This window comes from Kitasatospora sp. NPDC015120 (assembly GCF_043080305.1).
GTDB lineage: Bacteria > Actinomycetota > Actinomycetes > Streptomycetales > Streptomycetaceae > Kitasatospora.
On the sequence record NZ_JBIBVJ010000008.1, the window covers coordinates 1 to 112,927 of the forward strand.

At 73.2% G+C, this 112,927-nt stretch carries 102 protein-coding genes and 1 pseudogene (1 of these 103 cut by a window edge); 39 read left to right on the forward strand and 64 right to left on the reverse strand.

The window, feature by feature from the left end; all coding sequences use genetic code 11:
- Positions 1-2,717: 2,717 nt before the first annotated feature.
- The 5 genes from ACF1AK_RS19970 to ACF1AK_RS19990 all read right to left on the reverse strand — a co-directional run bounded on the left by ACF1AK_RS19970 (position 2,718) and on the right by ACF1AK_RS19990 (position 8,277).
- Positions 2,718-2,945 carry a hypothetical protein gene (locus ACF1AK_RS19970; RefSeq protein ID WP_391500121.1) on the reverse strand — a complete coding sequence of 76 codons (228 nt, stop codon included), beginning with the start codon at positions 2,943-2,945 and terminating at the stop codon, positions 2,718-2,720.
- A gap of 355 nt (positions 2,946-3,300) precedes the next feature.
- Complete coding sequence (locus tag ACF1AK_RS19975; protein ID WP_391500122.1) at positions 3,301-3,456, reverse strand: hypothetical protein; 156 nt, start codon at positions 3,454-3,456, stop codon at positions 3,301-3,303.
- 10 nt (positions 3,457-3,466) lie between these two features.
- The gene (locus ACF1AK_RS19980; protein ID WP_391500123.1) at positions 3,467-5,557 is read right to left on the reverse strand and encodes a hypothetical protein; all 2,091 of its coding nucleotides are present in this window, start codon (positions 5,555-5,557) and stop codon (positions 3,467-3,469) included.
- A gap of 36 nt (positions 5,558-5,593) precedes the next feature.
- Complete coding sequence (locus tag ACF1AK_RS19985) at positions 5,594-7,576, reverse strand: hypothetical protein (RefSeq protein WP_391500124.1); 1,983 nt, start codon at positions 7,574-7,576, stop codon at positions 5,594-5,596.
- A gap of 2 nt (positions 7,577-7,578) precedes the next feature.
- Complete coding sequence (locus ACF1AK_RS19990; protein WP_391500125.1) at positions 7,579-8,277, reverse strand: hypothetical protein; 699 nt, start codon at positions 8,275-8,277, stop codon at positions 7,579-7,581.
- A gap of 113 nt (positions 8,278-8,390) precedes the next feature.
- Here ACF1AK_RS19990 and ACF1AK_RS19995 point away from each other — a divergent pair, with 113 nt between their 5' ends.
- The 5 genes from ACF1AK_RS19995 (at position 8,391) to ACF1AK_RS20015 (ending at position 15,299) form a co-directional block, all read left to right on the forward strand.
- Positions 8,391-9,812 (forward strand): DNA-binding protein, encoded by a 1,422-nt coding sequence (locus ACF1AK_RS19995; protein WP_391500126.1) that lies wholly within the window; start codon positions 8,391-8,393, stop codon positions 9,810-9,812.
- 262 nt (positions 9,813-10,074) lie between these two features.
- Complete coding sequence (locus ACF1AK_RS20000; protein WP_391500127.1) at positions 10,075-10,878, forward strand: TnsA-like heteromeric transposase endonuclease subunit; 804 nt, start codon at positions 10,075-10,077, stop codon at positions 10,876-10,878.
- Positions 10,879-10,946: 68 nt separating this feature from the next.
- Complete coding sequence (locus ACF1AK_RS20005; protein ID WP_391500128.1) at positions 10,947-13,160, forward strand: transposase; 2,214 nt, start codon at positions 10,947-10,949, stop codon at positions 13,158-13,160.
- Positions 13,161-13,533: 373 nt separating this feature from the next.
- On the forward strand, positions 13,534-14,586 hold the full coding sequence (locus ACF1AK_RS20010; RefSeq protein ID WP_391500129.1) for a TniB family NTP-binding protein: 1,053 nt from the start codon (positions 13,534-13,536) through the stop codon (positions 14,584-14,586).
- Between the two features lie 476 nt (positions 14,587-15,062).
- A complete protein-coding gene (locus ACF1AK_RS20015) occupies positions 15,063-15,299 on the forward strand; it encodes a hypothetical protein (protein ID WP_391500130.1) in 237 nt (78 codons plus the stop codon).
- Positions 15,300-15,826: 527 nt separating this feature from the next.
- Here the strand turns inward: ACF1AK_RS20015 and ACF1AK_RS20020 are convergent.
- Positions 15,827-16,894: an aromatic ring-hydroxylating dioxygenase subunit alpha gene (locus ACF1AK_RS20020; protein WP_391500131.1), complete on the reverse strand. Its 1,068-nt coding sequence runs from the start codon at positions 16,892-16,894 to the stop codon at positions 15,827-15,829.
- Positions 16,895-17,785: 891 nt separating this feature from the next.
- Between ACF1AK_RS20020 and ACF1AK_RS20025 the strand changes: the two are divergent.
- Positions 17,786-18,453: pseudogene (locus ACF1AK_RS20025) on the forward strand (terpene synthase family protein).
- Between the two features lie 181 nt (positions 18,454-18,634).
- Here ACF1AK_RS20025 and ACF1AK_RS20030 read toward each other — a convergent pair.
- Positions 18,635-19,228: a dihydrofolate reductase family protein gene (locus tag ACF1AK_RS20030; RefSeq protein ID WP_391500132.1), complete on the reverse strand. Its 594-nt coding sequence runs from the start codon at positions 19,226-19,228 to the stop codon at positions 18,635-18,637.
- 68 nt (positions 19,229-19,296) lie between these two features.
- Here ACF1AK_RS20030 and ACF1AK_RS20035 point away from each other — a divergent pair, with 68 nt between their 5' ends.
- Entirely contained in the window at positions 19,297-19,875 is a 579-nt protein-coding gene (locus ACF1AK_RS20035; protein WP_391500133.1) for a TetR/AcrR family transcriptional regulator, read from the forward strand.
- Positions 19,876-20,224: 349 nt separating this feature from the next.
- On the opposite strand, the gene ACF1AK_RS20040 is transcribed toward ACF1AK_RS20035, so the two are convergent.
- Positions 20,225-20,884, reverse strand: a complete 660-nt coding sequence (locus ACF1AK_RS20040; protein WP_391500134.1) for a helix-turn-helix domain-containing protein — start codon at positions 20,882-20,884, stop codon at positions 20,225-20,227.
- 208 nt (positions 20,885-21,092) lie between these two features.
- Here ACF1AK_RS20040 and ACF1AK_RS20045 point away from each other — a divergent pair, with 208 nt between their 5' ends.
- Positions 21,093-22,283, forward strand: a complete 1,191-nt coding sequence (locus ACF1AK_RS20045; protein ID WP_391500135.1) for a cytochrome P450 — start codon at positions 21,093-21,095, stop codon at positions 22,281-22,283.
- Between the two features lie 42 nt (positions 22,284-22,325).
- Here ACF1AK_RS20045 and ACF1AK_RS20050 read toward each other — a convergent pair whose 3' ends face one another.
- The gene (locus ACF1AK_RS20050; RefSeq protein WP_391500136.1) at positions 22,326-22,640 is read right to left on the reverse strand and encodes a hypothetical protein; all 315 of its coding nucleotides are present in this window, start codon (positions 22,638-22,640) and stop codon (positions 22,326-22,328) included.
- 493 nt (positions 22,641-23,133) lie between these two features.
- Between ACF1AK_RS20050 and ACF1AK_RS20055 the strand changes: the two genes are divergently transcribed.
- From ACF1AK_RS20055 to ACF1AK_RS20065, 3 genes are all read left to right on the forward strand, one after another.
- Positions 23,134-23,598, forward strand: coding sequence for a hypothetical protein (locus tag ACF1AK_RS20055; RefSeq protein WP_391500137.1), 465 nt, complete (start codon positions 23,134-23,136; stop codon positions 23,596-23,598).
- Positions 23,599-23,671: 73 nt separating this feature from the next.
- Positions 23,672-24,127: a hypothetical protein gene (locus ACF1AK_RS20060; RefSeq protein ID WP_391500138.1), complete on the forward strand. Its 456-nt coding sequence runs from the start codon at positions 23,672-23,674 to the stop codon at positions 24,125-24,127.
- A 106-nt stretch (positions 24,128-24,233) separates the two neighbouring features.
- Complete coding sequence (locus ACF1AK_RS20065) at positions 24,234-24,815, forward strand: hypothetical protein (protein ID WP_391500139.1); 582 nt, start codon at positions 24,234-24,236, stop codon at positions 24,813-24,815.
- 215 nt (positions 24,816-25,030) lie between these two features.
- Here the strand turns inward: ACF1AK_RS20065 and ACF1AK_RS20070 are convergent, their stop codons facing one another.
- Both ACF1AK_RS20070 and ACF1AK_RS20075 read right to left on the reverse strand, forming a co-directional pair.
- Positions 25,031-25,423, reverse strand: coding sequence for a DUF4267 domain-containing protein (locus tag ACF1AK_RS20070; protein ID WP_391500140.1), 393 nt, complete (start codon positions 25,421-25,423; stop codon positions 25,031-25,033).
- Positions 25,424-25,490: 67 nt separating this feature from the next.
- Entirely contained in the window at positions 25,491-26,156 is a 666-nt protein-coding gene (locus ACF1AK_RS20075) for a hemerythrin domain-containing protein (RefSeq protein WP_391500141.1), read from the reverse strand.
- Between the two features lie 96 nt (positions 26,157-26,252).
- On the opposite strand from ACF1AK_RS20075, the gene ACF1AK_RS20080 reads away from it, so the two are divergent.
- On the forward strand, positions 26,253-29,591 hold the full coding sequence (locus ACF1AK_RS20080) for a BTAD domain-containing putative transcriptional regulator (RefSeq protein WP_391500381.1): 3,339 nt from the start codon (positions 26,253-26,255) through the stop codon (positions 29,589-29,591).
- Positions 29,592-29,805: 214 nt separating this feature from the next.
- Here ACF1AK_RS20080 and ACF1AK_RS20085 read toward each other — a convergent pair whose 3' ends face one another.
- From ACF1AK_RS20085 to ACF1AK_RS20100, 4 genes are all read right to left on the reverse strand, one after another.
- The gene (locus ACF1AK_RS20085) at positions 29,806-31,146 is read right to left on the reverse strand and encodes an FG-GAP repeat domain-containing protein (protein WP_391500142.1); all 1,341 of its coding nucleotides are present in this window, start codon (positions 31,144-31,146) and stop codon (positions 29,806-29,808) included.
- 92 nt (positions 31,147-31,238) lie between these two features.
- Positions 31,239-32,582, reverse strand: a complete 1,344-nt coding sequence (locus tag ACF1AK_RS20090) for an FG-GAP repeat domain-containing protein (protein ID WP_391500143.1) — start codon at positions 32,580-32,582, stop codon at positions 31,239-31,241.
- A gap of 432 nt (positions 32,583-33,014) precedes the next feature.
- Complete coding sequence (locus tag ACF1AK_RS20095; RefSeq protein WP_391500144.1) at positions 33,015-33,185, reverse strand: hypothetical protein; 171 nt, start codon at positions 33,183-33,185, stop codon at positions 33,015-33,017.
- Between the two features lie 157 nt (positions 33,186-33,342).
- Complete coding sequence (locus ACF1AK_RS20100) at positions 33,343-33,696, reverse strand: hypothetical protein (RefSeq protein WP_391500145.1); 354 nt, start codon at positions 33,694-33,696, stop codon at positions 33,343-33,345.
- 159 nt (positions 33,697-33,855) lie between these two features.
- Between ACF1AK_RS20100 and ACF1AK_RS20105 the strand changes: the two genes are divergently transcribed.
- Positions 33,856-34,848: a LuxR C-terminal-related transcriptional regulator gene (locus ACF1AK_RS20105; protein ID WP_391500146.1), complete on the forward strand. Its 993-nt coding sequence runs from the start codon at positions 33,856-33,858 to the stop codon at positions 34,846-34,848.
- Between the two features lie 40 nt (positions 34,849-34,888).
- On the opposite strand, the gene ACF1AK_RS20110 is transcribed toward ACF1AK_RS20105, so the two are convergent.
- Entirely contained in the window at positions 34,889-35,479 is a 591-nt protein-coding gene (locus ACF1AK_RS20110; RefSeq protein WP_391500147.1) for a TetR/AcrR family transcriptional regulator, read from the reverse strand.
- Between the two features lie 177 nt (positions 35,480-35,656).
- Here ACF1AK_RS20110 and ACF1AK_RS20115 point away from each other — a divergent pair, with 177 nt between their 5' ends.
- Positions 35,657-36,790 carry an FAD-dependent oxidoreductase gene (locus tag ACF1AK_RS20115; protein ID WP_391500148.1) on the forward strand — a complete coding sequence of 378 codons (1,134 nt, stop codon included), beginning with the start codon at positions 35,657-35,659 and terminating at the stop codon, positions 36,788-36,790.
- A 489-nt stretch (positions 36,791-37,279) separates the two neighbouring features.
- On the opposite strand, the gene ACF1AK_RS20120 is transcribed toward ACF1AK_RS20115, so the two are convergent.
- From ACF1AK_RS20120 to ACF1AK_RS20140, 5 genes are all read right to left on the reverse strand, one after another.
- Positions 37,280-37,858, reverse strand: a complete 579-nt coding sequence (locus ACF1AK_RS20120) for a hypothetical protein (RefSeq protein ID WP_391500149.1) — start codon at positions 37,856-37,858, stop codon at positions 37,280-37,282.
- Positions 37,859-38,363: 505 nt separating this feature from the next.
- Positions 38,364-38,777, reverse strand: a complete 414-nt coding sequence (locus ACF1AK_RS20125) for an ATP-binding protein (RefSeq protein ID WP_391500150.1) — start codon at positions 38,775-38,777, stop codon at positions 38,364-38,366.
- Positions 38,778-39,852: 1,075 nt separating this feature from the next.
- Entirely contained in the window at positions 39,853-40,350 is a 498-nt protein-coding gene (locus tag ACF1AK_RS20130; protein WP_391500151.1) for a hypothetical protein, read from the reverse strand.
- Positions 40,351-40,958: 608 nt separating this feature from the next.
- Positions 40,959-42,467, reverse strand: coding sequence for a carboxylesterase/lipase family protein (locus ACF1AK_RS20135; RefSeq protein WP_391500152.1), 1,509 nt, complete (start codon positions 42,465-42,467; stop codon positions 40,959-40,961).
- Positions 42,464-43,873, reverse strand: a complete 1,410-nt coding sequence (locus tag ACF1AK_RS20140) for an FAD-binding oxidoreductase (RefSeq protein ID WP_391500153.1) — start codon at positions 43,871-43,873, stop codon at positions 42,464-42,466. Before ACF1AK_RS20140 ends, ACF1AK_RS20135 begins: the two co-directional genes overlap by 4 nt.
- A gap of 87 nt (positions 43,874-43,960) precedes the next feature.
- Here ACF1AK_RS20140 and ACF1AK_RS20145 point away from each other — a divergent pair, with 87 nt between their 5' ends.
- Positions 43,961-45,670 carry a helix-turn-helix domain-containing protein gene (locus tag ACF1AK_RS20145; protein WP_391500154.1) on the forward strand — a complete coding sequence of 570 codons (1,710 nt, stop codon included), beginning with the start codon at positions 43,961-43,963 and terminating at the stop codon, positions 45,668-45,670.
- Positions 45,671-46,069: 399 nt separating this feature from the next.
- The gene (locus ACF1AK_RS20150) at positions 46,070-46,678 is read left to right on the forward strand and encodes a GNAT family N-acetyltransferase (RefSeq protein ID WP_391500155.1); all 609 of its coding nucleotides are present in this window, start codon (positions 46,070-46,072) and stop codon (positions 46,676-46,678) included.
- 213 nt (positions 46,679-46,891) lie between these two features.
- Here ACF1AK_RS20150 and ACF1AK_RS20155 read toward each other — a convergent pair whose 3' ends face one another.
- The 9 genes from ACF1AK_RS20155 to ACF1AK_RS20195 form a co-directional block, all read right to left on the reverse strand.
- Complete coding sequence (locus ACF1AK_RS20155) at positions 46,892-48,352, reverse strand: alpha/beta hydrolase (protein WP_391500156.1); 1,461 nt, start codon at positions 48,350-48,352, stop codon at positions 46,892-46,894.
- Positions 48,353-48,873: 521 nt separating this feature from the next.
- Positions 48,874-51,234, reverse strand: a complete 2,361-nt coding sequence (locus ACF1AK_RS20160) for a Helicase associated domain protein (RefSeq protein WP_391500157.1) — start codon at positions 51,232-51,234, stop codon at positions 48,874-48,876.
- Between the two features lie 115 nt (positions 51,235-51,349).
- Complete coding sequence (locus tag ACF1AK_RS20165; RefSeq protein WP_391500158.1) at positions 51,350-51,607, reverse strand: hypothetical protein; 258 nt, start codon at positions 51,605-51,607, stop codon at positions 51,350-51,352.
- A 121-nt stretch (positions 51,608-51,728) separates the two neighbouring features.
- Complete coding sequence (locus tag ACF1AK_RS20170; protein WP_391500159.1) at positions 51,729-52,289, reverse strand: hypothetical protein; 561 nt, start codon at positions 52,287-52,289, stop codon at positions 51,729-51,731.
- A 244-nt stretch (positions 52,290-52,533) separates the two neighbouring features.
- Positions 52,534-53,262 (reverse strand): helix-turn-helix domain containing protein, encoded by a 729-nt coding sequence (locus tag ACF1AK_RS20175; protein ID WP_391500160.1) that lies wholly within the window; start codon positions 53,260-53,262, stop codon positions 52,534-52,536.
- Positions 53,259-55,427 carry a hypothetical protein gene (locus tag ACF1AK_RS20180; protein WP_391500161.1) on the reverse strand — a complete coding sequence of 723 codons (2,169 nt, stop codon included), beginning with the start codon at positions 55,425-55,427 and terminating at the stop codon, positions 53,259-53,261. The genes ACF1AK_RS20175 and ACF1AK_RS20180 overlap by 4 nt, the downstream gene beginning before the upstream one ends.
- Before the next feature lie 7 nt (positions 55,428-55,434).
- Positions 55,435-55,770, reverse strand: coding sequence for a helix-turn-helix transcriptional regulator (locus ACF1AK_RS20185; RefSeq protein WP_391500162.1), 336 nt, complete (start codon positions 55,768-55,770; stop codon positions 55,435-55,437).
- 476 nt (positions 55,771-56,246) lie between these two features.
- Positions 56,247-57,035 carry an SDR family NAD(P)-dependent oxidoreductase gene (locus tag ACF1AK_RS20190; protein WP_391500163.1) on the reverse strand — a complete coding sequence of 263 codons (789 nt, stop codon included), beginning with the start codon at positions 57,033-57,035 and terminating at the stop codon, positions 56,247-56,249.
- A gap of 108 nt (positions 57,036-57,143) precedes the next feature.
- The gene (locus ACF1AK_RS20195; protein WP_391500164.1) at positions 57,144-57,812 is read right to left on the reverse strand and encodes an FMN-dependent NADH-azoreductase; all 669 of its coding nucleotides are present in this window, start codon (positions 57,810-57,812) and stop codon (positions 57,144-57,146) included.
- Positions 57,813-57,910: 98 nt separating this feature from the next.
- Between ACF1AK_RS20195 and ACF1AK_RS20200 the strand changes: the two genes are divergently transcribed.
- A complete protein-coding gene (locus ACF1AK_RS20200) occupies positions 57,911-58,423 on the forward strand; it encodes a MarR family winged helix-turn-helix transcriptional regulator (RefSeq protein WP_391500165.1) in 513 nt (170 codons plus the stop codon).
- Between the two features lie 152 nt (positions 58,424-58,575).
- Here ACF1AK_RS20200 and ACF1AK_RS20205 read toward each other — a convergent pair whose 3' ends face one another.
- The 11 genes from ACF1AK_RS20205 to ACF1AK_RS20255 all read right to left on the reverse strand — a co-directional run bounded on the left by ACF1AK_RS20205 (position 58,576) and on the right by ACF1AK_RS20255 (position 70,939).
- Complete coding sequence (locus ACF1AK_RS20205; protein ID WP_391500166.1) at positions 58,576-59,625, reverse strand: serine hydrolase domain-containing protein; 1,050 nt, start codon at positions 59,623-59,625, stop codon at positions 58,576-58,578.
- A 400-nt stretch (positions 59,626-60,025) separates the two neighbouring features.
- Positions 60,026-61,096 carry a sensor histidine kinase gene (locus tag ACF1AK_RS20210; protein ID WP_391500167.1) on the reverse strand — a complete coding sequence of 357 codons (1,071 nt, stop codon included), beginning with the start codon at positions 61,094-61,096 and terminating at the stop codon, positions 60,026-60,028.
- Positions 61,089-61,784: a response regulator transcription factor gene (locus ACF1AK_RS20215; RefSeq protein WP_391500168.1), complete on the reverse strand. Its 696-nt coding sequence runs from the start codon at positions 61,782-61,784 to the stop codon at positions 61,089-61,091. The genes ACF1AK_RS20210 and ACF1AK_RS20215 overlap by 8 nt, the downstream gene beginning before the upstream one ends.
- 132 nt (positions 61,785-61,916) lie before the next feature.
- Positions 61,917-63,065, reverse strand: a complete 1,149-nt coding sequence (locus tag ACF1AK_RS20220; RefSeq protein ID WP_391500169.1) for a hypothetical protein — start codon at positions 63,063-63,065, stop codon at positions 61,917-61,919.
- A 713-nt stretch (positions 63,066-63,778) separates the two neighbouring features.
- Entirely contained in the window at positions 63,779-64,261 is a 483-nt protein-coding gene (locus ACF1AK_RS20225) for a hypothetical protein (RefSeq protein ID WP_391500170.1), read from the reverse strand.
- A gap of 388 nt (positions 64,262-64,649) precedes the next feature.
- Positions 64,650-65,006, reverse strand: a complete 357-nt coding sequence (locus ACF1AK_RS20230; protein ID WP_391500171.1) for a hypothetical protein — start codon at positions 65,004-65,006, stop codon at positions 64,650-64,652.
- Entirely contained in the window at positions 64,999-65,454 is a 456-nt protein-coding gene (locus tag ACF1AK_RS20235) for a S26 family signal peptidase (RefSeq protein ID WP_391500172.1), read from the reverse strand. Before ACF1AK_RS20235 ends, ACF1AK_RS20230 begins: the two co-directional genes overlap by 8 nt.
- Before the next feature lie 43 nt (positions 65,455-65,497).
- Positions 65,498-67,006, reverse strand: a complete 1,509-nt coding sequence (locus tag ACF1AK_RS20240; protein ID WP_391500173.1) for a S1 RNA-binding domain-containing protein — start codon at positions 67,004-67,006, stop codon at positions 65,498-65,500.
- Between the two features lie 569 nt (positions 67,007-67,575).
- Positions 67,576-68,421: an alpha/beta fold hydrolase gene (locus tag ACF1AK_RS20245; protein ID WP_391500174.1), complete on the reverse strand. Its 846-nt coding sequence runs from the start codon at positions 68,419-68,421 to the stop codon at positions 67,576-67,578.
- Positions 68,418-69,353, reverse strand: coding sequence for a VOC family protein (locus ACF1AK_RS20250; protein WP_391500175.1), 936 nt, complete (start codon positions 69,351-69,353; stop codon positions 68,418-68,420). Before ACF1AK_RS20250 ends, ACF1AK_RS20245 begins: the two co-directional genes overlap by 4 nt.
- Positions 69,354-69,442: 89 nt before the next feature.
- Complete coding sequence (locus tag ACF1AK_RS20255; RefSeq protein ID WP_391500176.1) at positions 69,443-70,939, reverse strand: FAD-dependent monooxygenase; 1,497 nt, start codon at positions 70,937-70,939, stop codon at positions 69,443-69,445.
- A 160-nt stretch (positions 70,940-71,099) separates the two neighbouring features.
- On the opposite strand from ACF1AK_RS20255, the gene ACF1AK_RS20260 reads away from it, so the two are divergent.
- A complete protein-coding gene (locus ACF1AK_RS20260; RefSeq protein WP_391500177.1) occupies positions 71,100-71,756 on the forward strand; it encodes a TetR/AcrR family transcriptional regulator in 657 nt (218 codons plus the stop codon).
- Between the two features lie 24 nt (positions 71,757-71,780).
- On the opposite strand, the gene dmpG is transcribed toward ACF1AK_RS20260, so the two are convergent.
- Genes dmpG through ACF1AK_RS20275 form a run of 3 tightly spaced genes read right to left on the reverse strand, consistent with a single transcriptional unit; the run spans position 71,781 to position 74,571 of the window.
- A complete protein-coding gene (dmpG, locus tag ACF1AK_RS20265; RefSeq protein ID WP_391500178.1) occupies positions 71,781-72,806 on the reverse strand; it encodes a 4-hydroxy-2-oxovalerate aldolase in 1,026 nt (341 codons plus the stop codon).
- Positions 72,806-73,750 carry an acetaldehyde dehydrogenase (acetylating) gene (locus tag ACF1AK_RS20270; protein ID WP_391500179.1) on the reverse strand — a complete coding sequence of 315 codons (945 nt, stop codon included), beginning with the start codon at positions 73,748-73,750 and terminating at the stop codon, positions 72,806-72,808. Before ACF1AK_RS20270 ends, dmpG begins: the two co-directional genes overlap by 1 nt.
- Positions 73,747-74,571, reverse strand: coding sequence for a 2-keto-4-pentenoate hydratase (locus tag ACF1AK_RS20275; protein WP_391500180.1), 825 nt, complete (start codon positions 74,569-74,571; stop codon positions 73,747-73,749). Before ACF1AK_RS20275 ends, ACF1AK_RS20270 begins: the two co-directional genes overlap by 4 nt.
- 70 nt (positions 74,572-74,641) lie before the next feature.
- On the opposite strand from ACF1AK_RS20275, the gene ACF1AK_RS20280 reads away from it, so the two are divergent.
- Positions 74,642-75,403 carry an IclR family transcriptional regulator gene (locus tag ACF1AK_RS20280; protein WP_391500181.1) on the forward strand — a complete coding sequence of 254 codons (762 nt, stop codon included), beginning with the start codon at positions 74,642-74,644 and terminating at the stop codon, positions 75,401-75,403.
- 10 nt (positions 75,404-75,413) lie between these two features.
- On the opposite strand, the gene ACF1AK_RS20285 is transcribed toward ACF1AK_RS20280, so the two are convergent.
- Positions 75,414-76,175 carry an IclR family transcriptional regulator gene (locus ACF1AK_RS20285; protein ID WP_391500182.1) on the reverse strand — a complete coding sequence of 254 codons (762 nt, stop codon included), beginning with the start codon at positions 76,173-76,175 and terminating at the stop codon, positions 75,414-75,416.
- A gap of 78 nt (positions 76,176-76,253) precedes the next feature.
- Between ACF1AK_RS20285 and ACF1AK_RS20290 the strand changes: the two genes are divergently transcribed.
- The 4 genes from ACF1AK_RS20290 to ACF1AK_RS20305 are packed head-to-tail and all read left to right on the forward strand — an operon-like array spanning position 76,254 to position 80,192.
- Entirely contained in the window at positions 76,254-77,408 is a 1,155-nt protein-coding gene (locus ACF1AK_RS20290) for a cupin domain-containing protein (protein WP_391500183.1), read from the forward strand.
- Positions 77,405-78,238 carry a fumarylacetoacetate hydrolase family protein gene (locus ACF1AK_RS20295; RefSeq protein WP_391500184.1) on the forward strand — a complete coding sequence of 278 codons (834 nt, stop codon included), beginning with the start codon at positions 77,405-77,407 and terminating at the stop codon, positions 78,236-78,238. The genes ACF1AK_RS20290 and ACF1AK_RS20295 overlap by 4 nt, the downstream gene beginning before the upstream one ends.
- Positions 78,238-78,885 carry a maleylpyruvate isomerase family mycothiol-dependent enzyme gene (locus tag ACF1AK_RS20300; RefSeq protein WP_391500185.1) on the forward strand — a complete coding sequence of 216 codons (648 nt, stop codon included), beginning with the start codon at positions 78,238-78,240 and terminating at the stop codon, positions 78,883-78,885. Before ACF1AK_RS20295 ends, ACF1AK_RS20300 begins: the two co-directional genes overlap by 1 nt.
- A 17-nt stretch (positions 78,886-78,902) precedes the next feature.
- Positions 78,903-80,192 (forward strand): FAD-dependent monooxygenase, encoded by a 1,290-nt coding sequence (locus ACF1AK_RS20305; RefSeq protein ID WP_391500186.1) that lies wholly within the window; start codon positions 78,903-78,905, stop codon positions 80,190-80,192.
- 248 nt (positions 80,193-80,440) lie between these two features.
- Here ACF1AK_RS20305 and ACF1AK_RS20310 read toward each other — a convergent pair whose 3' ends face one another.
- The 3 genes from ACF1AK_RS20310 to ACF1AK_RS20320 all read right to left on the reverse strand — a co-directional run bounded on the left by ACF1AK_RS20310 (position 80,441) and on the right by ACF1AK_RS20320 (position 82,966).
- Positions 80,441-80,869, reverse strand: coding sequence for a hypothetical protein (locus ACF1AK_RS20310; RefSeq protein ID WP_391500187.1), 429 nt, complete (start codon positions 80,867-80,869; stop codon positions 80,441-80,443).
- 151 nt (positions 80,870-81,020) lie between these two features.
- Positions 81,021-82,643 (reverse strand): alpha/beta hydrolase, encoded by a 1,623-nt coding sequence (locus ACF1AK_RS20315; RefSeq protein WP_391500188.1) that lies wholly within the window; start codon positions 82,641-82,643, stop codon positions 81,021-81,023.
- Positions 82,640-82,966, reverse strand: coding sequence for a hypothetical protein (locus ACF1AK_RS20320; protein ID WP_391500189.1), 327 nt, complete (start codon positions 82,964-82,966; stop codon positions 82,640-82,642). The genes ACF1AK_RS20315 and ACF1AK_RS20320 overlap by 4 nt, the downstream gene beginning before the upstream one ends.
- Before the next feature lie 270 nt (positions 82,967-83,236).
- Here ACF1AK_RS20320 and ACF1AK_RS20325 point away from each other — a divergent pair, with 270 nt between their 5' ends.
- Positions 83,237-83,704, forward strand: coding sequence for a GNAT family N-acetyltransferase (locus ACF1AK_RS20325; RefSeq protein ID WP_391500190.1), 468 nt, complete (start codon positions 83,237-83,239; stop codon positions 83,702-83,704).
- 15 nt (positions 83,705-83,719) lie between these two features.
- On the opposite strand, the gene ACF1AK_RS20330 is transcribed toward ACF1AK_RS20325, so the two are convergent.
- Both ACF1AK_RS20330 and ACF1AK_RS20335 read right to left on the reverse strand, forming a co-directional pair.
- Positions 83,720-85,678, reverse strand: a complete 1,959-nt coding sequence (locus ACF1AK_RS20330) for a hypothetical protein (RefSeq protein WP_391500191.1) — start codon at positions 85,676-85,678, stop codon at positions 83,720-83,722.
- A 164-nt stretch (positions 85,679-85,842) separates the two neighbouring features.
- Positions 85,843-86,346, reverse strand: a complete 504-nt coding sequence (locus tag ACF1AK_RS20335) for a hypothetical protein (RefSeq protein WP_391500192.1) — start codon at positions 86,344-86,346, stop codon at positions 85,843-85,845.
- Between the two features lie 579 nt (positions 86,347-86,925).
- On the opposite strand from ACF1AK_RS20335, the gene ACF1AK_RS20340 reads away from it, so the two are divergent.
- Both ACF1AK_RS20340 and ACF1AK_RS20345 read left to right on the forward strand, forming a co-directional pair.
- Entirely contained in the window at positions 86,926-87,936 is a 1,011-nt protein-coding gene (locus ACF1AK_RS20340) for an aldo/keto reductase (RefSeq protein ID WP_391500193.1), read from the forward strand.
- A 59-nt stretch (positions 87,937-87,995) separates the two neighbouring features.
- Positions 87,996-88,415, forward strand: a complete 420-nt coding sequence (locus ACF1AK_RS20345) for an SRPBCC family protein (protein ID WP_391500194.1) — start codon at positions 87,996-87,998, stop codon at positions 88,413-88,415.
- A gap of 872 nt (positions 88,416-89,287) precedes the next feature.
- Here ACF1AK_RS20345 and ACF1AK_RS20350 read toward each other — a convergent pair.
- The 3 genes from ACF1AK_RS20350 to ACF1AK_RS20360 all read right to left on the reverse strand — a co-directional run bounded on the left by ACF1AK_RS20350 (position 89,288) and on the right by ACF1AK_RS20360 (position 90,450).
- The gene (locus ACF1AK_RS20350; protein WP_391500195.1) at positions 89,288-89,623 is read right to left on the reverse strand and encodes an STAS domain-containing protein; all 336 of its coding nucleotides are present in this window, start codon (positions 89,621-89,623) and stop codon (positions 89,288-89,290) included.
- On the reverse strand, positions 89,614-90,060 hold the full coding sequence (locus ACF1AK_RS20355) for a J domain-containing protein (RefSeq protein WP_391500196.1): 447 nt from the start codon (positions 90,058-90,060) through the stop codon (positions 89,614-89,616). The genes ACF1AK_RS20350 and ACF1AK_RS20355 overlap by 10 nt, the downstream gene beginning before the upstream one ends.
- A gap of 69 nt (positions 90,061-90,129) precedes the next feature.
- The gene (locus ACF1AK_RS20360; RefSeq protein ID WP_391500197.1) at positions 90,130-90,450 is read right to left on the reverse strand and encodes a hypothetical protein; all 321 of its coding nucleotides are present in this window, start codon (positions 90,448-90,450) and stop codon (positions 90,130-90,132) included.
- 72 nt (positions 90,451-90,522) lie between these two features.
- On the opposite strand from ACF1AK_RS20360, the gene ACF1AK_RS20365 reads away from it, so the two are divergent.
- The 3 genes from ACF1AK_RS20365 to ACF1AK_RS20375 all read left to right on the forward strand — a co-directional run bounded on the left by ACF1AK_RS20365 (position 90,523) and on the right by ACF1AK_RS20375 (position 91,839).
- Positions 90,523-90,957, forward strand: a complete 435-nt coding sequence (locus ACF1AK_RS20365) for an Hsp20/alpha crystallin family protein (RefSeq protein ID WP_391500198.1) — start codon at positions 90,523-90,525, stop codon at positions 90,955-90,957.
- Between the two features lie 143 nt (positions 90,958-91,100).
- A complete protein-coding gene (locus tag ACF1AK_RS20370) occupies positions 91,101-91,367 on the forward strand; it encodes an STAS domain-containing protein (RefSeq protein WP_391500199.1) in 267 nt (88 codons plus the stop codon).
- 67 nt (positions 91,368-91,434) lie between these two features.
- Positions 91,435-91,839 carry a DUF2267 domain-containing protein gene (locus ACF1AK_RS20375; protein WP_391500200.1) on the forward strand — a complete coding sequence of 135 codons (405 nt, stop codon included), beginning with the start codon at positions 91,435-91,437 and terminating at the stop codon, positions 91,837-91,839.
- Positions 91,840-92,153: 314 nt separating this feature from the next.
- On the opposite strand, the gene ACF1AK_RS20380 is transcribed toward ACF1AK_RS20375, so the two are convergent.
- From ACF1AK_RS20380 to ACF1AK_RS20405, 6 genes are all read right to left on the reverse strand, one after another.
- Positions 92,154-92,435, reverse strand: a complete 282-nt coding sequence (locus ACF1AK_RS20380) for a MerR family transcriptional regulator (protein ID WP_391500382.1) — start codon at positions 92,433-92,435, stop codon at positions 92,154-92,156.
- Positions 92,436-93,388: 953 nt separating this feature from the next.
- Entirely contained in the window at positions 93,389-94,603 is a 1,215-nt protein-coding gene (locus tag ACF1AK_RS20385; RefSeq protein WP_391500201.1) for a PP2C family protein-serine/threonine phosphatase, read from the reverse strand.
- A gap of 163 nt (positions 94,604-94,766) precedes the next feature.
- Positions 94,767-96,110 carry a glutamate ligase domain-containing protein gene (locus ACF1AK_RS20390; protein WP_391500202.1) on the reverse strand — a complete coding sequence of 448 codons (1,344 nt, stop codon included), beginning with the start codon at positions 96,108-96,110 and terminating at the stop codon, positions 94,767-94,769.
- Positions 96,111-96,271: 161 nt separating this feature from the next.
- Positions 96,272-96,952 carry a hypothetical protein gene (locus tag ACF1AK_RS20395; RefSeq protein ID WP_391500203.1) on the reverse strand — a complete coding sequence of 227 codons (681 nt, stop codon included), beginning with the start codon at positions 96,950-96,952 and terminating at the stop codon, positions 96,272-96,274.
- 414 nt (positions 96,953-97,366) lie between these two features.
- Complete coding sequence (locus ACF1AK_RS20400; protein ID WP_391500204.1) at positions 97,367-98,218, reverse strand: DUF1206 domain-containing protein; 852 nt, start codon at positions 98,216-98,218, stop codon at positions 97,367-97,369.
- Positions 98,219-98,509: 291 nt separating this feature from the next.
- On the reverse strand, positions 98,510-99,013 hold the full coding sequence (locus ACF1AK_RS20405) for a metallophosphoesterase family protein (protein WP_391500205.1): 504 nt from the start codon (positions 99,011-99,013) through the stop codon (positions 98,510-98,512).
- Between the two features lie 242 nt (positions 99,014-99,255).
- Between ACF1AK_RS20405 and ACF1AK_RS20410 the strand changes: the two genes are divergently transcribed.
- The 5 genes from ACF1AK_RS20410 to ACF1AK_RS20430 all read left to right on the forward strand — a co-directional run bounded on the left by ACF1AK_RS20410 (position 99,256) and on the right by ACF1AK_RS20430 (position 102,918).
- A complete protein-coding gene (locus ACF1AK_RS20410) occupies positions 99,256-99,771 on the forward strand; it encodes a MarR family winged helix-turn-helix transcriptional regulator (RefSeq protein WP_391500206.1) in 516 nt (171 codons plus the stop codon).
- 136 nt (positions 99,772-99,907) lie between these two features.
- The gene (locus ACF1AK_RS20415) at positions 99,908-100,936 is read left to right on the forward strand and encodes an LLM class flavin-dependent oxidoreductase (protein WP_391500207.1); all 1,029 of its coding nucleotides are present in this window, start codon (positions 99,908-99,910) and stop codon (positions 100,934-100,936) included.
- A 216-nt stretch (positions 100,937-101,152) separates the two neighbouring features.
- Complete coding sequence (locus tag ACF1AK_RS20420; RefSeq protein WP_391500208.1) at positions 101,153-101,287, forward strand: hypothetical protein; 135 nt, start codon at positions 101,153-101,155, stop codon at positions 101,285-101,287.
- A gap of 159 nt (positions 101,288-101,446) precedes the next feature.
- Positions 101,447-101,806: a hypothetical protein gene (locus ACF1AK_RS20425; RefSeq protein WP_391500209.1), complete on the forward strand. Its 360-nt coding sequence runs from the start codon at positions 101,447-101,449 to the stop codon at positions 101,804-101,806.
- Between the two features lie 677 nt (positions 101,807-102,483).
- On the forward strand, positions 102,484-102,918 hold the full coding sequence (locus ACF1AK_RS20430; RefSeq protein WP_391500210.1) for a PH domain-containing protein: 435 nt from the start codon (positions 102,484-102,486) through the stop codon (positions 102,916-102,918).
- A 251-nt stretch (positions 102,919-103,169) separates the two neighbouring features.
- Here ACF1AK_RS20430 and ACF1AK_RS20435 read toward each other — a convergent pair whose 3' ends face one another.
- On the reverse strand, positions 103,170-104,285 hold the full coding sequence (locus tag ACF1AK_RS20435) for a hypothetical protein (RefSeq protein ID WP_391500211.1): 1,116 nt from the start codon (positions 104,283-104,285) through the stop codon (positions 103,170-103,172).
- Between the two features lie 558 nt (positions 104,286-104,843).
- Between ACF1AK_RS20435 and ACF1AK_RS20440 the strand changes: the two genes are divergently transcribed.
- Positions 104,844-105,254, forward strand: coding sequence for a peptidase inhibitor family I36 protein (locus ACF1AK_RS20440; protein ID WP_391500383.1), 411 nt, complete (start codon positions 104,844-104,846; stop codon positions 105,252-105,254).
- Positions 105,255-105,474: 220 nt separating this feature from the next.
- On the opposite strand, the gene ACF1AK_RS20445 is transcribed toward ACF1AK_RS20440, so the two are convergent.
- The 4 genes from ACF1AK_RS20445 to ACF1AK_RS20460 form a co-directional block, all read right to left on the reverse strand.
- Positions 105,475-105,873, reverse strand: a complete 399-nt coding sequence (locus ACF1AK_RS20445; RefSeq protein ID WP_391500212.1) for a hypothetical protein — start codon at positions 105,871-105,873, stop codon at positions 105,475-105,477.
- A 339-nt stretch (positions 105,874-106,212) separates the two neighbouring features.
- Positions 106,213-106,794 (reverse strand): RICIN domain-containing protein, encoded by a 582-nt coding sequence (locus ACF1AK_RS20450; protein WP_391500213.1) that lies wholly within the window; start codon positions 106,792-106,794, stop codon positions 106,213-106,215.
- Positions 106,795-106,838: 44 nt separating this feature from the next.
- Complete coding sequence (locus ACF1AK_RS20455; RefSeq protein ID WP_391500214.1) at positions 106,839-107,534, reverse strand: hypothetical protein; 696 nt, start codon at positions 107,532-107,534, stop codon at positions 106,839-106,841.
- 166 nt (positions 107,535-107,700) lie between these two features.
- Complete coding sequence (locus ACF1AK_RS20460; RefSeq protein WP_391500215.1) at positions 107,701-108,765, reverse strand: IS701 family transposase; 1,065 nt, start codon at positions 108,763-108,765, stop codon at positions 107,701-107,703.
- Between the two features lie 357 nt (positions 108,766-109,122).
- On the opposite strand from ACF1AK_RS20460, the gene ACF1AK_RS20465 reads away from it, so the two are divergent.
- From ACF1AK_RS20465 to ACF1AK_RS20480, 4 genes are all read left to right on the forward strand, one after another.
- Complete coding sequence (locus tag ACF1AK_RS20465) at positions 109,123-109,698, forward strand: TetR family transcriptional regulator (protein WP_380289538.1); 576 nt, start codon at positions 109,123-109,125, stop codon at positions 109,696-109,698.
- 501 nt (positions 109,699-110,199) lie between these two features.
- On the forward strand, positions 110,200-111,444 hold the full coding sequence (locus tag ACF1AK_RS20470; RefSeq protein ID WP_391500216.1) for an NAD(P)/FAD-dependent oxidoreductase: 1,245 nt from the start codon (positions 110,200-110,202) through the stop codon (positions 111,442-111,444).
- Between the two features lie 111 nt (positions 111,445-111,555).
- Positions 111,556-111,909, forward strand: coding sequence for a cupin domain-containing protein (locus tag ACF1AK_RS20475; RefSeq protein ID WP_391500217.1), 354 nt, complete (start codon positions 111,556-111,558; stop codon positions 111,907-111,909).
- Positions 111,906-112,927 carry the 5' portion of a class I tRNA ligase family protein gene (locus ACF1AK_RS20480; protein WP_391500218.1) on the forward strand. The gene runs 601 nt beyond the window's last position, so the window shows 1,022 of its 1,623 coding nt (coding positions 1-1,022); it begins with the start codon at positions 111,906-111,908; the stop codon falls past the right edge of the window. Before ACF1AK_RS20475 ends, ACF1AK_RS20480 begins: the two co-directional genes overlap by 4 nt.

The following is a 112,927-nucleotide window of genomic DNA, read 5'->3' on the forward strand; positions in this document are numbered from 1 at the left end:
CGCCTCGGCGGGTGGTGGGTGGTTGGGGGAATTCGCCGGTGGCGAATTCGTGGGCGCGGCACGCGCCGTTGGAGTGGGCGTGGGGCGTCGCTGCGCTCCGCCTATCCGGTGGCATCATGCCGGGCCTACGGCCCGTCAATCTGAAGGCTTTCCCGTCTTGTTCGGCTGGTGTTTTCACGGCCCTACGGGCCGATTGGCTGGCAGGGTTTCCCGGGCTGCGCCCGGGGGTGAGCGTTGACGATGTGACGCGAAATTCGGTTAGTAGCCCATCCCTCCGGACGGGCGGGGTGCCGGCCGGGGCCTGCGGCCCTCGGCGTTGACGATGTGTCGCGGACTTCGGGTATCAGCCACAACCCCGCCCCCGGGGCCCTCCCCCGGGGCCGGCCGGTGGGGCTCTCGGAGGTGGTTCTGCCTTGTGGTTGCTGGGATGACGGCCCATCCTCCGTTCCTGGGGCGGGGCCTGCGGCCCTCGGGAGCAGCCTCCGGGCCCACCGCGCCGGCTAGGCCCCTCCGGCCCCGGTTGCGGGCCCTCACGAGCGCCCCGCACGGCGGTGACTGACAGGCCCTCGACCGCAGACTCCGGACCGGAATCCGCAGCGAATCCGGGAGCGTCTCCCCGGCTTCCGCACAGCTCTATCCTACCGGTTCCCTGGCAGGCGCTGGCGGCGAACAGACAACCTCACCGCAACCCTCCATCACAGCTCCCTCCGGACGCACTCCAGGCGGGAATCTGAATTCCCTTCCGCTCCCTTTCTAGAAGCAATCCGAACCCATTTAGAGGCGCAGCGGCGGGGAATCGAATTCGGGCACCTCGGAAAGGGGCCTACGGCCCTCCACTCCGACACGGAGACCGCCCTTCCCCACCGCCCAGAAAATCCCGCCCAGCGTCACCCGGGCAATTCCCGGAGTGGCGACACCAAACCGAACACCGGACCAGGACGGGGCGCAGCGGGGCGGGCACGGGCACGGCGGCCGGACGGCCGAGACGGGCGCAGCGGGACGGCCTGGCGGCCGATCAGGACGACGGCCAGGGCCCAACGACGGACCGGCGGGGCCACGGCGCCGGGCGGCTCGGACGGGCTGCCGGAGCGGCGGGGAGCCACCGAGGCCGGCCAACCGGCGCAGCCCGGTGCAACACGAGGTGCAACACACCCACCCGCCCCCGCTCCCAGCCACATAACCCCTGGTCAGGCCCGTAACACGGCCCCGTGTTGCGGGCCGCCGCAACACCGCGTTGCACCCCGCACCGGCTCCTCCGGCCGCCGAGCACCACCACCAGGACCAGCCCGCCCGACAAGGCTGGCCTTCCCGGCCGCCACCGTCCCGGCCGTACCCCGCCGCCCCGGACAGCGCCTCGGACAGCGGCCAGGACCGCCAGCACCTGGCGGCCGGCCGAGACGACGACCTCGCGCAGCACGCGCACAGCACTGCGGGCCGGCCCTTGTGAGGAACCGGCCCGCAGATACTCAGGTCACGGGGTGTTGGGAGCGGTTCCCGCGAACGCTGCGGTGGACGCTGCGATAGTGGTCAGCACGGTGGCCGCGATGATGGTGGCATAGCGACGGATCATCAGAAACTCCCCCTTGATGGTTGGCTGCCGAGCAGGCCACGACGTCCGGTCCTCCCCAGGCGCCAGCCTGCCGGCGCACGATACTAGGCGCCAGCGGCCCTACGGCCAAGGCCTGCCGGACCCACACCGCAAACCCCACTGCCACCCCGGCACTCCACGCCTGAACAGCGGCGACCGAGCAGGGACTCGTCAGGCGGACCGCGCGGGGCCGGGCAGCTCCACCCCGGACGAAACCGAACACCCGCCCCCGGCCGCTACCCCCACCCCACAAATCCAGCCCGAATTCAGGCCACCCTCCGGCAGTCAATCCGCCAAAACAATCGGGCGGGGCTATCGGCGGAATTCAACCCCGAATGCAAGCCCGCCAACACCTCACCGGCGTCCAACCGGACCCGCCCGGCCCCCGACCTTACCCCACCATTACACACAGTCACCAAAACCCGGACGGCGCCAGCCCACCGACGCCTGCAACAGGTCCAACCAAAGGTCCAGACAACCTGCCCTGCGAGGCCAGAACGCGGCCGTCACCACCAACAGGTCACACCTGAGCCCGGGGGAGTTCCGTCACCAGGAGATGGTGACGGAACTCGACCACCTGCCAGCGAACTCAGAGCTGCACTCCGGAAGCTCCCCGCCCCAGCGCACTCCGAACGACCAGCCCGGGCACAACCAGCAGCCCGACGGCGAACAGGCACGCCTGAAACAGGCTCAACCCGCTCCACACCAGCCCACCCGCCACCCCTACATCAACAACCCCCGCCAACCACCGGTAAGGCACAAGCACACCACCAGCCGGCCCCTGCGAACGCCGCGAACGATGCGCCAGCCCGCCCGCACGACCACGATCCTCTAGCACCACAAACCCCTCCCTGGACAGACCACCAGGCACCAGCACAACCAGTACCCGATGGAAGATGGCCAGAGACTAGAACGGTCATCTGCACCCCCCGCCTCATCCCAGACAGACAGCGTCAGGTAGCTCAGGGCGCCCGTCTACACCAGGTTCGTCCAGATATAACCCTTTGTGACGCACGGTAAATTCGGTTACCGTGCGTATTTGTCCGGCATGGAAACGGTACCGCCCGGAATCCGGACTCTCCGATCACACCTCACCTACCCAACTACGGCGGATTTTCGTCGCCACCCCTCATTTCCGGCGGCCCTTCACCGCGTAGAGCTTGGCGTGCAGCACGTGGTCCTCCCACCACGGATCGTCTGGAGTGGAGACCAGCGCGGCCACCAGCTCGCGCCTGGTCGGGACCGGCAGCACCAGCGGGCCCAAGCCCTTCGCGGCGCGGTCCCGTACGCAGTCGGGGCACTCCAGCCGGTCCGGCCCGGCCTTCCCGCAACTCCAGCTCCGAGCCCTCCTTCCCACCGATCGAGCCCCGGCACGACCAGCACGGGCGCAGCGCGGCGTTCGCGGCCCGGGCGGCCTCCAGCTGCTCTTCGGCTTCCCGTTCCAGGCGCTCCTCGCGGTCCCGGTGACAGGGCCAGCAGCGGCCGCCGGGTCGGCGGGTCCACTCGACCTGTCCCTGGCGGCCGTACTCCCAGGTGCTCTCCTCCTCGGGAACGTCGCCGCAGTCGATGCAGATCAGGCAGTCCATCAGCTCCTGGTGGACCCGTTGCTGCTCGTCCTCGCGGGCGGCCTGGCGCTGGTCGTAGGCGGCCCGATTGTTCGGGTTCTCCAGGGCCTCGATGAGGGAGTGCCGGCCCGAGCGGCCGAAGCGCCACTACACCGGCCCGAGCGGCCCGTGCTCGGCCAGCAGCTGAAGGGTGGTCGCGACGATGGGCACGGCGTCGTCGTACTCGCGCCAGCCGTCGTCGTTAGAGTCGCGGACCTCTCTGCACCACCGGCCGCGCCAGCAGTCGGCGGACAGGTCCGGCACGGATTCGGGGCTACTTCTTGGAGTAGCCCGAGGGCGTAGTCCGGTTGCCGGCGACGATGCCTGCGACAACCGCACGGTCTACCGTGGCTCCCTTCGGCCGATGAACGGTGTTCCAGACCATCTCATCGATACGTAGGTTGCCCTGGGTGTCGGTCTTCGGCGTGAGGTCAAGGACAAGGAGCTGTCCGAAGGGGGCATTGGTGTTGCTGTACTCAGCTGCCTGCGCGAGGTAGCGGCCTTCGAGGTAGGGCCGACTGTTGTCAGTGGCGTCCTGCTTGATCTCAGTGAGATAGCGAAGGCTTCCGAAATGCACCATGACGTCGGCGCGGCCCATGGCCACGTCGACAGGTTCGACCATGACAACGTTGTGCAGGGGACCGCGTTGGAGCCATTGGTGGAAGTCGCGTTGTAGGTCGGCTTCGACCGGTTTACGCGCCTTCAGGCCTTCGGGCTTGCGCCGGTAGTCGAACGGCGGCGGTTCGCCTTTCTTGGTCGAGCCGAAGAGGTTGGTTCGGGTGATGTCGGACCGGCTCTTGAGGAACAACAGGGTCTGTTCGACAAGCACCGAGAACGTCCTCCGGACATCGCCGGTGAACGAGGGTTGCGTAGCCAGAGCACGCATGAGTTCGTCGAGCTTTGGCACGACCAGTGGATCGGTGGCATTCAGTCGTGCGACGTCGCTGTCGTAGGCGAGTCCCTCGATAGCCAGCAGTTGCGAGTCGTCCAAGGCATCAGCGATGCCCAGGGCTTGGTCGATTCCAAGGCGGAGCATCATGGTCGGTGCCCGACGCTGCAGACGGGCCAGGATGGCCCCGCCAGGGTCGTCGTCCTGGCTTTGATCTTGGTTTGCCGCTGAGCTAGCCTGACGCGCTTCGCGTTCCGATGCGGACTTGTCGACCGCGCCGAGTAGAGCCTCGGCGGTGGCCACGTCGAAGCCGTGGTCGGAATGGCGCTCGGTCTCTTGGGTGGCGCGGCGTAGTTGGGCGAGGAATGCCTGCTGGCGCAGAAAGCTGTCCTCGATCGCTGGCTGTACCAGGGCGGCGAGTCCGTGGCCCGTGTCTCTGCCCGGCATCGGCTGGACGGTGCGGGTGGCGCTGTAGGCAACGAGCACCGTGTCCAGGGCCTGCCAGGCATCCATCCAGGCGTCCTCGTCTAGCGCGCTGGCGGCCGCACGCAGTTGCAGGACGAGCTTGTGCCATGCGATCTCGGCTGAACGCCGGGGCTGGAGCCAGAAAGGCTGGTGAGTTCGCTGGAGCCAGGCTTCACGCTGGTCCAGGAGTTCGGCGATCCGGTCGGCGGCGTTGGTCACAGTCGCGGCATCATGCCGATCGAAGGCCAAGACCGCGTTGCACACCGCGGCGAAGGTCTCGGCGTCGTGGCGGGCTTCGTCGGCCTGAGCGGCTGTCTCGAAGTGCCTGCGGGCTTGAACCAGGTGGCTGGTGACGTCACCGGCGGTATTGGAAGCGAGGGCGCGGCGCAACTGGTCGCAGCCGAGTTCGAAGGTGGCATCGGCGTCGGCGGCTTCGTCAGTTGCGAGCTGGTGGAGGAGGGCGCGAACGCTGTCGGCGATGGTGTTCTCGTCGGCCCAGCAGTCGAGGGTGAGGCCGAGGATGCGTGGGAGTCGCTCGAGGAAGTCCTCGGGGCTGTCGAGGGAGACGTCTTCGAGAGCTTGCCAGACCTTGAAGGGGCTGACGGCTTCGGCGACGGCTAGGCGCAGGGCTCCTTCGAGGCGGGCGGCGGCCAGCAGCGGTGCCGCTTCGATGCGGGCGGAGAGGTCATTCAGCAGCGCGGTAGTGAGGGGCTTGGCGAGGGCTTTGGCCGCCGACGCGCTGTGGAGGAGAGCGTCGATTGAGGCGGTGAGGTGGAGAACGCTGGGTTGGGTGGCCAGGCCCGGAGGGAAAGCCGCCGCGGCAGGGTGCCACCGGTCGTCGCCGCGGTCGTAGGCGTCGGCGACGGCCTCGGCGAGGAAGGGAGCGAGAGGGCCAGCGGCCACCTCTTCGGCTTGGCCAAGCACTGTGTCGGCCGTCAGTCCGATGGCGGGGAAGGTGATGGCCTGCCCGCCAGCGGCCAGGTCAGTGAGCCGTTCGGCGAGCTGGGGCATGCCGTCCGTTCCCCCTCCCTGTGCCGTGCCGGACGGTCACCATAGCGCGGCACCTGGCGCTGTCTGCCGGATGGTCTCCTCGGGCAGGGCAGCGTGGGCAAGGTCGAAGTCGGCGGTAGTGATGAGCACCTGCAGCTCGCTGTCAGCGGCGACCTTGGCCAGCTCGCGGAAGAGCTGGTGGGCATGGTCGGACTGCATCTCCTCGGACTTCGGGCTGTCGATCAGCAGCAGTCCGGGGTGGGTGGAGACGCCGTTGCGGCGGCCGATGCGCAGCAGGGCGATGGCGACCGCGATACGCAGCCGCAGCTTCGCGCCCGGGGCCTGGCGGTTGAACCATTCCGGGGCGCTGCCGACGGGGAAGATCTGCAGGCGGGCGGCACGGTCGATGGAGACCGCCTCGAGGGAGGGGACTCCGAAGCGGGTAGCGAGGCTGGTGATCTCGTCGTTGATCTCCTCGAACAGCTTGGCTGCGGCGGCTTTGCTGTCGTTGTCGAGCAGGTCGGCGGCGGCGCTCAGGATGCTGATGGCCTTCGCCTCCGTCTCGTCCTGCGGGACATCCTCGGCTTCGGGGAACACGCTGAGTGCGCCTTCGAGGCGCAGTACGGCTTCCTGCGCTGCGAGCCGTGCCGGCAGGTCGGCGGCGGACTGCGCGCGTCGCAGTTGCGTCTGAACGTCCTTGAGTTGGTTGGTCAGACGCCCGACCTCCGTCCGGGCTTGGTCCCGTTCGGTCTTCGCGTCGTCTTCGGCGGTAGTGGTCGCGTCCAAGCGGGCTTGGGCCTCGGCCGTTACGGCTTGCGGGTCTTCGTCGTCGCCGGTCACTTCTCGGGCGCAGACCGCACAGGTGTGCGCGCTGCGTTCCCGGTGGTGGCGGTCGTCGTCGATGGCCTGGTCGCATCGGGGGCAGCTGGTCGGGTTCAGGCCGTGGAAAAGGAGGCGGGCCGTGGCGCTCTCGGTGACGTCGTTGAGGAGCTTGGCGGCTTGCTGCCGTTCCGCGCGGGCCCGGCGGAAGGTCCGGTCTGCTTCCTCCCAGTCGTCCTGCGCGTCGGCCACGGCTTGGGCGAGGTCCATGGCCGCATGGGCGAGGTCGACCAGGGACACCTCGCTCGTCTCACTCGGCTTCAGGCCAGCCAGAAGCTTCTGCGCCTTGTCCAGCTCTTCTTCCAGGTGCTCGCGGGCGGCAGTCCGCTCGGTGGCGGCTGCTTCGGCTTCGTTGCGGCGTGCCTTGCTCTCGGCGACCCGCACGTCGCGGACCGTCTTGACCCGGGTGAGAGCGGCGGCGGCCGGCAAATCCAGGAAGACCTGCAGCAGCCGTCCCGGCAGGCCGTCCGTAATGACCTCGCCCATGAGCGGCTTGTCGGCGCCGGTGGGGAGGTAGAGCGCTCCGAAGTACGCCGGCCAGCCGTGCGTCTGGGTTCCGGTCTCCTTGTACCTGTTGAGGATGGGCTGCAGGTCCAGACGGCCGAGCATCAGCCCCGCCGTCTGCTCCGCGTAGCTCTCCGTACTGAACGCCCGGAACAGGGGGGTGATGCCTCGAGCCGGATCGGGGGACCGTGCCTCTGCCAGGGCTGCGGGGTCCTGGCCGGTCAGGACGACGGCCGAGGTGATCTCTCCCTCGGCGAGGTCCAAGCGGAACGCCATGGGCGTCCCGGCGACGGTCGCGTCCAGGTCCACGTGCCGCAGCCAGCCACGGACCCGGTCCGCCAGCTCCTTCCTCCGGGTTCCGCGAAGGCACCAGGTCACAAGTTCCAGCACCGAGCTCTTGCCACGGAGGTTGGAGGCCACGAACGCGGTCAGGTCGTCGGAGAAGTGCAGGGTCGTGTCAAACGGTCCCGGTTGGATATTGCCGGTCCGCTCACCGGCCAGGCGCAGCCGGTGGAGCCGTAGGGAACGCGGGCGCGCAGGCGAGATGACGAGCGGCAGTCCGTAGGCCGCAAAGACGTCGCGGACATCTTCGACCGGTACCTTCGCCCTCTCGGCGATCCTGGTCTCCAGCAGTGCTTCGCCCTTCGGCGCACTCACGCCTATCCCCTTCCCTGTGCCGAAAGCTGTTCACGCACCGCGGCCAGCCGCTCGCGAGCCTTCGCGCTGATCGACCTGATCACCTGCCCCCGTGGCGTCTGCGCGTACTCAGGGATCCTGTACTGGATGTCCTTGAGCTCGGTACCGCGCTTGTCGCCAGCGAGGGCGAGAACGAGTGCGACCCGGTCGACGTAGTACGCGAAGGTCGGCTCTTCTCGGATGATCTCCTGCACGACATGGCGGCCGCGCTCTAGGAGGTAGTAGTCGTGCTGGCGCACGCGGTCGATCGTGCCCCGGCGCTGGCGCACGATCAGTCCTGCGCTGCGCAGGACGGCCAAGGCGTCGTCCAGCCACGCGTAGGCGCCGAAGTGGTGCCGCAGCATCGGGTAGCGACGGACTTCGGGTTCCTCAGAATCCAGGATGGCGGCGGCGTGCTCCAGGAGCTCGGGCTCGGCAGTGCGCTCGTAGCCGTTGAGGAGTTCGTTGGCCAGAAAATCCGGGTTCCGCAGCCAGAAGTCGAGCTTCTGAAGCTTGACCTGGCTCCGAACGACACCCAGCGCCCGATCGAGGGCCGGCAGGGCCTGCTCGGTGGAAGTGAGCGGCTCGCAGGCGCCATCAATCAGCAGCAGGATCCGGACGGCGTCCTGCTCGCGGCTGGTCGGCGGACCTTCAGCCCCTATGTCCGCTCCATCGTGATCCATCGCGCCAGCGTAACGGCCTGCGCAGAGCTTGACTACGGAGTGTCGGAAGTCGAGTACCTGAGGAAGCCAAGGCGAAAACGAGGGCCGCGGAGCCGGACAGCGATACGCGGGAGGTGGAGATCCGCGAGGCTGGGGTCATGGTTCCCGGGATCTTCCGTGTGTCTCCGTTCACTGGTGAGACGACGTCATCGTTCCTAGCGCGGGCCGCCGCCCGCTACGGCCTGGATGAAGCCGCTGTGCTGACGCACTGGCAGTGGCGCGGCCACCGCCCCCGGCACGAGGGCGGTGCGCTGCGGGCGGATGCCGAGGTGGTGCTGGATGCGGCCGGGCGGCGGGTGCTGGCCGGGTTGTGTGGGGTCGGCGAGGGAGTGCTGGGGCGGGCGTTGCCGGCTTGGGGGGTGGAGGACGAGAAGCTGACCACAGGACCGGGTGGGGGTGGACCTCGGGCGGTGTGGCGGGTGGGCGGTGCGGTGGTGGGGCCGGTGGCGTTCGGGTGCCGGTCGTGCGCGGCGCGGCGGGCCGGGGCGCCGGTGCGGGTGGTGCGGTACGCGCAGCGGTGGGAACGGGTCTGTGCGCGGCACGGGCGGTGGCTGCTGGACGCGGACGCCGACCTCGGCCAGGGCGTGGAGTTCCTCAACCTGCGGGGCCTGCCGGAGGTAGTAGCGGCGCAGCGGCGGTGGAGGTCGGTGGCGCGGCGGGCCGCAAGGTCGGGGGTGGGGCCTGAGGCGGTGTTCGGTGTGGCGTGGGCGGTGGTGTGCCGGTGGTGGGATCTGGCGTTGGAGTGGCCGGACGAGAGGGTGTGGCCCGCTCGGCTGCACGCCCTGGCGGGCGGGGACGCGAGTGGGGATTTCTGGCGGTGGCGGGCGCTGGCGCGGGACGCGGCCGTCTTCCCGGAGGTGGTGGAGGTCGCCGCCGCGCTGCTGGATCCGGTGATGGCCGAGTTGGTCTGGCGGGACAGCGGGGCCGGGCGGCCCCGGGCGCTGCCGGCGGACGGGGAGTTCTGTCGGCGGCTCGGCGAGCGGGTGGGACGGGAATGGTTGGGGCCGCTGGCGGCGGTCGACTTCGGCGGGCCGCTGATCGCCTGGATGGGCCCGGTGGTCCGCCGGCGCCGCGGCGTGGCTGTGCCGCCCGGGTACCGGGACGATCTGTGGTGGGTGCGCCGGGAGCTCCAGCCGCCGAGCATGGCGGCGCAGCTGCGGGCGCTGACGAAGGAAGTGAGGCTGCCGGGGTCGGGGACGGTGTGGCGCTCGGCGGTTGAGCCTGAGCGGAGGATGCTGATCACCAACCTGCTCGGCGACACGGAGGAGCAGCTGATCCAGCTGCGCGGGGCGCAGCGGGGCAGCAGTGCGGAGGCCGCCGAGCGTCTGTTGAAGGGCTTGGGTCACAGCATCGGCCTGCTGCGGGAGGCGGTGCGGGAAACGGTGGGGGGTGCGTTGGAGGCCGGGGTACGGGTCGAGGACGTGGCCGCATGGACTGGAATGTCCCCGGGCGCGCTCGCCGAGTTACTCGGGCCTGGTGGCGGGACGGGGCGGTAGAAGGGGCCTGGCGGGTCGCTGGCCGGGGCGGGCCCGGGCGGGGAGCAGCGCTGTGTGGGCGGGGCCGGGCTTGGGCTCGGGTGGTGGGGTGTGGGCCCGGGTGAGAGCGCGGGTGGGGGTGAAGTGCTCTACCGCACCAGGTCACAGGACGGGGTGGGAACAGGGAAAGCCGTCCTCGGGGGTTTGTGTGGCGGGTTGGCTGAGAACCGTGAGCGGCGTGGACGGTGACGGTTGGGCCGGGGCGGATGGATCAGCGGGCCCGGTGGATGTGGACGGGCGGGCGGGGTTCGAGGCGGTGTTCCTCGATCCGCTCGGCCGGGAGGTACGCCAGCGGTGGGAGGACGCCTGCGTGGCGGTGGCGTTCGAGGATTTGGCGCCGGTGTCCGCGTTCCCGGTCGTGCCGGGGCGCAGGTGGGGGCCGGGGCTGTGGTGGTCGGCGACCACCGGGCGGCACGTGGTGTCCGGGTCGAACGCGATGCGCGCCCAGCTGATGGTCCTGGACCGCGACCCGCAGGTGACCGGGCTGGCGGGGCGGCCGGTGCGGCTGGCGTGGCGCACCCGGCGAGGGCAACTTCGCTCGTGGGTGCCGCAGTTGTTCGCCCGGTACGCGGACGGCACCGCCCTGCTGGCCGACTGTCCCGGTCACGCTGAGGCGGGCGGTGAGCGGGCCCTGCGCGGCGAGCAGGCGGCCCGGGCGGCGTGCGAGCTGGTCGGCTGGCGCTACCGGCGCCTGGAACCGCTGGATGCGGTGTTCGCGGCGAACCTGAGGTGGCTGGCCGGCTACCGCCACCCGCGGTTCCGGGGCCGCCCCGAGGTCGCGGACGCGCTGTTGGAGGCGTTCGCGCGGCCGAGGCCGCTCCTGGAAGGCGTTCAGGCGCTCGGCAACCCGATGACGGTCCTGCCAGCTGTCTTCCACGCCTTGTGGAACGGCCAGTTGGCGGTCTCGTTGGAGCGCCCGTTGCACCAGGGCGTCCTCGTCGGCCCGAAATCGGTACGGGCCGTGGCAGGGAGCGGCGGGATGGGGACGGCCGGGGTGGTCGGCGATTGTGGCGGGGGTGGGGTGTGAGCGCGGCGGCACGAGGGCGTGGCGGGCGTCCGGTGCTGGCGGTCGGCGGGCAGGTCCGCTTCCGGGGATTGCGTTGGCAGGTCGTCGGCCTGGCCGGCCAGCGGATCCACCTGGTCGCCGACGAGGGGGAGGAAGTGGTGCTGGCCGGGCACCTGTTCGCCGACCCCACGTTCTCCCTCATCGGCCCCGAGGCCGGCGGGAAGGCGGAGGCGGCGCCGCAGTGGGGCCTGTTCGAGACCGCCCCGGCGGCGGCCAGGGAACGGGCGCTCGCGTGGCGCCGCCACATCCGCGAGGTCGAGACCGGCCACCCGGACGGGGCGGGCGCAGGCCATGTGGTGCACGAGCGCTACGACCCGACGCGGTACACCCTCGCGCAGCGGGAGCGGGCCAAGGCCGAGGAGCTCACCGCGCTCGGCTTCGGGAAGGTCAGCCGCTCCACGGTGCAGAAGATGCGCCTGGACTACCGCAAGCAGGGCCTGTGGGGGCTGGTCGACCACCGCACCACCCGCAGCCCCAGCCCCGCAGGGCGCACGGACGAGCGGGTGGTGGCCGCGGTGAAGGAGGCGATCCGGCGCCGGCGCGGCCGCTCCAAGGGAACCGTGAAGGCGCTGTTCCCGGTGGCGGCCAGGATCCTCACGGAACGGCACGGGGACGCGGTGGCGATGTGCTCGCAGGCCACGTTCTACCGGCTGGTCGCCGCCCTCACCGACCCGCGCGAGGACATCCACGGCCGCGGGGACGGCGTCCCCGGGCCCCGGGAAGGACGGGCGTTCACCCCGACCGTGGCACTGCGCCCGGGCGAGCAGGTGCAGATCGACACCACCCGCCTGGACGTCCTCGCGGTCTTCGACGACGGCACCGTGGGTCGCCCAGAGCTGACGATCGCCGTCGACGTCGCCACCCGCGCCATCCTCGCCGCCGTCCTGCGCCCGCACAGCACCAAGGCCGTCGACGCCGCGTTGCTGCTCGCGGAGATGGCCGTCCCCCACCCCGCCCGGCCCACCTGGCCCCACGTGCTGCGCTTCGCCCGCTCCCCCGTCCCCCACCGGGAGGAACTGCTGTCCGTCGACGAACGTCTGCAGGGCGCTGCGGCACGGCCCGTCGTGGTGCCGGAGACGATCGTCGTCGACCGCGGCAAGATCTACCTCTCCGAGACGTTCACCGCCGCCTGCCAAACGCTGGGGATCAGCGTGCAGCCCGCCCCGCCCCACGCGCCGACCGCGAAGGGCATCGTCGAGCGGACCTTCGGCTCCCTCAACACCCTGCTGTGGCAGCACCTGCCCGGCTACACCGGCACCAACGTGACCGAGCGCGGGCGCGACGTCGAACAGCACGCCTGCTACAGCGTCGCCCAGCTGCAGGACCTCCTCGACGAATGGCTCGTCCACTGGCACCACCGACCCCACAACGGGCTGCGCCACCCCGTGCTGCCCAGAACACGGCTGACCCCCATGGAGATGTGGGGCGCGCTGACCGCCGTCTGCGGGTACGTGCCGGTCCCGTTGACCGGGCGGGACTACCTCGAACTGCTGCCGGTGCGCTGGCTCGCCATCAGCGACCACGGCATCCGCCTCGAGCAGCGCACCTACGACCACGACCTCCTCGGCCCCCACCGCGGCCAGCCCTCCCCCACCGCCGCACGGGGCGGCCGGTGGGAGGTCCACCACAACCCCCACGACCTGCGCCAGATCTGGGTCCGCCTGCCCGGCCGCGATGACCTGGTCGAGATCCCCTGGATCCACCGCGACCACGTCCACCAGCCCTTCGACGACCGCACCTGGCAGCACATCCGCACCACCGCTCTGCGCCGCGGCGGCGACGACCGGCACGAAGCCGACCTCGCCCAGGCCCTCGACGACCTGACCCGCCGCGCCGCCGCCGGCCACGCCACCCGCACCGAACAGGCCCTCCTCACCCGCGCCCACCCCGCCCGCATCCCCCACCCCACCAGCACCGGCCAGGACACGGCGCAGCCGGCACGACCAGTGCGGGAAGAGCGCGCCAGCCCGCCACAGCGGCGGGCCACAGCCGGACCAGCCACGCACGGCCCCGGCATCGAGGACGGCACCGGCGCGCGCGGCACAGGCACGGACGCCGGTGGTTGGGAGGACACCGAAAGCCTGGAAGCCCTGGACACCGAACCCCACGCCGGCCAGTGGCCCGACGACCACGACGAGGACGACGACGGCTGGGCCGCCGACGAAGATGACGGCCGCTCCCCCGCCCCGCCCTACACCGGCCTCGGCCTGTGGAACGCCCACCAGGAAGCCGAACGATGGTGAACAACCGCCACACCCCCGCACCAGACGGCCACCGGCGACGCCACCTCCCCCGCACCGAACCGGCCACGGCCCCGACAAGCCGAAGCCGGGCGCAGCGCGGCGTGCCGGGCAGGGACCGCCCGCTGGCCGTCGCGCTGGTGCCGGCGGCGGCGGTGTCGGCCGGGGCGGGCGGCCGCGCCGGGGCGGTGCGAGGGCGCCGGCCGGGCCACCGGGCGCTCGCCGGCATCCCGGTGCCCGCCGGGGCCGGGCGCACCGTGCCCGGCCCCGGCCCGCACCCCGGCGAACGGGGCCGGGTCGGATCCGGAGCGAAGGCCGGTGACGTCGTCACACCTCGCCGGGGCCCGGCGCGCACCGGGGAAACGGGGCACCGGCGATGACCAGCACCAGCCCCAACAACACGCGCCCCACAGCCGCCGGGGCGGCGCCGGCGGAGTCGGCGCCGTACGCGGTCGACACCTGGCACGGCTTCCAGACCTTCGCCACCACGCCCGCACCCGCACCCCCCGCACCCGGGGAACCGGAGCGCAGCGTCGAGGAGCGCCTGGCCTACCACTCCGCGTTCGTCACCGTCCGCACCCCCGCCATCGACACCCTCGCGCTCAGCGTGCGGCGCCTGATGCTCCTCGGCAGGTATCAGCGCACCACCGCCCGCCCGAGCCTGATCCTCACCGGGCCCGCCGCCACCGGGAAGACCACCGCCCTGCTCGAAGTCGGCCGCACCTGCCACCTCGCCCACACCCGCCAACACCCCGCCCCGCCCGGCAACGGGCCACCGGCCGTACCCGTCGCCTACGTCCTCGTGCCGCCCGGCGCGAGCGCCAAGACCCTCCTCGCGGGCTTCGCCCGCTACCTCGGCATCCCGGCCACCACCCGCACCACCCAGGCCCAACTCATGCAGGCCGTCTGCCACACCTACAACACCGCCGGCGTGCGCCTGGTCCTGATCGACGAGATCCACCGCCTCAACCCCCGCACCACCACCGGCGCCGAAGCCGCCGACCTGTTGAAAGACCTCACCGAACGCATCGGCGCCACCTTCGTCTACGCCGGCATCGACGTCACCGGCACCGCCCTGTTCAGCGGGGTCCGCGGCGCGCAACTCGCCGCCCGCGCCAGCCTCCTCGAAACCGGCGCCCTACCCGCCCGCCTCGGCAACCGCCGCCCCTTCACCGACCTGATCGCCGACCTCGAAACAGCCCTCGACCTCAAACGCCACCGCCCAGGCACACTCCCCCGCCACGCCCCCTACCTCCACCAGCGCACCGCCGGACGCATCGGCAGCCTCGCCCGCCTCATCCGCGAAGCCGCCCTCACCGCGATCCTCGACGGCACCGAACGCATCACCAAAACCACCCTCGACGCGGTACGCCTGGACCACCAAGCCGAAACCCACTCCACACCCCGCCCCCGCAGGCAGGCCCGGTGAAGACCGGGGTCACCACCCGCCCAGACCAGCTGAGAAACCCTCAACAACAATGAGAACACCGCCCCGGACGGCCACCGAAGCACGCCCGTCATACCCCACACCGGATGAGAAAACCTCAGGAACAACGAGAAACCAGCCCCCAGCCGCCCACGGCTACCTTCCCAAACACCCCACCCGACCAGGCGAAACAGCCCTGACCAGCCAAAACACCAAAACAGCCATTACGACCCTCCACACCCCTCCACACAGGCCACCACACTCACCAAACCCGCGAAACCCCCAGCTCACCCCCACCACCCAAGCCCACCAACCCCACACACCCGATCTCACCCAACCCACAAAACCCCAGCCCACACACCACCCCACACCCCAACTACACCCCCCTCAAACCTCACCTCGTCTACGGCGACATCGACGTCGGCAAGCTGCTCGACTACAGCTGGAACCCCGCCTACGGCAGCTTCGACCCGCCGAAGGTGCCCGGCCTCACCAAAGCCCAGCTGGCGGCAGCCGCCATCGACATCCGGGACGAGGAGGCCGGCGGCTGGACCACCGCCGCGAACCTCGCCCAGCAGACCAAGGACCAGGGCTACGGCGTCTACAACACCTACCGCCTCCCCGACACCGACGTCAGCAAGGGCCTCTCCGCCGTCACCAGGATCCTCTACAACAGTGACGTCCGTCCCCCGGGCGCCACGAAACCCGCACCGTGACCGCCCCACCCGGCCGCCGGCCGACCGCAGGACAGCAGGACAGCAGGACAGCAGGACAGCAGGACAGCAGCCTGCGCGATCATGGTCCGGCATCCCGGAATGTCCGGCCCCCGCCCGGCCGGGCTCGCCGACGCACGCACGCCGGGCGCCGGCACAGCGAGTCCGGGCGGGCGCCAAGGACGATTCGGCCGTCGACCAGGGCCGCCCAGCCGTCCAGGCCGTCAATGTCGCGCTCGGACCATCGCGGGCCGGGGCGGCGCCGTGGTGGAGGGTGCGGATGCCCTCGTGGCCGGACCAGCACAGCCACACCCAACCCCGCACCCACGGGGAATCGAGGACCGCACGGCCCGACTCCCACTCACCCGGCACCAGCCGGCCAGCAGCAACCGGGACGGCTCGACGGGACCCGGCCCAGGCGCGCGGCACGGTCCGGGTCGGGCGCGCGGGCGTCGGCCCGGGTGGCAGCCGGCGCACCGGCGGGCTCCTGCCCGGCCGCCGCTCGGACCAGCGGACTGCGCGGGGCTGTCTCAGGCGGGGTCGTGGCCGGTGGGCGGGCCCGGCGGGTAGAACTGGCGGGCCCAGTGCCGGTAGACGCCGACCGAGTGGTCCCCCGCGGCGAGCCGGGGCCGTGGTTCGTACCGCTTGTGGTCCCAGATCGGGACGTCCTGGCGGATGATCCTGGCCGTCATCCGCAGCGTCGAGCGGGCGACGGCCCGGGTCAGAGCCGCGCGGACCGCCGGCAGGTTCAGGCCCGGAACACGGCGCGGGTCGGTGACTTCACAGGCCGCCGCCACCCGCAGCACAGTCCGCCAGGGACCGATCGGTGTGGGCAGGCCCCAGAGGTGGACCGCGAGGCCGTAGTGCGGTAGTTCAAGCTCGGTCAGGTTCCACCCCAGCCCCGCCATCAGGGTCGACTCCTCCCATGAGAGCTGCCCGAAGAAGGGGATCCGGCCCGCGTTGGAACGGAGGTTCGTCCGCAGGTACGGCCCGTCCGCGATGGGCGGCGACAGCTGGCGCACGGCCAGGCGGTGGAGCGTGCCGAGGTGCCTGAAGTCGGCGATGTTCTCCACCACCTCCTGCGGGTGGGTGTCCGTCTCCACCGCCCAGTGCGCCGTGGGCCGCACCTGCGGGCCGGGAACGGCGGGCAGCTCCCAGGCCGGGGGCTCACCGTCGCGGCCGTTCCAGATGTGGAGGAAGCCGTTGCGTTCGAGGACCGGGAAGTGGTTCACCCGGGTGCGCAGCGGCACGCCGTCCGGATCGCTGACGCAGGTGCCGTCGGGGCCGAAGGCGAAGCGGTGGAACGGGCAGACCAGACTCTCGCCCTCGACGGTGCTCCCGTAGCCGAGGTGGGCACCCATGTGCGGGCAGTACGGCCGGGTGGCGCGGACGGTGCCGGCGCGCGTGCGGTAGAGGACGACGTCCTCGTCCGCGAACCTGCGGGTCAGGACGGCGCCCCGCGCAAGCTCGCGGGAGAGAGCGAGGCAGAACCAGCCGCTGGGCGCCGGAAGCGCGGGCCCGTCCCCGGCGGGTACGGCCCCGGCAGGCCGGACAGGCCGGCGTGCACCGGTCTGGGAGGGATCGTCGGTTGTGGTCATGTCCCACACAGTGGTCGACACGCTCTCCTGCGCAGCGCAGCCACGGGTGCGAGAGTCTCCGCAGTCACCCGCTTCGCGGACAGCCCGGCCAGGGGGAACCATCTGTCTCGTCGGGTGGCCGGGTGCATCGCCGTCGATGGCGTGGAGATCCCACCAGGCCCGGGAGAGGAACTCACCGGTCGGTCGGCGGAGCTCCCCACCGCAGGTCGGCAGCCCCGCAGCGGGGAGCAGCAGGTCAGGGGCGCCGCCACCACGAGCGACAGCGGTTCTCCTCGACGGCAGCGGCAGCGGCTGCGGCCTGCTCGTGTTCGGCCTCCTGCCGGCCCGCTGGTCGGCGTCGTCCTGGCGGCAGCCGGTGCACCGCCGCGCGTGGCGGCGCCGGCGGGCGGGCAGGAGGTCCAGGCGGTCCGAGGCAGCGGTCGTCGCCGCACACGCACGCTCATGATCCTCGTGTACCGGCTCGGCGCCGACGCCCCGGTCCTGGAGCGCGGGCCGGTGGGAGGCCGGCCACACGGGGAGGAGATGGCGCGGCTGCTCTGCTCGGCGGCCCCGTGCCCCCTGTGCGGCCGGCCTCCCCGGGCGACAATGCGGCGAGCGATGCGGCGGGTGGACAATGGGCGGACGCCGGTCCTTCCGAAGGGAGCCGTCGTGCCCGTCGTCGAGCGGAACGAGTTCCTCACCCCCTGCCCCTCCCGGTGCAACCCGGCGCTGGCCCCGGTCGAACGGGACCACGTGGCCTGGATGGTGCGCCACGGGCTGCTCCGGGACGACCCGGCGGCCGTCGAGGCCTACCGGGCGCAGCGCTACACGGGGCTCACGGCCCGGTTCCTGCCCGGGGCCGCGGCCGAGGACCTGTCGGTGATCGCGGACCTCATGGGGCTGGGTTTCGCGATGGACGATCTGACCGAGGGGCCGCTCGCGAGCGACCCGGCATCGGTGAGGGAGCGGTTCGACGAGCTGGCCGCCGTCATGCGCGACCCCGGCCGCCCGGCATCCACCCCGCTGCTGCGGGCCTGGCGGGATGTGTGGGCCCGGCTCGTCGCCCCGATGTCAGCGGCCTGGCGGGAGCGCCACATCGGCAGCTGGGAGGCGGTGTTCGACATGTTCGTGGAGGAGGCCCGGCTGCGCTGCGCCGGCCGGTCCCCAGCCTTGTGGAGTGCGCGCACCTGCACCGGGTCACGATCGGCGTGAACGTGTTCAACGACTTCATCGAACGGGCGAACCGGTTCGAGGTCGACCCGTACATCCAGCACATGCCACTGGTCAGGATGCTGCGGTGGAGCGTCGCGGAGCACCAGTACAAGGTCAACGACCTGCTGTCACTGGAGAAGGACGAACAGCAGGGCGAGGAACTCAACCTCGCCCGGCTCCTCGTCGACACCTTGTCCCGGCCCAGGCCCCTCCCCTCCGCGGACCTGACCCTGGACGCACGCGACCGGCTCCACCCTGACGTTCCCGGTGCCCCGGCGGCGGTGACGGTCTGCGGGCTCGCATGTGAAGGGCCGCAGGCCGTACTCACTGTCGGCCAGGCAGCGCTCCGTGGCCCGGTTCTTCCGTAGGAAGGCCGGCCCCACTCCTACCGGGAGCCACTGCTGCTGGCGCGACTGGTGGTCACACGGCACCGTCTCCAGGCCGCCTTCCCGGCCGGCTCCGTCCGCCGGGCAGCCGGCGGTCACCACGTTCTGCAGCACCACGTCCGCGCGGGCATCGTCCTCCATCCGCCCGCTAAATCGGAACCGCCTAGCGACGGGCGAGGCGGGTGAAAGTGACCCCGTTGGGGAAGGCGGTGCGCTCGGCAACGTCGAAGACGGTGGGGTCGAAGGCACCGTCGACTACCGAGATTCCGCTACCGGCCACGACCGGATAGGTCTTGATCAGCAGCTCGTCAATTTCGGGCAGCAGGGTGCCTGCGAGCTGGCCACCACCGCAGAGCCAGATGTCCAGGCCAGTGCCCGTCTCGTCTTTGAGCTCGCGGACGAGGGCGAGCGGGTCACCCGGCACGACGGTGACAGCTGGGTCGGTGTCTGGCTTGAGGGTGCTGGAGACGACGTACTGGCGGAGGTGCGCATACGGGCTGGTGATCCCGTGGTCGAGGGCGGGGCGGTAGGTGCCGAGGCCCATGACGACGGTGTCGAAACGCCGGTTGGGCGCGTCAGCGACGCCGACGGCCGCGCGGTAAGCGGTCGGGATGGTCTCCGGGTAGAGCGCATTCATCCAGTTCGAGTAGGCGGTGGCCTGCTGCTCGTCGCCCTGCGGGAAGAAGTCGAACTCGCCGCCGGGACCGGCGATGCGGCCATCGAGCGAGACGCCGATGTAATACACGAGCTTTCGCATAGTGACCCTCACGCGTAGTACTATATCTGAAGTGGTTTGAATGTAGTACTACGTTTGGAGTGGTGTCAATGGTGAGACGGAACGACCAGCGGCGCGCTGCCCTCGTTGACGCAGCGATCGAGGTGCTGGCCCGGGAAGGCGCACGCGGCCTGACTTTCCGGGCCGTGGACGCCGAGGCCACTGTTCCCGCCGGCACGGCGTCCAACTACTTCGCCAACCGCGACGACCTGTTCACCCAGGCCGGCGCCCGGGTTTACGAGCGACTCCAGCCCGACGAGGCCACGATCGCCCGCCAGCAGGCGTCCGACGGCGACCGGGACACCTACGCTGAACTGATGCGCGAGCTCGTCAGCCGCATCGCCTCCTTCCGCACCGGCTACCTCGCGCTACTGGAACTCCGCCTTGAGGCCACGCGGCGCCCCGAACTCCGCAAGCTCCTCACAGAGCGAGTCCGAGCCGACGTCGACGCCAATGTCGCCTATCACGAGGCTTCCGGCCTCCCCGGCGACGCCACGGCAGTCAAGCTGCTCATGCTGACGCTGAACTGGCTGATCGTCGAGCAGCTCACCCTGCCGGATGTCTTCACGGAGGCGGAGCGCGAACAACTGGTGACAGCCGCAGTAGAGCGCATCGTGGCGGCGGAGTAGAGGGCTCGGCCCCGGAAGGACGCCGCCCCACTGCAATGGAAGCGGACCGGGCCTGCCCCGGCATGTGCCCGCCTTTGCTTCCCTCCGCCGATCCGAAAGAAACGGCCGAGGTGGAAAGGCCCGGCAGGGCGAAAGGCGACACCTTGGCGGGGCAGCCCTCCCAGGCGGTCCACGGACCGCCCCCGGATCCAAACACTAAAATCAGCAGGTCAAGCCACTCTGACGCTCAGTCGGCAACAACCCCACAGCCCGCCCGCACACCGCAGAGCGACCCTCAACCGACCCATCAACCTCCGGCCCGCGAACAAGCCCGCCCAGCCGATCACCGACCCGCCACACCGGACGTGAATCAGGACAGGAGGCCGCGCCAGCGTTCGGCGGAGTCGAGCATGTCCTGGATGACCCGCTCCAGGAACGCGCCCGCCTTGGCCAGCCGCTGGGCCACCGGGCTGTCCGGCTCCCATTCCCCCATGAGGTCCGCCGCGGCGTGCGTCGTCTCCAGGGTGTGCCGGGAGCCGATCACGATCGACCGGTACCAGGCCTCGTCGTCGTGCACGTAGACGTCGCGGCGCCGCTGGGGGTCGCGTTCGCGGCGGATGTAGCCGTTCTCGACGAGGGAGTTGACGGCCACCGAGACGGAGGCCGGGCTCACCCTCAGCCTGCGGGCCAGCTCGGCGGCGGTGCGCCTGCCGTCCTCGGACAGCAGCAGGTCGACGTGCACGCGCGCCGTCATCCTCGGCATCCCCGACCTGACCGCGGCCTCCACGATCACCTCCGCCACCGCGTCGACCGCCGGCCCGGGCGCGGGCCGGGTCGCCGGCACGCCCCGCCTCGCCCGTCGGGCCGCCGCCTGCTGGGCCTGCTGAGGCCGGTAGGCGGAAGCGCCGCCGTTGCGCGCGACCTCCCGACTGATCGTCGAGGTCGGACGGTCGAGCCGTCTGGCGATCTCGGCGAAGGAGAGCCGGTCGGCGAGTCCGGCCGAGATCCGTTGGCGCTCCTGCGGGGTCAAGCGTCCTCCTGGCATGGCGCCAGTATTGCCTTCGGCGGCATTCATTGCAACGGGTCGTTGCATTCGGCTGCATCCCTATTGCATCAATTTCCGGCTGCCAGCCTGGGAATAGGGGAATTCCGCAATTGACGACGACCTGAACGCAACGTAGCTTTCGAGATATTCCGAACACACTTCGGAAGCACCTCCCGCGAGCCGAGGAACAGCCATGAGTGAGTCCGCGCACACCGGCACGACACCGCCGACGACCCGCCGGTCCGGTTGCCCCTTCGATCCGCCCGCCGAGTTGCTGGAGGCCCGGCAGCGCGGCCCCATCAGCCGCTTCACCCACGCCGGCGGGAACCCCGGCTGGCTGATCACCGGCTACGACCTCGTCAGGTCGGTCCTGGCCGACCCGCGCTTCAGCTCCCGCAAGGATCTGATGAACGTCGTCGACTTCGCTCTGCCGCCCGCGCCGCCCGGCGAGTTCCTGCTCACGGACGAGCCGGAGCACGGCCGCTACCGCAAGCCGCTGGTGGGCAAGTTCACCGCCCGGCGGATGCGGCAGCTCACCGAACGCATCGAGCGGATCACCGCCGATCGCCTGGACGCGATGGAACGGGGCGGCTCCTCGGCCGACCTGGTGACGGCCTTCGCCAAGCCCGTCCCCGCCATCGTCATCTGCGAGCTGCTGGGCGTCCCGTACGAGGACCGCGGCTCCTTCCAGAGCCAGATCGAGACCTTCCTCGGCGGGGAGACCGACGAGAACGAGCTGATCGCCGCCTACACCGCCACCCAGCGCTACCTCGCGCGGCTGGTCGCCGACAAACGCGCCCACCCCACCGACGACGTGCTCAGCGACCTCACCGACAGCGACCTCACCGACGAGGAGCTCCAGGGCATCGCGCTCGTCCTGCTCTCCGCGGGGTTCGACACCACCGCCAACACCCTCGCCCTCGGCACCTTCGCGCTCCTCCAGAACCCCGCCCAACTGGCCGCCCTGCGCGCCGACCCCGACCTCGTCGACCAGGCGGTGGAGGAACTGCTGCGGTACCTCACCGTCGCGAAGACCTTCATGCGGACGGCCCTGGAGGACGTCGAACTCGCCGGTGTGACCATCGCGGCCGGCACGACCGTCGTCCTCTCGTACCGGACCGCCAACCGCGACCCCGACCGCTTCACCGACCCGAACGCCCTCGACCTCCGCCGCCAGGACGGCGGCCACCTCGCCTTCGGCCACGGCGCCCACCAGTGCCTCGGCCAGCAGCTCGCCCGCGTCGAACTGCGCGTCGCCCTCCGCGCCCTCCTCGACCGCTTCCCCGCCCTGCGCCTCGCCGTCGCGCCCGAGGACGTCCCGCTGCGCCCCGAGGCCGCCGACATCCACGGCGTCACAAGCCTCCCCGTCACCTGGGCGCCCTGACCCACCCCGCCCACCACCTTCCAGAGGTGAGCCACGGCAGGCTCACCACTGACGGCGGAAGGGACCGAACCCGGCCTGCGCGGCGACCGCATCGAGGTCGAAGGGCGGCCGGAACCGTCTCGACCCGCCGGGGGCCGTCCGCTCGACCACCTCGCGGGTGAGGCGGTCCTCCCGGCGCAGCCGGCCGCAGGAGCAACCGATCGCCCCGTCCCGGTCGATGAGGATCATCAGCCACCGGCTCCCGCCGCAGTCGCAGACGATCCGCTCCACCGTCGGTACGCGCGAGACGGGGTGCAGGTTCCGGCGGCCGACGGTGTCCAGCTCCCCAGGGAGGTGCAGCCGCTCCGCGATCACCACGTCGGCCGCCTCGGCCCGACGCAGGGCCAGGCCGAAGGCCTCACGGGCGCGGGCCTCCAGGGCGTCGATGAACGGCCGGGACTCGGCCTCCGCGTCGAACTCCGGGCCCTCGTCCCCCGTTTCCGGCGTCCGGGCGAGCAGCAGCAGGCGGGTGCGTCGTCGACGGCACGGGCCGGCGAGTACTGGGCCGGCCTTTCCGGTGAGGACCGTGTCACCGCCCGCGGCCCCTGGTGGGGCGCGGGGCCGGCGAGCCGGTGACGCTCCGGGCCGGCGCGCCGGTTGTCACGGGTGCGGGCAGGGGTGGGTGGACCTCGGGGGCAGGCGGGCCCGGCCGGACGGCCGTTACCCGTCGGTCACCGGTGACGGGTCGTCAAGTGCGGTGCCAGGCTCGCATGGAGGGCCCGGCGCCGGCGGACGGCGGAAACCGTCGTCCGCCGCCCCCGGGCGACCGAGCCCTCATCATTTCGGCGGACGGGTCATCGGGAGGTCAGTGGTGAGGACGAGGAAGCCCGGGCGGGCGGCCGGGGCGGTGGCGGTGGTCGCCGCGACGGTGGCGGGGACGGTCGCCGGGGCGGCGGGCACCGCCGGCGCGGCCTCGCTGGAGACGATCAGGCTCTGGTACTGCGACAAGCCGACGGTCTCGGTCGAGAAGCTGGCCGGCATGAACGGCCTGTACCTCTGCGGAGGCGGGTTCGGCCGGGAGATGCCGATCTACACCTTCGACGACGGGACGGTGCAGACCTTCTTCATCGGCGCGGACCACGCGGTGTGGACCTACTGGACCAACCCGGACGAGACCCGCAGCCCGTTGGTCTCACTCGGCGGCCGTGCCACGAGCGACGTCCGGGTCAACGCCCACAACGGCGCCTTCGTGCAGCTGGAGGTGATCGGCACCGATTCCCGGCACTGGTTCAACAACCGGTCGGTGAACGGCAGCTGGAGCGGCTGGTTCCGGTAGCCGGACGCGCCCCGGACGCCCCCCCGGCCGGCCGGTCGGCCGGCGGATCCTTTGTACGAACCGGAGGTCAACTGTGGGAAGCAGCAGGCTCGGCAGGGCCGCCGTGGTCACCGCCGCACTGGTCGGCGCGGTCGCCGCGGCGGCCGGCACCGCCGAGGCGGCGGGGCCGGACGCGATCGCCCTGCCGCAGTGCCTGAAGTCGGAGGTCACGATCGAGGACCCGTTCCACCAGGGCGACGGGATGCTCTGCGGCGGCGGGTACGGGAAGCAGATCGCCGTCTACACCTTCGACGACGGCACCCGGCAGATCTTCTACGTCGGCCGGGACCGCGACGTGTGGACGCGCTGGACCACGCCGGACGGGCGGTTCGGCGGCCGGGTGTCGCTCGGCGGCGTCGTCACGAGCGATCCCGGGATCAGTGACTTCCACGGTGCCTTCCTGCAGCTGAAGGCCCGGGGAACCGACGGTGCGCTCTGGTACAAGACCCGTTACGAGAACGGCCACTGGAGCAACTGGTTCCGTCCCTGACCGATCGGGACGCGCAGGAAGCCGGCAGGTCCGGCTTCCTGCGCGACGCGGTCCGGCACTGCCGTCGGCCACCCGGCCGGCGTACCTCTTCGAGCGGAGATCGGCGATGCGAATCAAGGGACTGGGAAGGGCCGCCGTGGTCGCGGCCACGCTGGTGGGCACGCTCGCCGCGACGGCGGGGACCGCCAACGCGGCCTGGGTGGACTACTTCAGGCTGGACCGGTGCGTGAAGCCGGCGGTCACGATCGAGGATCCCTTCCGTCAGGGCGACCGGATGCTCTGCGGTGGCAACGAAGGGCAGATAACCCCCTTCTACACCTTCGACGACGGCACTCAGCAGTACTTCTACATCGGGCCGAACCACGATGTGTGGACCACCTGGAACAAGCCGAACGGGGACCTCGGCGGCCGGGTCTCGCTCGGCGGCGTCGCCACCGGCCACATCCAGGTCATGGAGCGCCCCGGAGAGGTGGACGTCGTCGTGAACGCGTTGGACGGCGGGCTCTGGTACAGGTCCCGTTACCAGAACGGGAGCTGGAGCAGTGGCTGGCTGCCGTGCGGCCTCTCGGCGTGCACCGACATGCGCACCCCTCCCGGGCGTCCCCGTGCCGTGGCGCCGGACGTCACGGCTGCGGAAGGCGCGGTGGGCCCGGTGGGCCCGGTGGGCCCGGTGGCATCGGGAGGCTGAGCCCCGGGAAGTCGACGGCGCTCTCGGAGGCCGCCAGTGGGGTGGTGGCGCCGGACCCCGGCGACCGCTGTTCCCCCGGGTCCGGTGGACCGGGCCCGGGGGCTTGTGAGGGTGCCGCGGACGGCGGCCGTGGGACGCCGGCCGTGCGGCAGGGCATCGGGGTGACTCGGCCGCGGTCCTGGCCGGGCTCGTTCGCGGTGGCGTGGACGGCCTGCTCAGGCGGCGGCCGGGGTGGGGCGTTCGCGCAGGAGGAGGAAGGCGTTCAGTGCGACCACCGCGGCGGCGAGGCCGTGGACGCCGAAGGCGATGCCGGTCGACCCGTGGTTGCCCAGGACCGTCAGCATGTCCGTGACAGGCGCGAAGGTGAGGCCCAGCAGCACCAGGCCGAGGGCCTTGCGCCGGCCGGTCAGCAGGAGCGCGAAGACCCCCAGGCAGATCGCGACGTCACGCCCGCCCTTGACGGTGAGGAAGCCCGCGGCCTCGTGCTCGGGCCAGCTCGGCAGACCGAATCCGGCCGCGGAGCCCTGCGGGTCCAGGAGGAAGAGGAGCCCGATGTACAGCAGGAACAGGCCGCTGAGGACGGAGAGGACGGTGGTGAAGCGCTTCATGGTTCTGCCTGTCTTTCGGAGCGGGTTCGGGGGGAAGGGGTGGTCCGGACGGCGGCGATCGGTGCGGTCAGGCCCGGACGCGGCGGGTGGCGCGGGCGTACTGTGCGCGGCCGACGGCGTACCAGAGCAGTCGGGCGGGCAGCGGCAGGCCGCCGAGGACCGCCGCGCGTTCGGCGGGATCGGCCTCCTCAAGGACCATACCGAGGAAGAACAGCAACTTGGCTTTGGGCGTGTGGGCCAGAAAGTGCTCGCCCATCGCGTTCCACTCGTGCCGCCACAAGTGCTGTGCCGCGAGCGGGAGAAGTGAGGTCTCCTCCTCGTCGAGGTGCTCGACGAGGACCGCGCGGTGCTCGGCGAGGGCGGCTGTGAGTGCGTCGCGCTCCGCCTCTGCCGCCCCCGACTCCCAAGCGGGCAGGACGGCTTCGGCAGCCGCGAGGGTGGCGGCGACGCGTTCGTGCTGGGCCTCCATCCGCAGAACGAGGTCGGCCTCAAGGTCGACCCTGGCCAGCAGCGGCGGCCACAGGAACGCGTCCTCGCCGTGATGGTGGTTGCTCAGTCCGAGCCGGTAGTCGCGGAAGTGGTTCGCCAGAACACGGGCGCGGGTGGTGTCTCCGGGGGCCACGGCGGCGATCAGCTCGATGAGCAGTCGCGACTCGCGGCGCATTCCGCGGTGGATGACCACCATCTCCCGGGTGTTCGGACGGGTCTGCAGCGGTGCGTTCGCGGTGTCCATGCGAGAAGCCTCGCCGGGGGCTCCTGGAGGGCAGTTGGAAGCGACTTGGAAGCGGGACCGTTCGACGGAGGGCGGCCGTCTACGATGTGGCTGGTGATGGTCTCCGTACGGGTGCTCGGTTCCTTCGCGGCCGAATGGAACGGCGGGCCCGTCCCGCTCGGCGGCCGGCGCCAGCGCGCGGTCCTGGCCCGGCTGGCGGTGGCGCGCGGCGCGGTCGTCTCGGTCGACCGGATGATCGAGGAGATCTGGCAAGGGGCCCCGCCCGCACGGGCGGTGACGTCGCTGCAGGCGTACGTGTCGAACCTGCGGCGGCTGCTGGAGCCCGGCAGGGCGCCGCGTACTGCGGCCGCGCTGCTGGTGAGCGCACCGCCCGGGTATGCGCTGCGCCTGCCCGACGGGGCCGTCGACGCCTGGCGGTTCGAGCAGTTGCTGCGCGAGGCGCGCGAAGTCCCGCAGTGGCAGCCGGAGACCGTGCGAGGCCTGCTCGGCGAGGCGCTCTCGCTGTGGCAGGGCACGGCGTACGCCGAGTTCGTCGACGAGTCGTGGGCCCGCGCCGAAGTCGCCCGTCTGGACGAGCTGCGGCTGGTCGCGCGCGAGCTGAACGTGGTGGCCGGACTGCGGTCGGCACAGGCCGCCGTGACCGTTCCCGAGGCCGAACTGCTCACGCTCGACGAGCCGTTGCGGGAGGAGGGCTGGCGTCTGCACGCGCTGGCGCTGTGGGCGGCCGGCCGGCAGGCCGACGCGTTGGCCACGCTGCGCCGGGCCCGTGCGGTCCTGGCGGCCGAGGTGGGTCTCGACCCGGGGCCCGCGCTGAACGAGCTGGAGGCCGCCATCCTGGGCGGTCGCACCGCGCTGCTGCAGGCCGCGACGGAGGTTCCGCGGCACCGGCCGCCGGCCCCGCCCGAGGACCGGATCATCCCGGCACCAGAGGGCCGGCCCGCCCCCGGCACGCGCCTGTTCGTCGGCCGCGAGGCTGAACTCGCCCGGCTGGTCGAGGCCGCCGGCCGGGCGGCCGGCGCCGGGCCCGGGGTCGCGCTGGTCACCGGCGAGGCAGGCCTGGGCAAGTCGGAACTGCTGGAGCGGCTCGGCGAGCGGCTCCGTGGTGACGGCTGGCTCGTCGCGGCCGGCCAGGCCACCGACGACGAGGGCGCGCCACCCGCGTGGCCCTGGGTGGCGGCACTGCGAACGGTCGCCGCCGCCGTACCGCCCCCCGCCGAGTCGGCCGAGGCCGTGGCCCCGTTGCTCTCCGACCGCGCATCCGGCCGGGGCCCCGACGAGGACGTGGCCGCCGGCCGGTTCCGCCTGAACCGCGCGGTGGCGCAGTGGCTCGCGGCAGTGGCCCGCGAGCGGCCGTTGGCCGTGCTGCTGGACGACCTGCACTGGGCGGACGCCGAGACGCTCGCTCTGCTGACCGGCCTGGCCGACCTACCCGTGGGGACACCGGTCCTGGTCGTGGCCGCCTACCGTCCGAACGAGATCGAGGACCCGCTCACGGACCAGCTCGCCGTGCTCGCCGGGCGCTCGCCGCTGCGACTGCCGCTGCGGGGCCTGCCCGCGTCAGCCGTCGCCAAGGTGGTCAGAGCGGCGGGTACCCGGCCGGTGGACACCGGGACGGTCGCCGCGCTCGCCGAACGCACCGGCGGAAATCCCTTCTACGTCTGGGAGAGCGCCCGACTGCTCGCCAGCGAGGGCGTGCTGGTGGCCCTGTCCGAGGTGCCGCAGGGCGTCCGGGACGTGGTGCGCCGCAGGCTCGGGCGCCTGCCCGAGACGGTGGTCGCGGTACTGCGGCTGGCCGCGGTCGTCGGGCGTGAAGCGGACGTCGAGCTGCTGGTCGGCGCCGCGGACACCGACGAGGGCGGAGTCCTGGGCGCGCTCGACGCCGCTCTGGTCGCCGGACTGCTGACCGAGCCCGCCCCGGGCCGCGTCCGGTTCACGCACGCGCTGGTGCGCGACACGCTGCTCGCCGATCTGAGCGGCCTACGGGCCAGGCGCATGCATGGGCGGATCGCGGCCGGCCTGGAGCGGCTCGGTTCGGATGATGTGTCCGCACTGGCCCACCACTTCGCGCGGGCGGCGGCTTCGGCGACGGCCGCCCGAGGCGTTCACTACGGTCTGCGCGCGGCCGACCTGGCGGCCGCCCGGTACGCCCACGACGCGGCGGCCGATCTCCTCGCCGCGGCCCTGGACTGCTTCGACCGGACCCCGGCCGGCCCGTCCCCGGACCGGGAGGAGCAACGCGTCGACCTGCTGGGCCGGCTGCTGCGCGCCCAGGTGCGCGCCGGCGCGGTCATGACCGCCCGCGCGACCCGCCAGCGGGCGATCGACTACGCGGTCGGCACCGGACGGCAGGAGCTGGTGATCCGCGCGCTCACCGCGTGGTCCGAGCCGACGCCGTGGCAGACGCGGCCGTACGGGGTGGTCGACGAGCCGGTCGTCGCGCTGCTCGGCCGGTCGCTGGACCGCCCGGACCTCGCCCCCGCCGCTCGGTGCGGGCTGCTGCTCGCCTACTGCGCCGAACTGTCCGACGTGCGGGACCCACGGGTGCGGGCCGCCGCCGAGAAGGCCGTGGAGCTCGCAACGGCCCTGGGGGACCCGGGCCTTCGTGCCAGGGCGCTCGCGGCGCTGCTCCGCGAGCTCGACACCGGGCACGAGGGGCGCGAGCAGGCGCGGCGCAGCGAGGAGCTCGTCCGGCTCGCCACCGAGCACGACCTGCCCGCCTTCCGCTGGTTCGGCGTGTTGAGTCTGTCGGCCGCCGCCGCGGCCGAAGGCGATGTCGCCGCGGCTTACGGCCACATCGACACGTGCGTGGAAATGGCCCGGGTCTACCGGATGCCGGGGCCCGTGGTGGTCGGTCAGGCCGCGCTGGCGACGCGGGCACTGATCGAAGGGCGCGATGAGGACGCCGAGGAGCTGTACGCCGAGGCCACCGCCGGGATGGCCCGGCAGGGCTCTCCGCACGCCGACGGGTTCCTGCAGGTCGCGACGGCGACGATTCGGGCCGCTCAGGGCAGGCTCGGCGAGTTCGTCCCCCAGGCCCGGCAGCTGGCCGAGGAATACGGCCCGGTGATGGCGGACCTCCTGGCGGCGGCCCTGTGCGCCGACGGGCAGCGCGACGAGGCCCGCGCCGTCTTCGCCGGGGTCGGGCCGCTGCGCACGGACTACCTCCTCACGGTCTTCGCGACCTTCCGGACGATGGCCGCGGTGGCGCTGGGCGAGCGGGAGGGGGCTGGCGAGCTGTACCGCGCCCTGCTCCCCCACCGTGATGCGCCGCCGCCCTCCGCGGGCTTCACGCTGGCGGTCCAGCCGGTCGCGTACACGCTCGGTGAACTCGCCCGTCTGCTCGGCCGCGACGACGAGGCCGCCGCGCACTTCGCGCGTGCGGCCGCCATCGCCGACCGGTGGGGCACCGCCCTGGGGCGCGGCGGCGGTGGCTGATCGGGCGGCACGCGGTACCCGACGGGGTGGCCCACCGGTTTCCTCGGCCGGCCCGGCGACGGCTGGCCGGAGCTGGCGGTGATGCGGTGGACCGGCCCCGCCCGGCGCCCCTCGGCGTCCGCGCCCAGGGCAGTGTCCGACGTCCACGGGCCGACACAGGAACCCGCCGGGCCCGGGGCCCGGCGGGTTCGCGGTGTGCGGGGGCTCGTGGGGCCTACCAGTCGGTGCCGATGCTGGTGCGGCTGCCGAAGGCGATCGGGCCGGTGCTCGGGTAGAGGTACATGTTTCCGGAGGACCCCTGCGGCGCCTGGACGGCGGCGATGTCGGTGCGGCCGTCGGCGTTGAAGTCGCCGCCGACCAGGTCACGCATGATGTTCCAGCCGGTGCCGGCACTGACCGGGGCCGCGAACCAGCCGGTGCCGGTGCCCGGGTAGACGTAGAGGTTGCCGTCGCCGATGCCGACCGCGGCGATGTCCGCCTTGCCGTCGCCGTTGAAGTCGCCGCCGGTGAAGCGGTCCAGGTTGTTCCAGCCGGTGCCGGCGTTGACGGGGGCCGCGAACCAGCCGGTACCGGTGCCCGGGTAGACGTAGAGGTTGCCGTCGCCGATGCCGACCGCGGCGATGTCCGCCTTGCCGTCGCCGTTGAAGTCGCCGGAGGAGAAGTGGTGCAGGTTGTTCCAGCCGGTGCCGGCGTTGACGGGGGCCGCGAACCAGCCGGTACCGGTGCCCGGGTAGACGTACAGCTTCCCGTCGTTCTTGCCGACCGCGGCGATGTCCGCCTTGCCGTCGCCGTTGAAGTCACCCGGCGTCATGTTGGTCAGGGAGTCCCAGCTGGTGCCGATCAGGGTCCGCTCGCCGAAGGTGCCGAGGCCGGTGCCGGGGTAGAGGAACATCTTGCCCGTGGCCGCGTCGACGGCGGCCAGGTCGGTCCTGCCGTCGCCGTTGAAGTCGGCCGGGGCGAAGCCCGTCATGCCCACCGGGGTGGCCGGCGGCGGGGTGGTGTTGTCCTCGACGACCTTGTTGTAGCGCAGGGCCACGTAGCTGCTCGCCGGGTAGCTGGAGATGTTTCCGCTGTAGACGTTGCCGCTGCCGTAGGTCATGTCGGTGCGCGAGTTGGACTGGTGGAGGTAGGTGAAGTCCCCGGTCGCCTGGTTGTTCCAGCGCACGAAGAGCACGACGTGGTCGCTGATGTTGTCCAGCGCGTCGCCGGGGCGCAGGTCGCCCTTGCTGATGCGTGTGGTCAGCGACCGGCTGTCGAGGGTCTGGGTGGTCGCCGTGCCGAGGCCGGTGGCCGACAGGTGCCAGGCCATCGCGATGAAGCCCGAGCAGTCGGTGCGGTAGGAGTGGCCGTCGCCGTCGCCGTACGTCGCGCCCTGGTTGTACTGGACGTCCTGGGCGTCCCAGTACTGGGCGCGGGGCAGGATCTCGGAGCGGTTGACGGAGCTTCCGAGGGACGAGCCGGCCTGGGCGGGCGGTGCGCTCAGGCCGGCGGCGGCCAGGGCGACGAGCAGCGGGGCGAGCACGCGGGTACGGCTGAAGCGGCTGGTCTCGGGCATGGCTGAGTACCTCGATCCGGTGAGTGGGGGTGTCGGGGACCTGCGGGGTGGCGGGGACCTGCGGGGTGGCGGGGACCGGTGCGGGGATCCGGCTACCAGTCGGTGCCGATGCTGGTGCGGGTGCCGAAGGTGTTCTGGCCGGTGCCGGGGTAGAGGTACATGGTTCCGGCGGCGCCCCGGGGGGCCTGGACGGCGGCGATGTCGGTGCGGCCGTCGGCGTTGAAGTCGCCGCCGACCAGGTCACGCATGATGTTCCAGCCGGTGCCGGCACTGACCGGGGCCGCGAACCAGCCGGTGCCGGTGCCCGGGTAGACGTAGAGGTTGCCGTCGCCGATGCCGACCGCGGCGATGTCCGCCTTGCCGTCGCCGTTGAAGTCGCCGCCGGTGAAGCGGTCCAGGTTGTTCCAGCCGGTGCCGGCGTTGACGGGGGCCGCGAACCAGCCGGTACCGGTGCCCGGGTAGACGTAGAGGTTGCCGTCGCCGATGCCGACCGCGGCGATGTCCGCCTTGCCGTCGCCGTTGAAGTCGCCGGAGGAGAAGTTGTCCAGGTTGTTCCAGCCGGTGCCCGCCGACCACGGCGCATCGAACGCGCCGGTGCCGGTGCCGGGGTAGACGTACAGGTTGCCGTCGCCGGCGCCGACCGCGGCCAGGTCGGTCTTGCCGTCGCCGTTGAAGTCGCCCGGCGTCACGTTGCCGACCGAGTCCCATCCGGTCCCGATCAGGCTCGGCCGGCCGAACGTGCCGACGCCGGTGCCCGGGTACAGGAGCATCTTGCCCGTGGCCGCCTCCACCGCGGCCAGGTCCGCCTTGCCGTCGCCGTTGAAGTCGGCCGACGCGAAGCCCGTCATCCCCACCGGGGTCGCGGGGGCCTGGCCGAGGGCGTTGACGATCCGCTGCGCGTCGGCCACCTGGTACTGGTAGCGGTCCGGGTAGGCCGAGCGCTGGACGCCCTGGCAGACCTCGCCGATCGGTTTGCCCGTCCAGGAGTTGTTCGGATACGTGGAGAGCAGCGCGTTGACGAACTTGCGCGTCGTCGTCGCCGGGTCGAGCCGCTGTGCGGTGCTGCCCCACGACGCCCGCTGCTGGAACAGGCCGACGCTGTCGTGGTCCTCCATGTTCGGGTTGTTGCGCAGGGTGGACTCCACGATGGCCGTGGTGATGGCGATGACCTCGGCCTGCTGCGGCATCCCGATGGTGCGCACGGTGTTGACGATGGCCCGGGCGCAGGACACCCGGTACGCGGTCATCGCGTTCCGCAGGGTACCGGTGAGCTGCTGGTTCAACTGGGCGGCGGCGGCGGTGTCGGCGGAGGTGACCGTGCCGCACGACACATCGGGCAGGGTCGCGTAGGCCGGGCCGGTGGCGGCCACGGTCCCGCTGGCCAGGACCGCGCTCACCGCGAGGATCTGCAGGGTCCTGCGCAGGGTGTTCTTCATGGGGAACGTTTCCTTCGTTCGCGGGCTTCGTCAGCCGGGTCGGATGTGCCGTCGCCGGGAACGGGGCCACGGCGGACGTCGAAGGTGCTGCGGGAACCGCCGCCCGCCGTGAGCCGTGCCGGACGGAGGCGGGCACGCGCGGGGTACGCCCGGGGTGCGGTGTGCAGGGCCGTGCGGGGCGTGCGGGGCAGGCGGGGCAGGCGGGGCAGGCGCAGAGCGGGTCAGCAGGGCAGGTTCGAGGCAGGAGGGTCCCGGTCCGGTGGCGTGCGGGTCGCGGCAGGAAGCTCCTGAAGGGGGCCGCTACGGCCGGCTGGTGGGGTGCGGTGCCCGCCCCGGGGCGGCGGCCACGGCGCGGGACGGCTGCCCTGCAGGTGCAGCGGTCCCCGCAAACGGAACGGGCTCGGCGGAGCGGGGCCGGGGCCTGGGCCCGGGTCAGTCCCAGATGATGTTCGGCGGCGGCGTGGTGGCCTCGGTGGTGGGCGTGGCGACCGGGGTGGTGCCGGTGGCCGCCGCTTGCTGGCCGGAGCCGCCGACGATGGGGAGGAGTGCGGCGACGGAGAGGGCGGCGACCGCGGCGGCCTGGGCGAGACGGGTGCGAAGCATGGTCCTCAGTCCTTTGCGAGAGTCACGAAGCGTGCGGATCGAGCGGGGTTCCCGCTTCGGCGTCCCGCGGTGACGCCTCGCCGGTCTCCCCCGCCGGCGGTGTCCACCGGCCGGCGATCACTACTCTCGCTGCTGCCCGGGCCGGTTGAAAGAGCTCTCAGCTGGACGGAATCGTCCCTGGACCGTTCCGTCCAGCCGGGCCGGACCCGGACAGCCACCGCTCGTAGAAGGGCACGACCAGCGGCGCCCGCACCGGTCCGACGCTCCAGCCGCGCAGCGCCGGCAGTTCCTCGACGGCGCGGCGCAGCAGTTCACCGGCCCGGTGCTCGGCGTCCGCGAGGCGGTCGGCCGTCAGGAAGACGCCGACCACCGCGTCGGGGAGGGCGTCGGGGTGGACGGAGACGTGCTCCACCCGGTCGGGGCCGCCCAGGGCCAGGAGTCGGGCGGCCAGGTCGCCGGGCAGGCCGCGACCGGTGGCGGGCGCGCGCAGTGCGGCGTGAACGAGGTACATGCCCACGACTTTCCCGAACGGCCCCATGCCACGCATAGCCGTCCAAGCTGGACAGTTCCGGCCCTGGCCGGTTCTGTCCAGACGCACTCACGGGCAGGACGGGGCGTCGTACGATGACCGTGCGCAAACGATCCGCACAGTATTCACGGGGGGACCGCTGTGCTTGCCGTTCTTGGCCTCGATACGACGTCCGAGGCCGTGTACCGCGCCATGCTCGCCCACCCGCGCGAAGGCCTGGCCGGGCTCGCGACCCGCCTCGCTCTGGCGCCGGACGAGGTCCGGCAGGGCCTGGACCGGTTGAGCGAACTGGCGCTGATCCGGCCGTCCTACGACCGGGAGGGCGAGCTTCGCGTGATTTCGCCGGAGGTCGGCCTGGAACTGCTGATGGCCCGGCAGCAGGCCGAACTGGCGGCCCAGCAGCTGCGGATCGAGGCGTCGCGTTCGGCGGCGGCGCAGCTGATCGCCGAGTACGCGGACCTCAGCCCGGCGGCCGGTCATCCCGGGGTGGAGCAGTTGGTCGGGCTGGACGAGATCCGGGACCGGATGGCGGGGATGGCCCGGGAGCTGCGGACCGAGGTCATGACCTTCGCCCCGGGCGGGGGCCACCGGCAGGCGGCGATCGACGCGGCCAGGCCGCAGGACCGCGCCCTGCTGGAGCGCGGCATCCGGATGCGCACGGTCTACCTGAACAGCGTGCGCAACAGCCAGCCGACCCTGGAGTACGTCACCTGGCTCGCCGAACTCGGCGGCGAGGTCAGGACGGCCGCCGAGCTGCCCACCCGCATGATCATCTTCGACCGTGCGAGCGCGCTCATCCCGGTCAGCACCGAGGACAGCGCCGCCGGCGCGGTGCTCCTGACCGGCAACGGGACGCTCACCGCCCTCTGCGCGCTGTTCGAGAACATCTGGTCCGCCGCCCAGCCGCTGGTCGGTGCGGCGCGCGAGGCGAGCGGCCTGAACCCGCAGGAGGCCGCCGTGGTCCGGCTGCTGGCCCAGGGGCTGACGGACGACGCGATCGCCAAGCGGCTCGCGGTCTCCTCCCGTACGGCCAGGAGGCTGGCCACGGAGCTGATGGAGCGTCTGGAGGCGCGCAGCCGTTTCGAGTTCGGTGTGCGCGCCGTCCAGCAGGGCTGGCTGCCCGCCTACCGCTGAACGCGGACAGGTCCGGCTCGATGTGCGGCGCGGGCTCTCGTTACGGCCGGCGTGCGGGTGTCGCGGTCCATCCGTGTTCGAGCAGGGCGAACGCGGCGTCGGCCGCCCGACGGGGATCGGCGGCCCTCTGGGCGAAGGCGGCGGCCTCCAGGGCGAAGTGGGCCAGGGCGGCCGGGCGGTAGTCCCCCGGGGCGGCGCCGGCGGCCCGGGAGATCGCGTGTGCGAGGGCGTCCTCGTGGCGCATCCACATGCGCTGCGCGTACTGGGCCAGGGCGGGTGTGCTGTTGACGAGGCGGACGAAGTCGGCGAAGCGGGGGTTGGAGCCGCCGGCGCCGAGGCGGTCCTGCTTGAGGTGGGCGCACAGGGCCTGGGGAATGGAGGTGCCCTCGGGGCGGTCGAGCACGGCGGCGATCAGGCGCGTCTCCTGCTCGGCGTCCTCGTCGAAGACCAGGGCCTCCTTGCTGGGGAAGTACTTGAGCAAGGTGGTGGTCGACACGTCCACGGCGTCCGCGATCTCGCGGATGGTGACGTGGTCGTAGCCGCGTTCGAGGAACAGGTTCAGGGCCGCGTCCGCCAGGGCCTGGCGGGTGGCGGCCTTCTTGCGCTCGCGGCGCCCGGGGGTCGCACTCATACGCTGCATCATACGCGAAGTTGTCTTGCTCAAAAGGTTGTGTCGTTGCATCTTTTGGGTCGGTGTGTTTTTCTGGGGTCGAGGGCAGCGGGACGCAGGACGGTCAGGAGCGCGCCGACCGGCAGCCGGCCCGTGAACGCGCCTCCACGCCGTCCCGACGACGTAAGGACCACTGCCGTGGCAGTCCCCGCCTCCACCCGCATTGCCATCATCGGTGCCGGACCCGCCGGCCTGACCTGCGCCCGCATCCTGCAGCGCAACGGCCTGACCGCCACCGTCTACGACCGCGACTCCGGCCCCGGAACCCGCGACCAGGGCGGCACCCTGGACCTGCACGAGAACGACGGCCAGATCGCCCTGCGCGAAGCCGGACTCCTGGACGCCTTCCTGGCCGCATGCCGCCCCGAGGGCCAGGAGATGCGCCAGCTGGCGGCGGCGGACGGCGACGTCCTGTTCCATCACATGCCCGGCCAGGGCGAACTCTTCAAGCCGGAGATCGACCGCGGCCGCCTGCGCGACCTGCTCCTGGGTTCCCTCGAACCCGGCACCGTCCAGTGGGGCCGCAGGCTGACCGCGATCGACGGTCCTGCCACCGGCCCCCGGCGCCTGCGCTTCGCCGACGACACCACCGCGGAGGCGGACCTCCTCATCGGCGCCGACGGCGCCTGGTCCACCGTCCGCCGCGCCGTCTCCGCTGCCGTGCCCCGGTACAGCGGCGTCAGCTTCCTCGAAGCCTGGTTCCACGACGTCGACAACATCCACCCCGACATCGCCGCACTCGTCGGCCGGGGCAGCGCCGCGGCCGCCGACGGCGAACGGGGGCTCTTCGCCCAGCGCAACAGCGGCGACCACATCCGCGTCTACATCATCCAGCGCGTCCCGCGGGACTGGATCACCGACCTGGGGCTGACCCTCCAGGACACCGACGCCATCCGCACCCACCTGCTGGACCGGTTCCGGCACTGGTCACCGCGGCTGCGGCGCCTGATCACCGACAACGACGGCCCCTACGTCCACCGCCCCATCCACGCCCTGCCCGTGCCCCACACCTGGGAGCACGACCCCACCATCACCCTGCTCGGCGACGCCGCCCACCTCATGCCCCCACTGGGAGCCGGCGTGAACCTGGCCATGCTCGACGCCGGCGAACTCGCCCTCGCCCTCGCCCGCAACGACAGCGTCGGCGCTGCCGTCCGCGCCTACGAAAGCACCATGCTCCCCCGCTCCCACGCCATGCAGGAGGCGCTCGACCACGGAGCGGAGGAACTCCTCTCCGCCGAACTGCCCGACTTCGCCCTGGCAACCCCCTGACCCCGCCGGACACGGGCGGCCCGGCTGAACGGGCCGGCACCGGCTCCACCGCGCTACGCACGCAAGGCCGATGACTTCGCGGCCACGCCGTGCCGTTGCGGCGCCGGCACCTGGTACATCCAGGAGATCCGCCAGGCGGACGGACGGGCTGCGGTTCTCCCTAGAGGAGTCCCAGACCTTCTCGGCGGTGCACCCGGGAGCCCGCCCGAACGGCACGGCCCGGGTCAGTTCGCCGACATGACCCGGTGCGACCACCCCGGCCGCCGTCCCGCCCGGCCCCGGGTTTCCGGCAGCCTGTTCCCACAGCGGAGCTCCTGTGGTGAGGATGTCGTGGAGGACGAACCTCTTCCACAGCAGCTCCGCCGCCTCGTTCACCAGCCTTGACGAACGCCCCTGGAACCCAAGGACAGGGCAGCGGCCTTTCGGGGCTCCGCGCCATGGGTCAGCCGCTGCGGCGGGGCAGCGGAATCGGCCCCGCCGGGTGGGAGATCAGGCGCCGTAGGTGCCGCTGGCCCACACCGGGTTGCCTTCGCCCTGGCCTCGGTACACGACCAGGTTGCCGTCGTTCTGGAACACGAAGTGCGAGTCGGCGCCGGCCCACCAAGTCCCGGTGGACCACAGGGCGGCGCCGTTGGTGTCGTACACAACGAAGTTCCCGTCCGACTGCATCTTCGCCTTCGCGCCCGGGTGGTTGTACGTGCCGGTGGCCCAGATCGCCGAGCCGCTTTCCCTGTTGTACAGCACGAGGTTGCCGTCGCCTTGCATGGCGAGCTCGTACTTGTAGCTGTAGCTGCACCATGCCGCGGTCGACACGATGATGTAGTCGGCCCAGAAGCCGACGCCGAGGTTGTTGTTCGCGTTGTGGGCCGTACAAGGAGGCATGGAGCCTGCGAGTGCCGGGCCGGAGGGTATGGATTCTGCGAATGCGGGGCTGGAGCCCGCCGTGGCGGGGGTGATGTCGGACGAGCCATGGGCCTGGGCCACCGTCGGAGCGAAGGCCGTCAGCCCGACGACCGCTGCGGCTGCGATCGCGGTCCCCCGGGCGAACCTGGTCGTGAACCTGGTCATTTCACCATCCTGACTGTGTCCGAACGTGATGTGCACGGATGAACTGGCTTTCAGCATATGGTTACTGATGACCCGTCGCCATCGTTTTCACGCAAACAGCGGCGAAGGTCCTGACCGCGATCGCTGCCCCTCTGCCACCAGCCGGGCTCTCCCCGGACCAGCAGTCCTGCTCACCGAGGTCGGCCTCGGGACGGTCGCTCACCCCGCCGGGCCGCGGTCCCCGCCGGCCCTCCCCTGGATGCGCGGACCCTGTTATCCCCCCCATCCGCCCTTTATGGATGATTTCCACGAAATGGGCAGTGACATTTCGGGTTTGGGTTCTTTTACTGGAATTCTGCGTCATATCGTCTGTTCAAGGCCCGGGCCGCTGTCCGGCGCGCCGAAACCGGCCTTGACGGGCCGGCTGCGGTGCGGGGCCGGCTCCGGCCGCAGCCGCGACCGGGCAGCGCCGGACGGTCCGGGAGGCGGGCCGGCGGGCCGTTCCCGCCGACCGGGGCCGGTCTGCTCAGTGGAAGGGCCCCGCGCCCGGTGGGTGGAAACAGGCGGTGACCGTCTTGCCGTTCTTCTGCCGGCGGGTGTGCCAGTGGTCGGCGAGCGCGTCGACCAGCGTCAGGCCCCGCCCGCCGACGGCGTCGGGGCCGGCCGATCGTGGACGGGGGAGCCGAGGGCTGTGGTCGTGGACGCTCAGGTGCAGACAGCGCCCGTCCCACGTCAGCACCAGCTCCGCGTCACTGCCGGCGTGGAGGTGGGCGTTGGTGGTCAGTTCGGACACGGCCAGTACCACCGCGTCCGCGACCGCCGGCGCGTCCTGGTTCCAGCCCAGGGCCTCCAGATGCGTCCGCGCCCACTCCCGGCCGGCCCGTATTCCCGTGCCGAGCGGAAGGCGGCGGGCCCACCCCACTCCATGGATCCTTGCCATGCAGATCTCCTCCGACCTTCGGATCATTCGAGAACCCCCGGGTGCGTGCGCCCAACGCCTGCCCGCCGCCAGTGACCGCATGCAACGGCCTCACGGTCCATCGGCGACGACCGGTCAGGCGCATGCGCCGGGGCGGGAAGGCCGGAAGAGCCCGCCGTGGCAGCCGCCGACCCGGCGGCAGTCCGGGCCCGCGGTATGGCGGCTCTCGTGGAACCCGGGCGGGTTCTCCCCTCGCCCCGGTACCCGCGGCCGGTGTCCGGGGGCGTAGCCCTCGGCGTTGCCGTGGTCCCCCGGGCCACTGGTCACACCCGCCCCCTCCCGTACGGGGTTCCCTCCTCCCTGGTCCGGCTGCCACTGCCCCCTCTTCGCCGCGGCCCGCATCCTCTGTCGGGGCCGGGCGCGGGCGCCCGGAGCGTGCGACGCCGGGCGCCCGCACCGTCCGCGAACGCATGAATCCGCAGATCAAGGGCATGCGAACGCGGAGAGCGGCCGGCGCAGCCCGGGCCCGGCCCGGCGACGAAGGGAGCAACCCACGGTGACCCAGCAGACCCGGCCCCCCGAGGCCGTCCCTCCCCGCGACCCCGGCGGCCCCTCCCACCCCCCGCTGGTGCCGGATCCGCCGCCGCCACCGGGCGCACCTGTACCGCCCCCGCAGCCGCAGCCTCCCGCTCCAGCCCCGCCGGACCCCGGACCGGCCGATCCCGGACCGGGCGAGCCCCAAGCCCCCGAACCGCCGGACTAGTGTCCTGAGTCCTTGGTCCGCCTACGGTATCCGGCGCGGATCCGCCCCCCGCGACGGGCGACAGGGAGTGCGTTCGGCTCGACCGCGTGGTCCCGGCACGGCCGGGCCGGCCGTGCCGGCGCGGCCGCGCGAGCGATCCGAGGCATGCCTCCTCGCTGTCGCGGCGAACGCCGCCGCCCGGTCCAGGCTGCTCCGGTGTCCGAACGGGCAGACCGCCCACGGCGCCCGTCCGACGATCCGGCGCTCGGGCACGAGCCACCGCCAGGACCGCCCGGGCGGTCCCGCGAGTCGTGGGAGGCGCTGCGATGGCCCCCCACGGCCGGCACACCGGGCTCAGGACTGAGGAGCGGTCAGGTCCCTCTCGATGCGCCTGGCCATGGTGCGGGCTTCGGCCACCTGCAGCCGCGGAAACTCGAAGCTCAACACCCCCGCGCCCGCCACGCCTATGGAGACCCTCAGCGACTGCGCCACGCCTGCGGCGAGTTCGGGTTCGGAGATCCACGCGAGCTGGTCCAGGGCATAGGCATGCAGCAGCTTCTTCGGCTTGGCGACGAAGGCTCCCCCGATCGAGAACACCATCAGGCGGTGACTGGTGAGCCCGACGATGAACCGGCCCGGCAATGGAAGCTGCGCGGCGGGAACGTCGGCCTTGGCAGGGCTCGTGGCCGCAGCCACCGCCGTCGCGCCTGCCGCTCCGGCGATTCCCGCGGCCCCAGCGATCATGGTCCTGCGAACACCGCCGATCCTGAAACCGAGGATGCCGTGCTGGACCCATTCCCCCGGTGAGAGCTCACCGGCCAACCGCTGCCGCACCTTGTCCACCTGGGCCATGCCTCGCCCCTTTCCCCTCCGCCCGACCGCCAGTTCGCCCAATCGGTCGTCCGCGCACCAGGTCGGCAAGTCTACGCAGGCACGAAGCGGGCGATCAACTGCCTCTGGGGGGTGGGAACTTCGCGACGGCCGCGGCATGAACGGCGGTGGCGCGCCGGAACGGCCCTGCACGCCGACCGCAGCAGGGCCGGGCCCGGTTCTGCTGCCATGGTCCCCTCCGGGTCCGGCCAGAGGGAACGATGATGACGAGCCGGCCCCGCGTCGGGACCGAAGCGGCCCGTCGCCTCGTCGGCGGCCTCAAGAACGAGTGGCCGCCCGATCGGCCGGCACCTTCCGGGCGCCGGCCGCCCGCCGGACCCGACGCGGAGGAGGATGCGGGCGTGGAACCGCAGGGCCTGCGGGTGTCCGGCGTCCATCCGGTGGCGGGCGGTTTTCGCAACGTCGCCGGCGGGCCGGGCTGCGCGGGTCAGAAGCGCGCCGGCGGGCGGAGGCGAACGGGAAGGCGTCGAACAGCAGCAGGCCCACGCAGGTGACCGGGGGCGGTGGCCTGCGTGAGCCCCGGCGGGCGGTGGAGCGCCGCCGCGCGTGTTGCTTGCTTCTTCGGGCGTTCAGCGGACGTCTTGCCAGAGCTTCTTCTCCGGCCCGTCCGCTGTTGTCGTGAGGGTCCATTCGGCGCCGATGCGTTGCACGACGGGTGTCTCGGGCGTGAAGCGCGGCCAGCCCGGGTCGCCGTCGCGGGCGAAGGCGACCCAGCTCGCGTGCATGCGTTCGGCGAGCTTGCGCACCGTCTCGTCGTGCGGGCGGACGTCGAGCGCTCCGTAGTCCACGCGGCCGACGTTGTCGAAGACGAAGGGCAGTTCGAGGCCGTGGCAGGCGCCGAGCGCGCCGTCGTATCCGGGAGAGGGCCAGGCGAACTCGTAGCGCCAGGTGCCGCCCGGCTGCCGGGCGTGTGCCTCGGTGAGGCGCGCGGTCGGCACCGCGAACATGTAGTCCGTCCCGATGGCGCTGAGCAGTTCACGTGCAGTGCTGCCCCGGCCGGCGCTGCGGTAGGCGTCCAGGAGGGCGGCCGGATCCGGGTGCAGCGTGGCCGCGGCGGCCTGCAGGACCGGTTCGGTCGTCTCCGGAACGGGGAGCGCGACGAGGTAGAGGTTCAACTCGTCGCTGTTCGACCCGGCGATCACGTCGACATCGGCGGCGGCGGTGCCGGCCCGTACGGTGTCCAGGGGCTGCCCGCCGAGCAGGTCGCCGTCGATCACCGGGCCCAGCCTCGACAGCCTCATCAGGGGGTCGCGCACACCGTCCACGGTGAGGTCGGGCAGGGCCGTGTCGAGCTGTGCCACTGCTTCGACGAGGGTCTCGTCGGGGATCTGCGCGAAGGCCGCGAGCGTGGCGGGCACTGCGAGCCGGGCGGCGAGCACCGCGGTCACGTGGTCGGCCTGCGCGGTGGTCAGCGCGTGCGAGGCGCCTCCGCTTTGGATGATCGCGCGGCGGAACAGGCCCGCCGGTGCGGCTGCGAGCAACGTTCCCACGCTGATCGCGCCCGCGGACTCACCGAAGACCGTGACGGCGTCGGGGTCGCCGCCGAAGGCCGTGATGTGCTTGCGCACCCATTCGAGGGCGGCGATCTGGTCGCGCAGCCCGCGGTTGTCCGGTGCACCGGGCAGGCGCAGGAAACCGGGGGCGCCGAGACGGTAGTTGACGGTCACCAGCACCACGCCGTCCTGGGCGAAGCGGGTGCCTTCGTATCCGGCGTCCAGGCCGGAGCCGCCCACGAACGCGCCGCCGTGGATGAACACCATCACCGGCAGGCCGCCGGCGGTGTCCTCGGGGGTCCAGATGTTGAGGTTGAGATAGTCCTCGCCGCGTTTCCAGCCGGTGCCGACGATCGCGCGCAGATCGGGCACCCCGGGGATGTCGGACCGGTTCAGCTGCGGTGCGTTCGGGCCGGCGGCGCGGGCGTCGAACTCTCCTGTCCAGTGTGCGGGGCGGGGCGCTGCGAAGCGGTCCGCTCCCGTCGGCGCGGCGGCGTACGGGATGCCGCGGAAGACCCGGACCCCCTCCGCCGTGACGCCCCTGACCGACTTCTGTCCGATGTGGACGACGGGTTCCATCGTCATGTCCTTTCCGGCTGGCATGCCATGACCTTGCCCGGATTGAAGATTCCCTGGGGGTCCAGTGCGTCCTTGACCGCGCGGTTGAGTGCGAGTACGGCGGGTCCGGCCTCGGTGCTGAAGCCGTCCCGTTTGAGCAGCCCGACGCCGTGCTCACCGGTCACCGTCCCGCCGAGTTCCAGCGCGGCGGCGATGATGTCCTCGAACGCGGCCTGTGCGCGCCGTTTCGCGGCCTCGTCGCCGGGGCGGGTGATCAGCAGCGGGTGGAGGTTGCCGTCGCCGGCGTGCGCGATGTTGGCGATCAGCGTGTCGTGCCGGGCCGCGGCCTCCTCGATGCGGGCCAGCATCCCGGGTACCGCGGACTTCGGCACGCAGATGTCCTCGGTCAGCACCGGGCCCAGGCGTTCGAGCGCCGGGTAGGCCAGACGCCGCGCTTCGAACAGCGCGTCGGCCTCGTACGGGTCGGTCGAGCGCACCGCGTACGTCGCTCCCGCCTGCTCGAAGCAGGCCAGCATGGTGTTCGCCTCCAGTTCGCCCTGCGGTCCCGGAGCGTCGGTCCGGCCCAGCAGCAGGACGTCGGCCTCGGTCGACAGACCCATGTGCTTCCACTCGTCGACGGCGGCCAGGCAGTGGCGGTCCACGAGTTCCAGCGCGGAGGGGATCAGACCCGCCTCGGCGACGGCGCCGACCGCGCGCCCGGCGTCGACGACCGACGAGAAGTGGCCCGCGACCGTGTGCTCGGGTTCCCGCGCGGGGCGCAGGCGCACGGTGATCTCGGTGATCAGGCCGAGCGTGCCCTCGGAGCCGACCATGAGCCCGGCCAGGTCGTAGCCCGCGACGCCCTTGGCGGTGCGGCGGCCGACGCGCACGAGCTCGCCCGTTCCGGTCACGAACTGCAGGCCGAGCACGTAGTCGCGGGTGACGCCGTATTTGACGCAGCACAGTCCGCCGGCGTTGGTGGCGACGTTGCCGCCGATGGTCGACCAGGGTGAGCTGGCCGGGTCCGGCGGGTACCACAGGCCGTGCTCGGCGCAGGCGGCGCGCAGGTGGTCGTTGACGACCCCGGGCTCGACCACGGCGAGCCGCTCCCTCGGGTCGATCTCCTTGATCGCCGTCATCGCCTCGGTGGACACGACCACGCAGTCCTCGACGGCGTTCGCTCCGCCGGACAGCCCGGTGCCCGCGCCGCGCGGCACGATCGGGGCGCCGAGCCGCAGGCAGACCCGGACGATGTGGCGCACCTCGTCGGCGGTGCGCGGCCTGACCACCGCTGCGGGGGTGCCGTAGGGCGCCCATTCGGCCTCGTCATGGGCATAGCCCGGGATCACGGCGGGATCGGTGACGATCCGGCCCGCGGGCAGGCCCCGGGCCAGTTCGCCGGCCAGCTCACCCCGCCAAGCTTCGCTTCGCATGCCGTCGACACTAGGGGCGCCGGACCGCACGGCTCAATGTGTGAACCGGCTACCATCTGGGATGGTCGACGGATGGAGTGTCCACTGATGGGTGAGTCCTGGCTGGACCTGCTGCTGCGCGAGGCGACGCCGGACGAACTGCAGCGGCACGGCGCCGCCCTGGCCCGCTCACGGGACCCCGCGGCGGCGGACCGGCAGACGGCGCAGGCCCTGCGCCTGGCCATGGTGCTGCGCCAGCAGTCCCAGCGGGCGGCCGAGTTGGCCGCGCTCAACGAGATCGCGATCCGGCTGGCCACCCTGCACGCGCCGGACGACCTGCTGTCGGAGATCGTCGGCCAGGCACGCCGGCTGCTCGACGTCGACCTGGCCTATCTCGGGCTGGTCGAGGACGGGCAGCTGACGCTGAAGGTCACCAGCGGCGCGTTCACCCCGGAACTCGTCGGCGTCGTGATCCCGCTGTCGGTCGGGCTGGCCGGTGAGGTGATCGAACACGCCGTACCCCGCTGGACGGCGAACTACCAGCAGGAGCGGCGCTTCGGCCACGACGAGGGCGCCGACACCGCGGCGCGCGCCGAGAACATGCGCGGTCTGCTCGGGGTTCCCCTGCACCTGCGCGGGCGCGTCCTCGGTGCCCTGTTCGCGGGCAGCCGGCAGGAACGGGCCTTCAGCGAGCACGAGGTGACCCTGCTGTCGGCGCTCGCCGCGCATGCGGCCATCGCGATCGAGAACGCCACCGCCATGGGCAGGCTCAACACCGCCAACGACCAGCTCGCGCGGCGCACCGAGGAGCTGGAGCAGACGCTGCGCTGGGACCAGCGGCTGACACGCGTGGTGCTCGGCGGGGGCGGGGTCGAGGAACTGCTGGCCGAGATCGGCTCGATGGCGAACGGCGACGTCCGCTTCGTCCTGGAACCGCCCCCGGGCGCCGGGAGCGCGGTGCAGCCGGTCACGGCGGGAGAACGGACCTTCGGCGCACTCGTCCTCGACGGCGAACCCGCGCCCGACGACCAGCTGCTCCTCGAACGGGCCGCACCTGCACTCGCGCTCGCGCTGGTCGCCGAGCGGGCGGTGGCAGAAGCGTCCCGGCGCACCCGCGCGGCATTCCTCGTCGACCTGCTCACCACCACCTCGGAACGCCCGCGCGCCCTGCGGCAGGCCGGGCTGGACGCATCGACGCCGTACTCGGTGCTCGTCCTTACGCCCGCCTCCGCCAGGGCCGGCCTCGAACGCACCCCCTCACTGGCGGGCGCGGTCGTCGCCGAGCACGACGGCCACCTGCTCGTCGTGGCTCCCGCCGATCCCGAGACCATCCGCCGGGACTGGCCCCGCGGTGCGCACGCCCCGACGGCGGGCATCGCCGGGCCCGCACTCGGGCAGGCGGAGCTGCGGCGCTGCTTCCACGAGGCGCGCCAGACGCTCAGCGCGCTGGAGACGCTGGGGCGCACCGGCGAGGCCGCGACCGCGAACCGGCTCGGGTTGTACCGGATCCTGCTCGCCCACACCGGGCGGCGCGATCTGGACCAGGCGTTCGAGGACGTGCTGGGCCCGGTGCTGGCCGAGCAGCGGCGCCGCGCGGTGCCACTGCTGGAGACGCTGCGCGCGTTCCTCGATCACGGCCGCCGCCCCCGCCCGGCGGCGGCCGCACTCGCGATCCACGTGAACACGCTCTACCAGCGCCTGGCGACCGTGGACCGTCTCCTGGGCGAACGCTGGCGGGCTCCGGAGCGGTCCCTCGAACTGCAGCTGCTGCTCCACCTCAAGACGGCGACCGACTCACTGGACGAACCGGACGACTGACCCCGGCGGGTGGCCCAGGTGCCGGTGCGCTCTCGCGCGGGGCCGGCGGCGATGGCGTCCAGGACACCGGCGGGCCCCGGGGCGAACAGGGCGTCGAGGTCCCGGGGATCCGCGCCCGCGCGCACGGCCCGCCGCGCGCCGGCCGGGATACGCCTGCCCCCCGGGGGGATCACCCGGGGGGCATGGCGAACTCTTTCGCCCCCCGCCGGGCCCGCACGCGCACCGTCACGGCGGCTCAGGCCCTGGGTTGCCGGCCCGACGACACCAGCGGGGCGGCGGGCGGTGGCGCAGTGACAGCGGCTTGCGGACGAGCGGGCTGGTGGGGTTCCTTCAAGGCCCGGGGTCTCCCGGGGGACAAAATCCCTTGTCCGGGGGTTGTCCCGGTGACAGGGTCGGTACGTGAACGACCAACTGCACCACAACGCCCCCACCGTGCGTCCCCTCACGGATGCCGACATCCCCGTGGCGGTCGACACCCTCGGCCGGGCCTTCGCCGACTACCCCTTCACCCGGCACGTGATCGCCGCCGACGGCCATGAAGCACGGCTCCGGCGCTTCCAGGAGCTCTGCCTCACCCGCGTCGCCGTTCCCTACGGCCGCGTGTGGGTCGCCGGGGACGGCCTGGCCGTGGCCGCCTGGACCGTTCCCGGCCAGGACCCCTCGCCCGCCTTCGCCGAGATCGGCCCGCTGCTCCGCGAGCTCACCGGCGACCGGCAGAGCGCCTTCGACACCGCCGAGCAGGACATACAGCCGTACCGGCCGCAGGAGCCGGTGTGGTTCCTCAGCACCGTCGGCGTCGCTCCGCACGCCCAGGGGCGCGGCCTGGGCCGCGCGGTGCTGCTCCCCGGTATCGAGGAGGCCGAACGCACCGGGTACCCCGCGTTCCTGGAGACCTCCAGCGAGGACAACGTGCGGTTCTACGAGCGGCTCGGCTTCACGGTCACCGCCGACATCCCCTCCTCCGACGGCGGCCCCCGCACCTGGTGCATGCGCAGGGACCCCGGCTGAGGCACCCGGCCAGCCAGCCCGCCCGCGTCGTGGATGTGGTCGGGCACGGACCCGCCGCCGCGATGCGGCACCCGCTGGACGGCGAAGCCTGCGCCCGTGCGGCTGGACACGGGTGCAGCCCTGACCGCCCGCCCGCGTATCGGGCTGCACACCCCCTCAAACCTCAGCCGGCGGCCATCAGCTCCCGCCGGGCCGGGGCCGCCCCACGACGGGTCAGCTGCACGTGCGGTCCTTGGCGGGGAGCCGGCCGGTCGTCAGGTAGCGGGTGACATCGGCGTCGGCGCAGGTCGGGCGGCCGCTCACCACGACGCCGTGGCCCTCACCGCCGGCGACCGTGACCATACGGGCGCCGTGCAGGACGCGCCGCATGCCCCGGGCCATCGCCACCGGGGTCTGTGGGTCCCACTCGTTCTGGACGATCAGGGCCGGGACGTCGTTGTCGACCACGGTGGCCGTCTCACGCGGGGCGGACTTCCAGAAGGCGCAGGGCTGAATGGTGGCGCCGAAGTCGCCCGCGAGCGGGTGGGCGGCGCGGTCGCGGACGGCGTCGTGGCGGTACTGCTCCGGGTCGCGCGGCCAGGCCCTGCCCTCCCCGCACAGCACCGACCAAGCGACGGAGACGACGTTGTCCACATCCGGCATCTGCGGCGGAGCCTCGGCCCGCGCGGCAGTGGCACCGCCGGCCGGGGCCGCAGTGCCCGAGGCCGCGGCCTTCAGCGCAACGATGAACGGGGTGACGGCTTCGGCCTGGACGAAGGCCCGGTACTGCCCGCGGATCGCGGCTCCGTCGAACACCTGCCCCTCCAAGGTGATCGGCGTGCGGTCGGCGCGGGCGACCAGGTCCCAGAACGTCGCGCGGACCGCCTGCGGGGTCGCGCCCAGGCCGAAGGCCGCGTCCCGCTCGGCGGCCCACCGGGTCCAGCGCGTGAAGGCGAGTTCGGCGGCCTCGGCCGTTCCGCGCAGCACGCCGCGCCAGACGAGGGCGGGGTCCAGGGCGCTGTCGAAGACGAAGCGGTCCGCCCGCTGCGGGAACATCTGGGTGTAGACGGCGCCCAGGTAGGTGCCGTACGAGTGCCCGAGGTAGGAGATCTTCCGCTCCCCCAGTGCGGCCCGGACCGCATCCATGTCCCGGGCCGTGTTGCGGGTGGTGAGGTGCGGCAGCAGGTCCCCGGCCTTGGCCTGGCACTTGTCCGCGATGCTCCGTGCCCGGGCTACATCCTGACCGAACGTCGCAGCCGAGTAGGGGTGGTTGAGGACCTGCTCGTCCCCCGCCAGGCCGCAGTGGACGGGCGCGCTGCGTCCGACCCCGCGCGGGTCGAAGCCGATCAGGTCGAAGCGCTCCCGCACCTCTGCTGCCAGCAGCGGTGCCATCCCGGCCGGCATCGTCAGCCCCTCACCGCCCGGCCCGCCGGGGTTCATCAGCAGCACGCCACGCCGCTTCGCCGGGTTCTCCGCCGCGATCCGGGACACCGCGATCCTGATGGTCCGGCCGCCCGGATCGGCGTAGTCCAGCGGCACCTTCACCACGGTGCACTCCAACGACGCCGGCTGGTCCTGCGCGCACCGCTCCCACCGCAGTTGCTGCCGCCCCTCGCCCAGCAGCGCCTCACCGTCCCCGGCGAACGCGGTCGCCGGCGTGAGCGCCGCCAGCACGGCCGCACCCGCCACCGTCACGGAAGTCCTTCGTCCAATACGCAGCACCATGCCGCCCCCTATGCGGAACTCGGTCTCTCGGATCGCCACCAGTCTCCGGCCGCCCACAGCCGCCACCCGTCCTGCCGTGGGATGGCTTCAAGATCCACCGCAAGTACCGCCCGGCAGCCCTCCCCCTTACGGGGCCGAAGCCACAACCCCGAGGCGGCCCTGCCACAACCTCCCACCTGCGCCCGCCGGGACCCCCGGGCCCGCCCGCAGCGGCGCGGTGCGGCTGGGGTCCCGCACTCGGGCTCGCGGCGGTGGACGCGCTGCCACTCGGCCAGGGCATGCCGCGGTGGCGAAGGCGCTCTCGTCCCCGGCGTCGGCGTGCCGGTCGGCGACGCGCTCGTCCTCCCGGGGCGCGGTGCAGGGCCTTTCTGCACGGTGTCGAGAATCGTCCCGGCCGCCCGGCGGCGGACATCGCCGAGCAGCTCGTGCTCCTGGCCGCCGTCGTCGTGGGCGGGGTGGGCGGGGTCTTGCGAGGTCTTTGCGGGGTGGGGTCAGCCGGTGGCGGTCTCGGCGTGCCGGTGGAGCGCGTCCAGGAGGGCGGTCTGGTGGGCGGTCAGTTTGCCGTCGGTGCGGGCCTTGTCCTGCTTGCGCAGCCAGGTGCCGGGGCGGAAGGCCGGGTCGTCGCCGAGGCCGGTGCGGTTGGCGGGGCCGGTGAGGGTGCCGCCGGCGGCGAGGTAGGCGAGCAGGCGGCGGTAGGAGCGGTTCCAGTCCGGCTCCAGGCGCCACAGCTCGTCCAGGGCGTCGAGCTTGGCCGCCTGGTCGGTGGTGAGGTTCTCGGCCTTGCGCTGGCGGCGCATCCACGCGCCGACCGCGTGGTCGTCGAGCTTCGCGGTGGCGGGGATCGCGAGGTGGCTGTGCCGGCGGTGGAAGGCGGCGGCGTAGGCGTAGCCGCGTTCCCAGGCGTTGGCGTTCTTCGACCAGATCATGCCGAGCGCGTTCAGCTCCGAGACGCGGGCCGGGTCGAGCAGGTGCTGGCCGTTGAGGTGGCGCTGGCGGGCGAGCCAGGAGATCAGCTCGGCGTGCTTCTCGCGGTCGGTGGGGTCGAGGTGGCCGTGCTGGAGGTGGAAGCGGGCGGCGACCGCGTGCATGCGCTGCCACTCGGCCGCGCGCGGGTTGAACGCGCGCAGCTTGACGGTCTGGAGGATCCGGGCGGCGTGTCGGCGGGCGTCGATCTTGAGCCACTCGACCGGCGACTCCGCCGGGGCCGGCTGCTGCTCCCCTTCTGCGGCTCCGGTGGCCTCACCCGCAGCGGCCTGGGCCGCGGTGGTGTGCGCGGTGCCCTGCGAGCGGCTGCCGCGCAGTTCGGTGATCCGGCCGACCACCCGGGCGTCGTGGGCGGCCAGGGCGCGCAGGACCCGCCAGATGGTGCGGAAGGAGCTGGCCTCGATCTCGGCGTCGGCCTCGGCCTTCACGGCCTCGCCGGCGTCGTGGACCTCGGCCGCATCGGCGGCCGCCGTGTCGTCGCCGGCCTCCGGGGCGGGGAGGTGGACCGGGATGATGATCCAGGAGACCTTGCCCTGGCGGTAGGACTGGCGCAGCGCGCGGCCGACGGCCTGGACGATGTCGATGACGCTCGACTTGGGGTCCGCGAAGCAGACGGCGTCGACGGCGGCGACGTCGATGCCCTCGGTCAGGAGCCGGCTGTTGCAGAGGATGCCGCATTCCTCGCCGTCCTCGCCGGTGTGGGCCTTGAACTCGGCGAACGCGGCGCGGCGGTCCTTGAGGCGGTCGGTGCCGGCCACCGCCTTCGCCCAGATCCGCTCCGGGCGGTCCTTGTCCTCCAGCAGCTGGGAGGCGTCCAGCAGGGTGTTCGCGAACTCGCGGGCCGCCGTGACGCGGGAGTGGAAGGTGATCACGCGGCGCAGGCCGAGGTCGGCGACCGCGCGCAGCACCGCGATCTGCAGCGCGAGGCGTAGGAGTTCCTCGTTGGTGCGCTGGGAGCGCAGGTCGGCGACGGCGGGGAGGTTGAGCAGCTCGCGCAGGTCCTCGTCCGTGACGACCGGGACCAGGACGCGGTAGTCGGCGAGGTAGCCGTGCTCGATGCCCTGCCCGAGCGTCCAGGTGAACACGGTGGGGCCGTAGACCGTCTCGTCGTCCATCGAGCACAGGGCGGGCAGCTTCTCCGTAGTCTCGGCGTCGGCGTCGGCGAGGTCGGCGAGGCCGTCCTTCGCGCGGCGGTCATCCGCGATCCGCGGGGTCGCGGTGAAGTACAGGCGGCGCTTCGCCGGGACCTGGGCGTCGTCGTGGACGGCCGCCCAGGCCTTGCCCTCGGCGCCGGCGGTGCGGTGCGCCTCGTCGACGACGACCAGGTCCCAGGCCGGGAGACGGAAGTCGCGGTGGGCCTGGACGATCCGCTCCAGCGAGGCGTAGGTCGCGTACACGGTCACCGGCTGGTCGTCGGGTGCGCCGTTGACCAGGTCGGTGATCCGGACGGCCTGCGTGGTCACCTCGGCACGGACCCGGCCGCCGGCCTCCGCGCTCTCCAGCGCCTCCTCCCTCGAACACGCCGCCACCGCCAGCCCCCTGCGCCCGCCCCGCAGCGACCACGCCTCGGCGGTCTGCTCCAGCAGCTCGATCGTCGGCACCAGCACCAGCACCCGGCCCCGCGCGGCCAGACGCCGGGCGCAGCCGGCCGCGATCAGCGTCTTGCCCGAGCCGGTCGCCGCGACGACGGTGGCGCGGCCGCCGGCCTTCACCTCGCGCACCGCGGCCGCCACCGCGTCCTTCTGGAACCCGTGCAGCGGCAACGGGTTCACCGCGATGGTGCCGGACGGCTGCGCGGGGACCGGCTGGGCGGCTGCGGCGCGGAACGCGGCCGGCGCGTCGGCCCCGGTGGCGGTGGCGGTCTCCACGGCGGTGCTTCTCCTTCGTCTGCCGGGTCGTGCGCGGTGATGGGGCTGCGGGCTGGGTAGTGCGGGCGGTTGACGGGCGTGGGCGCCCGCCGGGGGGTGCGGCCCACTCGTCCGGCTACTCGGGGGTGTTGGCGTCGCTGGCCGGCAGGTCGTGAATCTCGGTCTCGTCCGTCCAGTTGTAGACCCACTGCTTGCGGACCGTGACCCTGCTGGCCCACGGGAACAGGCCCTCGGCCATGCCGATCACCCGACCCGCGATGGTGTCGAGTGCCGCATGGATCTTGGCGCCGTGAATGTTCTTCTTCAGGCCTTGCGGCACCTCGAACTCGAAGCTGATGCGAAGAGCGCGGGGTGTGCCAGTGGGCTCCGTCATGGGTGGCCCCCTTCCAGTCGTTTTCATCAGAGTAGCCATCTCTCGCTGAAATCTTCCGAACTTCACGAAATCGGCTGGAGGTTGTGACTGAGCGCTTCGCTTGGCCAGTTGAGCAGCCGTTTCAAGGGGTCTCTCTCGCGATGCGGCTCAACACCCCGCGAAGGCGCTCCCGCCCGGCCGCCACACTCGCGTCCCACAGGCCCGCAGCGTTGCCGGACGCCGAGAGGCTCTGAAGCCGCTGCTCGTCAGCCGTGAACGCGGCACCCGCCAGGTTCTGGTCCAGCATTCCCATCGCGGTCAGGACCGCGTGGCCGCACGAGACGGACTGGTCCGCGTTCCCAGAACTGTTGGCCAGCAGGGCGTAGCGCAGGACCAGGCACGCGAAGAAGGCGTACGTGTCGGCGGTGTCGGTGATGCCGTCCTCGGCGGGCTGCAGCTCCGGGAAGCGGTCCAGCGAGTGCAGCCGGTCGGCGCTGTCGGACAGCGGGCGGTCGGTCTTCCAGAGGTCGCCGACGGCCGCCACGTACAGGTCCACGTCGGTTGCCCGTCCCGCCTCGCCCGCCCGCAGGCCGATGAACAACGGCGCCATCCGCTCGGCGCAGGCCGCAACGTACAGGCGGACCACCTCGTCTCCCCCGGTCCGGAGTTCCTGCACAACGTCCTCTGCCACCAGCGTCTTCACGCATCGTCCTTTCTGTGGGTTCTGCTCAACTGGCCAGTTCGACAGCTCACCGGCCGGCTGAAGCGCTCAGTCACAAGGGGCGGCCTCCCCCGGTCCGCTCCTCGGGGATCCAGCCACGCATCTCCAGGAAGGCGATGTCGACATCCTTGGTGGCGCGGCTGGTCTCCACGGCGGTGGTTCTTCTTCGTCGGCCGGGGGTGATGCGGGGAGTCGGTCGAGTGCGGGAGGGCGGGCGCGGGGCTGGTCAGCTGATGAGGACTTGGGTGCTCCGGTGGCCGGCGGGGGTCCAGGTGCGGATCTCCAGGTAGACGATCTCGGCGTCCTCGGTGGCCCGGCCGGTCTCCACCAGCCATGTCTTCACGGCATGGACGACGTCGCCGTGCGAGGCGGCGACGCGCCGGGACCACTCGGTGGCGGGGAAGCCGCCGGTGGCGGCGGAGCCGTAGGTGCGCTCCTGCGTGCCGTCCGCGCGCGGCACCACGCCGCGCCGGATGCCGGGCGAGTCCTGCCGGGAGCCGGCCGACAGCGTGAAGTACCGCGACTGCATCCGCACCGTCAGCGCGATCCGGCCGTCCGCCTGCGCGGCGGTGTGGATCACGTTGGCCAGGTGCGCGGCACCCGACCTGATGGCCTGGCGCCCGGCGCGGCCGGCCATGCTCCCGCCCGGGGTGCCGATCACGTCCTTGCCCCGCACCCGCGCCTTCTGACCGGTCCGCGTGCGGCGGCGGGTGGTATTCGCCTGCGCGATCCCGGCCAGCGTCTCCTCGTCCCGTTCGCCGCCGCGCACCGCACGCACCAGCTGGCGCAGCGCGTTCACGAACGCTGCGCCCTTGCCCTTGGTGAAGAACTGGGAGACGAGGGAGGCGTCGCGGCCGAGCATCCTGGCGACCTGGCGCTTGGTGTAGCCCTCGTCGAGCAGCTCCTGGGTCAGGCGGGCGGCCTCGTTCGGGTTGTCCGGGCCGGCGGGGCTCACTGCTCACCTCCGGCGGCGAGTTCGGCGCGGCCCAGGGCGCGCAGCTTCAGGTACTCCTCCTGGGACTGCGGGTGCTCGACGGGGCCGGTGAGGTGGCCCTTGAGGAGGTAGTCGCCGGGCTCGCCGCGGTAGGGCCAGGGCCGGCGCCCAGTGAGGGCGATGCCGTCGGTGCCGAAGTAGACGACCGTGCCGGGCTCCGCGTGCAGGGCCCCGGCGTGGCCGATGACGTCCTTGCCCTGCCGGTACTTCGTGTCCAGCAGTGCCGTCCGGGCACCGGACCACACGTAGGCGGCCCACTCGGGGTGGGCGTAGGGGTCGCGGGAGAAGCCGGCCTGCCGCTGCCAGGTGACGACCTGGTCGTCCTGGCCGAGGATTTCCACCCCGGCCGGAAGCGCCTCGCCGACGGGGGTGGTGCCGGAGACCAGGCGGGGGCGCTGCGCGAAACCGCCGAGGCCGAACAGCAGCACGGAGCGCACCGCGCGGGAGGCGAGGTAGGCCGCGGTGCGCTGCCGCTCGTCGCCGTGCATGCGGGACAGGTTGGTCAGATCCGCCCAGGCGGCCTTCAGGCGCTTGCCCCACTCGTCGAGCGGCTTGCCGTCCTCGAACAGCAGACCGCCCAGGATCTCGACCTTCCACGGCGCGAGGTGGTTGGCGAGGGCGAGGTGGACCTCCGCACCGCCCGCCCACGTCGTGAACGTGGCACCGGGCTCGGAGGGGTAGATCCAGGCGCGGTCGCCGGTGACCGGGGCCGGCAGCAGGCCGACGTGGTTCCAGCCGGCCGGGACGGTGACCCGCACGTTCCAGTGCGAGCAGGACATCAGGGCCTTGGTCTGCTCGGCCTCGGTCATCGCGGCGAACGCGGCGGCGGTGATGCGGCGCGGGGTGCCGACCGGCGACTTCCACAGGTGCTTGGCGTAGGCGAAGGTGCGGTCGTACTCCACCAGGGCGGGCAGTTGCTCGGGGACGCGGGGCGGCAGGATCAGCTCGGTGCGGCCCTGGCCGCCGGTCGCGTGCAGCAGGGCGCGCAGTTCCTCGGACAGCACCGGGTAGCCGCCCGCCCACTTGCCCGTGGTCGGGATGGTGCGCGACCACAGGTCCCGGCCGGTCTGGCTCGGCGAGCCCATCAGCACCGCGTCGTCCCAGTGCCGGCGCAGTGCCTGCCACAGCAGCGTGAAGGCCTGCCGGCAGGTCGTCACGTCGGCGCCGTCCGGGTCGAACCACTCCCCCATGCTGCGGATCTCCGTGACCGGTCCCTGCGGGGAAGCGGCGGGGGCGTAGCGGCCGACGGGCTGGCGCTGGTGGACGAAGTGCCCGGCGAGCTTGTCGCGGCCGGAGCCGACGGCGGTGGTCCACCGCTCGCTCGGGGTGTTGAGCCAGGCGGCGACGGCGTCCTTGAGGGTGGAGTAGCGCTCGGCGCCGTCGTGCCAGGGGGCGCCGGCGGTGATGTAGATGCGCTCCGTGCCGGGCGCGGTCGCGAGGACGGCGTCCAGGATCTCGCCCGGGGTGCGGGCGCCGAGGTCGAGCCGCACCACGCGGTCGCGCACCGCGAGGTCGCCGGTCGCGGCGTCCAGGAACACCGTCGAGCGGGCCTGTTGGGTGAAGTTCGGGCGCTTGGACACCAGCCCGGTGGTGACGGCCTCGAACCGGGCGCCCGCCGGGCCCTCGGGGAGCGTCGGCAGTTCACGTGGACCGGCGTCGACCGCCGGGCGCGGCGCGGCAGCGACCGGAGCGGCCGGGACGACCGGCGCGGCAGCGGCAGCGACAGGCGCGGCCGGGGTGGGCTGGTCGTGTACGGGAGCCGGGCGGGTCAGCGCCGGGGCGACCGCGGCGGCGGGCTCGGCAGCCGGCGCGGCCTTCGGCACCTCGGGCGCCGGGGGCTCGGCGGCGGCCTGGTCGTCGGTCTTGGCGGCGCGCACGGCGGCCGGGGTCGGGTCCAGCAGCGGGGCGATCCGCACGACGTCGCCCACCGACAGCCCGGAGGCCTTCGCGACGGCCGGCGCCTGGGCGCCCTCGTACCCCGCGAGCCCGGCCACCTTGCGCGCACGCTGGGCGGTGAGCTTGTCCAGTTCCTTGCGCGCGGCCGCGACGGCCTTCTCGGCGGCCGTGATCTCGGTGCGCAGCTCGCGCAGAGCGGCGAGCTCGGCGGTGTACGCCTTGCGGTCCATCAGGCCGTCACTCCCCCGCCGTGGCAGCGGTGCCGGGGCCGGTGTCGAGGGGGCGGGCCCGGCGGGCGAGGGCGAGCCAGCCGTCCGGGCCCCGGGTGCCGTGGATGTCGGCCAGGCCCGCGAGCAGGAACGCGTAGGCGCCGCGCTTGGGGGCCCGCGGTTGGGAGGTGCCGTTCTCCCACTTGGCGAACGTCTCCCGCCGGGTGCTCAGGGCGTCGGCCACCTCGACCTGGGTCAGACCGGCGGCCTTGCGCAGCCGTTCCCGCTCGGCCGGTTCCGGCAGGTCCCCACCATCCCGGGCCTTGGCCAACAGCGCGTCCACCGCCGCGAAAATCTCGGACATCACATACCTCCCGTCCAAGAAGTTAGCGCAGAACACCGCCTTGTGTGCAACACGTTTCGCCGCACTCGCGCCTCGATATGACCGCATGCCCGACCGGCGGCCCTACCTCCGGGCGTGCACAGCAAGGCCCCGGCCAGGGGTCGGGAAGCCGGTGCGGAACGGTCTGCACGGCGGCGTCGCCCGGTCGCCCCTTCGGCGGTGGCGTCGATCACCGCCGAGGTGGTCGTCCCGTTGAAGGTGCCGGCCGACGTCCCACGGCCCCGGGCGCGCGCGCCGCGGTGCCGTCACCGACCGCGGTCACGCAGGCACATGACCGGCCGCCCGGCGAGAGACCGGGCGGCCGGTGATGGGGTGAAGCCCGTCCGCCCCGGCCTCAGCCGCCGCAGGCGGCCGGTGGGGCCGGGGGCGCCGTTCGCGGCCGGCCGCCGGCAGCCGGTGGAGCCGAGTACCGGCGTGGCGGGGATCGGGCGAGCCGGTCAAGGACCGGGGTGGGGGGCGCGGGCCGCCGACGAGCCGTCACGGACGATCTCGCCCGTGAGGTTGCCGTTGGCTCCCGAGCCGAGGAACAGCACCAGCTTGGCGACGTCGTCCGAGTCGGAGAGACGGCCCGTGGGCGTGCCGGCGGCGAGCTTGTCGGTGATGAACGCGGGAAGGGGCGGACGGCTGTCGGTCAGCGTGAGGCCGGGGGCCACCACGTTGACGAGGATGCCGTCCCTGCCCGCCTCCCAGGCGAGGCTGCGGGCAAGCCCGTGGAGCCCGGACTTGGCCGTCCCGTAGGGGCCGGGGCCGGGCACTCCCTCCTCGGCGACGCTGGAGGAGATCAGCACGATGCGGCCCCAGCCGCGTGCGCGCATGCCCGGCAGGACGGCCCGCACCTGGGCGGCGGCTCCGATCAGGTTGGCACCGATCATGGCCTGCCACTCCTTGAGCGGCACGTCCTCGAAGCGGACGCCCGGGTCCGGCGGGCCGTCACCGCCCCAGCGCACGGCGTTGGCGACGAGGACGTCGATCCCGCCCCACCGCTCGACGACCGCGCCCACGGCCTCCTCGACGGTGGCGAGGTCCTCAAGGTCGAGCCGGACCGCGAGTGCCCGTCCTCCCCGGCCCTCGATCTCGGAGACGACCTTCCCGGCCTTCTCCGGGTGGTTGCGGTAGGTGATGGCGACCCGGGCGCCCTCCCGGGCGTACGCCCGGGCGGTTGCGGCGCCGATGCCGGTCGAGGCGCCGGTGACCAGGACCACGCGGTCCTTGAGTGCGGTGTCCATCGTGCGGGGTGTCCTCTCGTGGGGAAGTGCGCGTGCGACGGAAGTGCGTGTGCGGCGGAAGTGCGCGTGCCACGGGCGGGGCGGCTCCCGTCGCCCCGCCGGGGCGCCTCAGGCGGCGCGGCCCTCGACGGGCACGCGGGCGGCCAGGGCCCTGACCCGGTCGAAGGCGGCCGCGCGCGAGGCCTCGTGGGCGTCGCGGAACTGCGCGAGGAACGGCAGGACCGGCGCGTGGGTCAGCTCGGTGTGCACGAACTCCACGTCGTCGAGGCCGAGCACGGAGAAGTAGGCGCGCAGGTAGGGCTCCTGGAAGTCGAACGGCTCCCGAGGGGTGCCGGGGCCGTACGCGCCGCCGCGGGCGCTCAGGACGACGGCGGACTTGCCGGCGAGCGGGAGCCACGGCAGGGTCACCCGGTCCATCCAGGTCTTGAGGGAGCCCGGGACGCTGAAGTTGTACATGGGCGTCCCGATGACCAGGACGTCCGCCGCGAGGAGTTCGACGACCAGGGGGCGGGTCTCGGCCCACGCCCCGGCGAGTCCGGGCTCGGCGGCCACCACCCCGTCCATCGCCGCGAGGTCCCTGACCCCGTTCAGGGACGACTGGCCGAGCAGCTTCACCCGGCCCTCGTCGATCGGCCGTACCGGGTCCGCCACCAGGTCGCGGTAGGTGTGGACGCCGTCCGGGTGGGCCGCCTTCCAGTGGTCGACGAAGGCGGCGCCGAGCTCCCTGGAGAACGATTCGCTTCGGGCACTGGCGTCGAGATGCAGCAGCTGTGGCACAAGGATCCCTTCCGAGCGGGACGATCCGAAGTCACGACCAGAGTAAACCAAGATAATCTTGAATCAAGACCATTTTGATCCTTTGCTATTCTGCTGGGATGTCCCCCCGCACTCCCGCCGACGAGCAGGCGCCGGGCAGCCGGCTCCACGGCGATCTGCACTGGCTCTTCGCCCGACTCAAGCAAGGCCTCGCCACCGCGGAGACCCTGGCCGTACGCGAGCACGGCCTGTCCCTGTGGGGATACACGGTGCTGATGGCGATCGTCGACGCTCCCACGAGGAGCCAACTCGCCCTCGCCCAGGCCGTCTCCGTCGACAAGAGCAAGCTCGTCCTCGTCCTCGACGAGCTGGAGGCCGCCGGACTGGTCGCCCGCCGACCCGACCCGGCCGACCGGCGGGCGCGCATCGTCGAGGCGACCGACACCGGCCGGCGCGTCCTCGACGCCGCACGCGACGACGTCCGGGCGATCGAGGAGAACCTGCTCTCCGACCTGGAACCGTCGGCCCGTCAGGCCCTGCACACCGCCCTCGGCCGACTCGTCGGCACGCCGGTCACCCGCATCGAGAACGGACAGGAGTACGACAACGCCTGCGCGCCCCGCCAGGCGTGACGGCCCCGCTCGGACCCGGAGCACCCGGTCAGGAAGGCCTCGGCGTTCTCCCGGCCCGCGGCGGCGTGTTGAAGGCGAGGTTCTTCGAGGAGCTGGACCGGGAGAACGCCAGCGTCACGGTGCCCTCGTGCCGTGTCCGGCGCCGGACCGTTTCAGCCGCCGCTTCCGCCCCCGGGCGAGGCCCCGGTGATGGCCTGCATCTCCTGCCCGGTGATCTCCTGCAGCGGCAGGCCGTCGCAGTTGCCGAGGACCACGCCGACCCAGCCGGTGTAGGGGTAGACGTTCCAGCTGGCGCTGACGCCGGGGTTGCCGCCGCCGCGCCCGAACACCCACTGGCCGTTGACGATGCGCACCGGCATGCCGTAGGCCCCGAACGACGAAGCGCTGTGGGGGATCTTGGCCCCGGTGAGCAACTCGGCCCAGGGCCGGTCCAGCAGCGTGCCGTCGCCCAGTGCGCGCGCGAAGCGGACCAGGTCCGGTGCGGTGGCGAAGCCGCCGTCCCCGGGGGCGTCGATGAAGGCGCGGCCGGGGTTCTTGCCGAGGACGTCCGGGTCCGGGCTGTCCTTGTCCAGGTGGCGGACGGCGTCCACCTGGCTGCCGTCGGCCAGCGTCATGTAGGGGTGCGCGATGTGCGGGTCGGTGAGCCACTGCGGCCTGGTGGGGAACGCCGGGCCGGTCATGCCGCAGCGCCCGAGGATGTTCTCCTGCACGTAGTCCCAGTACGACGTGCCGCTCACGGCTTCCACGATCAACGCGGGGATGCCGACCTCGGCGCCGGAGTGGCCGGTGGGCGTGCCGGGGGGAGCCACCGGAACGGACTGCCGGACCCACTGCTCGTAGTACTCGCGCACCTCCTCCCGGCTCCGGAAGACGCGGTGCACGTCCTCGTCCGGGGTGTTCAGCCCGGAGGTGCCGGAGAGCAGGTGGTGGACGGTCACCCGTTCGGCGATGTCCCCGGCGAAGCCCCTCAGGTGGGTGCCCACGGTGTCCGACAGTTTCAGCCGGCCCTGCTGTGCCAGTTGCAGGACGGCCACCGCGCCGAACGGCTTGCCTGCCGAGCTGAGGCTGAACGCGGTGCCTTCGTGATGGGGAAGCCCCTTCTCCCTGTCGGCCATGCCGTAGCTGCGGGACAGCACCGTCCTGCCCCGGTGGGACAACAGCACCACGCCGGAGAACTTCCCCTCGGCGGCCAGCTTCGCCACGTACTGGTCGTAGGCTCCGCCGGGACGGGTGGCCGGCGGGAGGTCGGAGTCGGGTGGAGCCGGGTCGGTGCGGCCGGGCCGAGCGCCCGCCGAAGGTGCGCCGCCCGCCGAGGGCGCGGCGGCGGGCCGGGGGGGGGGGGGCCCCCCCCCCCCCCCCCCCCCCCCCCCCCCGACCCGCCCCACCCGAGCAACCGTCGCCGGCTGACACCACGTACGGAATCCGAGTCCATGATCACGGTCCTTTCCTGATCGGCGATTCGACCGGTGCGGGCCCACCGGCGGCCGCTGCCGGACACCGAGCACCCGCCCCTGTGGTCTCGTGCCTCCACTGAAGCCGGACGAGGGTTGCGGTGGCGTACGCGGTTCTCCCTACGCCCGCGATACGCCGGGTCCCCGGACGTCAGGGAAGCCGGACCGTGACGAGGAGACCGCCGCCCGGGCGGGGCGCGAGGCCGATGCTCCCGCCGTGTGCCCGGACGATGCTGTGCACGATGGCCAGCCCGAGGCCGGCCCCGGCGTGCTCGTCGGTGCGCGTGCGTTGCGTTCCGCGCTGGAAGGGCTCGGTGAGGGTCGGCAGGAGGTCCGCCGCGACCCGTTGGCCGGTGTTCTCGACCCGCAGCACGCTCGCGTCGTGCCGCGGCTCGGTGTGGACCGTGACGGTGCCGCCGCAGGGGAGGTTGTGGACGATGGCGTTCTGGACGAGGTTGGTCACCATCCGCAGGAGGAGCGCCGCGCAGCCGGTGGCCGGTGCCTTCTCCCCGGTGACGTCGAGCGTGATCCGGCGCTTCTCGGCCAGGGGGAGCAGCGTTTCGACGGCTTCCTCGGCGATCAGGGACAGGTCGACGGGCTCGCGGGTGACGCCCGTGCGGTCGGCACGGGCGAGCAGCAGGAGAGCCTCGGTGAGGTCGATCGCGCGCGCGTTGACGGTGTGGAGGCGGTCGAGGAGTTCGCCCTGGTCCCGGGTGGGGTCGCTACGGGCGAGGTCGAGGAGTGTCTTCGAGATCGCCAGGGGGGTGCGCAGTTCGTGGGAGGCGTTCGCGGCGAACCGCCGCTGTTCGGCGACGTGGGATTCGAGTCGTTCGAGCATGAGGTCGAACCCGTCGGCGAGTTCGCGGAATTCGTCGTGGGGGCCCGTCATGCGCACCCGGTGGGACAGTGACCCGTTCGCGGCCGTCCGTGCCGCGTCCGCGATCCGTGTGAGGGGTTCGAGCATCCGGCCGGCGAGGATCCATCCTCCCAGGAGGCCGAACAGCAGCAGGAAGGCCAGTGCCGTGGCCGCGGCGGGGGCGAACGTGCGCACGAGGAGGTAGCGGTTGGGTGCGACGCCGAGGAGGCCCCGGGGGTTGTCGGGTACGTGGCGCAGCAGGGACACCCAGACCACGGCCAGCAGGAGGGTGCCGGCGACGAGGAGGAATCCGGCGTAGCTGACGGTGAGTTTCAGGCGGGCGCTGAGTCCCGGGCGCCTAGGCACGTGGGCGGCCGGGGTGGGTGAGGTCCGGGCCGGTGTCGATGCGGTACCCGACGCCGGGCACCGTGGTGATGAGCCATGGTGCGCCGAGTCGTTTGCGCAGGCCGGAGACGGTGATGCGGACGGCGTTGGTGAAGGGGTCGGCGTTGGCGTCCCAGGCACGCTCCAGGAGTTCCTCGGCGCCGACGACACCGCCTTCGGCGGCGACGAGGACTTCGAGCACGGCGAACTGCTTGCGCGTGAGCGCGACGTAGTGTCCGTCGCGGAAGACCTGCCGGCGGAAGGGGTCCAGCCGCAGGCCCGCGATCTCGCTGACCGGGGGCCGGGCGTACGCGCGTCTGCGGTGCAGCGCCCGCAGGCGCATGACGAGTTCGCGCAGCTCGAACGGTTTGGTGAGGTAGTCGTCGGCGCCGAGTTCGAACCCGGACGCCTTGTCGTCGATCCGGTCGGCAGCGGTGAGCATGAGGATCGGGATGCCGCTGCCGGAGGCGACGATCCGCCGGGCGATCTCGTCGCCGGAGGGGCCGGGGACGTCTCGGTCGAGGACCGCGAGGTCGTAGGAGTTGACGGCGAGCAGTTCCAGGGCCGCGTGGCCGTCAGCGGCGATGTCGGCCGCGATCGCCTCCAGCCGCAGACCGTCCCGGACGGCTTCGGCCAGGTAGGGCTCGTCCTCCACGATCAGCACGCGCATACCTGGAGCCTAGGCAGCACGGCATATCGCCGACGTATGCTTCCCCGCCCGCCTCGGGCTCGGCCCCGCCGTCGTGCGTCGGCCTGTCCCGCGATCCGGCCGTGGCTGGTGGTCGTTCGGATGCGCGCACGCTCACCACTGGATGAGGACAGCCCCGGAGGAGCCGGCCGCGCCCTCGGTGCCGTCCGTGCCGTTCTGGCCGGGGGTGCCGTCCTGCGGGCCGGCTCCGGGTGCGGCGCCGTCACCGCCGCGGCCGCCGGTGGCGCCGGCGCCGCCTGCGCCGCCGGCCCCGCCTGCGCCGAAGGCGTATCCGCTGAAGGCGGTGGCCGCGCCGCCCGCGCCGCCGGTGCCGGCGAACCCGCCGCGGCCTCCCCTGCCGCCGGCCGCGCCGGAGGGGACGCCCTGGATGGGGACCGCGCCGTTGGAGCCGGCGTCGCCCGCGCGGCCGGTGCTGCCGTTGGCGCCGGGTGCCCCAGGGGTGCCGGGCACCACCGTGCTTTCGCATCGCGGCTGATTGGTGGGGTCGGGAGCCGCCGGGGCGCCAGAGCCCGCGGCTCCCCCGCCGCCGCCGGGCCCGCCCGAGGCGTAGCCTTCGAGGAACCCTCCCGCCCCGTTTCCGCGCGTGCCGCCCCGGCCGGGGCCGCCGGCGTGGGCGCCGCTGCCGTTGGGCGCGTTGACCGCCGTGGCCTCGAACGTGTAGCCCAGGGGGCTTTGGTAGAAGGCTTCGACGGTGGTGGCGGCGAGGAGCCCGACCCTGGGGAACTCGCCTCCCCTCGCGCCGCTGCCGCCGTTCGTGCCGTCGATGTTGGCCCCGGGGCCGCCCGCTCCGCCCGTCCCGCCGGCCCCACCGTGCTGGTACGTCCCGCGCCTGATCCTGATGCTCAGGCTGAGGGCGGTGGCTCCGCCGGGCGGAGGGTAGGGCATCACCCGGAACTGGCAGGTGACGAGCGAGCCGGCCTGGCCGCCCTGGCCGCCGCCTCCGCCGCCTCCCCCGCCACCGCCACCGCCGCCGGCCCCGCCCGTCGAGTCGCTCCGGGCGTTCGCGCCGCCCCCGCCACCGCCGCCGCCACCGCCGCCCCCGCCACCGCCCCCGGCGCCGCCTGAGCCCCAGGCCGTGATCGTCAGGGTGCTCACCCCGGCCGGGATCGTGAAGGAGCCGTCACCGGTGAAGAGTTGGGATCCGCCCGCCGCCGCCGGCACGGACCCGGGGACGGAGGCGCCCGCCGGCGCCGCCGCTGCCACGGGCGAGCCGCAGAGCGTGCTCAGGCTCAGGACCAGCACGCTCGCAGCCCCCGTCATCCCTCGCCCGGCCCGGCGCCGTCCTGCGGCAGCAACGACAAGACCCTTGCTGTGCACCGTGCACACCACCCTTCACCTCCGGTCGGTCAGAACGGCCGCCCGCAGCCGGCGGGCTGACCGTGCACCGGGTCTCACGGACACGGATCCGTGACCCGTTCTCGGAGAGGGGACTACCCTGCTGCGCACCGCCACGACGGCCCCGCGCAACCGCACGCCCCGCACGCGCCTCACACGCCTGCCGGCTCCGGGCACGGCGGGCGGGGCCGGGCGGTCCGGTCGGTCCGCAGGGTCCGGGCCCGGAGCGGTGAGAAACGAGGAGGTCCCGCTCTCACCGGTCGGTCGGCGAGGCTCACCACCGCAGGTCGGCACCGCCGGGCCGTGTGCGGGGTCCGGCCGCCGGAAAGCCCGCCGCGCGGTGCCCGGCCGCGGCAGTGCGGGTGGCGGGCGGTACCACGGGGTTCAGCCTCCCGCCCCGGTGGAGGCGCCGCTTCATCGTCCGGGGCGCCCGGGCGCGCCGGGCTCTCCTCCCACGACACCACGCGCCGGCTGCGGAGATCATCGGTTCCGGGGACGAACGCCACCCGCTGCACGTACGCCGACGGTCCGCCGCGCGCTACTTCTCCGGGCGTACGGCAGCAGGGCCTGTTGTCACGGCACCGGCCCCAGGTCCGCTGTCGTCTCGGCCGGCCTGGCGCTCAGCCTCCGAACGTGGTGCGCAGTCCGCGCAGGATTCGCCCGGGGCGGCGCAGCTCGACCGGGTCGTGGTGTCCCTGCTGGAACCGGTGCAGCCGGTGGAACGGCCTCCCGCTGCCCGTTCCCTGCCCGATCTTCTCCCAGATCTGCCGCACCGGTTGCCAGGCGAGCTGGCTTCGCATCGCCTCCGACCAGATCCGCCAGGTGCGGTCGCTGATCCACCCCGCCGCGCGCAGTTCCAACTCGTCCTCGCAGAGGACGAGGTAGCCCCGCAGTACCCGTTCGTCCCCCTCGCTCAACGGCACCGGTCCGGCGGTCGGCCGGGTGCGCAGCACGGCGAGCGAGAGGTCGTCCATCAGTTTCCAGTAGCGGGCCACGTAGAAGTCCTCGAAGGCCCGGATCCGCTGCCGCTGGATCTGCCGCAGACTCAGTACCGCCACGACCACGGTCACCAGCGTCGCCACGGACGCGACATCGGCCAACACCCTTGCCGCCCCTCCCCGTTCCCGAATCCGACCGGCTGCTACGCTCCGCCGGTTCCGCGCTCCGGGCAAGGGGCAGCATGACAATGTGTCACTGATGTTTCCGCTGTGTGACGGTCCACGGTGTACGCCGGCCGTCGGTGAGGGGTCCGCTCTGTCCGGTTCTCGGGCTGTGAGCACGGCGTGGAGCAGGGAAAGGGGGAGTGGCAGGGTGGCCGGGACGGTGCTGCGGGTGCCGGCCTACCGGCAGGCTCTGGCTGCCGTCCGCCGAAGCGCCGCCGCGTCGGACGCGGTTGGCGATCGAGGATCCGAGCGAAGCTGGAGCCGATCCGGGGCGGCGGGAGTTCCTGGACGCGCTCTGTGACGCGTGCGGGCTCCACGTGTTGCGGCATCAGCGGCACAGCGTTCGCCGGGCCAGGGCGAGGGTGACCTCGGTGGTGTCGCTCCAGGAGCAGACCTCCAGCCAGGAGAGGTAGCCGGCCTGGACGAAGACCAGGACTTCGCCGGGGCAGTCGCCGTCCTCGGTGTGGATCTGGGCTTCGACGGCCACCACCGTGCCCGGTCCGGACGGTGCCGACTCGACGGCAGCCGTGTCGACCTCGAAGTAGGCGGTGCCGCACCCACACCTACAGCGCTCCCGCACGCGCAGACGGGGTACCTGAGCGCGGAGCGCCAGCCGTATCGGATCGTCACCGTCGAGGAGGACGTCAAGCACGTCGGCTATGTCGGGAGGAAGGCCCTCAGTCATGGCCGCACCGTATCCGACCTGCGATGAGTCGGGTCAGCCCCCGGGCCGCCGGAGCCCGGCCCGCCGCCGTCGGCGGTATCGGCCCGCGCGGCGGCCTGGGGACCGTACGGTCGACATCACCCCGCTGGCGCAGGCACGGCGCCATGGGCCGTACGGGCGGCCCCCTCCCGTCGAAGGCCACCACGTCCCCGCGTCGGGGGTGGCCGTCGAAGGCGTACGCCAGCTTGTTCACGATCAGGCGGTCGCCCGGCCGCACCGTGTTCTCCATCGCGCTCGACGGCACCGCGAACGGGCGGGCCACGAAGGCGTTCACCGGCAGGACGATCACGGCACAGACACCCAGCAGCCGAAGCACACCACGCGTCCGGGAGCGAGTCCGCACGCTCCCGGACGCATCCGCCTTCTCCTCCGGCCACGCCCGGCCGTGCGCCTCGCCGTGTTCGCTCACATCCGCCCTCCTGACGGCCGGCACCGGACGACAGCCCCTGCCCTCATTCCGGCCGGGGGCGTTCGAGCGAAAGGCTGATGCGGCGACGCCGGCGGTCCACGTCGAGGAGGACCACCCGGACCCGGTCGCCGACCGCGAGCCCCTCCTGCGGGGGCCCGGCGTCGTGACCGGCCGGCCCGGTGCGGTGGACGAGGCCCTCGATGCCTTCTGCCACCTGGACGAACACGCCGAACGGCAGCAGCTTGGTCACCGTCCCCGAGACCGTGTCCCCGCCCTTGTGGGTATCGGCGTAGTGCTGCCAGGGATCGGGCTGCAGCGCCTTCACGGACAGGCTCACCTGCTCCCGGGCGAAGTCGACACCGATGATCCGGGCGCGGACCTCCCGGCCGATCGGGGCGATGTCGTCCACCGAGTCGAAGCGGGTCCAGGACATCTCGGGAACACGGAGGAAGCCGAGGAAGCGGCCCAGGTCGTCATCGAGGTGCACGTGCACCCCGACGTCATTGAGGCCCGTCGCGACCACGCCGGTGACAGCCTCGCCCACGCGCAGGGAGCCCAGGAACGTCCGGCGCTCCTCGGCCCGGGTGCGGTTGGTGCGCCAGCGCGCCCGGAGGACACCGTCCTCGTCGGGCAGCACCGCGGCGAGAAGAGGACGGCGATCGGCTGGTTCCAGCGGGACCAACGCGGCGCGGTGGCCCGGGCCCGCCGTGATCGGGGGGTTCGGCACATCCGCGCGGCCCATGGGCGGTTCGGCGACCCGCGCCGTGTGGAATCCCCCGCCGGGATACTGCTGCACGAGCAGGTGAAGGCGTTCCGCGCGCACGACGGCGGCGCGGATGCGCTCGACGTCCTCGGCGAGGTCCGGCCATACCGCCAGCCGCGCCCGTGGGGCCAGACGTCCCCGCGCAGCCTCGACCTCGTGAGCGGTCGTCAGGCGGTGCCAGCGGTAGGCGTGGCCTGCCGCACGCTCCTCCAGCAGGACCCCGCCGCGGTCCACGACCAGTGCGCCGACCTCGGACCAGAACGTCTCGTCGGCGGCCCGCGAAGCGTCGGTCTCGTCGAGGGCCGGGTCGTAGGGTGAGCCCGCGACCCGGTCGGCGAACAGTCCGAGGACTCGCGTGCGGGACACGGCGACCTCGTGGTCCCGGTCGCCGCCGACGTAGATGTCGTCCCGGTCGCCGACATGGACGAAGAAACCGTGGTCCCCCTGCAGCCGGCACCAGGCGCCCTCGCGCAGCACCATCGCCCGCAGCAAGCCGAGACCAGTGGCGAGTGGCACGCGCGCGCCGTCGTGGAAGCCGACGCCGCCGTAGGGGAAGAGTCCGCTCAGCCCGTGCCCCCCGCTTCCCGCGTGGACGGAGAAGGAGAAGAACCCCTCGGTCATGGGGTTGTCGATCGTCACCTCCTCGACGGCGGCATCGAGCGCGAACCCCGCCACGGCCGCCACACAGGCAGCAGCGACGCGTTCTCTCGACTCATACGCGAGGGAGGGACGGCCCCCGCCGGCCGCCGCCTCGAAGCCGGCGGGATCGTGGGGGGTGAGGCGGTACACCCAGGGCGCCATGTCAGCGGCCCGGACGGCTCGTCGTCGCCCTGAGGGCCGGTCGCGAGTGGACAAGGGAAATGATCACCCACGCACCCTACCGGCACCGGGCCCGCCATGAGCAGGAGTCGTTCTCGGCAACGGCGCCACCGGCGGCGGCCGCCGGTCGCCCCCGGGCCCCGGGTCGGCGACGACCGGCCGGAGCGGGAGGTGATGCGCTGAACCGGCCCGCCCGGCGCCCCTGGTGGCGCCGGGCGGGGCGGCCGTCCGCAGTGCGGCAGCCGCGATGATCTGTCGCCGGACGGTCCGTCCCGGGGCGCCTTGGCCGGTCAGGGGTGCCGCAGGGCGATGAGGTCGGTGCCGTACGGGTTGCTTCCTGGTGGTCACCGGCGACCACACCTACGGCTGCTCGACGGCCCCTCCCCCGGCTTCCCCGAGGTCGGCTACGCCCGCTGAACGGCTGGGCGCTGCGCCCCGCCCGTCGGCTCCGGGGTAGACGCCGGGGAGGCGGTCGGCGCAGGCCGGGCCGCGAAGCCCGGCCCCGTATCCGGGACCGGGCTCGAACAGGCCGGCCCTGGTCAGGTGTTGGCGATGAAGTCGGCGACCAGCCGGTTGAATTCGGCGGCGTGCTCGATCATCGCCCAGTGGCCGCAGTGGTTGAGCAGGACGAGCCGGCTGTTCGGGATGTTCGCCAGCAGGTACAGCGAGGTCTCGTACGGCACGACGCGGTCGTCGCGGCCGTGGATGAGCAGGGTCGGCACCTGGATCGCGGGCAGGAGTTCGGGCTTGACCCACGTCGGCAACGGTGCCCCGTGCGGCAGGCCTTCGACGTAGTTGCGCAGGTGCTCCGGGCGTGCGAGTGCGGCGTCGGAGCGGGCCCGGCACAGGTCGGGGGTGGCGAAGCGGGCCTTGTCGTAGACCATGATCTCGACCAGTCGGCGCATGTTCTCCGGGCCGGCGTCACGGTAGGCCTCGATCAGGACCTTGAGTCCTTCCGAGGGGCCGTCCCCGGCGCCGAAGAGCATCGGCATCCGGCCGACCGGCGGTCCCATGGTGACCAGGTGCGAGATCCGGCCGGGGTGTTCGGTGGCCAGCCGCAGCGAGGTCTGGCCTCCCATCGAGTTGCCGACGAACGCGGCCTTCTCGATGCCGAGGGCGTCGAGGAACTGGATCGCCGCCTCCACGTGGTCGAGCCGGTCGACGGTCGCGGCGTCCGATCCGCCCCAGCCGGGCATGTCGACGGCGTACACGTGGAAGTGTTCGGCGAGCGCCTCGATGTTGCCGGCGAAGTTGCTCCACCCGGTCGCGCCGGGCCCGCTGCCGTGCAGCAGGACGACCGGGTGGCCGGATCCCGCCTCGTAGTAGCGGAGCGTCCAGTCCGCGGTGCGGACGCTGCGCGCGATGGTGGTGGGGTCGAGGGTCATCGGGGGTCCTCCCCGTTCGGAGCGGGCGCGGCGGCGAGCAGTCGGGCGACGGCGTCCGGCGGGCGGTGGCCCCAGCTGTGCAGCTGGTCGAGCGTCCTCACCTGCCATGTCTCGTCGTCGATGACCAGCCCGCCCCAGCCGTACTCGATGCTGAAGCCCGAGGGCGTGAAGACGTAGAAGCTGAACATGCGGTCGTTGGGGTGCATGCCGAGCGTCATCTCGAACGGCTGTCCGGCGTCCATGCACCGGTCGTAGGCCGTGCCGACGTCGCGGATGTCGCTCACCTCGACCATGAAGTGGTGGGTCCTCTTCGGTGACGGCAGGTCGCCGAAGGCCACGGTGTGGTGGCGGCCGTTGCAGTGCAGGAAGATCAGGTCGGCGAGCACGCCCGGCGCCAGCTCCTCGACGATGATGTCGCTGACCTTGAAGCCGAGCAGGTCGATGTAGAAGCGCAGGTAGGCGTCCCGTGGGACGCCGTGCGCCAGGAGGACCTGGTGACCGGCGCCCCCCGCTGCGGTCACGAAGGTGCCGAGCAGCTTGGCGGACTCGAACGGCACCGGCGCGTCGGCCAGGCCGGTGACCAGTTCGATCCGGTTGCCCATCGGGTCGGCGGTGACGAAGACGCGCTCCACCTTGCGGGCGGCGGCCAGGGCCGTGCCGCCCTCGGTGACCTCGATCCCGGCCGCGCGGACCTTCTCGACCAGCGCGTCGAGCGCGGCCGCGTCCGCGACCTCGTAGCCGGTGGCCGTCAGGTCGTCGGCGGGACCCTCGGTGATGATCCAGCGGTGGGCCTTCTCGTCGGTGCGCAGCGTGAATCCGTCACCGGTCCTCGCGCCGAGTTGCATGCCGAGCAGTTCGACGCCGAAGTGCTCCCATCCGGCCGGATCGCTGACCTCGTAGACGACGTATCCGAGTTCTCTGACGACGGACACCTGACTCCTCCTTGTCCTTCTGGGGTTTCCCGGGCTTGTTCTTCCGGGCCGGGGCCGGGCTTGTTCTTCCGGGCCGGGCCCGGGCCCGCTCAGGCGGGTACGGCGAGGCCGCTGACGTCGGTCGCGGCGACGAACTTGTCGGGGCGCAGCGCCACCGCGCGGACGCCGTGGTCGCGCAGCCACGGCAGGAGGACGTCGTCGAGGTCGACCAGTTCGTCCGGTCCGCGGGTGTGCGCGGTCTTCGGGCGCACGGCGAGGTACCGGGCGTTGAGCGCGTCCCAGCCCGCCTTCTCCTGTGCCGTCAGCAGGTCCGCCGGGTCGGTGTCGTCGCCGAGCAGGACGAAGCCGCTTCCGAGGAGATCGTCCAGGCGTGCCATGCGGCCGGTGGTGTCGCCGGCGCTCGGCTGCGGGATCATCCGGCCGACGAGGCTGGTGTCGCCCACCGGGCCCCTGAGCCATCCGGCCTGCAGGGCCGGCGGGGCGTTGAGGGGCGGGTGGGTGTCGGTGTCCTGCTGGGTGATGACCCGTCCGAGGTCGACCGCGAGGCGGGTGTAGAAGGCGGCGTTGGGGCGCCGCTCCGCTTCGTAGGTGTCGAGCCAGCTCTCGGGCAGTTCGCCCGTGAGGACGCGGGCGAGTTTCCATCCCAGGTCGTGGGCGTCGCGCATGCCGGTCTGCATGCCGGCGCCGGCCCAGGGGGGCATCAGGTGGGCCGCGTCGCCGGCCAGGAACACCCGGCCGCGGCGCCAGGTGTCGGCCATCCGGGTGTGGTGCTGGTAGAAGGCGTGCTGGTGGATCTCGACGTCGTCCGGGGTGACGCCGAGTGCTTCGAGCAGCGGCCACACCTCGGCGGCGGTCGGGTAGTCCGCGGGGGTCTCTGCGGGTTTGAGGGGGATCTCCCAGCGGTGGTTGCCGGCGGAGAGGGCGATGTCGACGACCGGGCGTTGCGGGTCGGACCAGAAGGTCAGGACGTCGCGGTCGGGCCACCAGCGCTTGACGCGGCAGTCGATGACGACCCAGGTGACGTCTCCGGTGTCGCCGAGGAGCCGGCAGTGCGCTGCGCTGCGGGTGGCGCTGCTGCCGCCGTCGGCGCCGATCGCGTAGCGGGCGCGGGTGGTGCGGGTCTCGCCGGTCGTGGTGTCCGTGGAGGTGACGGTGACGCCGTCGGCGTCCTGGTCGATGCCGGTGACCCGGGCGCCGTAGTGCACCGTGAGGCGCCGGCCGTACTCCTGGGCGGCGGCGCGCAGTTCGGCTTCCATGGTCGGCTGGTAGATGTTGTAGGCGCGGGCCTTGGCGCCGAGCGAGGAGAGCGGCCGGTCGACCCGCATGATCTCGGTGCCGTCGTAGGTGATCCAGCGCAGGGCGCGCTGGGGTTCGATCTTCTTCTCGATCCGCTCGTCGATGCCGAGGTCCTGGAAGATCCGCATCGTCCAGTCGTCGACGGTCACGGCCCGGGCCCGGGGGTAGAGGTCCTGGTCCCGTTCGAGGGCGACGGCCGAGACGCCGTTCTTGGCGAGGGTGAGGGCGGCGATCACGCCGGTCGGACCGAATCCGACGATTGCGACATCCGCGTCGTAACTCTGGGTCATGCGCAGACTCCGTTGTCCCATCCGCACGTGATTCGTGGCGGGAACTTTTGGACCGATCGGTCGGTCCATTGGTGGATTATTAACAGCGGGTTACGGCGATATGTCAAGGGCCGGATCGTGACCGGGCGGCGGGGCGCGGTGCGGCCTCTAGACTTCGGCGGTGCACGAGCTCGCGCCGAAGGCGCCTACCGGAAACCGCAGGGGCCGCCGGTCGCGGCAGGAGATCCTGGACGCGGCGGCCAGGGTGATGTCGGTCCGCGGTTACGCGGGGACCTCGATGTCGGTGCTGGTCAAGGAGACCGGGCTGCCCAAGAGCGCGTTCTACCACCACTTCGACTCCAAGGCCGGGCTGCTCTCGGCCGTCATGGAGCAGGGGGCCCGCGGTTTCTTCGACAGCATGCGCGAGGCGCACCGGCAACCGCCGCAGGGCGGCACCCCGCGCGAGCGGCTCGGCTGGTACCTGCACCGCACCGGTGAGGTCCTGGAGAGCCGGGAGGAGTTCCTGCGTCTGCTGCTGGTGCTGGTGATGAGCCGGGAGGCGGCCGAGGCGCCGGAGGCGCTGCGGACCGTGATCACGGTCCGTGACGAAGGGCGCGCCTACATGCATCACATGATCCGCTCGTCGTTCCTCGGCGAGGGCGAGGACGTCGCCACCGCGGTCGCGGACGGCCTGGCCCATTTCGGCATGGCCGGGTTCGACGGTGCTTTCGTCTCGCTCCAGTCGGGGGACGGCAGGCCGGCCGCGGAGTGCATGGGGCAGCTCGCCGACGCCCTGGCGGCGCTCGGCGGGGCGTTGGCCGTGGCCGCCCGCCGCTGAACGCGGGGCGCCGGCGCGGCGCGCTCACCCCGGCGGCGTGCCGCGCCCGGCGGCCAGGGTGAGCGCGATGTCGACGATCATGTCCTCCTGTCCGCCCACCAGGCGGCGGCGTCCGCACTCCATGAGGATGTCGCGCACGTCGGCGCCGTAGCGCTCGGCCGCGGCCTCCGCGTGGCGCAGGAAGGAGGAGTAGACGCCCGCGTACCCGAGGGTGAGGGTTTCGCGGTCGACGCGCACCGGGCGGTCCTGGAGCGGGCGGACGAGGTCGTCGGCGGCGTCCTGCAGCGCGAACAGGTCGCAGCGGTGCTCGAAGTCCGAGAGGTTCGCGACCGCGACGAACGCCTCCAGCGGGCAGTTGCCCGCGCCCGCGCCGTGGCCGGCCAGCGAGGCGTCGACGCGGCGCACGCCGTTCTCGACCGCGACGACGGAGTTGGCGACCGACAGCGAGAGGTTCTCGTGGGCGTGGATGCCGATCTCCGTACCGGCGTCGAGGACGTCCCGGTAGGCCCGCACCCGGTCGGCCACGTCCCGCATGGTGAGCCGGCCTCCGGAGTCGGTGACGTACACGCAGTGCGCGCCGTAGGACTCCATGAGCTTGGCCTGGCGGGCGAGTTCGGCGGGCGGGGCCATGTGGGAGAGCATCAGGAACCCGCAGACGTCCATGCCGAGCTCCCGTGCCGCGGCGATGTGCTGCGCGGAGATGTCGGCCTCGGTGCAGTGGGTGGCCACCCGCACCGAGCGGACGCCGAGGTCGTGGGCGCGCCTCAGCTCGTGGAGGGTACCGACTCCGGGCAGCAGCAGCGTGGTGAGGCGGGCGTTGTCCACCACCGAGGCCGCCGCCTCGATCCATTCCCAGTCGGTGTGCGAGCCGGGGCCGTAGGTGAGCGATCCGCCGGCGAGGCCGTCGCCGTGCGCGACCTCGATCGCGTCGACGCCGGCCCGGTCGAGCGCGGTGACGATGCGCTTCACGTCCCGCGGCGTGATCCGGTGGCGGACGGCGTGCATGCCGTCGCGCAGGGTGACGTCCTGGACGAAGACCGGAGTGCCCATCAGTGGCCTGCCTTCCCTGCCGCGATGCGTTCCGCGACCCGGAGGGCGGCGGAGGTCATGATGTCGAGGTTGCCGGCGTAGGCCGGCAGGTAGTGGGCGGCGCCCTCGACCTCCAGGAAGACGGACACCTGGTGGGTGGGACGCGGGGCGCCCGGGGCGAGGAGCGTGGTGACCGGCTGGTCGGCGGGGACCGCGGTGATCTGCACCTGCTGCTTGAGCCGGTAGCCGGGGACGTAGGCGGCGACGGCGGCGACCATGGCGTCGACCGATCGCCGGATCTCCTCGCGGGTGGCCGGGTCCGGGGCCGTGACCAGGCACAGGACCGTGTCGCGCATCATCAGCGGCGGCTCGGCGGGGTTGAGGACGATGATCGCCTTGCCACGGCGTGCGCCGCCGACCTGCTCGATGGCCGAGGAGGTCGTCCCGGTGAACTCGTCGATGTTGGCGCGGGTGCCCGGGCCGGCCGACTTGGAGGCGATCGAGGCGACGATCTCGGCGTACTCCACCGGCGCGAGGCGGCTGATCGCGGCGACGACCGGGATGGTGGCCTGGCCGCCGCAGGTGACCATGTTGACGTCGGGGGCGTGGAGGTGCTCGTCGAGGTTGACGGCGGGCACGACGTAGGGGCCGACGGCGGCCGGGGTGAGGTCGATCAGCCGCTTGCCGAGCGGGGCGAGCCGGGCGGCGTTGGCCCGGTGGGCCCCGGCCGAGGTGGCGTCGAAGACGATGCGGATCTCGTCGAAGTCCGGCATCGCGATCAGCCCGTCGACACCCTCGTGGGTGGTCCGCACGCCGAGGCGCGCGGCGCGGGCGAGCCCGTCGGAGGCGGGGTCGATGCCGACCATGGCGCCCATCTCCAGCTGCGGTGATCCCCTCAGGACCTTGATCATCAGGTCGGTGCCGATGTTGCCCGAACCGATGACCGCGACCTTCGTCCTGCTCATCGCGCCGCTCCTTCGCCGAAGCCGACCGTCACCGTGCCGAGGCCGGAGAGGGTGGCGGTGACGGTGCTGCCCGGGGACACCGGACGCATCGGGCCGAGCGCGCCGGACAGGACGACCTGCCCCGCGCGCAGCGGCTCGCCGAGGTCGCGGGCGGTGCGGGCCAGCCACACGACGGCCTCGACCGGGTCGCCGAGGCAGTCCGCGCCGGTCCCGGCGGAGACCTCCTCGCCGTCGACGCTCATCGTCATCGCGACGTCCACCGGCTCGAACCGGTCGAGGGAACGGGCCTGCGTCCCGAGCACGTAGGCGCCAGCGGACGCGTTGTCGGCGACCGTGTCGCCGAGGCTGATGTCCCACCCCGCGATGCGGCTGCCGCAGATCTCCAGGGCCGCCACGCCGTACTCGACCGCGTCGCGGACCTGCGCGGCGTCGAGCGGGCCCTCGGCCAGGTCGGCGCCGAGCAGGAAGGCGATCTCCGCCTCGACCCGGGGCTGGAGGACCCGCCCGGCCGGGACGGTGTCGCCGTCCGCGTGGGCCATGTCGTCGAACAGGACGCCGAAATCGGGCCGGTCGACGCCGAGCTGGCGCTGCACCGCCGCCGAGGTCAGGCCGATCTTGCGGCCGGTGATCCGGGCACCGGCGGCGAGGCGACGGCGCGTCAGCGCGGCCTGCACGGCGTAGGCGGCGGCCAGGTCGTCCCGGCCGATCAGGTCCCGCACGGGTGCGCAGGGCACACCGGAGGCAGACGCCCCGGCGAGCCGCGCGACCGCGGCGGCGATGTCGGAGGTGCTCGCGGCGGCGAGCCCGTGGTTGTCGGTCACGGGCCCCACTCTGCGACCGGTGCCGGCCCCCGGCCAGCATTTCGTCTCGCTCAGCGATACGCTGCACCGCATGGCACAAGCACCCGCCCTCCACACGGTCCTGGGCAAGGCGGTGGCGATCCTGCGGGCGTTCCGGCCCGAGGACCGGGCCGTGCCCCTGGCCGCCCTGGTGCGGCGCACCGGCCTGCACAAGGCGACGGTGCACCGGCTGTCCGAAGCCCTGGTCGCCAACCGCCTGCTCGACCGGGTCGACGGCGGCTACCGCCCCAGCGCCGGCCTCTTCGAGCTCGGGATGCTCGCCTCGCCCGAGCGCAGCCTGCTGGAGGTGGCGATGCCCTTCCTCCAGGACCTCTACGAGCGCACCCACGAGACCGTCCACCTCGGGGTGCGCGAGGGCCACGACGTCGTCTACGTCGCCAAGATCGGCGGCCACCGGCAGGCCACGGCCCCCTCGCGCACCGGCGGACGGATGCCGCTGCACTGCACCGCCATCGGCAAGGCGCTGCTCGCGCACGCCGACGACGCACTGCGGCGCGCGGTGCTCACCGGGCCGCTGGAGCGGCGCACCCCCCACACCGTCGTGGCGCCCGGCACCCTGCGCCGCCAGCTGCGACGCGTCACCGAGACCGGCGTCGCCTTCGAGCAGGAGGAGTCCGCGCTCGGGCTCACCTGCGTCGCCGCGCCGGTGCTGGGACACGACGACGAGCCGCTCGCCGCGATCAGCGTGGCCGGTCCGGTGGGCAGGTTCCGGCCCGACCGGTACGCGACGGCGGTCCGGGCGGCGGCGCTCGGGCTCGGCAGCACGCTCGTGCGCCGCGACCCCCCGCGCTGACCGGGGCGGCTCACAGCGCCCGGGTGATCGCCTCGGCGGTGAGCATGAGCGCGGAGGTGAGCGGCTTGAGCATCCTGGGCTCGTAGCGGACCCCGGGCATCGAGACCGACAGGGCCGCGGCGGTCCTTCCCCCGCGGTCCCGCACCGCGCAGCCCACCGCCACCACGCCCCGCTCGGTGCGCTCCAGGTTGAGCGCGACCCCGCTGCGCCGCACCACCCACAGCTCCCGGCGCAGCCGGGCGAGGTCGGGCATCTCCTCCCCCGGGTCGCGCCGGCCGTCGGCGTACAGCGCCTCGACCTCCTCGTCCGGGAGGGCGGCCAGCTCGATCAGCCCGCCGGTGGCCCGGTGGGCCGGGAGGACCATGCCCTCGCGGCTGCCCACCCGCAGGGCCCGGGCGCACTCGGTCGAGGCGATGAACCGGACGCTGCGCCCGGTGCGGACACTGAGGTTGGCCGTCTCGTCGATGCGGTCGACCAGGGCGCGCATCGGTGCGAGGGCCGCCTCGCGCAGCGCGCCGACGTCGGAGCGGGCCCGCTCGGCCAGGGCGAGCACGGGGCCCACCCGGTAGCTGCGGTCCTCGTCCTGGACCGCGAAGTCGCGGTAGACCAGCGCGGCCAGCAGCCGGTGGGCCGTGGAACGGGCGACGCCCAGCCGCTCGGCGGCCTGCGACACGGTGACCGCTCCGTCGAGCTGGAGGATCTGGGCGAGCCGCAGGGCGTGGTCGACGCTGCTCGACGCGTAGGCGGGTGGGGTCTTCATCGGCTTCACCATGCCCCGATCGTCGCACGGGTTGTTCCGCAGAGCAGAATCTCGTGTTCTGCTGTCGTCCCGGGGGCGAATAGTCGGGCCATGTCCGATGCGAACGCCCTGACGTCCCCGGTCGCTCTCACCGCCGGGGACCGGCCCGGCGGGCCTCCCGTCACCCCCGAACTCCAGGACCTCTACCGCGGCTTCGAGGAGGCGCTGCTCGTCCCGTTGTGGACCGAGATCGGCGAGCTGATGCCGCGGCACCCGCGCTCCCGCGCGCGGCCGCACCGCTGGAAGTGGCGCGAGCTGTCCGAACTGGCTGCGCGGTCGGGAGAGTTGGTCCCGGTCGGCCGCGGCGGGGAGCGCCGCGCGATCGCCCTCGCCAACCCCGGCCTGGGCGGGCGGCCCTACGCGACCCCCACGCTGTGGGCCGCGATCCAGTACCTGATGCCGGGCGAGGACGCCCCCGAGCACCGGCACACCCAGAACGCGTTCCGCTTCGTCGTCGAGGGCGAGGGCGTGTGGACCGTGGTCGAGCGCGACCCCGTACCGATGCGCCGGGGCGACTTCCTGCCGCAGCCCGGCCTGCACTGGCACGCCCACCACAACGCCGCCCACGCGCCGATGGCCTGGATCGACGGGCTCGACATCCCCTTCCAGTACGGCGTCGAGGCGCAGTTCTTCGACTTCGGCCGGGACGCCCTCGGCGAGGAGGAACGCGCCACCCCCGCCCGTTCCCGCTCACAGCGGCTGTGGGGCCACCCCGGCCTGGTGCCGGTCTCCCGGGCCGGGCACCGCGGGGGCACGCCGCTGCTGTGCTACCGGTGGGCCGACACCGACGCCGCGCTCACCGGCCAGCTGACGCTGGAACGCGAGGGCCACCCCGGTACGGTCGAGCCCGGCCACGCCCTGGTCCGCTACACCGACCCCACCAGCGGCGGGGACGTGCTGCCCACCATCCGGGCGCAGTTCCACCGGATCACGGCCGGCACCGAGACCGCGCCGCACCGCGAGACCGGCTCCTCGGTCTACCAGGTCTTCGACGGCGCGGGCCGGGTCACCGTCGGCGACCGCTCCTGGACGGTCACCCGCGGCGACCTCTTCGTCGTCCCGTCCTGGCAGCCGCTGTCGATCCGCTCGGAGGCCTCGGCCTCGGACTCCGACTCGGGCGCGCTCGACCTGTTCCAGTTCGGCGACGCCCCGATCCTCACCAAGCTCGACCTGTTCCGCAGCCACACCGAGAGGGGCAACCGATGAAGCTCGCCACCATCCGCCTGGCCGACGGGCGCACCGCCGCCGTCCGCGTCGAGGGCGACCGGCTCGTGGAGGTCGGCGGGGCCGATGCCGGCGCGGTGCTGGCCTCCCCCGGCGGCCTCGCGGCCGCCGCGACGGCCGAGGGCCCGCGCCACCCGCTCGCCGGCGCCGACTTCGCCCCGGTCGTCCCGCGGCCCGGCAAAATCCTCTGTGTCGGGCTGAACTACCGCAATCACATCCAGGAGATGGGCCGGGACCTGCCGCAGTACCCGACCCTGTTCTCCAAGTTCGCCGACACCCTGATCGGCGCCCACGACGCCATCCGGCGCCCGGCGGAGACCGAGCGGTTCGACTGGGAGGCCGAACTCGCCGTCGTCATCGGCCGGCAGGTCCGCCGGGCCGGCGAGGACGAGGCCGTCTGCGCGATCGCGGGCTTCACCGTCCTCAACGACATCACCTGCCGGGACTGGCAGTTCCGGACCCGGGAGTGGCTGCAGGGCAAGAACTGGGACTCCAGCACCCCCGTCGGCCCCTTCGTCGTCACCGCGGACGAGACCGGCCCGCGCCCGGCCCTCGACATCCGCTGCGAGGTCGACGGCCGGGTGGTGCAGTGCGACAACACCGGCGACCTGCTCTTCGACCCGGTCGACCTGGTCCGCTACGTCTCGACGATGGTGCGGCTCGACCCGGGCGACATCATCGCGACCGGCACCCCGGGCGGCGTCGGCCACGCCCGCGAGCCCCAGGTCTACCTGGAGGGCGGCGAGGTGGTCGTCACCGAGATCGAATCGCTCGGCCGGCTGGAGAACCGCGTCGTCCCCGAAGGCGCCTGATGGGACGCGACCTCACCACCGCGCTCGGCTGGGCCGCGACGGGGACCGCCCTGTGCGCCTCCGCGATCGGCAAGCTCTCCGAGGACGCGTACGGCGCCGCGTCGGCCCTGCCGGGCTGGACCCGCAAGCACCTGGTGGCGCACCTGGCGGCGAACGGCGAGGCGATCGGCAACCTCGTCCACTGGGCCCGCACCGGTGAGCGGACCCCGATGTACGCCTCCCCGCAGGAGCGCGCCGCCGGGATCGAGCGCGGGGCCCGGATGGGCGCGGACGAGCTGACCCGCTGGTTCACCCGGTCGGCCGCAGACCTGGCCGCCGCGATGTCGGCCCTGTCCGAGGAGGCCTGGCGGACCCCGGTGGTCACCGCGCAGGGCCGCACGGTCCCGGCGGGCGAGACCCCCTACCTGCGCGCCCGGGAGCTGCTGGTGCACGCCGTGGACCTCGACACCGGGATCACCTTCGCCGACCTCCCCGAGGACTTCCTGCGGGAACTGGAGCAGGACATCCGCGCCACACGCGGCCACGGCGCCGTACCCGCCCTGGCGGGACCCCGGGCCGAGGTGACCGCCTACCTGGCCGGCCGCCCCGCAACCGGGGTGACCACCACCGACGGCGGCCTCCCGCCGACCCTGCCCGCCTGGCTGTGACGACAAGGACCGCACCCATGGACCACTCCCCCTCCACCCGCGCCGACGTGATCGTCGTCGGGGGCGGCATCGGCGGCCTCGCCGCGGCCCTCGCCCTGGCCCGCCAGGACCTGCGGGTCAGGGTGTACGAGCAGGCACCCGCCTTCGGCGAGGTCGGCGCCGGGCTCCAGCTCGCACCGAACTGCACCCGCATCCTCGACCACTACGGCCTCCTCGCGCAGGCGGCGTCCCTGGGCGTGCTGCCCGAGAACATCGTCATGAAGGACGCCGTCGACAACGGCGAACTCACCCGCCTGGACCTGCGCGACCTGGAGCGCCGCTACGGCTACCCCTACCTGGTGATCCACCGCAGCGACCTGCACGCGATCCTGCTGCGCGCCTGTGAGCGCGCGGGCGTCGGGCTCGTCACCGACTCCCCCTGCACCTCGTACGAGAACACCGGCGCCGGCGCCCGGGTCCGCTTCGCCGACGGCCGCGCCGACGAGGCGGAACTGGTCATCGCCGCGGACGGGCTGCACTCGGTGGCCCGCGGGCTGCTGGTAAGCGACGAGCCGGTCAGTTCGGCCTACGTGGCCTACCGCGCCGCCGTACCGTTCGAGGAGGCCGCCACCGGCGCCGTCCCCGGCCGGGACGTCGTCGTGCACGTCGGCCCGCGCTGCCACTTCGTGCGGTACCCGCTGCGGGGCGGCGCCATGGTCAACCAGGTCGCCGTGTTCGAATCGCCGAAGGCGCTGGCGGGCGAGGCCGACTGGGGGACCCCGGACGAGCTGGACGCGGCATTCGCGACGACCTGCGACCAGGTCCGGCAGGGGCTGGCGCTGATGTGGCGCGACCGGTGGTGGCGGATGTACGACCGCGACCCGATCGGGACCTGGGTGAGCGGACGGATCGCCCTGCTCGGCGACGCGGCGCACCCACCGCTGCAGTACATGGCGCAGGGCGCGATCATGGCGATCGAGGACGGCTGGGTCCTCGCCGAGCACGTCGCCGCCCAGCGCGCGCGCCGGACCGCGAGCGGCTCGGGCGTCGACTGGGGCACCGCACTGGCCGCCTACGAGGCAGTGCGGCCCGAGCACTGCCGCAGGGTCGTCGAGACCGCCCGGTCATGGGGCGAACTGTGGCACCTCGACGGCGTCAGGAGGCTGCAGCGCAACGCTCTCCTGCGCGCCCGCGACACCCACGACTACGCGTTCGTCGACTGGATCTACGGCCCGACGGCGCTGCGCCCCGAGGAGGAACCGGCGATGTTCCGGCCTGTCCCGCTGGACACCGCGCAGCCCCGCGGACCGCGGCCGTGGTCCGGTTGACCGCGGTGACCGGTCCTGCGGCACGGCAGCGCGCCGCAGCCGGGGCGGCGTCGGGGCTTCCCGCGTCCCGGCTCGCAGCCGCTCCGGTCGGCCGCCGGCCGGCCGGAGGTGACGCGCCGACGGCTGCCGGGGGGCCTCGGCGGTCGAGGTGGCCGGGGCCGGGACGGTAACGCGAAGCACTCCTAGCAGGGAGAACGGGATGGGACTGTCCTAGGACAGTCCCGCCCCGGGTCCACCGGCTTGAGCTTCTAGGGCTTGGAGGGGGTGGGGCCGTCGGAGGGAGGGAGCAGGCACGGCGTGATGACGCTCAGGTACATGAGGTCCCCGGTGCCCGCGGTGGAGGCGGTCGCGGTGTACCGGCTGCTGGGGTGGAAGGCGTCGACGAGGGCGTCCGGCTTGCCGTCCACGGTTTCACGATAGCCCTCCTCCGTCAGGCCCTCGCCGGTCAGCATGTCGCGGATCTTCCGGACCGCTTCCGGGTGCCGGGCGCGCGGTACGTGACTCTTCACGCTGTACATCAGGATGTACCGGTCGTCGTCGGCGGTCTCACCGTTCTTCCCGGTGCACGGAGTGAACAGCGCGTCGATGGTCGCCGGGTCGGGCTCGATCCCGGCGGTCCGGGCCATGTGCTCGGTGATCTGCTGGGCCCAGGTCTGGGCGTCGGCCTTGGACTTCACGGGTGGTGGGTCACTCCTGTCGGGATGGGCGGACGAGCATCCGCCGAGCACCGCCAGCAGGAGCGCAGTGGCGGTAATCCGCGCGTAAGTGCGGGATGCGCTGGCAGTCATGGTGCTCCTGAGTCGGCGGTCGACGGGACTGGCTGTGGGATCAGTGCGGGACGGTGGGGGCGAGCGTCGGCGGGCGGCCCGCGATGATCCGTCCCTGGTTGAGGAGGGTCTCGCTTGCACCACCGGGGCCCATGTCCCAGTAGCCGCCGTGCCCGCTGGTGTCGACCTTGATGTGCTGGGCCCCGAAGATCCCGTACTGGGGGCCCTCCCCGAACACGGTGCCGGTGAACGTCTGGATGAAGTCGTCCTTGGCCGTACCGACCCAGACGTGCTTCGGGTCGACGTTGAGCTCCGACGCCCGATCCACCCCCATGCCCGGGCTGCCCACCGCGATGATGTCGTCGACGTTGGCCCCGCCGTCCCGCGCGGCCGCACCCACGACATAGGTCCCGTAGCTGTGCCCCATCAGGGTCAGGTGCGAACAGACGCCGTTGTCACCCTCGGCCACCCGCAGGCCCTTGGTGAAGTTCCGCAGGAGCGGCGCCCCGGCATCCCCCCGGTCGGTCTGTGCCACGGTGCCGTTCAGCCAGTTCGGCGTCTCGTAGCCCAGCCACGAGACAACGGCCACGTCCCCGTCGGCTCCGAGCTCGGCGGCCTTCTGCAGACGCCGGATGTGGTCCATCTGCCCCGGCACTCCGGTGAGAACGGTCCCGGTACCCGGCACGAATATCGCCGTGTGCTGCGCTTTGTCGGGGTTTCCCGTCGATACGATGGCCCGGCCGTTGTGCGCGTCGGGATCAATGCCCAGGAGGAACATCTGGTGCTTCTCGGGGTTCCCGTCGGACGCGATCAGCTTCCTCCTGATCTCCTCCATGGCCCTGATCCGCGCGTTGTACTCCTCCTCGTCGACACCGAAGTCGCCGGGCTTGCCGGAGCGGTAGGCGTCCAGCTTCTCGTCGAGGACCAGACGGTTCGCCTCGTCCCGGACGGTCGCGGGCAGCCCGTCCAGCTTCCCGATCCGGTCGGGGCGCAGGGCCAGGTAGGCGTCCTGCTGCTCGGGGGTGAGCCCCTTCCACCACGCCGCGGACTGCTCCGGGTCCTTACCGTCCGGAACGTAGGGATCGACCAGCCCGAGGTCCTGCATCGCGGTGGCAGCCGCGGTCTTGGCACCGGCGAGCGCGCCGTTCACCTTGGCCGGGTCCAGGGCCCCCGAGCTGAGCCGCCCCAGGGCCGTGTTTCCTTGATCACTGGCCGTCTGGGCGTCCTTCAGCGCCGCGTCGATCCGGCCCTGGAAGGCCTTCATGTCCCAGCCGAGCTGCTGACGCGCCTTCTGCGCGTCCGGATCGTTGTGCTCGCCCTCTCCCTCGGGCGGGAGGGCGACGACCCCGTCGGCGGACACGTTCAGGCCGGCGTCCACGGCACGGTTCACGGCGTTGATGAGGTTGGTCCGCGCCTGGTACATCCGGTCGGCGACGGTGTTGAGCACCAGAGCGGCGGCGCCCACTTCCACCTTGGCGATGTTCAGCTGCTGTTCTGTCTTGCCCATGTATGCGACCGCGGCCTTGGCATCGTCGCCTTCCCAGTGGCCGGCCAGCGGCCCGTTGACCTGGCTGCGGTGGCGCCGGCCGGCGCTCTCCACCGCGTGGCCCAGCGCCGTCCAGGCCTTCGCCGCGTCCTGCAGCCCGTGGGGGTCGAACTTCACCAGGAGCTGGTAGAGGCTCACTTGGCCCCCTGCGGTACGGCAGCCAACCCGCCGGCGACCGCGCGCTCGGTTTGCTCGTGAGCGGCGGCGTTGGCGTTCAGATTGGCCGCCGTGTCCGCGAAACGCTGACGCATGCCGGCGAGCGGCTTGGACCAACCCCTCCCCAACTGGCCCAGCCCGCCGGCGATCGACCAACCGGTGAGCTGCCCCGCCACGCTCTCACTGGTCGTCACCGCGCTCCGGACCGGTGCGTCCAACTCCTCCCCCAGCCCGTTCGCGATATCTGCGGACGCCCGCAGATCCGCCGCCTTGACCGCAACCGTGCCAGTGACGTTGTCAGCCACGTGGGCTCCCCTCCCCGATGAACGCCCAACCCCCGCCTGCTGCAGAACGCTAGGCAGACAGTGTGCGCTCCGCATCCGTACAGATACTCAGATATTACGACCGCGCTGCCTCGCACCCACCCGGCACTCCCGAGACCCAACGATCCACCAGGGCGCCGCGGCGCTTCTTCTCGGCCGCCGCAGCTACAGCCCCGGCGCCGGCGGCGGGGCGGGGCGCACGGAGGGGAGGCCGGGCGGGTGCCGCTGTTGAGAGCTGCGATGATGCCCGGCATGGGTGTTCAGAACGCCGGCGGGTTCCTGGTGCGGCCCGCGGATCCTTCGGACCGGGGCGCGCTCGCCGCGATCGACTCGGTCGCAGCCGCGGGCGACTCCGCGCGGCGGGCGAGCATCCGGCGGTGGTGCGAGGAGGCCGTGGTCCTCGTGGCCGAGGACCCGTCCGGGCTCCTGGGGTACGGCGTACTGGAGTACACCTTCTTCGAACAGGGCTTCGTCACCATGCTGATGGTCGCGTCCGGGGCCCGTCGGCGGGGTGTCGGGGCCCGGCTGCTCGGTGCGGTCGAGGCAGCCTGCACCACCCCGAAGCTGTTCACCTCGACGAACGTGTCGAACCAGCCCGTGCAGCGCCTCCTGCACCAGGCGGGCTGGCGTCCGGTCGGGCTGGTCGACGGTCTGGACGAGGGAGACCCCGAACTCTTCTTCCGCTGCCCCCGCCCAGGGGGCGGGGGCAGCGCCGGCTGACCGCCGGGAACCTCGTCAGGAACGGGGCGGGCGGCGCGGGGGCCGGGCGTCCTCCTCCAGGAGTTCGAAGTGCACGCCCTGGTCCGTGGGCTTCGGAATCCTGACCTTCAGTGACGACGTGTCGGTGACGGTCCAGTCGTCGTCGCCCCAGCGGGCGCCGAACGCGTAGTCGATGACGGTGACCTTGTAGCGGTAGTTCCTCTTCTCGTGGGGGACGGGGCACACTCTCCACGTCCGCGTGGGCTTGTAGTCGTCCTCTAGCGCGTCGAACGTCGCGGTCCGGGCGCCCTCGATCGGTGTGCCGTGCTCGTCCACCGGTTGGAGGTCGACCGTCAGCACCCGGTCCTTCAGCTTCGCCTTGGACGCCAGGAACCGGACCTGCACCGTCATGACCTGGTTGGAGTCGGCGCGGACCTCGATGATCTGGTCGTTGAGCGCGGTGCCGTACGGCTCCGGGTCGATGGCGATCTTCGCGCACGTGGAGTGGAAGACGACGAGGTAGTTCTGCGGGTCGGGTTCCTTGAAGTGGATCCAGCGTTTGACGAACGTCCTGTCGGGTTCCCAGTTCGGCGGCGGGTTCTTGACGTCCGACTTCTCCTTCTGGAAGGTCCGGTACGTCCACTCCTTGGTGGTGAGCTGGTCGCCGGGGCGGTAGAAGGTGTGCGGCTCGTAGACGACCGTTCCGTCCTGGTCGGGGTAGCCGACCTGCACCGACAGGCTGTCGTAGACGTCGGTCGCCCAGGCCGCCACGGGCTTGCAGATCCGGACCAGCTGCGCCGGCCAGTCGTCCAGGTAGACGACGGGGAAGTACTTCTTCTCCTTCTGCGGGTTGTTTCCGGCGTCCTCCTTCAGGACCGAGGTCAGCGAGCTGGAGGTCACGCTGGTCTGGAGATAGGCCATGCGGTCCGTCTCCTCGTACTTCAGCCTGAGCTTGGTGAAGTCCCAGCTGGCCTTCAGTTTGAGTTCGGCGCCCCAGGGGCTTTCCTTGGACGACGCCTCGCCGGAGGTGCCGTCCTTCTCCGGCGCCGGTCCGAAGATGACGCCGCCGACGTATTCGAGGAACTTCTCGACGACCACGTCGGAGTGCTTCTGGAGCGTTTCCGAGATCTTCTCCATGCCGGGGATGGGGACGGTCTCGTCGAGCACGAACTCCACCTTGATGGCGCCGTCGATCTGCAGGCTCTTGAGCTCCGCGTCGATGTCGGCCTTGGCCCACAGGGTGCGCACGTTGAGCTTGCTCTTGAAGTGTTCGTAGATCTTGTTCCAGTTGCACTCGATGGTGAGCTTGACCCGGGGCGTCCACATGTGGAGCTGCATCGCGGAGCTCGCGAAGACGATGCCGGTGCTCGTTCCCTTGAAGCTCTTGTAGAGGAGCTGCGCGGGATAGTTGCCGACCAGGGCGACGAACGCGGTCTCGCCGGTGGGGTCGAGGGACGCCTTGCCGCCGCCCTGCAGGACCCAGTGCCAGTTCTTGAGGGGCTCGTCCCCCGGCTGGGGCTCGCCCCCCGGCCGGGAGGCGTCCGCCGGTTCGCGCTTCCCGCCGAGTGCCAGGTTGGAGAGGCTGACCGTGTTGGAGGACACGACGACGGGCTGGAACAGGGGGTCGAGCCTGCCTTCCTTCCACCACAGTCCGTTGGTGTTCTTGTCCGTCTGTTCGATGACCTTCTTCGTGAGCCTGTTCCACACGTCGGACGGGATCGCGCCGGTGACCGTGAGGCCCAGGACTCCGCCCACGGTGTCCTTGTCCTGCGGGGTCTGCGCCTTCCCGATGAAGCGTGTGAGGTTGAACTTGTAGTCGTCGTTCTCGTCGCGCGCCAGGGACAGGCGGGTCGGCAGCCAGTAGAAGCTCGGCGGCTTGCCCTCCGACATCAGCGCGTAGTTGTTGGCGTCGGGATAGAACGTGACGGTCCAGCCCGATTCGTCATCCACCTTCTGGGTTCCGCCGGCCATGGTGGGCCCGATGGGATCGACCATGGGGCAACACTCCCTTCGCCGCGGGCGGCCTGCCCGCTCGCCGTGGTGACTCTTTGCGTCCGATCGAGTCCCCTGGGTGAGCGGCTACCCGGGAGGCCGGAGGGCAATCCGAGCGGAGCGGGCCGTCACCGGCTTCCCGGTGACGGCCCGCGGGCGGCCGGCGGCTAGCGCACGTCGGCGGGGCAGAGGGCGAAGTTCCGGTACCCGTTCTGGGTATTGTTCTCGGCGAACAGGGTCACGACGCCGCGCTCGTTGTGCACGGGATCGACGACCAGCCGCCACTGCGTCGCGTTGTCCGGGTCGGTTCTGTACACCCACTGCCCGGCATCGTTCTGGGGCCGGTAGTGCTCGGCGATCGCCCTGATGCAGCGGGTGACCTGCCCCGCGTTGATGTCGACGCCGGGGCCGGGACCGTGCCCGGCGTCGATGTGCCGCAGCCCGTAGCCGGCGTTCGGGCCCGTGTGCACACCGCACCGCAGGTACACCCGGCGGGCGGCGCCGTCACCCGGGGGAAGGGCGCCGTAGATCGTCGAGACGATTCTCGCGGGGTCGTCGAGGGGGCAGGAGTTCGCCGGGATCCGTGCGGCGAGCGCCTGAGCCGGTGCCGCCTGCACCACGAGTGCGCCGGCGACCAGCATCAGGGCGCCGCCGAGATTCCTGATGGACATGCGCGTACCTCCTACCGGTACGAGGGGAGTCGGCGGCCGGCGACCCTCTGGGTCCGTCTGCCGTTCGGCCGCCACACACCGAGTGTCCGCAGCCGCCCGCGGACCGCTTCCCGGGCGGGGCATTCGAGTGGTCCGCCCGGCGGCCCCGCCGAACCGCCGACTCACCGAACCGCCGAAACCGCCGCCGGGGCGACGCGGCCGCCGGGCCGGGTGGGGCGGGGTGGGGTGGGGCGGGGTGGGGTGGGGCGGGGTGCCTACGCGAGCCCACCGCCCCGGCATGCGAGTCGCACCGGATCGCAGTGCGATGGACAGGGCAAGAGGCCGTCCGGGCCCGGACGACCGGGACGAGGGGCGGCCCCTTGCATTACCAAGCGCGTGCAACTATTGTCTTCACATGTAAGGCGCTTCTGCATCCATCTGGAGCGTCCCACCCTCCGGCCCTGCCGGGTGCCGCCGCGCAACCCCTGCCGCGGCTGCGCCCACAGCGCCGTCATCCGCCAGAGGCATCCGCCGTTGATGCCTCGCCCTGTGCCGCGGACGCCGTCACGTCCCGGCATCGCTGATCGAAAAGGCACCGACATGTCCCTCAAGAACATCCTTCCCGGCCAGATCGGCTTCGGCACCGCCCCGCTCGGCAACATGTTCCGCGCGATCCCCGACGCCGAGGCCGCCGCCACCGTCGAGGCCGCCTGGGACCAGGGCGTGCGCTACTACGACACCGCCCCCTTCTACGGCGCCGGCCTGTCGGAGGAGCGCCTCGGCGAGGTCCTGTCCGCCAAGCCCCGCGACGAGTACGTGCTGTCCACCAAGGTCGGCCGCGTCATCCTCGACGAACTGGAGCAGGGCAGCCGCGACCTCGGCGAGAAGGGCGGCCTGTTCGAGCACGGCAACCCCAACAAGATGCTCCACGTCTGGACCGCCGAGGCCACCGAACGCTCCATCGAGGACAGCCTCAAGCGCCTGCGCACCGACCGCCTGGACATCGTCTGGGTCCACGACATCGCCCAGGACTTCCACGGCGACCAGTGGCTGCAGAAGTTCGAGGAAGCCCGCACCGGCGCCTTCCGCGTCCTGTCCCGGCTGCGCGACGAGGGCGTCATCAAGGCCTGGGGCCTGGGCGTCAACAAGACCGAACCGATCGAGCTGACCCTCGCCCTCGACGAGCCCCAGCCCGACGGCTTCCTCCTCGCCGGCCGCTACACCCTCCTCGACCACGGCCACGCCCTCCAGCGCCTGCTGCCCCTCGCCCAGGAGCAGAACGTCGACATGGTCGTCGGCGGCCCCTACAGCTCCGGCGTCCTCGCCGGCGGCACCCACTTCGAGTACCAGCCCGCCCCGCAGGCGATCCTCGACAAGGTCGCCCGCCTGAAGGACCTCACCGCCCGCCACGGCGTGTCCATCAAGGCCGCCGCCCTCCAGTTCTCCCTCGCCCACCCGGTCTCGGCCGCCGTCATCCCCGGCGCCACCAAGCCCAGCCGCATCGCCGAGGACATCGCCGCCCTCAACGAGGACGTGCCCACCGCGTTCTGGACCGACCTGCGGGCCTCCGGCCTCGTCAGCCCCGCCGCCCCGCTCCCCCACGGCGCCTGACCACCCCCACGCCCCCGCACCACCGCACCCCCCGCTTGCAGTACACAGGAGAAATGATCATGGCCTCCACGTCCGTCAGCCGCATCGTCCCCGGCACCCCCGAGCAGGTCTGGGCCCTCATCGGCGGCTTCGACGCCCTGCCCGACTGGCTGCCCTACATCCCCGAGAGCACCGCCGTCGAGGGCGGCCGGGTCCGGCAGCTGAAGAACCCCGAGGGCGAGGTCATCATCGAGCGCCTCGTCGACTTCAACGAGACCGAGCGCCAGTACAGCTACGCCATCCTCCAGGCCCCGTTCCCGGTCGACGGCTACGTCTCCACCCTGCGCGTCCACACCGTCCCCGGCCGCGACGACGTCGCCGAGGTCCAGTGGTCCGGCCGCTTCAACCCCAAGGGCGCCACCGAGCAGGAGGTCGTCGACCTCTTCCACGGCATCTACGCCGACGGCCTCGAAGCCCTGAACAAGACCCTCGCCGGCTGACCAGCACACCGGCCATCGGCGGGTGGGCCACGGCCCACCCGCCGATCCGGTCTCCTGTCGGCCCCGGCCCCGGTGCCGGATCCGGCACCGGCGGCACAGCCACACCGGACACTCGGTCAGCACAGCAACAACGACCGGAAGGACCAGACGTGGAAGCACACGCGACCCCTCGCACGGCTCCGCTGCCACACCGCACTCACACGGCGGACGACGAGCACACGACCCCGCCGGCAGGCCCGGGCACATGGGCGGCCGCCATCCTCGTCTGCCTCCTCGCCGCAACCGCCCCGCTCATCGGATTCTGGAGCTTCGCTCGCTGACCCCTCCCGCCGCCCCGGCGACGGGCCGAGGCGCGGAGGACAGGCACCTCAGCACCCTCGACGTCCTCCTCCGATGCAGGCGACCCGTCCCGCAAACCCGTGTGACGGGCGGGCGGGCGCAGCGGTGGGGGTGGGGCGGGCGGGGCCGGTGGGTAGCGTGGCTGTCGTGTCCTTCGAGCAGAACGTGCAGGCGTGTCCGGCGTGCGGTCAGCCCCTGGCCGGGTTGGCGATGGCCCTCTTCAGGCGGGAGGAGGATGGCAGGCGCACGTGCCGCGCCGTCTGGGGCTGTTCTCGGGGCCATGTCTGGTGGCAATGGGCCGACCGGCCCCGGCACCCCCTCGAAGCCTGTCCCCTCCCCGACCTCTTCACCTGACCACCGCCTGACGGGAAGGCGGGCGCGGCGGCGTGGGTGGTCCCGGTGGCGGGGCCGGGGAGCGTGCCGTGGTGGTGGGTCAGGGGGCGGGCGGGTGGGGGCGGGCGGGGCAGGCCTCGCCGAACACGGCGGTGCGGTGCGGGCGCGGGCAGCTGTGCGGCATGCGCCTGGTCCCGGGGTCAGCCGGGCGGGTGGGGTTGGACCAGGTCGGCGAGGCCGAGAATGTCGAGCAGCCGGGCGACGATCGGGGCCCGCACGTCCGTGACCTTCAGGTCGATGCCTTCCTCCTGTGCCCGGTGGTGGAGCCGTTCCAGGGCGTTCGCGCCCGAGCAGTCGCAGAACCTCACCTGCGCGAAGTCGAGGTCGACGCGGCGGGGCCGGCGTGCCAGGCACTCCTGGACGCGGCTTTCGAGCTGCGCCGCGGTGGCGAGGTCGATCTCGCCCGTGACCGCGACGGTGACCCGGCCGTCCCACCGGGAGACGGCGGTGCGGAAGTCGTTGCCGTTCACGGCCATGGCTCCGCCTCCCACGGCCGGGGCACCGTCCACTGCCACGGGCCGCCGGGGGCGCCGTCCGGGGGTGCGACCCGTACCGGGCCCACCCGGACGAGCGGTTCGGTCCCGGGTGCCGCACCGGGGGGTGGCGGCGTGACGCGCACGGGCACCCGGCGGCCCGTGGCCGGGGAGGGGGCCGAAGCGCGGCCGGCTGCCGGGCGGGGCCGGGTGCTCTCGCGTGCGGTGTCGTAGGCGGCGCGCAGGTGGGGGTCGTGCAGGATCTCGTAGGCGGCGACGACCGCGGCCAGTCGCTCCGCCGATCCGGGTCCGGCGGGGCGGGTGTCGGGGTGCAGCAGCCGGACCAGGGCGCGGTAGGCCGCGGTGATCTGGCGCGCGGACGCAGTGGGCTCCACGCCGAGCACCGCGTAGTGATCGTTTCGGTGTCGCGATCCCGTCATGGCGGCTCACCTCCCGGGCGACCGGCGGCAACCTCTCATTGACGTGGATAGAGCCTTCCCCAGCACGTGTCAAGATGCCCGGAATGTAGGCATTTGGTCTGGCGGGTGGACTCCCCCGGGAGTCTCCTGGCCCGCGTGCGCCCGCAGGGCGTCGCACAGGGCGTCCAGGCGTGCGAGGCAGCCGTCGATCGAAGCGATGGCGGCGTCGCTCCCGGTGCGCATCCGGTGCCCGACGGCCGCGAGCCGGTCCTCGATCCGCTGCCAGCGTGCCTCGGCGCCGGCCGCCGGGCCGGGCTCGTCGCCGGCGGTCGCGGTCATGGCGCAGCCGGCCGCGGGGTCGGGCCGCTCCCCCATGGGCGTCACTCCTTCGGTGACTTCAGTGTTTGTCATCGGATGGATGACATGCTAGAACGGAATCAGGTGAAGCGCACTGGCACCCATCGACAGTGGAGGTGTTTCGCGATGCTGATGCGCACCGATCCGTTCCGTGAGCTGGACCGGCTGACCCAGCAGTTCTTCGGCGGCACGGGGACCTGGTCGCGTCCGGCGCCGATGCCGCTGGACGCCTACCGGACCGGCGACGAGTACGTGATCTGCTTCGACCTGCCGGGGGTGGACCCGGAGGCGATCGACATCGACGTCGAGCGGAACATGCTGACCGTCAAGGCCGAGCGGCGGCCCCGCCATGAGGGCGAGGGCGTGAAGTGGGAGCTGTCGGAGCGTCCGCTCGGCGTGTTCTCCCGGCAGGTCGTGCTGTCCGACACGCTCGACCCCGAGGGGATCAGCGCCGACTACGACGCCGGCGTGCTGACCCTGAAGATCCCGGTGGCGGAGCGGGCCAAGCCCCGCAAGGTCGCGATCAGCCACCGTGGCGACCGCAAGGAGATCAAGGCCTGACCGCGTCCCTGTGCCGTTCCGTGCCGTCCCCGTCCCCCGGGGGGACGGCGCGGGACGCCCCCGGATCCGTTCCCGCACTCGCCGCCGCGGTACGCCCCCTCGCGCCGGGCGGCGCCGGGCGCGCGGGGCGGGCGGCGCCGTTCGTGGTGAGGGCCTTCGGTGAGATCGACATCGCCACCGCCCCGCGCCTCGGCCGCCGGCTGGCCGCCGCGCTCGGGGCGCACCGGGAGGTGGTGCTCGACCTGTCGGAGGTGACGTTCATGGACTGCTCGGGCCTGCGCGTCCTCGTCCAGGCCCGCAATCGGGCCGACCGGTACGGCGGGCGGCTCGTCCTGCGCGGGGCCCGCGGGCCCGTGGCCCGGCTGCTCCGGCTCACCGGCCTCGGCCGCCGCCTGGCCGCCGGCCCCTGACCGGCCCCTGACCGGCCCCGGCACGGCCGCAGGCGCCGGTGCGCCGGGGCGAAGGGAGGAATACGCGGTGACTCTTCGATGTGAGGCGTTCTTGGACCGGGTCCGGGAACGCGGCGAGTACGACACGCCCCAGGACGCGGACCGCGCGGCCCGCGTCGTGCTGGCCCTGCTCGGCGCCCACCTGGTCGGCGAGGTGCGCGCGAAGCTCGCGGCCCGGCTGCCCGAGACCTTCGCCCTGGTCCTGCTCAACCCCCTGCAGGCGGCCGAACCGCTCAGTCCCGAACGGTTCGTGCGCGCCACCGCCGCCTGGATCGAGGGCGCCACCGAGAAGACCGCCCTGTGGGACATCGGTGCCGTCCTGTCCACGGTGGCCGAGGCCGCCGGCGACGACCTCATGGAGGGCGTCCTGTTCCAGCTGCCGCCCGGCTACGACCTGCTGTTCGGCCGCCCCCGCCATGGCCACCGGCCCTGACCGCCTCCGCGTGCCGCCGCCGTGGCGGGGCGGCGGCACGCCCCCGGAAGGCGGGAGGCCGCCGCCCGGCCCGGCGAGCCACGCTGCCGGCCGTCACCGAGCTGGTGAAGAAGCCCGCCGGCAAGGACCCGCACAAGGGCGTCACCCCCGACGAGATCGCCGCCGCCGGTGCCCCCGTGTCCGCCGCCCGCCGGCCGCTCCCCCGGGCACGCCCCGTCCCGGGCGCGGGGGCGCCGCCGCCGGGAGCGGCGGCGTGGAGGGGGTCAGCGGCCCGCAGGGCGACGGCGGACGGGACACGCCGCGGCCGGTGGCGGTCAGGTGTCCGCGGCCGGCTTCGGGCTGTGCCCGGTCCGGCGGAGTTCCTCGTTCAGACGCAGCGCTTCTTCGAGCTGGTCTTCCAGGATGATGATGCGGCAGGCGGCCTCGATGGGGGTGCCCTGGCCGACGAGGTCGCGGGCGCGCATGGCGATGCGCAGTTGGTAGCGCGAGTAGCGGCGGTGGCCGCCTTCGGAGCGCAGCGGGGTGATCAGGCGGTGGTCGCCCAGGGCTCGCAGGAAGGCGGGGGTGGTGCCGGTCATCTCGGCGGCACGGCCCATGGTGTAGGCGGGGTAGTCGTCGTCGTCGAGCTTGTCGGGAGTGTCGGGGCCGGCCGTCGTAGTCACTGCACCTCTCTGGTTCTGGGGAGAACGCGTCGAGGGGCCCCGGCACCGAATCGGCTGCCGGGGCCCCGAAGGGATATAACACCATCTACCGGCCGGAGCCGGTCTTCTGCTTCCGCTCCGCCCCATGCGCGGGGGGATGCGGGGATCGCGTATGCGTGACCGGAAACCACCGTCCTTGCCTTGGGGTCTGCGGTGTCCGCCCGGGTGAGTGCGTCACGGGCCGGGCGATCCTGATGGCGCTTGCGCCCTCCATTCATCCTCTGTACTGGTCTTCTCCTGCGTGCCGCGGTCGCCCGCGGTTCCTGCTCTGCCGGTGTCCGTCGGGGCCCACCGGGGCCGGTGGCCGAGTCCCGTCGTCCGCCCCGTACCGGCGACGGCGGGGACCGGCGAGCGGCCCTCCCGGCACGCGCGCCCGCAGCCTGGGCGCCTTTGCCGGGCTCCTGCCTGGTGCACGGCTGCTGGTACTGCTTCCTGCCGAACTGCATGGCTACCGCTGGTCGGCGGCCCCTGATGCCTGCGGGCCGCCCGGTCCGGCAGCCAGTCCCGTCGCCGTCCTGCGACTGCCTGGCTCCGGCACTCCGCTGCCGGACCGTCCTGCGAACTTCTGTCCAACAACCCCGGCCAGTTCGTGTCTGTCCGGTATCGCTGACCGCTGTCTACGTGCACGACATTAACCCCGCCCGCGAGGAATGTCTACTCCGGCGGGAACAGATTTTGCGGGTTCGCGGCGACAGGCAATCCCCCGCGGCCGGGCCAGGAGGACGGCGGCGGGGGCCGGGCGCCGAACGCAGCCGGGCCGGACCGGGGCGGACCGGGCCGGACCGGGGCGGACCGGGCCGGACCGGGGCGGGGCGGGCGGTCTGCGGGGTGCGGGGTGCGGGGTGCTGCTAGATGTTGGCCCCGGCGTGGGCCCGGCGTTCCCCCGTGGTGGGGCCGTGCCAGTCCAGGCACATCACGGTGGCGTCGTCCTGGAGCCTGCCGTCGCAGGCCTCGATGACGGCGGCGACCAGGGCGCGCACCACCTCGCGGGGATGCTCGGTGGCGGTGGCGGCCAGGAGGGCGGGCAGGTCGACGGATTGCGCGCGGCGGTCCTGCATGCCGTCGGTGTGGAGCAGCAGCCGGTCGCCGGGGCGCAGGTCGATGTCCTGCACCCGGTACCGGCGCTGCTCCTCGACGCCGAAGGGCAGGTCGGCGTGCAGGGGCAGCGGTGCGACGGTGCCTTCGCGCAGTCTCAGGGGGCGCGGGTGGCCGGCGTTGACGAGCTGTGCCCCGCTTCCGTCCAGGGCGATGCGCAGGAGCTGGCCGGTGGCCAGGACCCCGGGTTTGTGGGCGAGGAGGGAGTGGTGGGCGAGGTCGGCCTGCTCGGCCAGGCGGGCCGCGGCGCGGCGGGCGCCGCGGGAGGCGTTGACGAGGAGGGTGGCGATGAGGGCGGCGTTGAGGTCGTGGCCCATGGCGTCGGTCAGGGACAGGTGCAGGGTCTCGCGGTCCAGGGCGTAGTCGTAGGTGTCGCCGGCGACGCTCTCGGCGGGCACCAGGGCGCAGGCCAGGGTGAACTGGGCGGCTTCGCAGCAGGGGGCGGTGGGCAGGAGCTGGCGCTGGATCTCGGCGGCCAGACTGACGGGGGCGGTGCGCTGGGCCCAGTGGTAGAGGTCGGTGAAGCGGCGGTCGGTGACCACGATGTAGGCGAGGGTGTGGGCCGCCTGCTCCACCTGTTCCAGGGTGTCGGCGCTGACGGCGGCGGTTGCGGGCAGGGAGAGTTCGAGGAAGCCGATGGCGTCGCCGCGGTTGGTGACGGGGGCGATCACGCGCTGCCCGTGACGGCCGGCGCTGTCGGGGGCGCGGACCAGTTTCTGGGTGCGCAGGACCTGCTCGTAGAGGCTGCCGGCGAGCCGGATCCGTTCGGAGGCGCGCCCGTGCAGGGTGGTGGCGTCCTCCGCCACCCGCACCACGCTCTGGCCGATCAGGTCGAGGAACAGGAAGGAGACGTACCGCGCGCCGAACCGCGCGCGCAGGTTGGCCGCCACCACGTCCAGCGAGTCCACCGGCGCCGCGGCCTCGGCCGCCGCCAGCACCTCTCCCAGCACCATCCGCTCCCGCGTCACACCAGCCTCCTCCGCAAGTCCAGGACCCCCACCTTCCCGCGAGGACCCGAGGCATTCCGGCCTCCCACACCGCGGTCACCGGTCCCGTGCGGCCGGGAACCGTCACACCGCCGCCCGCCCCGGCGGGCGGCGGGGCGGGGCCGGGGCGGGCGGGGGCGGGCTGTCAGGCCGGGGGCAGGCCGAGTGCGGTGCGGGCCTCGCCCACCAGCCGCAGCGATCCCAGGGCCACGAGGAGTCCGCCGTGGCCGGCCAGGGCGGCGGCCCGGTGCAGGGCGGTGGTGGTGTCGGGGGCGGTGACGGCGCCCGCGCGCCGGCCGGGGGGCAGCCGGGCGAGCAGGGCGGTGGGGTCGGCGGCGTCGGGTGCGTCGGTGCGGGTGAGGACCAGCGGCCACGCTCCGGGCAGCCGGGCGAGCATCGCGGCCGCGTCCTTGCTGTGCATCGCGGCGAAGACGACGGCGGTCCGCGGGGCGCGGGGGCCCCGGGCCGCGTGGGCGATGCGTTCGATCTCGGGTGTCACGGTGGCCAGGGCCTGCGGGTTGTGGGCCCCGTCGAGCAGGACCCGGCCGTGCCAGCCGTCCAGGCGGGCGTCGGTGATCAGTTCGAGCCGGCCGGGCCAGCGGGTGGCGGCCAGTGCCGGGCGCAGGAGGTCGTCCGCCGGGGTGGCGGCGTGGCCGCGTTCGGCGAGTGCGGCCGCGGTGGCGAGGCCGAGGGCGAGGTTGTGGTGCTGGTGGGTGCCGGGCAGGGGGCAGGGCAGGGCGCGGTGCTCGCCGCGCGGGGTGGTGACGTCGAGCAGGACGGGGCCGCCCGTGGCGTCGGGGCGGGCGGTGCAGTGGATCTGCCGGCCGAGCTGCCAGATGGTCAGGCCGGTGCGCTGCGCGAGTTCTTCCTCGACGGCGGCCTGTGCCTGGGGGTGCAGGCGTGCGAGGACGACGTGGTCGCCGTCGCACACCGCGCCGGCCTTGGCCGCGGCGATCCGGGCCAGGGTGCCGCCGAGTGCGTCGGTGTGGTCCAGGCCGACGCCGGTGACCACCTTGACGTCCAGGCCCAGCTCCCGCACGGCCGCCCGGCGTCCGCCGAGGGCCGCCTCGGCCACCACCCGGGTGACGCCGGCGCGGCGGAAGTGCACGGCCGCGACGGCGGCGCACATGCTGGCCGCGGACAGCGGCAGGCCGTGTTCCTCGGTCGCCGTCACCACCTCGGTGTAGGCCGCCGCGTACTCGGCTCGGCTGACCGGCCGGCCGTCGACCCGCACCCGCTCCCGTGCCTCCTGAAGGTGCGGGCTCGGCATGCTGCCCACCCGCCGGCCGGCCGCGGACAGCGCCGCGACGGCGAACGCCGCGGTGGAGCCCTTGCCGTTGGTCCCGACCACCATCGCGCCGCGCAGCCCGTCCTGCGGGCGCCCGAGCGCCGCCAGCAGCGCGGGCAGGTGCTCGCGTCTGGCCTCGCGCTGCGCCGCCGGGATCCGAAACAGCCGGGCGAGGTGGTCGGTGCACCGCTGGTAGTCCATGGGGCGCCATGCTGTCACCGGGGCGCCGCGGACGGCCGGCGGTGGTGGCGGTGACGCCCGATCGGGTGACCGGGGGCGCAGAGGAGGCGCCCCGGGGCGGGTGCGGCCCCGCGCCCGGGGCGGGGCGGGGCCGCACCGGCGGCCTGCGTGCCGCGGGTGTCTCAGGTTCCGGCCGGAAGGGTCCTCACGAAGACGTCCGGTACGCCGTAGTTCTTGCCGGGGGCGATGGGCATCCCCGATTCGAAGGCGAACGTGCCGCCGTCGCCGGTCATCGCGACCGGCCCGGGAATCGCGCCGACCGGGCCGCCGTCCGGCCAGACGCTCACGATCTGCACCCGGCCGGTCTCCCGCTTCCACAGGAAGACCGGGGGCACCAGGTGCGGCGGCCGCCCCTCGGGGCTGTCCGGCATGAGGAGCACGCTCCGGCCGTCGGCGCTGAGCGAGGCGTAGCTGGTGGTGTGGGTGAACGGGGTCGGGTGGGTGGTGCCGGTCGCCGTCTCGCGGATGAACGTGGTCGATTTCTGGTCGTTCGCCGTGACCGGGCTGCTGCCGGTGCGGTTGAAGAGGAGCAGGGTGCCGTCCGTGCTCAGGGACAGCCGGCCGGTCAGGGTCCGCTCGGGGGTGGACCCGTCGTACGCGGCGTCCGCGATCCGGCGCCCGCCGGTGCTGCGGTCGAGGAGGTGGACGTGGCCGGTGGAGGGGGTGGCGCGCCTGAGGTGGGTGCAGGCGATGCGCTGTCCGTCGTCGCTGACGACGGGTCCGGCCGCGTCGTGGAGTTCGGTCCCGGTGCTGGGCGCGCTGACCTGCTGTGTCGTGCCGTCCAGCAGGTCCCGTACGTACACCCGGGTGCCCTGGTCCGCCTGCGGGCCTGCGGGGGCGGCCGCGGAGAACGCGACCCGTCGCCGGGCGGCACCCCCGGTGCGGGTGGGGCCGTGGTCGAGGGGTGCGGCTCCCGGGGCGGGGGGGCGGCGTCGGCGGGTTTGCCGGGGACGGCACGCAGGGCCGGCGGGGGTTGCCCATGAGGAGCGGTGTCATGTCGGCGCCGGGCGGGCGGCGCGGACGGCGGTGGCGGCGCGCCGGTCGCGGGAGTTCCCCCGCCGTCGTGGGGCGCTCGGCGCTCGGAGTGCGGGGCGGGGGCGAAGCCGAACCGGACGGGGGCCGGGGGGCGAGCGGGCCGAGGTCCCTGCCGTCGGGGGGCGGTGCCCTGGCCCGGTGGTCGTGGCGCCGGGCCCGGTGGCAGGGCCCGGCGCCACGGGTCAGAAGCGCCGCCAGCGGGCGGAGGCGAACGAGAACGCGCCGAACAGCAGCAGGCCCACCGCCGTGGCCGTGAGCAGTCCGGGGCCGGCGGGCGTGGCGGCGAAGGAGCGGAGGGTGTCGTCGATGCCCTTGGCGCGGTCCGGGTCGAAACGCACGGCCGCGGTGATGAGGAAGACCCCCACCCCGGCGAAGACCGCGCCGCGCGCCGCGTTGCCGGCGATCCCGCCGGCGGTGACGGCGGCTCGGGTGCGCGGGCCCATCGCGCCGGTGTCCAGCTTGCGCAGGAACGTGCGCAGGAACGCGCGCACGGCGATCCCGGTCCCGATCCCGATCAGGACCGCGCCGGCCGCGACGACCAGCGCGCGCCCGCCCGGCAGGCCGAGTGCGGTGGCCGTCCAGTCCTTGGACGTGCGGTCGCTGTCGGAGCCGGTGCCGGCTCCCGCCGCGAAGGCCGCGGTGCCCCAGCAGACCGAGGCGTAGAACACCGCGCGCCCGGCGTTGAGGAGCCTGCTGCCCGGCTTCGGGTGCCCCTGCCCCTGCCCCTGTCCCTGCCCCTGTCCCTGGTCGCCGGCCGCGGCGGTCACGGCGCGCCACAGCGCCATGCAGGCGAAGCCTGCGGCGAGCAGCCACAGCAGCGCCCGCCCGAAGGGCTGGTCCGCGATCCGCTGGAGCGCGCCCTGGCGGTCCGCCTCGTCGGAGCCGCCCCGGCCCAGGGCGATCCGCAGGGCGAGGTAGCCGACCAGGACGTAGACGACGCCGCGGGCGGTGAAACCGGCCCGGCCCGCGGAGCGCGGAAGGCGCCCGCTCCACGCCGTGGGCCGGCGCCGGGCGTGCTGTGCGGTGGACACCATGACTCCTCCTCGGTGGGGAGCGCGTGCCGCGCCCGGCGGCCCGTGTGCCCGCCTGCGCGGCGACCACACGTGGGTGCTCGTGCGCCGTGGGGCGGGAGGCGGTCCGCGCGGTGGCCCGGGTCGCGGTTGCGCCGGGGCGGGAGGCCGGGCCGCAGCGCCGCGCGGGGTGGTCCCGGGGGGGGCGGCGAGGGTGCGCAGCGGGGTGAGGTTCCGCCGGTTCTGCGCGCGGGGCCGGGCGGGGCGGTGGGCGCAGCGGCGGGTCCCGTCGGACGGTGTGTCCGCGGGCCCGGGTCAGGGGCGGGGCGGCAGGCGGTGGAGGCGGACGTCGGTGAGCCGGCCGTCGTCGGCGCGGGCGGTGAGGAAGGTCGCGAAGGGCTGGCGGCGGCGGTCCGTGGGCGAGCCGGGGTTGAGCAGGCGCAGGCCGCCGGGGGCGGTGCTGTCCCAGGGGATGTGGCTGTGGCCGAAGACCAGGACGTCGGTGCCGGGGAACCGCGCCTCGCAGCGCTGTTCGCGCCTGTGGGCCGGGCCGGTCTCGTGGACCACGGCGAAGCGCAGGCCCCGCAGTTCGACGTGGGCGGTCTCGGGCAGGCGCTCGCGCAGGGCGGGCCCGTCGTTGTTGCCGTGGACGGCGACCAGCCGCGCGGACCGTGCCAGCAGCAGGTCGAGGGTGGCGGTGTCGACCCAGTCGCCGGCGTGGAACACCACGTCGGCCTCGTCCACGGCCGCGAGCAGCGGCGCGGGCAGGTGGCGTGCCCGCGTGGGGACGTGGGTGTCCGAGGTGATCAGCAGGCGCATCCGGGACTCCGGCCGGGGCGGCGGGTGGTGGTGGGTCCGATCCTCCCCGGAGGGCCTCGCCACGGGCCGGCGAAACGCCGGGGTGCGGAGCGTTCCGGGCCTGCCTGTGCGGTGAGGCGCGGGCGGGCGCCGGCCGGGGGTGCGGGGCGGTGGGCGAGGGCCGGGGGTGCGGGGCGGGCCGTTGCGGGGCGGTGTCCGGCGTCGTCGGCGGGCGGTGCCGTGCGCTCGGTAGCATCGGCCGCATGGCGGAGCGGGCGGAGCGGGTGGAGCGGGTGGAGCAGGCGGGGCGGGCCGAGCGGGCGGGGTGGCTGGAGGAGCACGAGGACGAGGTCTGGAGCGGCTTCTTCGAGACCCAGGTGCTGTTCTGGCGCCGCCTTGCCCAGCAGTTGCAGCAGGAGACCGGCCTGTCCGAGCCGGACCTCGCCATCCTCCAGGCCCTGTCGGCCGCTCCCGGCGGGAAGCTGCGGCCCTACCGGCTGAGCGGGGTCACCCAGTTCGAGAAGAGCCGGCTGCACCACCACCTGACCCGAATGGCCGGGCGCGGCCTGGTCACCCGCGAGCCCTGCCCGGGTGCCGGGCGCGGCGCGGTGGTGGCCCTCACGCAGGAGGGCCGGGCCGCCGTCGCCGCCGCGCTGCCCCGGCGTGCGGCGCACATCCGCCGCTGGTTGACCGGGCCGCTGACGCAGGATCAGCGGCGCGAGCTCGTGGGCATCTGCGCCGCCCTGACGCAGCGGCTGAAGGACGACCCGCCCGCCTGAACCCGCCGCCCCCTGAACCCGCCCGCTCCCTGGACCCGCCCGCTCCCTGGACCCCCCGAAGCAGGTTGACGTGTCAACCCGGCGCGCCCATGCTGGGGTTGACACGTCAACTCGATGCCGTTCCGGGGGGACCGCCGTGCGTTTCCTGCTCCTGCCCCATCTGCCCGACCGCTCCAAGCCGGACCACGACCAGCTGCGCGAACTCGTCGACTACGCCGTGTTCGCCGAGGAGCTGGGCTTCGACGCCTACGGCATCGGCGAGCGGCACGACCGCCCCGCCGTCTCCAGCTCCCCGCCCGTCCTGCTCGCCCACATCGCCGCCCTCACCTCGCGGATACGGCTGTTCACCGCCGTCACCACCCTCGGCATGCTCGACCCGCTGCGCGCCTACGAGGACTACGCCACCGTGGACCACCTCGCCGGGGGCCGGCTGGACCTGATCGTCGCCAAGGGCGCCTACCCGCGGTCCTCGCGCCTGTTCGGCGTCACCCGGGAGAACCAGTGGGAGCTCTTGCAGGAGAACTACCTGCTGTTCCGCCGGCTGTGGCGTCAGGATCGGGTCACCTGGCGGGGCCGGCTCGGCCGCTCGCTGGAGGACGCCGAAGCGCTGCCGCGCCCGTTGCGGCCCGGGATCCGGATCTGGCACGGCGCGGGGAGCAACCCGGACTCCGCCGACTTCGCCGCCCGGCACGGGGACCCGCTGTTCACCCCCAACGGCGCGGGCGCCATCGGCCCGTACGCCGCGATCGTGCGCCACTACCGGGAACGCTGGGCGGCGTACGGCCACGACCCGGCCCGCGCCCTGGTCGGCGCGGGTACGGCGGGCTACTTCGGCGCCCGCACCTCGCAGGAGGCGGTGGCGCGCTACCGCCCGGTCTTCGAGGCGCGGCTGAAGGTCAACCGGGCCTTCGACGGCGCCTCGATCCGCTTCGACACCGTCGAGGACTGGATCGAGCACGGCTCGGTGCTGGTCGGCAGCCCGCAGCAGATCATCGAGAAGGTGCTGGGCCAGCACGCGCACTTCGGCCACGAGCTGCTCCATCTGCACGTGGACGGCGAGGTCCTGGACCGCGCCGACTACCTCGGCACGCTGGAGCTGTTCTTCGCCGAGATCGCGCCGGTGCTCCGCCGCGAACTGCCCAGCCGTCCGCTGGACGACGCGTAGCGCCCCGGCGGGAGCGGAGCAGGCCGGGGCCGGGGCCGTGACCGCCCTGCGCGGCTTCCGCTCCACCGCCCTGGCGTTCTTCGCCGTCCCGCCGCTCCTGTCCGACTTCCCCGGCCCCCGCCCCGGAGGGCCGCACCCTCGCCGGCGGCCTCGCGCCGCCCAACACCGCCGCCCAACACCGCCGGCCTCATCGGCGGCTTCGCCGGCCCCGGCGTCATGGGCCGGGCCGAGGAGCGCACCGGCAACCACCTGGCCGGCCCGGGGATCTCCGCCGGGCCGGCGGCCCTCGGCGCCGCGGCCGCCGCCCGCCTGCGGTTCTGCGCCACCGACGAACGACACCGCGCGCGCTGACCCCTCCCGGCCCCGCCCCCCGGGGGGCCGGACCGGGCCCCGCCCCCGTCCGGGGCGGGGCGGGGCGGGCGCTGCTTGACGGGTGGCCGGCCCGGGCAGGTACCCGGGGTGCGCCGGCGGGCGCGGGGAGGGGGGCATGTCGTGGGGTGGTGGGTCGTCATGCCGGGCGTGGCCGCCGCGCTGACGGTGATCGGCGGCCTGCGGTTGCGGCGGGCGCGCCGCGCGTTCCTGGACGCGCCGGTGGTCCCGCGGGCGCAGGAGGAGGAACTGACGGTGTACGAGGTCGCCCACCTCCACGGCGGAGCCCGGGCGCCGGCGCGCACGGTGCCGGCCTCGATGGTGCTCGGCGGGCGGGTGTCGGTGGCGGACGGGGTCCTGACCGTGGTGGACCCCCGCGCGCGGGACGCGGTCGAGGCGGAGGTCGTGCGGGTGTTCGGGCGGGTGCCGCGCCGGCGGGCCTGGCGGCGGATGGAACGGCTGCAGCGGGCCCCGGGCGTCACCGCCGTCGGCCGGCGGTGAGGCGACCAGGGGCTGGTCGGCCATCCGGGCCGCCTGCGGGCGGCCGAACGGGCCGCCGGCCAGCTGGCCGTGATCCGGCCGGTCTCCTTCGCCCTCGGCGCCGCGGCCGTGTGGAGGGCCGCGGCGCGGGGCTTTCCCCATCCCCTGCTCCCGGGGGCCGCCACCCTCCTGCGCGTCGTGGCGGGCCGGCGGGCGGCCGCGGACCCGCACCTGCGCTCCGGCGCGGCGACGCAGGCCGGCCGCGCGGCCCGGCACCGCCCACCAGGAACGCCACCGGCCCTGGCGGGCGCGCCTCCACGACCCGCTCGGCGACGAGGACGCCGGCTTCCCCGGCAGGACCACCCGGGGCGAATTCCACGGCAGGCTCGTCACGTTGAGCAAGGCGATCAGCCCGCCGCCCCCGTCGGCGCCGCCGCCCTTCGAGGGCCCGCCGGGCCTGGGCGGCCTGTGACGCCCGGGCGCCGGCGGGGCTCCGGCGGCGGGGCGAAGGCCCGGCGGCCGGGGGGCCTTCGCCCCGCAGCCGGCGATGGCCTGTCGGTGAGCAACTCCCTTCCCTACAATGCGAATCCGGCCGCCCGCCGGCGGTGACGACGGAGCGGTGACGACGGAGCAGTGACGACGGTCGGGGGGCGGGCGGCATGAGGGGCGATCGGCTGGGGGTTGCGCACGAGTACCGGGTGGCGACGACACGGGTCGGGGGCCTTGCCCTCACCGTCCTGCTGCTGTCCTTCGGCGCCCTGCTGCCGATCTGGAGGGACAAGGAGTTCGCGCCGTCCAGCAAGGTGATCGGCTCGCTGCTGGTGATCGGCTTCTGCCTGCTGGTGATCGCCGGCGCCGCCCGGGCCGGCACCCTGGTCACCGCCGAGGGGATCACCGTGCGCGGCATGGTGCGCCGGCGCCGGCTGCCCTGGGCCGAGATCACGCGCTTCACCAAGGCGCCCAACCCGAACGCGCACACCGGCCGCGGCGCACCGGCGTTCCTCGCCTACGCGGTGCGCTCCGACGGCCGCAGGGTCCACCTGCCCTACGTCGACGACAAGCACGTCCTGGTGGACCGCGAAGTGGAACGGCTGAACACGCTGCTGGCCGAACACCGCGCCGACGCCGGCTGACCCCGGGGGGGCTGCCCCGGACCGGGCGGCTGCGGACGCGTGGCGTCCGCGGACGGTCCGGCCGGGGGCTCCACGCGGCGTTCGCGGGCGGTTCGCCGCCGGATCGCAGCCGCGTGGCCGGTGAGGGGGCCGGGTGCCTCCCGGTGACACGGGGAGAACCCATCGGTACGTTTCCGGCGTTGCGCCCCGGAGCGCCCCGGAGCGCTGGGGGCGCTGCGGGGCGCAGTGCGGTGGTCGCCGCGGTGGCGGGGTCAGCGCAGGGTGCGCAGGAAGATGTCCGCCTTGCCGTTGGTGTCGCCGGGGACGAGGTCCTCGGCGGTGGACTGGAAGACCACGTGGCGTCCGCCGGCGCTGACCGTGTCGGTGCCGGCGGTGGCGGGGCGGTCGGTGACGCTCTCGTCGGTGCCCGTCTGGAGGTCTCGCAGCGTGAGCGGCGCGGGGCCGGTGGTCCCGGCCGGGGTGTGCAGGAGGTAGCGGCCGGTGGGGTCGATGGCGAGGCCCTTCACGCCGGGTACCGGCAGGGCGGTGCCGGAGGCGACGTCGTGGACGTAGGTGTCGGGGCCCGAGCGGTAGACGACCTTGGTGCCGTCGTCGCTGAGCTGGACGAGTTCGGCCTCCCGGTCGGGGCCCTCGATCGGGCCGGCGGCGGTGTTGTCGGCCCAGTCCCACAGGTAGACGTCGTGTTCGCCGCCGTCCTGGTAGGCGAGGCGGGTGCCGTCGGCGCTGATGGAGGGGCGGGTGGGTGCGGTGTTGTGGATGATGTCGACGGTCTGCAGGGCGCCGGTGTCCGGGCTGCGGACCTCGACGCGCTGGTTGGGCTCGGGCGGCCTGAACCTGACGCTGAACGCCTGGTGGTGCTCGTTGGCGCCCATGGCCGCCTCGCAGGTGAAGAGCGAGCAGGTGTAGGCGGTGGTCCATCCCCGGGTCAGGTGCACCTGGTAGAGGGCGGTGTTGGCGAACCTGGGTGCCAGGTAGGCGAGGACCTGGCCGTCGCTGCTGAGCAGGGGCGGCGCGGAGGCGTATCCGTCGAACTGCCGGTTCTGTCCCGTCGCCAGGTCGCGGACGAGCACCCGGTCGTTGCGGCCCGTGGTGCCGGGGGTGAGGTTGGCCGCGTAGGAGGTGAAGACGATGCGGTCGCCGGCCGGGGTGATCGAGGCCCTGGCGGAATCGTCGTCGGCCTGGGTGCCGTCGGCCGCGACGCTGACCCTCTCGATACCGGCCGGGCGGACGGCGGCGGCGCCTGTGGCGCCGGCGGGCCCGGCCCAGGCCGCTGCGGGCAGGGCCATCGTGATCACCCCGGCCACGGCCGCCGCGCTGCGGGTGACCCGCCCGCTTCGGGCGGCGGCCCGGTTCGTACGTCCTCGCATGTTCCCCCCACGCGGTTCGCGGTCCGGTCCCCCGTTCGGAGGCCCATCGACCATCAAAGAGCGCCGGGGTGCGGGGGGTCAACGCGTCGGCGCGCCGGATGGCCGACCGCGACGGGTGGTTTCGGTCATCCGCCGGGCCGTGCCGCCACTCGGCCTTCTCCCGTCCCACCCGCAGAAGCGGGCTCCGGCGACGGCGTCGTGCGCGGAGCGGCGCCTTCCGGACCCGGGGGGAACCGGCGCGTTGCCCTGTCCGCGGTGCTCCTGGCAGGCGTTCCTGTGATCGGTCGAGGCCCTCCCCCGCCATCGTGTCCGCCGGCCGCTGCCGCGCCCGGCGGTCGGCCGATGCGGCTACGGCGTGCGCCTTGCGGCTCAAGGCGCCGGCAGCGGTGGCGGTGTGGGGGTGGGACGGGTGCGCCGGGGCGGGCGCCTGTGCGCCCGGTGGTGGGGGTGCGTCCTGCTTGCCCGGTGTCGTCACGGTGGGTTTCCATGGCGTTGCCATCGGTGAGTTGCCGTGCGGCGGGGATGCCCGCCCACCGTCCCGGAAGGACAGAAGACATGATGATCCGACGCCTCGCGTTCGCCCTCGCGGCCGGCACGATCGCCGCCGCCCTCGGGTTCGCCCCGTCGGCCGCCGCCGGTCCGGGGGATCCGGCCGGCGGCGGGGCGCGGCAGAGCGTGCGGTCCTACGACGACTGCCCCGCGGGCAACTTCTGCATCTTCAGCGACTACAACGGCGGGGGCAGGCGGTGCTGGTGGCCGGCCGAGGGGTCCTCCTCGGTCCCGGACACCGCTGCCGGATGCCCGTTCATCCGCGACGGCCAGAACGTGCGCTCGGTGCGCAACCGCACCGAGCACCGCGTCCAGTACTACACGAGCACCAACTACAACAACCGGGTCGGATCCACCCTCGCCGGCGGCCAGGGCAACCTCCAGGGCACCTACCAGATCCGCTCCTTCAAGCCGCAGTAGCCGCGGGCGGCGGCGGGCCGGGGGCGGGCCGGGGGCGGGCGGGGCGGCGCAGGGGGCGGCTGCGGCGCGAGCGCCGTTGCCGCGGTGCGGTGCGGGTCGCCCGTTCACCGCGCCCTCTGCTCCGGGAAGCAGGACGCGGCCCGCGGCCCGGGCGGGGCGAGGTGCACCACCGGCGGTGCGGCGCGGCGCGGGGGAAGTGCGCGGGCGCGGGCGGGGCCGGTCAGATGGCGGGGGTGCAGGCGGCGTCGACGGCCAGGACGGCGAGGGCGCCGGCCTCGGCGGCGCGGCGCAGGTCGAACACGCCGGTGAAGGGTCCCGTCACCAGCAGCAGGACCTCCTGGGAGCGCAGCGCGCGCCACCATTCGCGCCCGGCCATGATCGTGGTGTCGAGCCAGGTCTGCCCGCTGGGGCGGTGCACGGTCAGGCGGGGTGCGGCGGCGGTGACGGACCAGCCCGGCGCGGGGCCGTCCTCGGGGAAGCCCGCCTGCCGTGACCAGCCTTCCTCGACCCGCAGGGGGCCGGCCACCGGGGCGGGTACCACCAGGACCGGGCGCCGGTCGGGCAGCAGTTCCGGCCAGGCGCCGTCGATGAGTCCCGCGTTGGTGGTGGTGATCTCCATGCCCCGCCCCTTGCCCCGCATTCCGTCCCGGCACACTCCCCGCCCCGGGCACCGTCCATCATGGCCCACTTCGCTGCCCGTGTCCCACGTTGCCGCCAACCGCACGGGCATCGCCGGGAAAGACCGGCCCGTGGCCGAACGTCCGTTCGTGGCAGTGGCGTTGACGGCCCTTCGGGGGCGGACGGGTGTTCGGGGGCGGGGCGGCGGGGCCGGGCGATGCGGGGCGGTGCGGGGCGGTGCGGGGGTGGTGCGGGGTGGTGCGGGGTGGCCGGGGGGTGGGGCAGGGTCCGTCCGGGGGCTGCCCGGCTCCGGTCGGACCCTGCCGGTGCGCGGTGGTGGTCACCAGACCTTGTCGAGGCGGAACAGGTCGGCCTGGAACTGCATCTGGACGACGTGGTCCCCCTCGCCGCCGCCCTGGGCGACCAGCCAGCTGCCGCTGTTCTGGGCCTGGAAGGCGGTCAGGCCGGTGCCCGGGACGGTCTTGCCCCAGAACACCTCGCGCGCGTCCCAGTTGCACTCCTCGGTGATCAGCCAGCGCCCGTCGTCGCCGTAGCCGCGGTCGATGGCCAGGCACCACCAGCGCATGTGGTCCTTGAACTTGTAGAACTTGGCGTTCGGGTCGTTGGGGTCGGGGCGGCTGCAGACCTGGAACTGCTGGTTCGCGGCGCCGTTCCAGCGGTACTGGACGATGGAGCCGTGGTCGGGCCGGCTCTTGGAGACGTCGAGCACGAGGTTCTCGCTGCCGTACTTGCTGGGGGTGTAGATGCGGTAGCCGCCGCCCTCGCAGGCGTAGCCGTCCATCGGGTCGGCCGCCGAGGCGGCGGGGGCCGCGACGGTCAGCAGTGCGGCGGCGGTGACGGTGGCGCCGAGGACGGCGCCGGCCCGCCGGGCGAGGCTGTTGCTGTGCTGGGTCCTGGCCATGGGGGTCCTTTCCCTCCTGCTGGGTTCGTGCGACGGGGCCGTGGCTAGGGGCAGATCTGGCGCTGCGCGGCCCACCGGACCGTGCCGGGGGGCATGTACTGCGTGCACTCCACGGTGCCCACTTCGAGGCTGCCGAACGTGACGTAGCGGCCCTTGCCCGTCGAGCTGGAGTTGACCCAGTAGCCGGTGCCCGGGCCGGAGCGGGCGCACAGGTAGCGGGCCCACTCGCCGGAGATCTCCAGGACGCCCCGGTACAGGCCGTAGTAGCCGGGCGTGTTGATGTCGAAGCTGTAGGTCCGCTCGGTGGTGCGGGTGGTGCTGCGTTCGGTGGCCACCGACATCCCGACCTTGATCCCGACCTCGGAGAGGGTGGACTTGTAGCTGGCGTTGAACTCGGTGCTGTTGTTGATGCTGGTGTTGACGGTGGTCTGCTCGCGCATGGTCTGGGTCTGGCGGCCGGTCGTGCCGGGTGCCACGTTGAAGCCGATGAACTCGGTGATCACCGGTTTGACGGTGGCGGAGGTGATGTCGTCCCAGATCTTCTCGACGTCGGGGTTGCAGGCGGGGCCGGGTGGCGGTGTGGCGTGGGCCGGTACGGCGCCGAGCCCGAGACCGGCGAGGGCCACAAGGGCGGCGAGGGCGGTGGCGGGTGCGGCGCGCCGGCGCCTGCGGGCGGCGGTGTGGGCCGGGGCGGGGGCGGGGGCGGGGGTGGGGGTGGGGGTGGGTGAGGTGCTGCTCACGAGGGTCTCCCTGTGGTGAAGGGGGAATGGTCCGCTGCGAACTACCGGAAATCCTCGGCCACGGCGCGGCGGGCTTTCCATCCCACGTTCCTGAGGGGCGTTCGTGACGGAGCACGGGCAGGCGGCGGGGGCGCTCGCGGGCGCCCGGGTCCGTGGCGCGGGGGTTTCAGCCGGCGTCGGCGAGGGTGCGGTAGGCGTAGGCGGCGGACATCAGGGTCATGTAGTGGTGCCAGCCCGGGTAGGAGCGGCCCTCGAAGTCCTGCAGGCCGAAGTCCTGGGTCAGTTCGCGTACCGCCTCGCCGGTGCCGGCGTGACAGGAGACGAGGGCGAGGAGGTCCTCGGGGCGCCGGCGCACCAGGTTGGTGATCCACACGACGGTGGGGTAGCGCGGGTCGGTGAACAGGCGGTAGGTCTCGCGGGCGCGGGCGCCGGCGGCGGAGGGCAGGCGCACCAGGGTGTGGCGTACGCCCGGCGGGGAGACGCAGGCGGCGGCGGGCAGGTCGCGTCCGTTGTCGTCGAGCGGCAGGACGGTGAACACGCCGGGCACGGCGAGCACGAAGTCGTGGCAGTGGTGGGTCAGCACGCGCAGCAGGGCGGCGCTCTCCTTGCTGTCGCGCAGGTCGGCGACGATGGGGGCGGGGGCGATGCCGGAGCGTTTCAGGCGTTCGACCATGTCGAAGGTGTCGGCCCAGATCGGTGAGGCGGGGGCGTCGCGGGGGACGCGTGCGCGCCGGCGCAGGCTCGGCAGGGACCATTCCTGGGGCAGGTGCAGGCGCCAGTCGACGGGGACGGCGGCGGTGGCGCCGGCCAGGAACAGGGCGGTGCCGACCTGGCAGTTGACGGTGCGTCCGAGGTGGGGGACGAAGCGCCGGTGCACTCCGCAGGAGTGGTCCCCGCGTTTGGGCACGACGGTGGTGACCACCGTCCATGCCCGCGGGCGCAGGCGGGCCTCGGCCCAGCGGGCGAGTTCGCGGCGTACCGGCTCCCAGGGCCAGGGGCTGGAGTTGACGAACTGCTGCAGCGACTGCGAGGCGGTCGGGGAGTCGGTGACGGCGGCGGCCAGGTGGCGGACCGTCTTCTTGCCCGGTGCGGTGAGCAGTCCGTGGAGGTAGGCGTGGCCGCGGCGGCGCTGGTCGGCGCGCTGCAGGTGGACGAACAGGACGTCCGCGAAGGCGGACAGCCGGTCGGTGGGATGTGGCGGAACAGTGGCAACAGGGCAGTGCGGCAGCATTGGTACCCTTCCCCCTCGAAGCACGTCTCCTGCCGCCCAAGAATAATTGAGCTGACGATGTTTCCGGAGTCCAGGAACCGGACAAAGAACACCCGGTCAAATCGACGTCATATCGAGGTCAAGACACCGGATGCAGGGGGAATCGGCCAGCAGCGGATTCCGGGATTCCCAATCCGATGTGCCCGCTCTGCGTCCGCGGCACCGTGTTGCTGGTTCACTCAGCACACGAGGCGGTTGCTCTTCGCGCCGTCCTCCCGGTACCCGCCGCGACGGTGGCCGTCACCTCGCACAATTCCCATCCGCCCGACCGTGCGACCGTCCAATGCCCTTCGGAGTCATCAGATGCAGGAACGAGCAGTGCGAACCCGAATCGCCCTGGTACACGCAGCCGCCGCGGAGTTCGACCGGCACGGCTATGCGGGCACGTCCATGCTGCAGGTGTGCAAAGCGGCGGGCATCACCACCGGTGCGCTCACCTTCCACTTCGGTTCCAAGGGTGAGCTGGCGGACGCCGTGCAGGATCTGGGGCGCAGTGCCGTTCGCGCCGCGGTGGAGCGGGTGACGGCGCGTCCGGCTCCCGCGCTGGACCTGATCGTGGAGCTGACGATGCGTCTGGCGGGTCTGCTGGAGGACGACATCGCGGTGCGCTCGGCCGCGCGGCTGACGCGGGAGCGTCCCGAGGGGCGTCTGAGCCTGTCGGCGTCCTGGCTGCCGACGGTCAGCCGGCTGGCCGATCATGCCCACCATGCGGGGCAGTTGCGGGTCGGTACCTCGCCGGCGGCGCTGGCCGCGCTGGTGTCCTACCTGCTCACGGGGGCCGAGGACCGCACGCGGGCGGCGTTGGGGGGCACGGGGCGTCCGGATGCCGTGCAGCAGGTGCAGCAGATCTGGGGGATCGCGTTGCCGGGGATCTGCGCCGAGCGCGGGGTGTGAGCGCGGGCGCCCGGGCGGCGGGGCCGGGCGCGGGCGGACGGGCTCCGGGCGGTCCGGGCGGTCCGGGCGCCGGGTGATCCGGCGCCGGGCCGTCGGGCGCGCGGGTGATCCGGCGCGGCCCGGGTTGGACGGGTGGGCGGGGGGCGCCCGGGTGCGCCGGGCGCGGTGTGCGCCGGGCGGCGGGCGGCGGGGCGCGGTGTGCGGCGGGGCGCGGGCGGGGGTGGGCGCAACGCGCGGACAACCGTGTGGCCGGCGGGGCCCGTGCGCCCGCGCACGACCCCTGCGCATTGCCGTGGCCGCAATGGCGGCGCAGCGTGCGCCGCGGGCCGGGAAATGGCGCGCGGTGACCCAAAGTGGACGACGAGTGTCACGTCCTCGTCTCGTCCCCGCCTGCCGCGGCGGCGAGGATTCCATCCACCACGAACTCGCGACCAGCGCGTCCGGCTGACTAATCCTCAGCCCTGTCCGGCATGCCTGCATTCATTTATCCAGGAGGATTCCATGGCGAAAGCCGAGCGCATGGACGTGGTCATCGTCGGTGGCGGGATCGCCGGATCCGCGCTCGCCGCGGCCCTGGCCGGCGACGGCCTCGATGTGCTGCTCCTGGAGCGGCAGGCCGTCTACCGGGACAAGGTCCGCGGCGAGGTGATCAACTGCTGGGGTGTCGCGGAACTCCTCGAACTCGGCCTGGAGGAGTGCATTCTCAAGGCCGGCGGCACCTACGTCGACCGGTTCATCGGATTCGACGAAATCGTCACCCCCGAAACCGCCCGCGCCAACGCCCTGCACCTGGACCGCCTGCTCCCCGGCATCCGCGGCGTCCTGGACGTCGGGCACCCCCAGGCGTGCGAGGCGCTGTCGCAGGCCGCCCGCCAGGCCGGGGCCACCGTCGTCAAGGGCGTGGGCGACGTCATCGTCGGCGCCGGCGCGCACCCGAGCGTGCGCTACGAGTACAACGACCAGGAGTACGAGGTGGAGTGCCGCCTGGTGGCGGGCGCCGACGGGCGGATGTCGACGGTGCGCCGCCAGCTGGGCCTGGGCCTCACCCAGACGCCGCCGAACTCGCTGGGCGGCGGCATGCTGGTGGAGGACCTGCACGCCTGGCCGGTGAACGTCACCTCCGTGGGCACCGAGGGCGACGTGCTGTACTTCGTCTTCCCCCGCGAGGGCGGGCGGGCCCGGCTGTACCTGCTGCACGACGTCGCGCAGAAGGGCCGCTTCTCCGGCCCCGAGCGCCACACCGAGTTCCTGCGGGCCTTCCGGCTCGACTGCCTGCCCGACAACGAGATGTTCGCCGCCTGCACGCCGAGCGCGGTCTGCGCGTTCTACCCGATGAACGACGCGTGGGCGGATGCGCCCAGCGCGCCGGGGGCCGTGCTGCTCGGGGACGCGGCCGGATGGACCGACCCGGTCATCGGCCAGGGCCTGTCCATCGCGCTGCGCGACGCGCGGATGGTGCGCGACGCGCTGCGCGCCTCGCCGTCCTGGGGGCCGGGCACCTTCGAGCCGTACACCCGCGAACGCGAGGTCCGCATGCACCGCCTGCGGATCTCCGCCTCGGTGCGCACCATGATGAACCTGACGTTCACCCCCCGTGGTGTGGCCCGCCGCCGCGCCTACGCCGAGGTGTGGCCCACCGACCCGCTGCTGGCGGGCTCGCGGCTGGCCACCTTCAAGGGTCCCTTCCACGTCCCCGCCGAGTCCTTCGAGCCCGAGGTCATCGAGCGCCTGTTCGCCCTGGGATGACCCGCCCCCCGGGCCGGCGCCGGCACCCCCGTGCCGCGGCCGGCCGGGCACCGCGCCCCTTCTTCTTCCTGCGGGCGCGGAACGCGCAGCACTCACGAGAGGAGACACCCCATGCACGTCAAGACAGCCTCCGGTGACGAACAGATCCGCAAGAACGGGTGCGACATCCGCCAGCTCTACCCGTGGGAGGGCGTCGTCACCCCGCCCTGGAACAGCACCCTGTGCTCCATCAGGCCCCAGGAGTCCAGCACCCCGCACGGCCACGACACCGACGAGACGTTCATCTTCGTCAGCGGCCACGGGCGGGCGCGGGTGGGCACCGAGGAGCGGGAGGTGGTGCCCGGCGATGTCATCTACATCCCCCACGGCACCGACCACATCGTCACCAACGACAGCGCCGAGCAGGCGCTGACCTTCGTCAGCATCTACTGGCTGCAGCCCGCCGGGCCCGGGGAGGACGCGTGAGCGGCGACAGCGCACACGCCACCCCCGGCGGCGGTGGTGGGCGGCGCCGGCGCGTGGACGTCACGTTCTCCCCGCCCACCCCCAACGGGGACCTGCACCTGGGACACCTGGCCGGGCCGGTGCTGGGCAGCGACGTGTGCGCCCGCGCCCAGAAGATCCAGGGCCACGACGTGGCGTTCGGCACCAGCACCGACGACAACCAGACCTACGTCGTCACCACCGCCCGGCGCCTGGGCACCGAACCCGAGGCCCTGATCCGCCAGGCCTTCGACGCCGTCACCAAGACCCTCGCCCTGGCGGGCGTGGAGGTCGACCTGTTCGAACGCCCCGACGCCGAGTACACCGCGTTCGTGGAGGGCTTCTTCACCCACCTGTGGCGCCACGGCGCGTTCGACCGCCGCGAGGTGGAGCTGCCCTACGACGAGGAGAGCGGCACCTACCTCGCCGAGGCGTTCGTCACCGGCCGCTGCCCCACCTGCCTGGCCCACGCCCGCGCCGGCGTCTGCGAGGCGTGCGGCCTGTACAACCTGCCCGGCGCGCTGCTGGCGGTGGGCGAGGGGGCGCTGCCCACCCGGAAGGTGTCGATCTGGGTCCTGGACCTGGAACGCCACCGCCCGCTGCTCACCCACTGGTACCGCTCCAGCGACATCCGCCTGCGCCCGGACCTGGAGAACGTGGTCACCCGCTCCCTGGCCGCGCCGCTGCCCTACATCCCCGTCACCTACCCCGGCACGTGGGGCATCGCGGTCGACTGGGACGGCCCCGACGCCCCGCCCCAGGCCGTCAACGCCTGGCCGGAGATCTACGTCGGCCACCTGTACTGGCTGCGGCGCGCCCGCGACAACCGGCGCGAGAACATCGACGAACTGGTGCAGTTCATCGGCATCGACAACGGCTTCTACAACGCGTTCGTGTACGTGGCCCTGTCGCTGCTGGCCGCACGCCACGGCCTGCCCGTCGAACTGCCCGCCACCCGCACCCTCACCAACCAGTACTACCTGCTGGAGGGGCGCAAGTT

Bases quoted from the DNA above. Each gene is read 5' to 3' on its own strand.
- ACF1AK_RS19980 (WP_391500123.1), bottom strand. From the start codon at position 5,557: ATGCCCCAGCTCGCCGAACGGCTCACTGACCTGGCCGCTGGCGGGCAG.
- ACF1AK_RS19990 (WP_391500125.1), bottom strand. From the start codon at position 8,277: ATGGATCACGATGGAGCGGACATAGGGGCTGAAGGTCCGCCGACCAGC.
- ACF1AK_RS20010 (WP_391500129.1), top strand. From the start codon at position 13,534: ATGACCAGCACCAGCCCCAACAACACGCGCCCCACAGCCGCCGGGGCG.
- ACF1AK_RS20020 (WP_391500131.1), bottom strand. From the start codon at position 16,894: ATGACCACAACCGACGATCCCTCCCAGACCGGTGCACGCCGGCCTGTC.
- ACF1AK_RS20030 (WP_391500132.1), bottom strand. From the start codon at position 19,228: ATGCGAAAGCTCGTGTATTACATCGGCGTCTCGCTCGATGGCCGCATC.
- ACF1AK_RS20035 (WP_391500133.1), top strand. From the start codon at position 19,297: ATGGTGAGACGGAACGACCAGCGGCGCGCTGCCCTCGTTGACGCAGCG.
- ACF1AK_RS20045 (WP_391500135.1), top strand. From the start codon at position 21,093: ATGAGTGAGTCCGCGCACACCGGCACGACACCGCCGACGACCCGCCGG.
- ACF1AK_RS20065 (WP_391500139.1), top strand. From the start codon at position 24,234: ATGCGAATCAAGGGACTGGGAAGGGCCGCCGTGGTCGCGGCCACGCTG.
- ACF1AK_RS20070 (WP_391500140.1), bottom strand. From the start codon at position 25,423: ATGAAGCGCTTCACCACCGTCCTCTCCGTCCTCAGCGGCCTGTTCCTG.
- ACF1AK_RS20075 (WP_391500141.1), bottom strand. From the start codon at position 26,156: ATGGACACCGCGAACGCACCGCTGCAGACCCGTCCGAACACCCGGGAG.
- ACF1AK_RS20080 (WP_391500381.1), top strand. From the start codon at position 26,253: ATGGTCTCCGTACGGGTGCTCGGTTCCTTCGCGGCCGAATGGAACGGC.
- ACF1AK_RS20085 (WP_391500142.1), bottom strand. From the start codon at position 31,146: ATGCCCGAGACCAGCCGCTTCAGCCGTACCCGCGTGCTCGCCCCGCTG.
- ACF1AK_RS20090 (WP_391500143.1), bottom strand. From the start codon at position 32,582: ATGAAGAACACCCTGCGCAGGACCCTGCAGATCCTCGCGGTGAGCGCG.
- ACF1AK_RS20095 (WP_391500144.1), bottom strand. From the start codon at position 33,185: ATGCTTCGCACCCGTCTCGCCCAGGCCGCCGCGGTCGCCGCCCTCTCC.
- ACF1AK_RS20100 (WP_391500145.1), bottom strand. From the start codon at position 33,696: ATGTACCTCGTTCACGCCGCACTGCGCGCGCCCGCCACCGGTCGCGGC.
- ACF1AK_RS20110 (WP_391500147.1), bottom strand. From the start codon at position 35,479: ATGAGTGCGACCCCCGGGCGCCGCGAGCGCAAGAAGGCCGCCACCCGC.
- ACF1AK_RS20120 (WP_391500149.1), bottom strand. From the start codon at position 37,858: ATGACCAGGTTCACGACCAGGTTCGCCCGGGGGACCGCGATCGCAGCC.
- ACF1AK_RS20125 (WP_391500150.1), bottom strand. From the start codon at position 38,777: ATGGCAAGGATCCATGGAGTGGGGTGGGCCCGCCGCCTTCCGCTCGGC.
- ACF1AK_RS20130 (WP_391500151.1), bottom strand. From the start codon at position 40,350: ATGGCCCAGGTGGACAAGGTGCGGCAGCGGTTGGCCGGTGAGCTCTCA.
- ACF1AK_RS20135 (WP_391500152.1), bottom strand. From the start codon at position 42,467: ATGACGATGGAACCCGTCGTCCACATCGGACAGAAGTCGGTCAGGGGC.
- ACF1AK_RS20140 (WP_391500153.1), bottom strand. From the start codon at position 43,873: ATGCGAAGCGAAGCTTGGCGGGGTGAGCTGGCCGGCGAACTGGCCCGG.
- ACF1AK_RS20145 (WP_391500154.1), top strand. From the start codon at position 43,961: ATGGGTGAGTCCTGGCTGGACCTGCTGCTGCGCGAGGCGACGCCGGAC.
- ACF1AK_RS20165 (WP_391500158.1), bottom strand. From the start codon at position 51,607: ATGACGGAGCCCACTGGCACACCCCGCGCTCTTCGCATCAGCTTCGAG.
- ACF1AK_RS20180 (WP_391500161.1), bottom strand. From the start codon at position 55,427: ATGGACCGCAAGGCGTACACCGCCGAGCTCGCCGCTCTGCGCGAGCTG.
- ACF1AK_RS20185 (WP_391500162.1), bottom strand. From the start codon at position 55,770: ATGTCCGAGATTTTCGCGGCGGTGGACGCGCTGTTGGCCAAGGCCCGG.
- ACF1AK_RS20190 (WP_391500163.1), bottom strand. From the start codon at position 57,035: ATGGACACCGCACTCAAGGACCGCGTGGTCCTGGTCACCGGCGCCTCG.
- ACF1AK_RS20200 (WP_391500165.1), top strand. From the start codon at position 57,911: ATGTCCCCCCGCACTCCCGCCGACGAGCAGGCGCCGGGCAGCCGGCTC.
- ACF1AK_RS20215 (WP_391500168.1), bottom strand. From the start codon at position 61,784: ATGCGCGTGCTGATCGTGGAGGACGAGCCCTACCTGGCCGAAGCCGTC.
- ACF1AK_RS20230 (WP_391500171.1), bottom strand. From the start codon at position 65,006: ATGACTGAGGGCCTTCCTCCCGACATAGCCGACGTGCTTGACGTCCTC.
- ACF1AK_RS20245 (WP_391500174.1), bottom strand. From the start codon at position 68,421: ATGACCCTCGACCCCACCACCATCGCGCGCAGCGTCCGCACCGCGGAC.
- ACF1AK_RS20255 (WP_391500176.1), bottom strand. From the start codon at position 70,939: ATGACCCAGAGTTACGACGCGGATGTCGCAATCGTCGGATTCGGTCCG.
- dmpG (WP_391500178.1), bottom strand. From the start codon at position 72,806: ATGGGCACTCCGGTCTTCGTCCAGGACGTCACCCTGCGCGACGGCATG.
- ACF1AK_RS20270 (WP_391500179.1), bottom strand. From the start codon at position 73,750: ATGAGCAGGACGAAGGTCGCGGTCATCGGTTCGGGCAACATCGGCACC.
- ACF1AK_RS20280 (WP_391500181.1), top strand. From the start codon at position 74,642: ATGGCACAAGCACCCGCCCTCCACACGGTCCTGGGCAAGGCGGTGGCG.
- ACF1AK_RS20285 (WP_391500182.1), bottom strand. From the start codon at position 76,175: ATGGTGAAGCCGATGAAGACCCCACCCGCCTACGCGTCGAGCAGCGTC.
- ACF1AK_RS20290 (WP_391500183.1), top strand. From the start codon at position 76,254: ATGTCCGATGCGAACGCCCTGACGTCCCCGGTCGCTCTCACCGCCGGG.
- ACF1AK_RS20295 (WP_391500184.1), top strand. From the start codon at position 77,405: ATGAAGCTCGCCACCATCCGCCTGGCCGACGGGCGCACCGCCGCCGTC.
- ACF1AK_RS20300 (WP_391500185.1), top strand. From the start codon at position 78,238: ATGGGACGCGACCTCACCACCGCGCTCGGCTGGGCCGCGACGGGGACC.
- ACF1AK_RS20305 (WP_391500186.1), top strand. From the start codon at position 78,903: ATGGACCACTCCCCCTCCACCCGCGCCGACGTGATCGTCGTCGGGGGC.
- ACF1AK_RS20325 (WP_391500190.1), top strand. From the start codon at position 83,237: ATGGGTGTTCAGAACGCCGGCGGGTTCCTGGTGCGGCCCGCGGATCCT.
- ACF1AK_RS20330 (WP_391500191.1), bottom strand. From the start codon at position 85,678: ATGGTCGATCCCATCGGGCCCACCATGGCCGGCGGAACCCAGAAGGTG.
- ACF1AK_RS20335 (WP_391500192.1), bottom strand. From the start codon at position 86,346: ATGTCCATCAGGAATCTCGGCGGCGCCCTGATGCTGGTCGCCGGCGCA.
- ACF1AK_RS20340 (WP_391500193.1), top strand. From the start codon at position 86,926: ATGTCCCTCAAGAACATCCTTCCCGGCCAGATCGGCTTCGGCACCGCC.
- ACF1AK_RS20345 (WP_391500194.1), top strand. From the start codon at position 87,996: ATGGCCTCCACGTCCGTCAGCCGCATCGTCCCCGGCACCCCCGAGCAG.
- ACF1AK_RS20350 (WP_391500195.1), bottom strand. From the start codon at position 89,623: ATGGCCGTGAACGGCAACGACTTCCGCACCGCCGTCTCCCGGTGGGAC.
- ACF1AK_RS20355 (WP_391500196.1), bottom strand. From the start codon at position 90,060: ATGACGGGATCGCGACACCGAAACGATCACTACGCGGTGCTCGGCGTG.
- ACF1AK_RS20360 (WP_391500197.1), bottom strand. From the start codon at position 90,450: ATGACAAACACTGAAGTCACCGAAGGAGTGACGCCCATGGGGGAGCGG.
- ACF1AK_RS20365 (WP_391500198.1), top strand. From the start codon at position 90,523: ATGCTGATGCGCACCGATCCGTTCCGTGAGCTGGACCGGCTGACCCAG.
- ACF1AK_RS20380 (WP_391500382.1), bottom strand. From the start codon at position 92,435: ATGGGCCGTGCCGCCGAGATGACCGGCACCACCCCCGCCTTCCTGCGA.
- ACF1AK_RS20390 (WP_391500202.1), bottom strand. From the start codon at position 96,110: ATGGACTACCAGCGGTGCACCGACCACCTCGCCCGGCTGTTTCGGATC.
- ACF1AK_RS20400 (WP_391500204.1), bottom strand. From the start codon at position 98,218: ATGGTGTCCACCGCACAGCACGCCCGGCGCCGGCCCACGGCGTGGAGC.
- ACF1AK_RS20405 (WP_391500205.1), bottom strand. From the start codon at position 99,013: ATGCGCCTGCTGATCACCTCGGACACCCACGTCCCCACGCGGGCACGC.
- ACF1AK_RS20410 (WP_391500206.1), top strand. From the start codon at position 99,256: ATGGCGGAGCGGGCGGAGCGGGTGGAGCGGGTGGAGCAGGCGGGGCGG.
- ACF1AK_RS20420 (WP_391500208.1), top strand. From the start codon at position 101,153: ATGGGCCGGGCCGAGGAGCGCACCGGCAACCACCTGGCCGGCCCGGGG.
- ACF1AK_RS20425 (WP_391500209.1), top strand. From the start codon at position 101,447: ATGCCGGGCGTGGCCGCCGCGCTGACGGTGATCGGCGGCCTGCGGTTG.
- ACF1AK_RS20435 (WP_391500211.1), bottom strand. From the start codon at position 104,285: ATGCGAGGACGTACGAACCGGGCCGCCGCCCGAAGCGGGCGGGTCACC.
- ACF1AK_RS20440 (WP_391500383.1), top strand. From the start codon at position 104,844: ATGATCCGACGCCTCGCGTTCGCCCTCGCGGCCGGCACGATCGCCGCC.
- ACF1AK_RS20445 (WP_391500212.1), bottom strand. From the start codon at position 105,873: ATGGAGATCACCACCACCAACGCGGGACTCATCGACGGCGCCTGGCCG.
- ACF1AK_RS20450 (WP_391500213.1), bottom strand. From the start codon at position 106,794: ATGGCCAGGACCCAGCACAGCAACAGCCTCGCCCGGCGGGCCGGCGCC.
- ACF1AK_RS20460 (WP_391500215.1), bottom strand. From the start codon at position 108,765: ATGCTGCCGCACTGCCCTGTTGCCACTGTTCCGCCACATCCCACCGAC.
- ACF1AK_RS20470 (WP_391500216.1), top strand. From the start codon at position 110,200: ATGGCGAAAGCCGAGCGCATGGACGTGGTCATCGTCGGTGGCGGGATC.
- ACF1AK_RS20475 (WP_391500217.1), top strand. From the start codon at position 111,556: ATGCACGTCAAGACAGCCTCCGGTGACGAACAGATCCGCAAGAACGGG.